This is a genomic window from Corynebacterium afermentans subsp. afermentans, assembly GCF_030408355.1.
Classification (GTDB): Bacteria; Actinomycetota; Actinomycetes; order Mycobacteriales; family Mycobacteriaceae; genus Corynebacterium; species Corynebacterium afermentans.
The window spans coordinates 230,501-342,378 of sequence record NZ_CP046606.1; the positions used below are offsets into that span (position 1 = coordinate 230,501).

Sequence of the window (111,878 nt, forward strand, 5' to 3'; positions counted from 1 at the left end):
ACCTGCTGGGACGCGTTGGACATCAGGGTGCCGATGGAGTCGTTGCCCGGCTGGGTGGCGTAGGTGTCGCGCAGCGGGATGGAGTCCACCTTGGCGTTCACGGCGGTGGAGCCGCTGGTGTAGAGGCCTTCGTTGCTCACTTGTAGTTCACCTTCCTGGGTGGCTTATACACGGCACCCGGGAAGGTGCCTGGAAATTCTTTACACGATGTTAGCGATGTATGGAGGCATTTGCCCGAATCGGGGTAGAAATGTAGAGCATGAGGGCGCTGAGACGTATTGGCAAAGTGGCGGCGTGGTGCGTTGCCGTGGTTGCGGTGCTGGCGCTGGTGGTGGCCGGCCTGCGGGCCTACAACGCGAACAAGTACCCGATCGCGCAGATGGAAGCCTCGGGCGGTGCCAGCGCGGCGGAGTACCCGCAAAGCGATCACGTGCGCAAGATTTCCGGCGACTACCTCAACGGTTTCCACTTCCTGCCCGCCGAGGGCGCAACCGAGCGCCGCGGCGTGGTTGTGGTCTACGGCGGGTCCGAGGGCTCGCCGGACTACTCGCGCGCGGAAAAGCTGGCCCAGGACGGCTACGAGGTGCTCAGCCTGTACTTCTTCGGCCAGGACAACCAGCGCCCGACGCTGGCCGAGGTGCCCTTAGAACAATTCGACGAGGTCACCGGCTACATCGAAGAGCACGTGGCGGAGAAGTCCCCGGTGACGGTGGTGGGCACCTCCAAGGGGGCGGAGTTTGCGTCGCTTTTGGCCGCCAACGGGTTCGCGGTGGATAACCTCGTCGCGTTCGTGCCCGCGCACTACTCCTACAGCGGCCTGGATTTCTCTACGGGCAAGGACCTGCCGTCGTTTAGCCTGCGGGGCGAGGCGGTGCCGTTCGCGTCCTTTAGGCAGTCCGGCGTGCTCACGGGGCTGAAGATGCTCGGCCGCATGATCGCGGCGTACCCGGTGGCGTACCGGCCGACCTACGAGGGGGCGGCCAGCTCCGCCGAGGATGCCGCCCGGATCGAGCTTGACGGCTTTGACGGCAACGCCGTGTTCTTCGGCGCCGGCGACGACCGGATGTGGCAGTCCGACGTCGCGGCGCGTGCGCTGGCGGAGCAGTCCCCGCGCGCCGAGGCGCACGTTTTTGAGGACGCGGGCCACATCTTCTTCGAGGACTCGGACGCGCAGCAGAACGGCTGGCAGATCATGTTCGGCGGCACGCAGGAGGCCAACCGTCGCGCCCACGACGAGTCTTGGCAGGTGCTGCGCGAGCGCCTGGCCAAGTGGCACGGACAGTAGGGGTGGCTTAGGCCGAGCGCTCGCCGTCGCTGCCGCCCATTGCGCGGGCGATGAGGACGCCGGCAACCGCCAGGGCCGTCACGCCCGCGATCACGCCGGCGCCGATACCCACCTCGCGCGCGTTCGGCATCTGGAACAACGGCTCCGGGTTTTTGAAGGTGCGGGCCTGCCAGCCGTTGGCCAGTGCGTGCTTCTTCAGCGCCCGGTCCGGGTTCACGGCCACCGGGTTGCCCACCAGCTCCAGCATGGGGATGTCGGTGGCGGAGTCGGAGTACGCGTAGCTGTTGTCCAGGTCGAAGTCGTGCTCGGCGGCGAACTGGCGCACCGCCTCGGCCTTCGCGTCGCCTTTGAGGTAGCGGGTGATCTCGCCGGTGAGCTTGCCGTTTTCAACAGCCATTTCGGTGGCCACCACGGTGTCCACACCGAGTTCTTCGGCGATCGGCTCCACCAGGATTTTTGCGGAGGCGGAGATGATGATGACGTGGTGGCCGGCGGCGACGTGGTCGTCGATAAGCTGGCGCGCCTCGGCGTAAATGGCGGGGGCGACGACCTCGCGCAGGGTGTCGCGGGTGATGCGCTGGATGTCCTTGACGTCCCAGCCGGCGACCATCTGCGCCAGCGCGTCGCGGGTGGAGTCCATCCTCTCGCTGGACTGTCCCACCAGCATGTACTGCGCTTTGGTGATGTAGAGCTCCCAGGCTTCCTGGCGGGTGATCATCCCGTTGTTCAGGAATTCTTTGCCGAAGGCGAACGCGGACGACGTCGCAATGATCGTCTTGTCCAGGTCGAAGAAGGCCGCCACCGGCGTGTTAGCAGACATACTCCTGCAGTGTAGACCCCAATCCCTACGGCTGCGTAGCTATACGCTGAGAAACCAGTGTGACGTATGGTGCGACTTATCCACAGGGAAATTGTTGAAGCGTCCGCAAGTAGGGCGGGTTATCCACAGAAAAAATTTTACCCATTGTTTCCGGGTTGTCGCGGTTGCACGCTACCGCCATGACACACACGAACACAGGCCCCATTGTCGTCGCGGTCGCGGACCCGGCGCTGCACTCCGAAGCCATCCATATCGCCGCCGCCACAGGCCGCAAGGTCATCGACGCCGCCGACGACACCCAGCTCGCCCGCCACGCACCCAAGGCGCATGCCTTGCTTATCGACGACCTCCGGGCCCCCTCCCTACACCCCCAACCACGGGGACCGAACGTGTTCACCGTGGTGGCGGACACCGCCCCGGGCGCGACACGCGAGGGCGTTTTTGCCCTGCCTGCGCAGGCCGCGGACGTGCTGCGCAGCATCGGCGCGCTGGCGCTGGCACCGGCGGCGCACACGGCGCGCGGCAAGGTGGTCGCCGTCCTCGGCGCGTGCGGCGGGGCTGGCGCCTCGGTGTTTTCCGCGGTGCTGTGCCGGGTGGCCGGCGACGCCACGTTGATCGACGCCCACCAGTTCTCCGGCGGGCTGGACCTGCTGCTGGGCCTGGAGGCCACGCCCGGCGCGCGCTGGGGCGACATCGATTTCACCGCCGGCGGGGCGGTCTCGCGCGCGGAGATGCGCGGCGCGCTGCCCGCCACCGAGGACGACACCGCCCTTTTGACGTTTCCGCGCACAACCGTGGCGGATCCCTTCCGGCTCTCGCCAGAGGAGCTCAACGCGGTGGTCCATGCCGCCGGCACCGAGGGCCTGACAGCGGTGGATACGCCGCTTGCGCTGCTGCCGGACCGGTGCGACCTCGCCGTGGTGGTGCTGCGCCCGGAGCTGCGCGCCGCCGCTGCCGCCGCCCGGATCGTCGCCGAGTGCAACGCCGCCGGGGTGGCCAACGCGCTGCTGCTGCGCCAGAGTTCGTGGGCGTCGCTGGAGCCGGCGCAGGTGGAGGACACGGCGAAAGCGCCCGTGATCGCGCAGGTACAGCAGGTCCGCGGGCTGACCAAGCAGCTGGACCAGTCCGGCCTGCCGGCGAAGCTGCCACGCACGCTCGCCCGCGCCGCCGAGGCTGTGCTGGGGGAGGTGGCCTAGATGGACGACGTGCTCGCCCGCGTGAAGCACCGCCTGGCCGACGAGCCGGCCCAGCCCGACCCGGCGCGCATCGCCGCGATCATCCGCGAGGAAGCAGTGGTGATCAGCGACATCGGGGTGCTAGACATCATGCGCAAGCTTCGCGACGACACCACGGGCGCCGGGCCATTAGAAGCCATCCTGGCGGACCCGGCCGTGACCGACATCTGCGTCAACGCCCCGGACGAGGTGTACGTGGACACCGGCCAGGGGCTGGAGCGGACGAGCCTGACGTTCGACTCGGAAGCCTCCGTGCGCCGCCTGGCCACCCGCCTGGCCGTCAGTTGCGGGCGCAGGTTGGACGACGCGCAACCGTTCTGCGACGGGCACGTCACCCGCGACGACGGCACCCTGCTGCGCTTCCACGCCGTGCTCGCACCGACCGCCCAGGCGGGCACCTGCATCTCCCTGCGCGTGCTGCGCACCGCCTCGGCCACGCTGGACGACTTGGTGGCGCGCGGCGCTCTCGACGATGAGAGGGCGGCGCTGGTGCGTGGGATCGTCGCCAAGCGAAAGGCGTTCGTGGTCGTCGGCGGCACCGGCTCCGGCAAGACCACGCTGCTGTCCGCCCTGCTCGCGGAGACGGATCCGGCCGAGCGCATCGTGGCGATTGAAGACACGCTCGAGCTCACGCCGGATCATCCGCACGTGGTGAACCTGACCAGCCGCGGCGCCAACGCCGACGGCGCTGGCGCGATCACGATCGCGGACCTGGTGCGCCAATCGCTGCGCATGCGCCCGGACCGCATCGTCGTCGGCGAGATCCGCGGCGGGGAAGTGGTGGACCTGCTCGCCGCGCTCAACACCGGCCACGACGGCGGCGCCGGCACCCTGCACGCCAACTCCATCGAGGAGGTGCCCGCCCGCTTCGAGGCGCTCGCTGCACTTGGCGGGATGGACCGCGCCGGGCTGCACGCCCAGCTCGCCGCCGCCATCGACGTGGTATTGGTGGTCAAACGGCGCACCGACGGCACCCGCTACCTCCAGCAGATCGGTGTGCTCGAGGGCGAGCCGGTGCGCGCGAAGGTGGTCTGGGACGCCGAGCGCGGCGAGCTGGACGGCTACGAGGAGCTGGCCCGATGATCGCCGTGGTACTCCTCGCCTGCGCTGTCGCCGCCGCCGCGCCATCGCCCGTGTACCGGGTGGTTGAGCGCACCCTGCGGCCCGCGCCTCGGCTCATCCCGGCCACTGTGGTGCTCGCAGCTGTTGGCACAGTGCTGTTGGGGCGGGTCAGCCTGGTGGTCGCCGCGGCCATGGCCGGCGCGACGCTGGCGCACGTGCTGCGCGCCCGCCGCGACGACAGCACCACCCGGCGGCGCAGCGAGGCGGCCGCGACGTACCTCGGGGCGGTGTCCACTAACCTGCAGGCCGGTGCAGCCATGCCGGACGCGCTCGCGCGTGCCGCCGAGCAGGTGCCGTCGCCGTTGCAGCAAGAAGCTGCCCGTTTAACGCAGCTTGCCCGCTCCGGCGCGACGCTGGAGACCCACGTGCCGGAGCTTGAGCGCCTCGGCACGCTGTGGGCCCTGTCGGTCTCGCGCGGAGTGCCGCTGGCGAAGCTGGTCGCCGCACTTCGCGACGACATCGACCACGCCAACCGCCATCGCGACGCCACCCGCGCAGCCCTCGCCGGTCCGCAGACAACCGCCGTGGTGCTGGCGCTGCTGCCGATTGCCGGGGTGTTCATGGGCACCGCGATGGGTGCGAAACCGCTGGCATTTCTCACCGGCGGCGGGCTCGGCGGGGTGCTGCTGGTTGTCGGCACCGCGCTGGTGTGCGCCGGGGTTGCGGTCTCGCGCCGCATCATCGAGGGGGCCAGCGCATGATCGGCCTTGTTCCTGCACTGCTTGTCGCAGCAGCACTGTGCGTGGCACCAGCCGGGCCCGGCAGCCGCGTCACCGCAACCACGCCGAAGGCGCCCCGCGACGGCCCCACAGGAGCCGACCCGGAGCGCTGCGCCAGCGACATCGAACTGTTCGCGGCATGCGTCTCAGCGGGCCTGCCCGCCGCCACCGCGGCGGCTGCGGTTGCCGACACCCACGGCGAACGCAGCCCGTGGCACACCGTGGCCTCGCTGACGGCGCTGGGGGTAGAGCCCCAGCGCGCCTGGGCCGAGATCCGCCACCTGCCAGGCGGCGAGGATCTCGCCGGGCTTGTTGCCCTATCCGCCACCTCCGGAACCTCGCTGGCCGCAGGCTGCGGTCGCATCGCCGCCCAGCTGCGCGCGGGCGCGGGGGACCGGGCCAAAGCCAAAGCGGAACGCGCGGGCGTGCTCATCGCCATCCCGCTGACCGCGTTTTTCCTGCCGGCGTTTTTCGTCCTCGGGCTCGCGCCCGCGGTGATCAGCCTCGGTACCTCACTGATCAACTAGAAGGAGTTTTCCCATGCACCATCTCAATTCTGCACTCGTATCTGTCCACCTCTATGCTGTGTCTCGCGCCCAGAAAATGCGCTCTGACCAGGGCATGTCCACCATCGAATATGCGTTCGGTTCGCTGGCGGCCGCGGCCCTCGCCGGCGTGCTGTACCTCGTGGTCAACGGCGACGCTGTCACAGGCGCCATCGAAAGCGTCATCACCGACGCGCTGAGCAACACGCCGGGCTAATGAGCACCATCGAAACCGCGCTGTCGCTGTCGGCTCTCGTGGTGGCCACCGCCGCGATCGTGGGCGGGATCGCCACCGTTGCCGCCTACATCACGGCCGTGGACATCGCCGGTGCCGCTGCCCGCGCCCACGCCCTGGGGGTGGACTACGCAGTACCCCGCGGCGAGGTCGCCGTCACCGAAAACGCGGGCCTGGCCACCGCGGCGGCCTCGGTTCCGGCGCCGATCGGCACCATGCGCGCCACGGCCGTGTTCCCCGTGGAGTTCTAGATGCGTCTGCTTTCTAGCGACGGCTCCGCCACCGTCACCGCCACCGGCATCATCACCTCCGTGGTCTCGCTCGCGCTGGCGGTGGTGGCGTTCGGGGTGCACGTGTCTGACACGCACCGGGCCCGCGTCGCCGCGGACCTCGCCGCGGTGGCCGGGGCGACCGCGATGTACCGCGGCGCCGACGCCTGCGCCAGCGCCGATCGCACCGCGCAGCTCAACGGCGCGCGCGTGGTGTCCTGCGAGGTCACCGCAGGCGACGTCGTGGTGGCAGCCACCCGCCGCCGGGCGGAGGCCGCCGCCCGCGCCGGGCCGTAACGTGCGCACCGCCTAGCGCGGTGCCCCGCCCGCCGTCATGGTCACAAGCGCGCCGAGCAGCTTTAACGCGGCGCGCTTGTCCAGCGGCTGGTTGCCGTTGCCGCACTTCGGCGACTGCACGCACGACGGGCAGCCGTCCTCGCAGCCGCAGGAGCGCACGGTCTCCCAGGTCGCCTCGATCCACTCGTGGAAGCGGGCGAAGCCCTCGTCGGCGAAGCCCGCTCCACCGGGGTGGCCGTCGTAGACAAAGACGGTGGGCAGCATCGTGTCTGGGTGCAGCGCGGTGGACACGCCGCCGATGTCCCAGCGGTCGCACGTGGCTAAAAGCGGCAAAAGCCCGATCGCGGCGTGCTCGGCGGCGTGCAGGGCGCCGGGGATCTCGCCGGCGGTGATGCCCAGCTCGTCCAGCACCAGCGGGTCGATCGTGTACGCCACCGCCCGGGTGACCAGGCGCTGCTCGGGCAGGTCGAGGGGGATGTGCTCGCTGACGGTGCCGTCTGAAAGCCGCACCACATACCCGGTGACGCGGTCGATGACCTCCACGTCCACGCTGGCCACCCACAGCCCCGGCGACGGGTTGACCAGCTCGTGGGGCTTGCCCAGGATCGTGATATCCGTGGTCGAGCGCGCCTGCGTGGAATAGTCCGGCCGCTCCGGCGCCACCAGCGCGACGTAGTCGTCCAGGTCCAGCGCTTGGACCACGAAGTACTCGCCCTGGTGGATGTAGACCGCCCCGTCGTGCACCTGGCTCATCGCGCGCGCCGCATCCACGGTGCCGAGCAGGCGTCCGTCGGTGACGTCCACGATCATCACCTGCTCACCAACCCCGCCACGCAACGACACCGAGGCGTGCGCCGACTCCGGCGTGACCTCCCCGTCCAGCTGCGGCACCGCGAACCAGCCGGCCGGCCGGCGGCGCAAAAGGCCCGCGGCGGTCAGGTCATCCACCACGTCGCGCGCGCCGAACGCCCCCACGTCGGCCTCACTCAACGGCCGCTCCACCGCCGCGCAGTACACGTGCCCGCGCAGAATGAACGGGTTGGTGGGGTCGAACACGGAGTTTTCCACCGGCGTGCCCAACAGCGCGTCGGGGTGGTGGACCAGGTAGGTGTCCATCGGCTCGTCGCGGGCCACCAGCACCGCCACCGAGCTTTGCCCGCGCCGGCCCGCGCGCCCGGCCTGTTGCCGAAACGACGCCACCGTGCCCGGAAACCCCGCCATCACCACCGCGTCCAGCCCGCCGACGTCGATGCCCAGCTCCAGCGCGTTCGTGGACGCCACCCCCAGCAGCTCACCGGAGTCCAAGCGGCGCTCCAGCTCGCGGCGGTCCTCCGCCAGATACCCCGCCCGGTAGGGTGCGACGCGCTCGGCCACATCCGCCCGGCCCGCCGCCGACAGGTGCTCCTGGGTGCGCATCGCCACCGTTTCCGCGGCGCGCCGGGACCGCACGAACGTCAGCGTCCGCGCGCCTTGCAGCAGCAGCTCCGCGGACACCGAAGCGGCCTCCGTGGTGGCGGGGTAGCGTACCGGCGCGCCACCTTCGCCTTCCGCCCCTTCGATGAAGCCGGGCTCCCACAACACGATGGTGCGCTCGCCAGCCGGGGCGGCGTCGTCGGTTACGGCCACCGCTTCGCGGCCGCTTAACCGGCGAGCCTGGCCCGCCGGGTCCGCCGCGGTGGCTGACGCGTAGATCAGCGTCGGCGACGCACCGTAGGCGGCCGCGATGCGCAGCAGTCGCCGTAGCACCAGCGCCACATTCGCGCCGAAAACACCCCGGTAGGTGTGGCACTCGTCCACCACCACGTACTTCAAATGCCGCAGCACCCGCGCCCACCGCGCGTGCGAGCCCAGCACAGACGCGTGCAGCATGTCCGGGTTGGTGAACACGTAGCGCGTGTGCTCCCTAATGCCCGCGCGCGACTCTGCGGGCGTGTCGCCGTCGTAAGGCGCCGGGTGGATGCCCTCCAGCCCCGCGGCCTGCACCATCCGCAGCGTGGCCTGCAGCTGGTCCGAACCCAGCGCCTTCGTCGGCGTTAAATACACCGCGCACGCCGTCGGATCCTGCGCCAACGTGGTCAGCACCGGCAGCTGGTAGCCCAAAGACTTGCCGGAAGACGTCCCCGTCGCCACCACCACATCGTCTCCGCGCCAGGCGTGTTCTGCGCACTGGGCTTGGTGGAGGTAGGGGGAGGCGAAGCCTTCGTCGATAAGCAATTGCTGCAAACGCGGCTCCACCCACCCCGGCCATTCGCTGTACCGGGCGTGCCGTGCGGGAACGTGCTCGACATGCGTGATCGTCGCCGCGGGGTGGCGGCGCTTCAGCGCGCCGAGCAGCTCGGCACCGAACGGGGAAACCATAATCACAGGGAAGTATGCCAGTTCCCAGTGCTAAGGCCCGCACTTCATGGCACACTGGGTGGCGGTCACAGGTTTTGTGTGCGCCCGTAAGCGGTGCTCGCGAGGATTGTGCACGCGGGCACCAGGACCCGTTAGGCCCTGGTGGACGACATCTCTACGCAAATTTTTGAAAGGTTTCACCATGGCAACCGGTACCGTGAAGTGGTTCAACGCCGAAAAGGGCTTCGGCTTCATCGCCCCGGACGACGGCTCCTCCGACGTCTTCGTCCACTACTCCGAAATCCAGGGCTCCGGATTCCGCACCCTGGAAGAAAACCAGCAGGTCGAGTTCGAGGTCGGCGAGGGCGCCAAGGGGCCGCAGGCACAGCAGGTGCGCGCGCTCTAAGCACTCATTGCTTATCGACGGGGCTTCGCTCGAAGCCCCGTTTTTTATACGTTACTCACGCCTTGGCGCACATCACGCCACTCGGCCAGCTTGTTCTGGCCCTTTTGGATCAGGTAGCCGACAGACGAGCCGAGCACCACGCCCAGAAGCATCGCCAACAGCGGGTAGTCCTGCAAGATGCGCCCGCCCAGGTAGCCGACGCCGACGCTCAAAAACGCCCACAGAATTACACCAATGGTGTCGAAGAAGACGAACTTGAACCAGTTGTAGCGCACCGACCCCAGCACAATCGTTGCCACCCAGCGCGCCCAGGGGATGAAACGCGCGACGATAATCGTCGCGCCCGCGCCGCGGTTCATGTTCCGGCGCACCCAGCGGATCGCCTGGCCCGCTTTCGACTCCGGGTCCAGCGCCTCCACCCGGCTGATGAGCTTTCCGCCGAGCGCGAAGCAGATGTTGTCGCCGATGATCCCGCCGATGATCGCCGCAACGATCACGCCCCACACGCTCGGCACCCCGCGGGAGGCGGAAAACGCGCCCGCCAAGTTCAGCACCGTCTCCGACGGCACCACAGGCGCCAGCGCATCAGCGACAATAAGTACCGTCACCAGCGGGTAAAACACCGGCATCGCCATGAGCGTATGCAGGAAATCGATGAGGGAATCGACCACGTAGACGCATCCTTTCCGCCCCCGACGTACACGGCACCGGGGCACCCGAGCAGTGTAGTCCTATTACCCGGGTGCACAATCGTGTGCTAGTTGTCTGTTAGGCAATAACTCTGTGTAAAGCGAGGTGTCAGTCAACGTGGCTGAAGGCGGCAAGACTCTGGTGATCGTGGAGTCCGCGACGAAGGCGAAGAAGATCCAGAAGTACCTGGGCGACGACTTTATTGTGGAAGCCTCCGTCGGCCACATCCGTGACCTGCCCGGCCGCGCCGCCGACATCCCCGCCAAGTACAAGAAGGAGGCGTGGGCGAAGCTCGGCGTCAACCCCGAGGACGGCTTCACGCCCATCTACGTCGTCTCCGCGGACAAGAAAAAGAAGGTCACCGACCTCAAATCCAAGCTCAAGCAGGCCGACAAACTCCTGCTCGCGACAGACCCGGACCGCGAAGGCGAAGCCATTGCCTGGCACCTGTTGGAAACCCTCAAGCCCAAGGTGCCGGTGGAGCGCATGGTGTTCAACGAGATCACCGAATCCGCGATCCGCGAAGCCGCCGAAAACACCCGCGAGCTGGACATGGCGCTCGTCGACGCCCAGGAGACCCGCCGCATCCTCGACCGCCTCTACGGCTACGAAGTCTCGCCCGTGTTGTGGAAGAAGGTCATGCCGCGCCTGTCCGCCGGGCGCGTGCAGTCCGTGGCCACCCGCGTCATCGTCGAGCGTGAACGCGAACGCATGGCGTTCATCCCCGCCGAGTACTGGGACTTGGTTGCGTCTCTCGTCCCTCAAGACGCATCCAAGCAGACCCCGACGGAGTTCGACGCCAAGCTCGTCGCCCTCGACGGCAAGCGCATCGCCCAGGGCCGCGACTTCGACGACCGGGGGCGGCTGAAGGGCGAGGCGGTGATCGTCGATAAGCAAAAGGCGCACTCGCTTGCCGACGCGCTGGGCACCGCACCCATGCACGTCACCGCAGTGGAGGAAAAGCCCTACTCGCGCAAACCCTACGCGCCGTTTATGACCTCCACGCTGCAGCAAGAAGCCGGGCGCAAACTGCACTTCACCTCCGCGCGCACCATGCGCATCGCGCAACGGCTGTACGAAAACGGCCACATCACCTACATGCGTACAGACTCGACCTCCCTGTCCAAACAGGGCCTCGACGCCGCCCGTTCCGCCGCCCGCGAACTGTACGGCGCCGATTACGTCACCGATGCGCCGCGCACCTACGACCGAAAAGTGAAAAACTCGCAGGAAGCCCACGAAGCCATCCGCCCCGCCGGCGAACGCTTCGCCACCCCCGGGCAACTGGCGGGGTCCTTGGACGCCGAGGAGTTCAAGCTCTACGAACTCATCTGGGCGCGCACCGTCGCCTCCCAAATGCAAGACGCCCGCGGCACCTCGATGAAGGTCACCGTCGCCGGCGATGCCTCCGGCGAGGCGTGCGAGTTCGCCGCCACCGGCCGCACCGTCACCTTCCCCGGCTGGCTGCGCGCCTACTCCGACCGCCAAGCCAACGAAACCCGCCTGCCGCAGCTGGCCAAGGGCGACGAGTTGGCCACGCAGAAGGTCACCGCGGATGGCCACTCCACCAACCCGCCGGCGCGCTACACCGAAGCCTCGCTGGTGAAAAAGATGGAGGAGCTCGGCATCGGGCGCCCGTCCACCTACGCGTCGATCATCAAAACCATCCAGGACCGCGGCTACGTCTTCGTCCGCGGCAACGCGCTGGTGCCGTCCTGGGTCGCGTTCTCCGTGGTGGGCCTGCTGGAGAACAACTTCGACGCGCTGGTGGACTACGACTTCACCTCGTCCATGGAGGACGAGCTCGACGAAATCGCTCACGGCAACCAGGACCGCACCAAGTGGCTGTCCGGCTTCTATTTCGGCGACGCCGACGCACGCGAATCCATGGCGCAAGCACTCGCGCGCCGCGGCGGGCTGAAGCACATGATCGAGAACAACCTCGAGGCCATCGACGCGCGCGCCGCGAACTCGCTGAAGCTTTTCGACGACGCCTCCGGCCGCCCCGTCGTCGTCCGCGTCGGACGCTACGGGCCCTACATCGAGCGCGTGATCGGCGAAAAGGACGGCGAGCCCGAGTACCAGCGCGCCAACCTGCCCGAGTCCGCCACCCCGGACGAAATCACCCTGGAGATGGCTGAAAAGCTCTTCGCCACCCCGCAGTCCGGCCGCGAACTCGGCGTCAACCCCGCCAACGGCCGCACCGTGGTGGCGAAGGAGGGCCGCTTCGGCCCGTACGTCACGGAGCTCGTGCGTGACGACGAGCGCGCCACCGCCGAAGCCCGCGCCGAGGAAGTCATCGCCGCGGAGCGCGCCGAGGAGGACGCCCAGCGCGCCGAGGAAGGCAAACGCGCGAAGAACTGGGAGACCAAGACGGCGGCTGCTCAGAAGGAGAAGCGCATGGCGCAGCTCGTCGACGAGCAGCTCAAGCCCGCCACCGCGTCACTGTTTTCCACGATGGAGCCGTCGAGCGTCACCTTCGACGAGGCGATGCAGCTGCTGTCGCTGCCGCGCGAGGTCGGCGAGGACCCGTCGGACGGCGAGATGATCACCGCGCAGAACGGCCGCTACGGCCCGTACCTGAAGAAGGGCTCCGATTCGCGCTCGCTGGCCAGCGAAGACCAGATCTTCTCCATCACGCTTGACGAGGCCCGCCGCATCTACGCCGAGCCGAAGCGCCGCGGGCGCGCTGCCGCGAAGCCGCCGCTGAAAATGCTCGGCGACAACGACGTCTCCGGCAAGCCCATGACCGTCAAGGACGGCCGCTTCGGCCCGTATGTCACCGACGGCGAAACGAACGCGTCCCTGCAGCGCGGCGACACCCCGGAAACCATGACGGACCAGCGCGCCAACGAGCTGCTCTCCGCCCGCCGCGCCCGCGAGGCGGAAGGCGGCGGCAAGAAAGCCACCAAGAAGAAGACGACGAAGAAGAAGGCTGCCAAGAAGGCCGCGAAGCCGAAGCAGACCACGAAGCGCGTAGTGAAGGCCCGCAAGCGCTAAAACTTCGCAACGTATACCGCGGTGGCGTGCTTGCGCCACCGCGTTTTGCGTTGCTGTGGACAACTGTGTTGCGGCGTCAACAACCGGCGGGGTTTATCCACAGATTTTGATTTGGGTCTTGTTTGGGGTTGCGTGGCCGCCATAGCTTTCGGGCCATGAACTTCACCGACTTTGTCACCGCAGGCGTAAGTGTCCTCGCCGACTTCGACCGCGACATAGCTATGGCCGCCGGCCTGTCCACCGGGCGGGTGCGCGATTTGGCGCGGGTGCACCACACCTACTTTGGGCCGACCCAATTCACCCGCAAACAACGCGACGCTTTAGCCGCCGCCGAGGGCTTACCGGTCGACCAGCTCGTGCACATCGAGAAAAAGCTGCTCGCCGTCGAAGGGGCCGCGGAACGCTGGCGCATCCGGTTGGATTTGGTGCGCCACCGCGGCTCGTATCGGGCCTTAACCAAGCGCATCAAGCGGCTGATCAAACAGCCCGTTAAACCAGCCCCACCCTCGTGCAGGTTTTCCCGCTCGAAGGCGGGCATGCGCACCATGATCCTGACCTACAACGAGCGCGATCTGGCCGATCTTGAGCACCTGCTGCGTAAACTCATCGACGCCGACGACCCGGCGGCCGCCCAAATGGCCCACACGCTTATCGGGATCCTGCGCGACGGCAAAGGAGTGCCGAAGGCGAACTTCCGGCCGATCATCCTGGTGCCGATCGCCGACTGGGCCCGCATCCAATCCGGCCACGCAGACGAAGTCACCCTGATCTGCACCGACGGCACCACCATGACAGGGGCCGAATACATGGAGCACGAATTCGGCGACATCCTCGAAGTCGCCGCGTTCCACCCCCAAGAAGGCCCCGTCAACCTCTACCACGCAAAGCGCTGCGCCAACCCCAAACAAAAGACCATGTCGAAACTGCTCTGCCCGGCCTGTGCGTTTCCCGACTGCAAACACTCCGCCGAAACCACCCAAACACACCACATCAACGCATGGCGCTACGGCGGGATGACCAACATGGACAACCTCGCCGAACTCTGCCCCTTCCACAACGGGGTCAACGCCGACAACAAAAACGGCCCGTTCGGCTACATCGACAACCCCAACGCGCGGATCCACTGGGTCGCCCCCAACGGCACACAAGTCCCCATGACCACCCCAGGCGCGATGGAGCTGCTCTTCGACTAACTACCACACACCGAAAACCCGCCCCACCCGGGCGAGGCACATCGGCATGCCCAAAAACTACGAGCGGTCGGCCAATGTGGAGCGCACCGGGCGCGCCAGCTGCGTCATCTTGCCGCGGCCGCGCAGCTCCACGGACTTCATCAGCGTCCAGCGCTGCTGCTCCACCTCGTTCGCTGCGCGCAGGGTCGCGGCGTTGGTCAGCACCAGGCCCGGGGTGTCTTTCGCCATGTCGGTCAGGCGCGCCGCGGCGTTGACGGCGTCGCCGATCACGGTGTACTCGAAGCGGTCCGAGCCGCCGATGTGGCCCGCCACCACGTGCCCGGACGCCACACCGATGCCGGCGCGCAGCTCCTGGCCGGCCAGGTCCCGTTGGAGTTCGCGGGCGGCTTGGAGGGCGTGCGATGCGGCGTCGTGAAGCGAAACGGGCGCCCCGAACACCGCCAAGGCCGCATCGCCCTGGAACTTGTTAATCACGCCCTTGTTGCGGTGCACCACCTCGACGACGACGTCGAAGAAGTCGTTCAACGCCGCGACGACCTCCTCCGGGGTGTGGTCCACGGCGTAGGTGGTGGACCCGACGACGTCGATGAACAGCACCGCCACCTTGCGCTCCTCGCCGCCGAGCTCCGGGATCTCCTCCAGCGCCTTCTGCGCCACCTCCGCGCCGACGTACTGGCCGAAGATGTCGCGGACGCGCTGGCGGTCGCGCAGCCCCTTCATCATCTCGTTGAACCCTGCCTGCAGCACGCCGATCTCGGAACCGTCGTAGATGTCCACCTGCGTGTTTTGCTCGCCTCGGCGCACACGGTTGATCGCGGCTTGCAGCTCCTTGATCGGGTCGACCACGCTCATGATCACCAGCGTGGTGCCCACAAACCCGGTGGCCATGCCGGCGGTGATCAGCGCGACGATAGCGGAGGTGAGCTCGCCCACGTTGCCGGTGAAGTAGCCGTGGCGCTGCGCCACCGTCAGCAACAAAACGCCCACCATCGGCACGGCGGAGGTGGTGAACCACGTCAGGTACAGCTGCCACTTGATCGGCGGCTGCAGCGTGGAGTCCTCGAAGCGGCGCGCCAGCGCGGAGGCGGCGATGGGGCGCACGAGGCGCTCGGCCTGCAGGTAGGTCAGCACCGCGGTGACAAAAGCGGTCAGCGAGGCGGTGGCGAGGACGACGGTGGCCAGGCGGGCGTCGACACGCCAGGCCCCCGCGGTGACAATCGCGATGCCGATACCCCACACGCCCACCACAATGATGGTTTGCAGCACCGGCAGCCGCATGACCAGGTGGCGCACCATGTTCGGGTCATGCCCGTCGGGGTGGCGCTGCCATTCCAGCACGGGCCGGAACAGGTACAGCGTGACCACCACGCCCAGCACGACGGCGACCGCCGCGTAGATCACGCCGATGGCGCCGAGTTGCCCGCCAAGGCCGAGTTCACGCACTTCCGGCATGGGGATGAGGTAGCGCACGAACAGCATCGAGCCGATGGCGGCGATGACGTTGGTTCCCAGCACGGTCGCGGCGTACAGGGGCCATGACGTGCCCCAGAGCCACCGCAGATCGCGCCAGAATCGTTCCATGGTGTATCACCTTAGCGCGCGGGTAGTGTGATCATCCGTGACTACCCGTAGCGTCAGTGAGCGGCTTGCCGGTACGCCGGCGGTGCGCGAGGCAATCATGTCGGCGGCGAAGGCCGCAAGGCTTGGCGACGGCTACGCCATGACCCACGCCTGGCTTTTCACCGGTCCTCCGGGGGCGGGCCGCTCGCAGGCCGCGTTGGCGTTCGCGGCGGCGCTGATGTGCACCGACCCGGACGAGATCGGGTGCGGGCGCTGCGAGGCGTGCCGGTTGGCGTTGGCGGGCACGCACACTGATCTGCTGCACGTGGTGCCGCAGCGGGTGAACATCCCGGTGGATTACGTGCGGCGCACGATCGTGCCGCAAGCAGCCCGCCTGCCGACGGTCGCCGCCTGGCGCGTCATCGTCATCGAAAACGCCGACCGGTTGAACACGGACGCCGCCGACGCGTTGCTGAAGACCGTGGAGGAGCCGCCGGAGCACACCGTGATCATCATGTGCGCCCCGTCGGCGGACCCGCAGGACTTTTCGCAGACGCTGCGTTCGCGCTGCCGCCACCTGTACGTGCCGGCGCCGACGGAGCACGAGGTCGTGCGCATCCTGGTCGAAGAGGAGGGCGCGACCGAGCACGACGCGCGCCTTGCCGCCGCCGCGACGATGCGGCACGTGGGGCGTGCGCGGCTTTTGGTGCGCTCGGACCAGGTGCAGAAGCGCCGCTCCATGGCGATCAACCTGGCAGAGCTGGTGTTCCACGGTGCGCAGGCGTTCCAGGCCGTCGGCGGGCTGGTCAAAGCGGCGGAAACCGAGGCGGTGGAGGCCCACAAGGCCGAGGACGAAGCCGAGCGCGCGAAGCTGGAAAACGCGCTCGGCATGGGCGCGAAAGGCAAGGGGGCGGGCAGGGCGTTGGGTGGCGTTGCGTCGTCGATAAAAGCGCTCGAAGAGGAGCAGAAGAAACGCGGCACCCGCCGCAAACGCGACATGTTCGACCTGGTCCTGGTGGACCTGGCGGGGGTGTACCGCGACGCCATGATCATCCAGTCCGGTGCCGGTCTTGCCCTGATCCACCCGGACTACGAGGGCCTGGCGCGAGAGATCGCGGAGCGCACCACCCCAGAAGACCTGGTGGAGTGCCAGGAGGCCATCGCGCAATGCCGCGAGCGGCTGGCGCAGCAGGTGCAGCCGGCGGTGGCGTTTGGTGGGATGCTCGGCCGGATCCGGCTCGCCTGCAAGGTGTCCTGAGCTGCCGGTTTCTCAGTTCCCTTCGGCTGCACTACACTTTCGCGGTGGTGCATCTTGTATGCCCGGCCACTATAGCTCAGTCGGTAGAGCATCTCACTCGTAATGAGAAGGTCGCGAGTTCGATTCTCGCTGGTGGCTCAATTTTTTTGCCCTAAACCGGGAAGAAACCGCGGCACGACCTTGCCAACAGCGTTGCGCGGCAGCTCGTCCACGAAGTACACGTCCCGGGGGATGGAGTGGTCGGCCAGGTGGGCGCGCACCCAGTCGCGCACCGCATCGGCGGTGAGGTCGGCGCTTTTTACCACCCACACGGCGATGCGTTTGAACATATCGTCGTCGTCGACGCCGTGCGCGTACACCTCGCCGACTCCCGGCATGTCCTCGAGCACTTCCACCACGGATTGCGGGTGGACGTTTTCGCCGCCGACGATGATCATGTCGTCGTTGCGTGACTGCACGTGCAGGTACCCTCGGTCGTCGAGGTAGCCGAGGTCGCCCATTTCCACCAGGCCGTCGATCTCCACCATCTCGGTCGCCGGGTTGGTGTAGCCGCGCAGCGCGGTTTCGTTGTGCAGGAAGATGCGGCCGGTTTCGCCGGTTTGGACTTCGTTGCCGTGGTCGTCGTAAAGCTTGAGCACCGTGCCGGGCGGGATTTTGCCCACAGTGGTGGGGTCGGCCTGCATCTGTTCGGGCGAGGCGGCCGCGGCGAGTGCGAGTTCGGTGGAGCCGTAGATGTTGGCCAGAATCGGGCCGAAGCGCTCGGTGGTGCGGCGCAGCAGCGACGGGGTGACGGCGTTGCCGGCGGAGGCGAGGTAGCGCAGCGTGGACGTGTCGTAGCTTTCCTCCAGGTCCAGCATCTGTTTGAAGAAGATGGGTGAGGAAATCAGCCCGTCGCAGCGGTATTTCTGGATGTCGCGGAAGCAGGCCTCCGGATCGAAGATGCGGCGGGTGACGATGGTGGAGCGCGTCGCCAGCGCCACCTGGAGGGCGGACCAGCCCCAGGTGTGGAAGATCGACGCGGTTAGTTGCACGGTGTCGCCGGCGCGCCACGGGATGGCTTCGAGGTAGCCGGCGACCACGAACGGCATGCGCGGTTCGGGCCGCACGATGCCTTTGGGGATGCCGGTGGTGCCGGAGCTCATCAGGACAAGGTTGCCGTGTTGCGGCCAGCGGGGCAGTTGCCTATCGACGTCCATCCGGACCACCTGCCCAATAGAGAGCCCGGCGCCGCCGTCCTCGTGCGCGCGCACGATGGTGATGCCGGCGGTGTTGGCAGTGTTGGCAGTGTCGGCGGGGAGGCGGTCGGCGAACTCGTCGTCGATGAACAGCACGTTGATGTCATTTTCGGCGAAGATGCCCGCGAGCTGCTCCGGCGAGGAGCCGATGTTGAGCAGGAAGATGTGTGCCCCGACGTAGCCTTTGGCGGCTAGCGGGAGGATGATGCCGCGGCCGTTTCGGGCCATGACGCCTATGCGCAGCTCGTCCAGGCCGCGTTTTTCCTGCACGTCGAGGAGCCACTTGGCTAGGGTGCGTGAGTCGTCGCGGAGTTGGCGGTAGGTGGTCACGCCCGTGTCGTCGATAAGCGCGATGCGGTCCGGTGCGGCGGCGGCGCCCTGTTCGACTTCGCGGGCGGTGGTGAACCAGTAGCGCGCGAGGTTGGGGGTGAGTGCGAGGGCCGCGCGGGGGCCGCCTTCGGCGCTGACGATGCCGGCGCGTGTAACGGCGGGCACGAAGCGGGCGAAAGACTTGAGTAAGAACAGCGGACGGTGAGTGGGTCGCATGTGGATAATGTAGCCTACTGTTACGCAAGAAACCTCTGTGAAAGGATTTCGCCGTGTCATTTTCCCGCCGCCTTGCCGCCATTTTCGTTGCGGCGGCCGCGCTTGTCGCCCCGCTCGCCCCGGCGGCGCAGGCGCAGGACCGCAACATGGTCATCTTCGGCGACTCTGTCATCTCCGACCCGAACATGGGCCAGTGGGCCGCCGGCAAGCTGGGGCTGGACCCGCGCGGGCGCTCGGATAACGGCACCTGGTGCCCGACCTCCCCCACGAACTGGGGCAAACGCTCCGCCGCCAAGCTCGGCCTGGCTGCGCGCGACTACTCCTGCACCGGCGTGGTGACCATCTCCAAGGGACCTGGTTTCTTCCAGCAGGTGGACCGCGCGATCGCGGACCGGGGCCTGTCCCCGGCGACGGCGCGCGTGATCATCTCCGCAGGCTTCAACGACACGTACAACAACAACTCGCGCCCGGACGGCGACATCCGCCGCGACTTCACCCGCTACATGGTCCCGCAGATCAACCGCATCCGCGCCGCCGCGCCGAACGCGCGCATCCAGATCGTGGGCTACCCCAAGATCACCGCCGGCGACCGCGTGTGCCTGTTCCACATCGCCCCGAACGTCGCAGACGCCACCCGGTTGGTGGAGGCGCAGCGCTGGGAGAACCTCGCGCAGTGGATGCAGGTCGACGCCGCCCGCGCCGCTGGCGTGGAGTTTTTGGACCTGAAACCCTCCACCTGGCACAACAACATGTGCGCCCCGGACAACAAGCGCATGTGGGCCGGGCTGGTGGACTTCTACGGCGGCCCGGGCAACCTGCCCATCCACGTCAACCAGCGCGGCCACGAGCACGTGGCAAACGTCATTGCCCGCTCCTAGTCTTGGGGGCATGACACAGACTGTTCAAGGAGTAATCGCCCGTTCCAAGGGCGCCCCGGTCGAGGTCGTGGACATTGTGATCCCGGAACCCGGCCCCAACGATGTGGTGGTCAAGGTCCAGGCCACCGGCGTGTGCCACACGGACCTGGCCTACCGCGACGGCGACATCGAGGACGCCTACCCGTTCCTCCTCGGCCACGAAACTGCCGGCATTGTGGACCAGGTCGGCGAGGACGTCACCCACGTGCAGGAAGGCGACTTCGTGGTGCTGAACTGGCGCGCGGTGTGCGGCGAGTGCCGCGCCTGCCGCAAGGGCGACACGAAGAACTGCTTCAACACCCACAACGCCTCGCAAAGCATGACGCTTGACGACGGCACTCCGCTCACCCCCGCACTCGGCATCGGCTCCTTCGCGGAGAAGACCCTCGTGCACGAAAAACAGTGCACGAAGGTCGACCCGGACGCCGACCCGGCGGCGGCGGGCCTGCTCGGCTGCGGCATCATGGCCGGCCTGGGCGCCGCGGTGAACACCGGTGACGTGCAGCGCGGCGAGTCCGTGGTCGTGTTCGGCCTCGGCGGGGTCGGCTTGGCGGCTGTCGCCGGTGCCGCGTTGGCGGGGGCGACAACGGTGGTGGCTGTAGACGTCGATAAGCGAAAGTGCGACGCTGCATCCAAGTTCGGCGCCACCGACGCCATTTGCGCCAAGGACATGAGCGAGGACGAGGTGATCGAGGCCGTGCGCAAACTCACCGGCGGCTTCGGCGCCGACGTCGCCATCGACGCCGTGGGCATCCAGCCCACCTGGCGCCAGGCGTTCTACTCGCGCGACTTCGCCGGCCGCATGGTCATGGTCGGCGTGCCCAACCAGACCGACCACGTGGACATCCCCGCGATCGATCTCTACGCACGCGGCGGCTCCATCAAGCCGGCCTGGTACGGCGACTGCCTGCCGGAGCGCGACTTCCCCGCGTACGTCCAACTGTACAAGCAGGGCCGTTTCCCGCTGGGCGAATTCGTCTCCGAGCGCATCGGCGTCGGTGACATCGAGGAATCCTTTGAAAAAATGAAGCACGGAGACGTGCTGCGAAGCGTGGTGGAGTTCTAAATGCGCATCGACAACGTAGTCACATCCGGCCTGTTCAAGCTCGACGGTGGCGAGTGGGAGGTGGACAACAACGTTTGGATCGTCGGCGACGATTCCGAGGTTTACATCATCGACGCCGCCCACAACGCCGAAGCCATCGCCGAGGCGGTGGGAAACAGGCGCGTGAAGGGCATTTTGGCCACCCACGGCCACTCCGACCACATCGACGCCGCGCCCGAGCTGTCGCGGCTTGTGGACGCCCCGGTGTACCTGCACCCCACCGACGGGTTTTTGTGGCAGCGCCAGAACCCGGGCGCGCACTACCGCCAGCTTCTCGACGGCGCCACGTTCACCATCGCCGGCACCGACCTGCGCGTGATGTCCACCCCGGGCCACTCGCCGGGCTCTGTAGTCATCTACGCCGAGGAGGCCGGCGAGCTGTTCTCCGGTGACACCCTGTTCCAGGGCGGGCCGGGCGCGACGGGACGGTCGTTCTCCTCCTTCGACACCATCATCCACTCCCTGCAGAAGTCCGTGCTGGACCTGCCGGCGGTGACGGTGGTGCGCACCGGCCACGGCGACCACACCACCATCGGCGCAGAGGCGCCGCACCTGGAGGAGTGGATCCGCCGCGGCTACTAGCGCTGCTGGTTAGCGCCGCGCGGTGTCCGCACTTGCCCCTGCTCCGGCGCCTGGGCGTTCTGCAGCGCGACGGCGCGGGCCAGGCGCGCGTAGCGCAACTCCTGCTCGCGGAAGCGCGTCCACGTGGAGACGGTGACGAAGAAGAACGCCACCACCAGCACGTACAGCATCAGGTCGGTGCCGCGGGCCACACCCAGCCAGTTGGCAAGCACCGTGACATCGTCGGGGCGGGCAATCGCCCACACCGCCGCCACCATTAAGAGGGCGAAGCCGATTTTTACCCAGGCTTTGGCGTTAGCTTTTCGTCGATTAGCAAAGAAGTACCAGGCCAACGCGACAATGGCGAGCAGCAACAACGCTTGGATCATGGCAACCTCCTTGCAACGAGCCCGTCGGCGAGGATGTTCACGCCGTTGATCAGCGACTGGCCCTTCGACATCGAGTACTCCGTGTAGAGAATGTCCACCGGCTCCTCGTCCACGCGCCAGCCGTGCTTGTCAATCATGGAGACGATCTCCGAGGCGTGCGACATCCCGTTCATGCGGATGTTCATCTCCTCGGCCACCGTGCGGTTGAAGGCGCGCAGCCCGTTGTGGGCATCCGTGAGCCCGAGCTTCTTCGTGCGCGGCGACAGCATCACCACCGTTTTCAGCACGGCGCGCTTGATCCACGGCACCTGCGAGTTCTCCTGGCCGGCGAAGCGTGTGCCGACGACGATGTCCAACGGCTCAGTGCGCAGCCGCTCAATCATGCGCACAACGTCTTTTTCCTGGTGCTGGCCGTCCGCGTCGAAGGTGACGAAGAACTCGGCGCCCGGCTGTTTGCGCGCGTATTCCACGCCGGTCTGGATCGCCGCGCCTTGGCCCAGGTTGACCGGGTGGTCCACCAAGTGGGCGCCCGCGGCGCGGATCTGCGCGGCGGAGTCGTCGGCGGATCCGTCGTTAACGCCCACGATGTTGGGGAACGTCTCGCGCGCATTCGTGAGCACGTCGAAGATGACCGTGCCCTCGTTGTAGCAAGGCACGATCAGCCAAGTGTCTGAAAATCCGCTCATATCGCCCGTTAGGTTACTCCCCGCGGTGGAACAAAGCGGCGTACACGCGCCGGAGCAAACCTGTGGGTAGCGCGCGGTATGCGGTGCGCGCCGTCAGGTTGAACGCCGCCCGCGGGCGCGAAACAAGGCCGTAGGCGACCAGGTTGCGCTGCATCTGCGCCTCCGCGGCGAGCATCTCGCGGCCGGTGCGGCGGGAAAACTGTGCGTCGGTGACCTGGAAGTCCGTAAGCGCCTCCGGCAGGTTGCGCACCTGCCAACCGCCCGAGATCAGGCGCGCGTAGAGGTCGTAGTCCTCCATGAAGTGCACGTCCCGGTAGCCGCCGACCTCCTTGACGGCGCGGGTACGCAGCATCACCGAGGGGTTGTTCACCGGCGAGTTCATCTTCGCGTACGCGTGCGGATCCTCCGGCAGGGCGCGCACCTTGCCGGTGTCGCCGGGGGTTTCCGCGAACTCTTCGACCGCGGTGCCCAGCGCGCCAACCTCCGGGTGCGCCTCCAAGTACTCCAGCTGCCGTGCGAAGCGTGTCGGTTTCGCGGCGTCGTCGGAGTCCAGCCGTGCGGTGTAGTCGGAATCGATCGTGGCCAGGCCAGCCTGCGACGCCGGGCCCGCGCCGACATTCTCAGGCAGCCAAATTACCCGGGCATCTTGCCTCTCGACGACCCTCCGGACACCCTCCGACACCGGCCCATCCGCCACAATGACCAGCTCGTCCGTGGGGCGGGTCTGCGCCTGCAGGGAATCGAGGGCGCGGACCAGGTCGTGTTCATCGGTGCCGTGGTAGACGGTCACCAGTGCGGTAATCCTCGCCATGGTTAGTCCCTTGCTGCGTCGATGAGGTAGCGGCCGTAGCCGGATTTCAGCACCTGCTCGCCCAGGGCCTCCAGCTGCGTGGCGTCGATGAAGCCTTCCCGGTAGGCGGCCACCTCCGGCGAGCCGATGACGGTGCCGGTGCGCTTTTGCAGCACCTCCACGTAGGCGCTGGCCTCGCTCATGGAGTCGATGGTGCCGGTGTCCAGCCACACATCACCCCGGTGCAGGCGGTGCACCTTCAGGTCGCCGCGGCGGAGGTATGCCTCGTTGACGGAGGTGATCTCCAGCTCCCCGCGCGCCGAGGGGGTGATGGATTTGGCGATGTCCACAACATCATTGTCGTAGAAGTACAGCCCCACTACGGCGAAGTTGGACTTCGGCTCGTCGGGTTTTTCCTCGATGGACAGCGCGGTGCCGTCCGCGTCGAACTCGACCACGCCGTAGCGCTGCGGGTCGGAGACCTCGTAGGCGAAGATGGCGCCGCCGTCGATGTCGCGCACCTGGCCGAGCACCTGGGCGATGCCGCTGCCGTCGAAGATGTTGTCGCCGAGCACCAGCGCTACCGAGTCGTCGCCGATGAACTCCTCGCCGATCAAAAACGCCTGCGCCAGTCCCTCCGGGCGGGGTTGTTCGGCGTAGTGGAGCATGATGCCGAGGCGTGAGCCGTCGCCAAGCAAACGCTCAAAGTTCGGCCGATCCTCCGGCGTGGTGATGATCAAAATCTCCCTGATACCCGCGCTGATCAGCGTGGATAGCGGGTAGTAGATCATCGGCTTGTCGTAGATGGGCATGAGTTGCTTCGAGATGCCCTGGGTGATCGGGTACAGGCGCGTGCCCGAGCCGCCGGCGAGAATGATGCCCTTCATGAATGCGAAGTCTAGTTGGCCAGTATGCGGGCCTTCACATGCAAAACACCCAACAACGCGCGGAGCGGTGCTGGGTGTCGATAGTGTTCGAGCCTAACCCAGGCCCGGGACCTGAAAGCCTAGCTGCGGAGCGACAGCCGCTGCGATACCTACCACGGCAAGGACAGCTGCGATGATGCCAATGATGATGCCAGCGGTGGAAGAGCCCTGCTCATCCTGGGCCTGACCGGCATCGACGCCGGTGTTCTGGTCTGCCGGCTTGGACGGCTTGGACGGCTTGGACGCGGTGGTGCCGGTCGGGTAGGCGACAGTAGCGTTGCCGCCGCGCAGGCACGCATCCGCGGCCTTCATGTGGGCGTTGAAGAACGGGTTCAAGCTTGCGAAGTATTTGCCGGAGGGGGTCTTGTCAAAGGTCGTGTAGAACCGCTGAAGTTGGGTCTCGTCGCCCAGGACGTCGGTCACGCCGAAGAGAAGGATGAGCATCAATCCGATCATGTTGCCCTCGAACTCGTCGTCGATCGAGCTGGCTTCGACGAAGTAGTTCTCCCAGTCCTCCGGTTCGTACTGAGAACCGTCGACGAGGCCGTGTCCGTAGGCAGCATCGGCACGAAGAATCAGGTAAAACGCGGCGGTTTCCTGGTTCATACCGCTCGCGCTCAGGCGGTTGACGTACGAGTCGGACTCCACGGAATTAAGTGCTTGGTTGAAGGATTTGCGGGTCTTGTGCCCGGTGAGCTGGTGCTGGTAGGCATCAACGAAGTCGTTGCCGACCGCGCGTGCGCCGGGGTACGCGGCTTCGAGGCCCAGGTTAATGTCACGGGCTAGTGCTGGATCCAGTTTCGAGTACAGTTCTCGCGACATTGCGTCCAGGTAGCTTTTCTCAGCAGCGGTCAGTGTTACCTTGCACTGGTTTTGCTCCAGCGGGCCGATCTGGGCGGCGTATGCGGGAGCAACGGTGGAAACGGCGACTGCGGCGGTGGTTGCAGCGGCGAGGAACCGGGACTTCTTCATGGGAATCTCCTGAGAAAGTGGTGGGGGCGACCTTAGTGTAAGGCGCGTGCCGCGTTCTGTCCCGGTTATCGCAGCGCGACGTAGAGCGCCAGCGCGGCGCGCCAGTTCGTCGGGCTGAAGCCTGCGGCCTTGATTTTGTCCAGCGCCAGGGTGGATTCGCGCGGGCGTGGCGCCTCCACGCCGAATTCGGCGCCGTACTGCTCGGTGGTCACGGGGTGGACGTCCGCCGGGTCGCCGCCGACGGCCACAAACACCGCCATCGCGATCTCGTCGCGCGTGGCGGCGTCGCCGTCGGAGGTGATGTTGTACACCCCGTACTCGGCGCCGGTGCGAAGCAGGTGCGCGATGCCTTTCGCCAGGTCTTCGGCCCAGGTGGGGCGCCCGCGCTGGTCGCACACGACTTTCGGCGCGACGCCGCGATCAGCCAGGTCGGCCATGACGGACATAAAGTTGCGGCCGTCGCCGAACACCCAGCTCGTGCGCACCACATAATGCTTACGCGCGACCTGCGCGGCGGTGTCGCCCGCGGCCTTCGACGCGCCGTACGCGCTCAGCGGCGACGGCACCTCAGTTTCGTCGTGCACCTCGACGTTGCCGTCGAAGATGTAGTCGGAGGAGACATGGACGAGCGTGAGGTCGTGCTCATTGCTTATCGACGCAAGCTCCGCCGGCGCCGCCGCATTCACCCTCCATGCCCCGGCCCGGTCGTCTTCCGCGCCGTTGACGTCGTTGTAGGCGGCGCAGTTCACAATCGCCCAGTAGTCCGCCCAGTTGATGCCGGCGCGTTTCGCTGAGTCGGCGGCGTGGCAGATGTCGAACTCGTCGTGGCCCACGAAGTGGGCTTCTTTGTCCGACCAGATTTGGCGCAGCGCGCGCCCCAACTGGCCGTTGGCGCCGGTGACGAGGATGCGGCGTGGGGGCAGCGGAGTGGCGTCGACAAGCAAAGGATGCTCGAGGTCTTTGGCGGACAGTTCGGTGGGCTCGAGCGGCCAGTCGATTTCCTTGTAGGAGCAAAACGTGCCGCCGGGGGAGTAGCGCTGGTTGACCAGGTAGATGTAGGTGGTGTCGTCCTCGAGCGCCTGGAAGCCGTTGGCCACGCCGCGGGGGACGTACACGGCGGTGTCCGGGCCGATCTCGCAGGTGAATTTCTCGCCGAACGTGGCGGAGCCTTCGCGCATGTCCACCCACGCGCCGAACACGCGGCCGGTGGCCACGGAGACCCACTTGTCCCACGGCTCGGCGTGCATGCCGCGGGTCGCACCGCGGCGGGCGTTGAAGCTGACGTTGTGCTGCTTCGGGGTGAGTTTTTGGCCGGACCAGTTCTCTTTGAACCAGCCGCGGTTGTCCTCGTGGACGGTGAGCCGGTGAACCTCGAGGCCGTCGATGGTGGTCATTTCACTGTCCCCTCTCCGCGTACCCGCGTTCAATGCCTGCCTTGTCGTCTTCCCACCACCAGCGGTTGTCGGTGTACCAGTCGATCGTCTGCTGCAGCCCGCTGCGCAGGTCCGTGTGCTGCGGTTGCCAGCCGAGCTCGCGGCGCAGCTTGGCGGCGTCCATGGTGTAGCGCTGGTCGTGGCCGGGGCGGTCGGCGACGTGGACGTATTCGCCGCCCATGAGCTCGCAGATGGTCTCGATGACCTGCTTATTCGTGACGTGAGCGTCGCCGGGGTTGCTCGCACCGATGTTGTAGGTCTCGCCGATGCGCCCGCGCTCCAAGATGGCCAGGACGGCATCGTTGTGGTCGTCCACGTGGATCCAGTCGCGCACCTGCGCGCCGGTGCCGTAGAGCTTCGCGGGCTGGCCGGTGAGGATGTTCGTGATCTGGCGGGGGATGAACTTCTCTATGTGCTGGTAGGGCCCGTAGTTGTTGGAGCAGTTCGAGATCGTCGCGCGCACCCCGAACGAGCGCACCCAGGCGCGCACCAGGTGGTCGGAGCCGGCTTTCGTCGCCGAGTAGGGCGAGGAGGGGTTGTACGGCGTGGTCTCGGTGAACGCGTCCGTGCTGCCGAGCTCTAGGTCGCCGAAGACTTCGTCGGTGGAGATGTGGTGCAGGCGTTTGTCGAACTTCCGCACCGCCTCCAGCAGCGCGAATGTGCCGTTGATGTTGCTGTGCACGAACGCGGACGGGTCCCTCAGTGAGTTGTCGTTGTGCGATTCGGCGGCGAAGTGGATGACGGCGTCGCTGGCGGAAACGAGCTCGTCGATAAGCGGTTGCTCGCAGATGTCCCCGCGCACGAACTCAATGCCCTCGGGCAGGTTCGCGCGGTTGCCTGCGTAGGTGAGCTTGTCCACGACCACGACGCGGTAGCGCTCGGACGCCATGCGCGCGAAGTTCGACCCGATGAAACCGGCGCCGCCGGTGACCAGCAAAGACTCCATACCCGGCTACCTTACAAGGCCCACCAGGTGCACGAGCGCACCGACGATCGGCCCGGCGAACAGCGCCACCACAACCGTCGTGGCGACGCCCCACGGCGCGAGGAACAACACGGCGAACGCGGTGGCGGTGGCGGCGAGCCAGCCGGCAACGTAGAACGCGTGGCGCTCTAAGGCGAGCACGGCCACGCCGGTGATCATCAGCATGCCCATGAACGCGGAGGCGAAGGTGAGCAGGCCGAGCGTGAGCCCGTCGACAAACAGCTCCGGTTTGTACGCCACCCGCAAAATCCACGGGCCGATCAGCCAGGCAGCCGCGAAGCCGACGATGCCGACGCCCATGATCGCGCCGACGGGCGCGGCGAGCGCCCTGTAGACAGTGTCGCGGCGCTCCACGAAGCGCACCACCAGCGCCGATTGGAAACGCTGCAGCGGCACCAGCACCGGCGCGCGAGTGAGCATGACGGCGTTGTTGATCGCGGCGACAGCAGCGCCAGCAGTTGCCGCGGGGAAGGCGGCGGAGGCGGCGGTGGGGAAGCCCGTGATCAGCGCGGCCGACGCCCCGGAGGCCACCATGGCGGAGCCGACGCGGCGCACAAACGCCCCGCGGTCCACGTCCAGCTGCACGCGCACCGGGGCCAGCGCCAAGACCACCGCCCAGCTCAGCGCGCCGATGACGGTGATGGCCAAAAACTCCACCAGCCCACCGCCGAGCGCCCACACCACCACCGCAAGCACGAGGCGCACACCGGAGTCCAGGGCAACCAGCGCGGCGTAGCGGTTCCACAGCCCGGAGCCGCTCAAGATGCCGGAGAGCACCGCCTGGAACGCGTAGCTGAGCAGGCCGAACGCCAACAACCCCGTGGCGGTGCCCGGGTGGGTGGGCACGATGCGCCCCATGGCGAAAAGCCCCACAAGCAGCACAACTGCAGCTAGTGCCACGCCGATCGCCGCCCCGAGCTTCCACGGGTTGGCGTTGCCGCGCACCTGCGTCTCGCGCGAGGCTGCCACGGCGCGGGTGGTTTCCTGTGTGATGCCGTCGATGAGCCCAGTGCAGGCGAAAAACAAGCCCCAGTAAGCCAAGAAGGAGTTGTAGCCGTGCTTGGCGTCCAGGGCCCAGCTGGCAATCCACATGACCACAAAGCCGCTGGCAGCGGCGAAGATGGTGGCCAGGGAGAGGTTTTTCACGGGCACTCCGGAAGCTCGGGGTGCTGGATCCACGCGTTCAGGATCGGGGAGATGTCCACACCCTGGCGCTTAAACGCGTTGACCAGGTCGAAGGTCTCCACGATGCCGTGGGCGTTGGTGGCCACGTAATCGCGCACCGCGTTGAAGAACACGGCGTCGCCGAAGGCGCGGCGCAGCGCGTGGAGGGTGATGGCGCCGCGTTTGTACACGCGGTCGTCGAACATGTCGCGCGGGCCAGGGTCGGCCAGGGTGAACTGCATGGGCGTGATTTTGGCGTAGTGGGTGCGCACGGAGACGTCGATAGGCATTCGCCCCGTAAAATCCGCCCACAGCCACTCGGCGTAGCAGGCGAAACCCTCGTTGAGCCAGATGTCCTCCCACTGCGCGATGCCCAGCGAGTTGCCGAACCACTGGTGCGCCAGCTCGTGCGCGATGAGGCGCTCGTTGCCCTGCAGGTGGTTCACGCCGAAGATGGACAGCCCCTGGGCCTCGAGCGGGATCTCCAGCTCGTCTTCATGCACGACCACCTGATAGTCCTCAAACGGGTAGTGGCCGAAGACGGTTTCGAAGTAATCCAGCATGGCCTGCTGCTTGTCCAAGTCGCCCACCTGGGTCGCCGCCGGCAGCCACGCCACCGTGTTGCGGCCCAGCTCCACGCGGTGGAACTGGCCCACCTGCACCGTGGCCAGGTAGGTAGCCATGGGGCGGGCGGTGGTGTTGGTCACCGCCACGTACCCGCGGTCCGCGCGCACGTTGAAGGTGTAGGTGGCTTTCTCGTCCGGGGTGTCGTCGCAGGGGAACCAGGACGGCGCGCCGTTGGGCTGGTTGGCGGTCAACGCGCCGTTTTCCAGCTCCTCCCAGCCCAGCAGGCCCCACGCGGTGCGGCGGGGGCGCGGGGAACCGGCGTAGCGGATGGTCAGCTGCATCTCCGTGTCCACCGGGATGAACTGGTCGAAGGTGATGCGCAGCTTGCCGCCGTGGTGGCGGTAGCGCTTGATGCCGATGCTTCCGGATACCTCCACGCGGCGTACCGACAGGCCCTGGGTGAGGTCGAGGGTGAGGTGGTTCAGCTCCCGCCAGGTGCTCAGCGTCAGGGTCGCAGTTGCTTCGAGACGGTTCGGGGCAACCTTGTAGTCAAAATCCAGGTCGTAGTGCGTGACGTGGAACCCCAGGTTGAACTCCACGCCGGTGTAGCGGTCGCGGGTGCCGGGGATGGGTGTGGAGCGAAGCCTCAGGTTTCTCATATCGCGGGGAAGTCTACGCCAGGGGTGTGCCGATCTTGTCGTCGATCCACAGGTAGATCAACGCCTCCACCCGCGACACCTGTGCATTATCGGCGGCACCTGCGTGACCGCCTGCGGTGTTTTCAAAGTAGTCCACTGGCTGGCCAGCCCGCCACAGCGCGAGCGCGAAGGTGCGGGCGTGGGCGGGGTGGACGCGGTCGTCGCGCGTGGAGGTGGTCACCAGCGCGGGCGGGTAGGCCACCTCCTCGCGCGGGCGGACGTTGTGCAGCGGCGACCAGGTTTCGATCGCGGCGCGCTCTTCGGGGTTGTCCGGGTCGCCGTACTCCGCCATCCAGGACGCGCCGGCGGACAGGGTGTGGTAGCGCAGCATGTCCGTCAGCGGCACCTGGATCACCGCCGCGCCGAAGCACTCCGGGTACCTCACCAGCGCGCCGGAGGTGAGCAGCCCGCCATTCGAGCCGCCACGGATGGCAATCTGCACAGGTGTGGCGTAGCCGCGGGCGACGACGTCCTCGAGCACCGCCTTGTGGTCCTCCCACACCTTGTGGCGGTTGGTCTTGACCACCTGCGAGTGCCACTCGGGCCCGAATTCGCCGCCGCCGCGCAGGTTTGGCTGGACGTAGAAGTTGCCCTGCTCCAGCCACGCGATGCCGCGCACGTTGGAAAACGCGGGCGTAAGCGAGACCTCGAAGCCGCCGTAGCCTCCCACCAGCGTGGGACGGGGACCACCGGAGAAGTCGCCGGTGATGAAGTACGGCAGGCGCGTGCCGTCGGCGGAGGTCACCCAGTGCTGGCGGGTTTCAAGCCCGCTCGTGTCGAAGTGGGCGGGGGCGCGCTTGGCTTCGGTGAGTGCACCGGAGGCGTCGCCGCGCAACAGCGTTGTCGGCGTGGTGAAGGATGAGGCGGCGACCCAGAACTCGTCGCCGGCCAGCGGGTTTGCGGCCACCACGTGGGCGCTGGCGGCCTCGGGCAGGGTGAGTTCGGTGCGCTCCCAGGTGCCCAACGAGACGCGGGAGATGCTGGTGGCCACGTCCACGAGGCAGGTGATAAGCAGCGCGTTTTCCGTGAACGTGATCGCTTCGACGGTCGCGTCCTGCTCGAGCACGGTGAAGTCGCGGGCGCCTTTATGGAACGCGTCGAGGTCGATCACGCCGAGGGCGCCCGCGGGCACGCCCGCGAACTCGGTGCGCGGCTGGATGAACAACCACTTCCGGTGGGGGATGGCGTCGCAATCGTCCGGCACGTCGAGAAACTCGCCGTCCACCCACGTGCGCGAGGTGTAAAAATCGAGCGCCCGCGTGACGACGGTCCTCCGGTCCACCACGTCATACCCCGACCACACGCCGACGTCGTCAGGCTCGCCGGTGAAGATGACGGTTGTGTCGCCGCTGCGGGTCCAGCGCGCCACCTGCATGGGGTAGCCGGAGTTGGTTACCGTGCCCGGGCCTTCGTCGGTGCCCACCAGGATGGTGTCGCGGTCTACCCAGCTGACATTCGTTTTCGCCTCGTCGATGGTGAAGCCGCCCTCTGCCGGATCCACGAAGGCGCGGGTTTCAAGGTCGAACTCGCGCACCACCACCGCGTCCGCGCCGCCGCGCGACAGGCGGATCAGCGCCCGGTCCCAGCTCAACGGCAACACGGTTGCGCCCTTGTACACCCAGTCCTCGTCCTCTTCGGCGGCCAGCGCATCGACGTCGAGGAGGACCTCCCAATCAGCTTCTCCCTCGCCGAGGAAGGAGGAGAGGGACGTTCGGCGCCAGATTCCGCGCTCGTGCTCGGCGTCGCGCCAGAAGTTGTACAGGTACTCGCCGCGCCGGGTGACAAACGGGATCCGGTCGTCCGAATCCAAAGCGGCGCGGATCCGCTTACGCAGCGCGGACGAATCGAGCCGCGCTTCTGTCGCGTCGGACCACTCCCGGGCCCATTTCAAGGCGGGGGCGGCCGTGAGGTCGTCGAGAAGCTTGGGCTCGATATCGCGCACGCTAAGCCCCCAGAGCAGGCTTGATTGTGGTGTGCCAGGCGCGGTCCATGTCCTCGGTCCAGTACGGCCAGGAGTGGGTGCCCACGTTGCGCAGCTCGAAGTGCGCCGGGATGCCCAGCCCGTCCAGCTTGGCCTTCAGGTCGTGGGTGCATTTGTTCACCGCGGCCTCGATCACGCCGCCTTCGACCTGCAGCACACCCGCGCTGAGCTGCGCCGCCGGCATCGGGGCGCCCTTGCCCAGCAGGTAGCTGACCTGGTCCGGGTGGCCCGCCAGCCCCGTGCCGGAGGAGATGTACAGACGGGTGCCGCGCAGCTTCTCCGCGCCCAAAAGCGCGTCGTTGTAGCGGTTGTACGGCCCGTTCATCGGCCCCCACATCATCTCCGGGGTGACCGTTCGGAAATTCGGGTTGCCCGCGCGGTTGACGGTCACGCGCGCGAAATTGTAGCCGTGCGGCGAAGACGTGGACGCGCAGCCGGAAAACGCCGCCACGGCCTGGTACATCCCCGGATTATGCTGCGCGAACAGCAGGGCGGAGGTGGCGGACATGGACACACCGGTCACGGCGCGGCGGCCGTTGGCGCCCACCACGCGCTCGATCGGGCCGGGAAGCTCCTTGGTCAAAAACGTCTCCCACTTCTGCGGGCCGTTGATGTAGTCGGAGGCGACGTCGTTTTTCACCCAGTCCGTGTAGTAGGAAAACGCGCCGGCCTGCGGCACCACCACGTTGACGCCTTTGCCGGCGAAGTAGTCCTTCACCGGGTAGAGCTTCAACCAGTCCTGGTTCTGCTCTGCGCCGCCGGCACCGTTGAGCAGGTACAGCGTCGGTGCGTTGCGCACGCGGTTGCCGGCGGCGTCGGTGGCCGGCACCACTGCGACCGGGATGTCGCGGCGCATAGAGGGGGAGTACACGTTGTAGGACAGCACCGTCTTGTGGTCCACCTGGTTGGCCCACTCCTGCGGCTGGCCGGTGAGGGTGATCCGCGGCGGGTTCGATCGTGCGTCCCACGCCTTCACAACGCCTTCCTGGCCGGCCGGCTGCTGGGCGGAGGTCGCCGGTGCGCTGGTGCCGGCGAGGGAGACTGCCGTGAGGGCGGCAAGCGCCGCCGCCTTGATCTTCTTCATGTGTGTATCCAGTCCTGGGGGAGGGGGTTAAACTGACAGGCAATTATTGCGCCATTCTATGGGACATTCGTTACTGTAGTGGCCAGCGTTACGCGTGTGGCGTGTTGCGCCGCCCGCCCGGAAACCCCGAAAGGACCCCAAAACATGAACCCCATCGAAACCGCCCAGGTGCAGATCAACCAGCTTCTCGGCGAGCTCGTGCACGCAGGCTCCTCCATGTCCTCCACCATCGCCTACGGCATGGGCATGTTCTAAGGGCAATGTTCTAGCGCGCTGCGCAGCGAAAAAGGTGCCTCCCCGGACTGTTGTCGGGGAGGCACCTTTGGTTCGTCGAGAAGCAGGTGCCTACTGCTCCAGGCCGAGCGCCTTCTTGAACACCTTGTCAAAGGAAAGCTGCACGTCGTTGCGCCAGGACGCCCAGCTGTGGGTGCCCACATTGCGCAGCTCAGCGTGGGTGACCTCCACGTCGTTGGCGCGCATCTTCACCATCAGATCGTGGGTGCAGGCGTTCATCGCAGCCTCGATCACGCCGCCTTCGACCTGCAGGGTCATCGCGTTGGACAGTGCGCGGGCCGAAGCCGAGTCCGGGTCCACGCCGTACTCATTGATCAAGCGGTCCTTCAGGTAGCCCGGCGTATCGCTCGCGCCCGCCAGACCGGTGCCGGTGGACAGGTACACCGCGGTGCCCTTCAGATCTGCGGCGTTGACCAGCGCGTCGTAGTGGCGGTTGTAGTCCGAGCCGCGCTCTCCGAAGATGTACTCCGGCGTCATCACATTCGGCGCGCCGCGGCTGACGGTCAGGTCCAGGAACGCCCACGGGATCGGCCGGGACGTCGCCGCGCAGCCGGAGAAGGAGCCGACCGCGTCGTAGAAGCCCGGGTTGTGTTCCGCAAGCAGCAGCACGGAGGTTGCGGCCATGGACAGGCCGGCCGCCGCGCGGTGCTCCTCGTCGGCGTTCATGTACGGCTCAACCGCCTGCGGCAGCTCGTTAGCCAGGAAGGTCGACCACATCTGCTTGCCGTGGAAGAACGGGTTCGTGTCCGTGTCCACCGGCGGCTCGGCGGCCCAGTCCACGTAGTAGGAGAACGCGCCTTCCATCGGGATGACAACGTTCGCGCCGGAATCCTTGTAGGTCTCTTCCAGCTCGTCGTAGGCCTGCGCCACCCAGTCGGTGTCCTGCTCGGATCCGCCGGCGCCGTTGAGCAGGTAGACCGTCGGGGCGTTCTCCTTGCGGTCGCCGTTTTCGTCGGTGGCGTAGAAGATCGCCACCGGGATGTCGCGCTCCATGGACTCGGAGTACACGGAGATTGCCTCGTTGTCCCAGGTGTCGCGGTGGCGAGCGAGGATGCGCACCCACGCCTGGTCCTTGCCCTGGTACGTCTTCGGCGCCTCGTCGAGCGGGCGGACGTTCGGGTGCTCGTCCGTCGGCTCTGGGTCCTCGGTGGTCTCCACGACCGTTACGGTCGGGCTCGTGCTTGTCAGCGTCGCATCCGTCGCCGCCGTCGTCGGCGCCGTTGTCGCCGTTGTCGCTGTGGTGGCCGTTGTGGCCGTCGTGGACTTCGGCACAACCTTCGGCTTCTCCGACGTGGTGGTGGTCGGGCTCGTGGTCGAGTTCGCGGTGGTGCTGGTTGTTGGGGTGGGAAGCGAGGTCTGCACGGTCGTCGCCGCCGGGGACAGGGTGGTGACCGGCTTGTCGGCGCCGCCCTCCGCGAAGTGCTGGACGGCGGGCACGGAGCCTGCGGCGATAAGGGCGGTGGCGCCGAGGGCTACCGCCGTGCGAGTGAACTTCACAGTGAACCGCTCACTTTCATTCGAGGAAGAAACAAGATGCTCCGCAACATTTTGCCAGACGGACACGTACGATATGCAGCGTGAGTAAAGAACATTTTGACGTTGTTGTCCTCGGCGCTGGCCCCGGTGGCTACGTCGCCGCCATCCGCGCAGCTCAGCTGGGTAAAAAGGTAGCTGTTATTGAGAAGCAGTACTGGGGCGGTGTCTGCCTCAACGTGGGCTGCATCCCCTCCAAGGCCCTGATCAAGAACGCTGAAGTGGCTGAGATCTTCAACCACGAAGCCAAGACGTTCGGCATCAAGGGCGACGTGGAGTTCGACTACACCGATGCCCACAAGCGTTCCCGCAAGGTCTCCCAGAAGATCGTCGGCGGCGTGCACTACCTGATGAAGAAGAACAAGATCCAGGAGATCAACGGCCTGGGCACCTTCACGGACGCCAAGACCATCGAGATCACCGACGGTGACGACAAGGGTATGACCGTCACCTTCGATGACTGCATCATCGCCACCGGCGCTGTGGTGCGCACCCTGCCGGGCATCGAGCTGTCCGACAACGTGGTCTCCTACGAGGAGCAGATCCTCAACCCGGAGGCCCCGGAGAAGATGGTCATCGTCGGTGCCGGCGCGATCGGCATGGAGTTCGCCTACGTGCTGTCCAACTACGGCGTGGACGTCACGGTCATCGAGTATCAGGACCGCGTCCTGCCCAATGAGGACAAGGACGTGTCCAAGGAGATCGCCAAGGCATACAAGAAGCTCGGCGTGAAGCTGCTCACCGGCCACGCCACCACCGAGGTGCGCGACAACGGCGATTCCGTCGAGGTGGACGTGAAGAAGAACGGCTCCGACGACGTGGAGACGCTCACCGCGGATCGCGTGATGATCTCCGTCGGCTTCGCCCCGCGCACCGAGGGCTACGGCCTGGAGAACACGGGCGTCGAGCTCACGGACCGCGGCGCCATCGCCATCGACGAGCGCATGCGCACCAACGTCGACGGCATCTACGCCATCGGCGACGTGACCGCGAAGCTGCAGCTCGCCCACGTGGCTGAGGCCCAGGGCATCATCGCCGCCGAGACCATTGCGGACGCGGAGACCCTCGAGATCGAGGATTACATGATGACCCCGCGCGCCACCTTCTGTAACCCGCAGGTCGCTTCCATGGGTTACACCGAGGAGCAGGCGAAGGAGAAGTGGCCGGACCGCGACATCAAGGTCGCCACCTTCCCGTTCACTGCAAACGGCAAGGCAGTCGGCCTGAACGAGACTGCCGGCTTTGGCAAGCTCGTCGCGGACGCCGAGTTCGGCGAGATCCTCGGTGCGCACCTGGTTGGTGCCAACGTCTCCGAGCTGCTTCCGGAGGTCGTGCTGGCGCAGCGCTTCGACCTCACCGCAGGCGAGATCGCGCGCTCCATCCACATCCACCCGACCCTGTCCGAGGTGCTCAAGGAGATCGCGCACGGCGTCGAAGGCCACATGATCAACCTCTAAGCCTTCGCTTTACGACGCACCAAAGGCGGGCCCCGCTTTCCTGCAGGGCCCGCCTTTTTGCGTGCGCATTCGGCGGGGCCAGGCTGGGGCAGTCTTGAAATGCCCTGCTCGGCCGCGCCGGCGGCAGATCTGCTAGTTCACCTGCGGAGGTGCGGTGCCGGAACTAGCAGATCAGGCTCGTAGTGAAAGCCGTTGCCGATATCACCTGCGGGAATGAAAAGTTGGGGAAGCGATCTGCTAGTTCGGTTCTGGGGGTTGCTAGCAGATCTGCAATTCGAAGTACTGCAGCACGGTGCTGGACTGGGGGATGGGGGCGGTCGCGCCGGCGAAGCGGCGGGCATGCGAAAGGCGGCCGACCGGGCGCTGGGTCCGGCGGGCCGCCTTTGGTGACGTCGAGAAGCGAAGGCTTATGCGCCTGCGACTGCCTCTGCGAGGGAGTCGAGGGACTTAGCCAGGAAGTCGTCGTCGAATTTCTCGGTCATTGCGAGGAGGTTCTCCTCCAGCTCATCGCGCTGGTAGGTGAGGGTGACGTTGGTGTTGTCAGCGTCGATCGGCTCGAGCTCGTAGAGCCACTTCGCGCCGACCTTCACCTCAGCAGTGGTGTTCTCCACGTTCTTCCAGCCGATGACGCGGTCGTCCTGGATGGCGAAGACCTCGTTGACGGTCTGGTAGTCGCCGTCCTCCTTGGTCATGTTCATGGTGAAGGTGTCGCCGACATTCTTCAGACGCTCGCCCTGGTCGGCAGAGACGACCATGCCGGAGTTGTCCGTCTCGGCGTGGCGCTCGGGGTTGGAGAGGATGTTGAAGATCTCGGCTGCGGGAGCGTCGATCTGGCGGGTTGCTTTGTTTTCAGTGTTCTTGTCGATAGCCATGGCAGCCAGGGTACCGATTTTCCGCAGATGGAGTCGGTTCCGGAGTTAGGTCCAGCTAACCAACCAAAGATTGACACTGAACGGGGTGGAGAATGTGGGATTCGAGGCGGATTGCCGCGGTGGTGCCGAAGGTCACAATCGATGTGGCGTGCTGGATGAATGGCTCAAGTGGGGGTTGAGGTTGGGGGAGTGTGGGGTCAACCTGGCAATCCAGTGTGTGTGTGAGCGGGGGCTTTCTCCTAGAGTATTAGCGACACTGGAGGTGCCATGACTGTACAAAACGCAGACCGTGAAGCCATTCGTCACGGAAAAATTACCGAGAAGCCGCTGCGCGAGCGGCCGTCCTACCCCACGTGGGCCATCAAGCTGACCATGGCGATCACCGGCCTTATCTTCGGCCTGTTCGTCCTTGGCCACATGGTGGGCAACCTGAAGATCTTTATGCCGCTGAACGCCGACGGCTCCGCGCCGATCGACGACTACGGCGAGTTCCTGCGCACGATCGGCGAGCCGCTGTTCCCGCGAGAGGGCTTCCTGTGGATTCTCCGCATCGCCCTGCTGGTCTGCCTGGTGCTGCACGTGTGGGGCGCTTTCGCCCTGCGCGCCCGCTCCAGCGCATCCCGCGGCCGCTTCAAGCGCACGAACCTGATGGGTGGATGGCAGTCCACCGCCACCAAGTCGATGATCTGGACCGGCATCATCTTGCTGCTGTTCATCATCTTCCACCTGCTGGACCTGACGCTTGGCCAGGCTGTCGCCTCCGACGAGTTCGTCCACGGTGCGGTGCGCAACAACCTGCTCGCCACCTTTGCCCCGGGCCGCTGGTGGGTCACGCTGGTGTACGTGGTTGCCAACCTGGCGCTGCTGCTGCACCTGACGCACGGTATCTACCTTGCGGTGTCCGACCTCGGTTGGCTGGGTAAGCGCGGCGAAGGCCTGATGGTCATCCTCGCGTACATCCTCCCGTTCATCGTTGTCGCTGGCAACGTTGTCATGCCGCTCGCTATCGCGTTCGGCTGGGTCCCGGATTTTTCCAGGTAACGGCTTTTTAGGAGAACAACTATGACTACCTCTATTTCCGGTCTTTCCGGGGCCCAGGGTTCCAACGGCGGGGAGCAGACCTCCGCTCAGTCCAAGGGCCAGCAGAGCACCGGCGGCTTCCGCCAGCCCGAGTCCGTCGCTGCAGGCGTGACGCCGGGTAACGTCCTCGAGTCCCACGAGCCGAACCGCGACGAGGTTCGGATGAAGGACATGTGGCAGTACCAGAAGGACCACATGAACCTGGTCTCGCCGCTGAACCGCCGCAAGTTCACCGTGCTGGTGGTCGGCACCGGCCTGTCCGGCGGCGCTGCGGCTGCCGCGCTCGGCGAGCTGGGCTACAACGTCAAGGCATTCACCTACCACGACGCTCCGCGCCGTGCGCACTCCATTGCGGCCCAAGGCGGCGTGAACTCCGCCCGCGGCAAGAAGGTGGACAACGACGGCGCCTACCGCCACACCAAGGACACCGTCAAGGGCGGCGACTACCGCTGCCGCGAGTCCGACTGCTGGCGCCTGGCCGTTGAGTCTGTCCGCGTGATCGACCACATGAACGCCATCGGTGCCCCCTTCGCCCGCGAGTACGGCGGCACCCTGGCCACCCGCTCCTTCGGCGGTGTGCAGGTCTCGCGCACCTACTACACCCGCGGCCAAACAGGCCAGCAGCTGCAGCTGTCCACCGCGTCGTCGCTGCAGCGTCAGATCCACCTGGGCAACGTGGAGATCTTCACCCACCACGACCTAATGGACCTGATCATCACCGAGAAGGACGGCAAGAAGCACTGCGAGGGCATCGTCACCCGCAACCTGATCAACGGCGAGATCGCGCCGTTTACGGGACACGCTGTCATCCTCGCCACCGGCGGTTACGGCAACGTGTACCACAAGACCACGCTGGCCAAGAACTCCAACTCTTCCGCCATGATGCGCGCCTACGAGCGCGGCGCGTACCTCGCGTCCCCGTGCTTCGTGCAGTTCCACCCGACCGGCCTGCCAGTCAACGCGAAGTGGCAGGCGAAGACGACGCTGATGTCCGAGTCGCTGCGTAACGACGGCCGCATCTGGACCCCGAAGGAAAAGGGCGACGACCGCGACCCGAACACCATCCCGGAGGAGGAGCGCGACTACTTCCTGGAGCGCCGCTACCCGGCCTTCGGCAACCTCGTGCCCCGCGACGTCGCGTCGCGTGCGATCTCCCAGCAGCTCAACGCCGGCTACGGCGTGGGCCCGCTGCACAACTCCGCGTACCTGGACTTCTCCGACGCCATCGAGCGCCTCGGTGAGGACACCATCCGCGAGCGCTACTCCAACCTGTTCGAGATGTACGAGGACTCCACCGGCGAGGACCCGTACAAGGCCCCGATGCGTATCGCCCCGACTGTCCACTTCACCATGGGCGGCCTGTGGACGGACTTCAACGAGATGACCTCCATCGACGGCCTGTTCGCCGCCGGTGAGTGCTCCTGGACCTACCACGGCGCGAACCGCCTGGGCGCGAACTCGCTGCTGTCCGCTTCTGTGGACGGCTGGTTCACCCTGCCGTTCACGGTGCCGAACTACCTGGCCGACCACCTCGGCGAGGAGAAGCTTCCGGAGGATTCCCGCGAGGCCCAGGACGTGGTGGCTGACGTCACCGAGCGCATCGAGCGCATCATGTCCATCCGCGGTCCGGAGCCGCACGGCCCGGAGCACTTCCACGAGCAGCTCGGCGACATCCTCTACGAGCACTGCGGCGTGTCCCGCACCGTGGAGGGCCTGGAGGAGGGCATCCGCAAGATCCGCGCCCTGCGCGAGGACTTCTGGACCAACATCTCTATCCCGGGTTCCCCGAACGACATGAACCAGACGCTGGAGGCTGCGCTGCGCCTCGTCGACTACATCAACCTCGGCGAGCTCATGTGCATCGACGCTCTGGACCGCGACGAGTCCTGCGGTGCGCACTACCGTATGGACCACCTCACCGATGACGGCGAGGCAGAGCGTGACGACGACAACTGGTGCTTCGTGTCGGCCTGGGAGCCGGCCGGTGAAGGCCAGTTCATCCGCCACGCAGAACCCCTGCACTTTGATTCGATCCCGCTGATGGCAAGGAACTACAAGTAATGAAACTGACACTTGAAATCTGGCGCCAGGCTGGTCCTGACACCGAGGGCAGCTTCGAGACCGTACAGGTCGATGACGCTGTGGAGCAGATGTCCATCCTGGAGCTGCTCGACCACGTGAACGAGACCTACGTCGAGCAGGGCAAGGAGCCGTTCGTCTTCGCCTCCGACTGCCGCGAGGGCATTTGCGGCACCTGTGGCCTGCTGGTCAACGGTCGCCCGCACGGCGCAGGCCAGAACACCACTGCGTGCCTGCAGCGTCTGTTCAACTACAAGGACGGCGACACCCTGAAGATCGAGCCGTTCCGCTCCGGCGCGTTCCCGGTGATCAAGGACCTCGCCGTGGACCGCTCCGCGCTGGACCGCGTGATGGAGCAGGGCGGCTACGTCTCCGTCAACGCCGGCACCGCGCCGGACGCTGACACCCTGGCCGTGAACCACCACGACGCGGAGACCGCGCTCGACTACGCTGCCTGCATCGGCTGTGGCGCATGCGTGGCCGCGTGCCCGAACGGCGCCGCGCACCTGTTTACCGGCGCGAAGCTGAAGCACCTGAAGCTTCTGCCGTTGGGTAAGCAGGAGCGTTCCCGCCGCGCCCGCAAGATGGTCGACGAGCTGGAGACCAACTTCGGCCACTGCTCGCTGTACGGCGAGTGCGCTGATGTGTGCCCGGCTGGCATCCCGCTGGATGCAGTTGGCGCGATCAACGCCGAACGCGCCCGCGCTGCCTTCAAGGGCGGCGACGACTAGAGGCGACAACTAGAGCCAACAACGAAGCCTGTCGTATACTCGAACTATCGCAGCAGCTCACGCTGAAGCCACACCGAAGCTGAAGAAGGAAGCAAGAACAATGGGTTCCACCGCAGTTGCAGATATCCGCAACGAGTCCTACCCGGAGTACGCTGGCCGCATCGATGACACGTACATCGAGGGCTACGATCCGGTGTCCCTGGGTGCTCCGCACTCCTCCCTGTCCCGGATCCCGACCTGGGTTGCAATGGGCCTGATCCTGTCCACCCTCTTTGGCATCGGTCTGGCCGTGTGGGGCGCCGGCGCGATGGTGTACGGCTTCGGCTCCCAGACGCACGGTCTGGCGGAGCGCCTGCTCATCCTCGGCGTTATTGAGGCAGTGGTCACCGCAGTCCTCGGCGCCATCCTGATTGTCGTGGGCCGCAAGGACTACAAGGCGTACCGCAAGCGCACCGGCCGCGTGAACTAACCGCGCAGCACCGAAATTGCCCTCTCCACCTGCGGAGGGGGCATTTTTCGTGCCCGTGTCGGCACGCCTGCTTTAATCATGGTCATGAGCGAGCAGCTTTCCATGATGCCCACCCCCACGAACGAGGAGGAGCGCCGCCGCGTGCTGCGCAAGCACAAGATCGCGGTGACCAGTCTCCTGGGCCTGATGGCGGTGGTGTTTTTGTCCTGCTCGTGGGCGCAGTCCCAGGGCAATGACGCCGCCTGGATCGGCTACGTCCGCGCCGCGGCGGAGGCGGGCATGGTCGGCGGTCTGGCGGACTGGTTCGCTGTCACCGCGCTGTTTAAGTACCCAATGGGCATTCCCATCCCGCACACCGCGATCATCCCCAACAAAAAGGACCAGGTTGCCGGTGTGCTCAGTGATTTCGTGTCCGAGAATTTCCTCAACGCCCGCACCATCACGGACAAAGTGATGGCCGCCGGCATCCCGGAGCGCGTTGGGCGCTGGCTGGCCAAGCCGGAGAACGCGGAGCGGGTCAGCGAGGAGGCCGGCAAGTTCACCGTCCGCATGGTGGAGGGCATTGACCCGGCTGAGGCGGAGACGTTCATCAACGCCCAGCTCGTTGACCGCCTGGCCGAGCCGATCTGGGGTCCGCCGCTGGGCCGCACACTGGAGGGGCTGATCGCGGACGGCAAGGTGGATCCGGTGGTCGACGACATTGTCGCCTGGGGGCGCCGCAAGGTCGACAACATGGAGGCCACCGTGGTCACCATGATCGACGAGCGGATGCCGCGCTGGGCCCCGCGGTTTGCAAAGGAGCTGGTGGGGCAGCGCGTCTATGACGAGATGGTCGCGTTCATGGAGGACGTGGACACCAACCCGCACCACGAGGCGCGCCGCGGGATCCGCCGCCAGATCACCCAGTTCGCCCAGGACCTCCAGTTCGACGGGGAGATGATTTCGCGGGTGGAGGCGCTCAAGGCCGACATCATGGGCTCCAGCGCGGTCACGTCCGCCGCGGCCAGCATCTGGGAGCAGGTCTCGGCGTCGATTGTGGCGCAGGCGTCGGATGGGGGAAGCGGGCTGCGTCGTAAAGCAGCTGCCTCGGCGCGTGAGTGGGGGCAGAAGCTTGTCGACGACCCTGCGGTCCGCGCCGACGCCGAACGAGCCCTGAAAAAGGCCACCCGCTTCGCCGCGGACAACGGCGCCGACCAGATTGTGGGCATCATCGCGGAAACCATCGAACGGTGGGACGGCGAAGAAGCGGCGGAGAAAATCGAGCTCATGGTGGGCAAAGACCTGCAGTTCATTCGCCTCAACGGCACGATCGTCGGTGCACTGGCTGGGTTAGCTATTTACACTGGTTCTCAACTGATCTTCTACTAGCGAAGGAGCGAATGATGACCGAGAAGAACAACCTCAACAACGACACCGGCGAGGAGGTGCGCAACAACCTGCGTGAGGCCGGCGACGCGCTGCTGTCCGCCGGCGCCGCTATCGGCGCGGCGCTGAGCAAGGCCACCGGCGAGCTGTCGGACCGTTTCAAGACCGCCACCGAGGACGCGCGCCAGAACCTGAGCAACGCGAACACCGAGGGCGAGGTGCGCGGCGCCGCTACCAACTTCACGGACGAGGCCGAAAAGCTCTTCAACAGCCTGCGTGAGGGGGACCTGCAGTTCACCGACGACGTGAAGGCGAAGCTGCGCAGCACTATCGACGAAGCACGCGCCGCATTCAACGAGCGCCTCGACGGCACCCAGACCGAGGGGATTGAGGGCACCGTGGACGACCTGCGCGCCCGCTTCGAAGGTTTGGTGCAGCGCATCCAGGACCAGTTCGCCGGCGAGAAAACCGACGGCGATATCATCGACGGCGAAATTGTGGACAACTCCAACTCCACCACCGTCAACGTTGAGGATCTGAAGAAGTAAACGCCATGGAAACCGCCGCAGTCAGCCAAATTCACCAGATTATGTTGCTGCCGTCCCGTATGGGGATGGTGCTGATGATTGTGGTGGGCGTAGCCGGCATCGTCGGCGCTGTGATGGCGGCCACCACCCGCGCGGACGCCTTCGAGGCGGCCAACCGCCAGTCCAAGGGTGCCTGGGTGGGCATCCTGGCGCTGGCGGCGCTGGCGTGCCTGCTGCGCTTCCCCTTCATCGCGTGGTTCGGCGCGGTGGCGATTGGCATTTACTTTTTCGACGTGCGCCCGCATATCCATCGCATCGTCAACGGCGACTACGGCTGGTAGGCGGGCTCCGCCGGCTGCAGCTCAGGCTGTTGGGGCTGCTGCATCTCCTGCAGCTCCTTGAAGTTCACGTCGTTGCCGGAAACCGTTACCCGGAGGCCACCGGGGATGACCGTGAAGTCTTCCACGCTCATCCCGCCGGTGGCCTCTTGCGCGACGCCCTGGGACATGGCGGAGCTGATCGCGTCGGCGACGTCGTCCGGCAGGGCGAATCCGAATAGCTCGGTGCTGCGCGCCTGGAACGTCAGCTGGCCGTCCTGCATCACCGGCTGCAGCTCAATCCCGGCCGCACCCGAGGTGAACACGATGGAAAACGTGCCGGCCTCCTCGTTGGATACCACGTCGGACACTGTGATCACGTTGGCGAGGAAGTTGTCGCCGATCTGATCCTGGATCTGCTGGTTCAGCATGGCGCGCACGAAGTCGTTGGGCAGCTCCGTGGTCAGGCGCACGGACTCGGCCACCGGCTCGCCGCCATTCAGGCGAACTTTGTCCATGTCCACCACGGACGCCGGGGTGCCGGTGATCTGGTCGCCGTTGACCTGAAGGTTGGACTGCTGGTCCACCGTCATGTGCGGGAATTTCCCGCCGAGCAGGCCAATGGTCACGGGGCTGGCGCCGAAGGACACTGAGGTGCCTTCGGGGGACTGGGAGGTGACCTGGTGGGCGACGAACGCCCGGATGCCTGCCTCCGCCACGATGAACAGCAGCAGCACCGCCACGATGATCGACAGGACAACTTTCCACGCAGTTTTCATGCGGCCAGTTTACGAAGCAGGAGCGACTGCCTGCCAATCCACAGTGACAAAGTTGTCGGCGAGGCGGCGCTGCTGCGGGTGCACCGGCCAGTCCCGGGCGAGGTCTTCGAGGGCGTGGCGCCACCGCACCCGGGGGCCGTGCGGGTCCCAGCCGCTGGCGCGTTCCCAAGCGGCGTCGGCAAGAAACTGGTGGATCGGTTCGCCCGGCACGTTGCGGTGGATCAGCGCCTTGGGCAGCCGCTCCGCCACCCTCCGAGGGGTTAGAGGTGTGGAAGGGGCTCCAGGACAGGGTGAGGGCGCGGGGACCGGAGGCGTCGAGAAGCAGCCATGCGCAACGCCGCCCCAGCTCGTCGCAGGTGCCCTCGACGAAGAGGCCGCCGGGGGCAAGCCCCGCGCACACCGTGCGCCACACGTCGGGGACCTGGTCCACGTCGTATTGCCGCAGCACGTTGAAGGCGCGCACCAGGTGGGGCCGGTAGCCGGCGAGTTCGAAGCCGCCGAGTTCGAAGCGCACGCCGTCGCGAGGCGGCAGGACGCGCTCCGGGTTGATCTCTAGGCCCACGACCTCGATGTCGGGGCGGATTTGGCGCAACCACCCGGCCCACTCCACGGTGGTGGTGTGGGACGCGCCGTAGCCCACGTCCACCGCCAGCGGCGCGGCGGCGGAGCGCAATAGGGACTGGACCCCGCGGGTTATAGCGGATCCAACGGTCTGACCTGCGTAAACGATTTACTCCGGTGGTGCCGCGGGTGATTACCCCGTAGGGCTTGCCGGCGGCACCCGGGGTGGCGCGCAGGTTGTGGTAGTGGGGAATTAGAGGTTCTCGCTAATCCACTGCTCGGTCAGCTTCGCCTCGTTTTCCACGATCTCCTCCAGCGCGTCGGCCACCTTCGGCTCCAGCGCGGCGCCCATGAACGGGATGTTCACCTTCGCCTCGAGCTCGTAGTCCAGCTTGGTGTTATCGCCGTCGCGGGTCGCGGTGTACTCGGCGCCCAGGTCCACCGGGGTGCCCTTCACGTCGCCGGTCATGGTGTGCTTGGCGGTGTCGTCGTCGAGCTCGCCGACGGTAACCACGCGCTTGAGCTTCAGGTCTTGGGAGACCATCGCCTGCGCGGCCTCCGGGAGGATGGACTTGGGCAGGATCTCAAACAGGGTGGCGGTGTTGTCCGCGAACTCGTTGAGCTCGCCCGGCTCCGGGGAGAGCTTCTCGGCGATGAACTCCCAGTATTCGCGGGTGCTGTAGGCCTGCGCGACCTTCTCGATCGGCTGGTTGATGGTCACGGTGATCTCACTACGTGCAGTCATGGCTCACAGACTACCGTTGTGGGCGTGACTGCCCCATCATTCGCCTCCCTGACCACGCTGCGCGTCGGCGGTACCCCGGCCGCGGCCTACGAGTGCACGAGCGCCGAGGAGCTCGCCGAAACCGTGGCTAAGCTCGACCGCGACCAGTCCCCGCTGCTGGTCGTCGGCGGCGGCTCCAACCTGGTCGTCGCGGATGGTGATCTCGATCTCGCGGCGGTCCTCGTGCGCAACGAGGGCATCTTGCCTATCGACGACCACCGGTTGCGCATCCAAGCCGGCACGGAATGGGACGCAGTGGTCGCCTACGCGGTGGAGCACGGACTGGGCGGCATTGAGGCCCTGTCCGGCATCCCCGGCTCCGCGGGCGCGACCCCGGTGCAGAACGTGGGTGCGTACGGCGCGGAGATCGCTGACGTGCTCACCCGCGTGCGCCTGTTCAACCGGGAGACCGGCGCGGACGAGTGGGCGCCTGCGTCCTCGTTGGAGCTGGCGTACCGGTACTCCAACCTGAAGTTCACCTCGCGCGCCGTCGTGTTGGAGATCGAGCTGCAGTTGGAAAAGACCGACGAGTCCATTCCTCTGCGCCACCTGGGCGGGGCGCGCGTGCCGCTGGCGCAGGCCCGCGAGTCCGTGCTGGAGACGCGCCGGGCGAAAGGCATGGTGCTGGATACCTCAGACCACGACACGTGGTCCGCCGGCTCGTTTTTCACTAACCCGGTGGTGCCATCGGCGCTTGCAGACGAGATCGCCGCGCACGTGGGCGAGGACGCCATGCCGCGCTTTGCCGCCGGCGACGGCAAGGAGAAGCTGTCGGCGGCCTGGCTCATCGAGCGCGCAGGCTGCCACCGCGGTTTCCCCGGCGATGACGCCCCGGCCCGGCTTTCCACCAAGCACACCCTCGCGCTGACCAACCGCGGCAACGCCAGCGCGGCCGATATTGTCGACCTGGCGCGCCGCGTGCAGGCCCAGGTCCGCGATGCGTTCGGGGTGGAGCTGCACCCCGAACCCGTCTGGGTCGGCCTCTAGGCACCGGGCGTGCCGGCCGTGCGTCGCTCAAGCTCTAGCGCTCGGCGCACCCGCGGCGGAGGGGCCGGCTCCACACGGGGAAGCCCGACGCGCCCACAGATGGTGAATTGTAAGTGGTGAAAACGCGAAAAATTTGGTCGGATTCACCATCCACGGTTCACCATTTGTGGGCCAGCGCGGTCCGATGCCGCAGCGCGGTTTAGGGGTGGGGGGACCTTGGAGCGGGGCCTCGGGGTGGCCGCGGCTACGCGCTGAGCGCCGGCCGACCGCCGGCCCGCGCTCGAGCACACCGCCGCCGAAGCGCTAACGCTCGGCGAGCTTGGACAGCAGGTCGTCGCGCACTTCGCGGCGGCGGATCTTGCCCATCTGGTCTTTCGCCAGCTCGTCGAAGTGGTAGAAGGTGCGCGGGACCTTGTAGCGGGTCAGGCGCTCGCGGGCGAAGTCTTTGAGGCCGTCGGGGTCGAGGGCGGAGCCGTCGTTAAGCACGATGCATGCGACGACATCCTCGGAGCCGTCTTCGCGCGGGCGGCCCACGACCGCGACATCGGCGACGTCCTTGTGGGTGCGGATGACCTCCTCGACCTCGGCCGGGTAGACGTTGAAGCCGCCGGTGATGATGAGCTCCTTGATGCGAGAGACCAGCTTGATAAAGCCGTCTTCCTCCATGATTCCCATGTCGCCGGTGCGGAACCAGCCGTTGTGGAAGACCTTTTCGGTGGCTTCGGGGTTGTTGAAGTAGCCGGAGAAGACCTGGGGGCCTTTGGCCAGGATCTCGCCGGCTTCGCCGAACGGCATGTCCTCGTCCGGGTTGTCGGGGTTGACAATGCGGATCTGGGTGTCGGGGAAGGGAATGCCGATGTAGCCGGGGCGGCGGTCCGAGGATTCGGGGTTGCCCACGATGATGGGGGAGGTTTCGGTGAGCCCGTAGCCCTCGACGAGGCGGCCGCCGGTGGCGCGCTCCCATTCCTCGATGACCTCGGCGGGCAGGGACGACGCGCCGGAGAAGCCGATTTTGACGTCGGAGAGGTCCACGTTTTTCTTCTTCGCCGTTTTCACGATGCGCTCGAAGACGGTGGGCACGCCCGGGATGAAGGTGGGCGGGGTAATGCGGATGGCCTTCATGATCAGGTCCATCTTCGGCGCCGGCAGCAGCACGAGTTCGGAACCGACCAGCATGGTCAGCGTGAGCGAAAACGTCAGGCCGTAGGCGTGGAAGAACGGCAGGGTGGCCAGCATGCGCTGGTTGCCTTGCTGCAGCTCGTTGACCCATGCCTGGCCCTGCAGCGGGTTGGCAATGAGGTTGCGGTGCGAAAGCGCCGCGCCCTTGGGGGCGCCGGTGGTGCCGGAGGTGTAGAGGATCACGGCGGTGGAGTCCGCGGTGACGTCCTCGGGGACGTGCAGGTCCGCGCCTAACCCGCCGATGGCGGAGCTGGTCAGCGACTCCCAGGGCACGGTGTGCAGGGAGGTGTTCTTGCTAGTGGCGGTGAGTGCTGCGCGGGCCTCCAGGATCTTCGGCAGCGGGATGCGCAGGGCGAGCTGCTGGGCGCGCGGCATGGCCTTGGTCATGTTGACGCTGACCACGGTTTCCAGCGGGGTGTCCGCGCGCAGTTTCTCCAGTGTGTCGGCGGCTTTGTCCCAGGCGATGGCGATGCGTGCGCCGTGGTCGATGAACTGGGGGCGCAGCTCGTGGGCGGTGTAGAGGGGGTTGTGCTCAACCACCACGCCGCCGATCATCTGCACGGCGAAAAACGCAGCGACGTGCTGGGGGCAGTTGGGCAGCATGATGGCCACGCGGTCGCCGGGGCGCACGCCGAAGGCTTTCAGCCCGGCGGCGGCGCGGCGCACCTCGCGGTCGAGCTCGCCGAAGGTTTGGGTGCGGCCGAAAAACCGGGTGGCGATGCGTGAGACGTTCTTTGACAGGTTTTGCTGGTACAACTCGCCGAGGGTTTTCTCGCAGTAATCGAGCGAGTGCGCGGTCCACTCGGGGTAGTACTGCAGCCAGGGTTTGACGTCGTTGACGTTGGATGGGGTGAGAGCCATGCGCACCACCCTACGCTTTACCGATCCGTGAACCTACGGTTGCGTAAGCAATTGGAGCAGCGTGTCGCGCACCTCCCTCCGCCTGATCTTGCCGGTCTGGTCTCGGTTGAGCTGGTCAAAGTGGTAAAAGTCCCGCGGGACCTTGTAACGGGTCAGGCGCTGCCGGGCGTAGGCCTTGAGGCCGTCGGGGTCGAGGGCGGAGCCGTCGATAAGCGTGATGCATGCGACGACATCCTCAGAGCCGTCCTCGCGCGGGCGGCCTACGACCGCGATGTCCTCGATGTCCGGGTGGTTGCGCATCACGCCTTCGACCTCGTCGGGGTAGACGTTAAAACCGCCGGTGATGATCATTTCCTTGATGCGCGCAACCAGTTTGATCCAGCCGTCTCTTTCCATCACGGCCATGTCGCCGGTGCGGAACCAGCCGTCGTGGAACGCGCGCTCGTTGGCCTCGGGGCTGTTGAGGTAGCCGGAAAAGACCTGCGGGCCGCGCGCGAGCAGCTCGCCGGGCTCGCCGTCGGGCATGGTGCGCGACGGGTCGTGCGGGTCGGCGATGCGGATTTCGGTGTTGGGAAACGGCAGGCCGATGTAGCCGGGGCGCCGCGTGCCGTCGAGGGGGTTGCCAGCCAGGATCGGGGCGGTCTCGGTCAGCCCGTAGCCTTCGATCAGGCGCCCGCCGGTGGCGTTTTCCCAGCGCTCGATGGTTTCCACGGGCAGAGTGGACGCGCCGGAGATGGAGGTGTGGATCGACGACAGGTCCGCCTTGGATTCCACCGCCCACTCGATGATTTTGTCGTAGAGGGTGGGCACACCCGGCAGCACCGTGGGGCGCGTTTTGGTGATCGCCGCCTGGTACAGCTTCGGTTTCGGCGCCGGCACGAGCACCATCTCCGCGCCGATGCTCAGCGGCAGCGCGTAGTTCAGCGCCAGGCCGTAGATGTGGAACATGGGCAGCACGCCGAGGACCTTTTCGCGCACCGCGCCCCAATCCTCCAGCCACTCCATGCCGGCTTTCAGCGCGGACACGATGTTGCCGTGCGTCAGTGGCGCGCCTTTGGGCTTGCCGGATGTGCCGGAGGTGTAGAGGATGAACGCGGTGTCGTCCTGGGTGATCTGCGGAAAGTGCACGGAGCGGGAGCGCTGCCGTATAAACTCGCGCCACGGCATCGCGCCGGGGGCGGGTTGTGTCAGCTCGGCGCGCAGCTTGGTCACCGGCGGGATGGGCAGCGACAGCGCGGCGCGCAGGTGCAGCGGGGTTTCCTCGAGCATGTTCACGGCCACCACGGTTTCAAGCTGGGTGCTTTTGCTTAACGACGCAAACGTGTCCGCCACCCGGTCAAAGACAATTGCTACCCGCGCCCCGTGGTCTTCGAATTGCGGTTGAAGTTCTGCCGCGGTGTAGAGCGGGTTGTGCTCCACCACGGTCGCGCCCAGGCGCAGGATGGCGGTGACGGCGATGACGTGCTGCGGGCAGTTCGGCAGCGCGACGGCCACGCGGTCGCCGCGGCGCACGCCCAGCTGCGTCAGGCCGGCGGCGGCACGAACGACCTGTTCGTTCAGGGCGGCGTAGGTGAGTGTTTTGCCCATGAACCAGGTGGCGGTGCTCTTCGGCTGCATGGCCACCGCCTGGTTGAACCAGCTGACCAGCGAGTCCGTCCCGATGGTGGGGTTGGGGTCGGTCCACTCGGCGTAGTGGTCGATCCAGGCTTTGGTGTCAAAGGCTCCCACGTAGGTCCTCCTTGTTGTTAGTTTGGCGAAACAAAGTGGCGACAAGTGTAACCTACGTTGCGGTAAGTCTGCTGCACTGCGCCGTCTGCGGGTTTGCTCTAGGCTGTGCCGCGAAACCATTCAAGGGGGAATTGGGGGAAACCATGACTACCTATTTCGAGCCGTCCATCGACGCCGACGCTGCCTTTGAGCTCACCCCGCCGGCGGGCCTGGACCAGTCCAACCTCGTGGACCCGGTAAAGGCGCCGCCCAAGCAGGGCTGGCGCAAACTCGTCCACTCCGTCACGCGCGGCCGCATCAACCCGGGCGGCTCCCGGCAAGAACTGGAGCAGCAGCAGCTTTTCGACGCCATCCGGGCACCCCTGCGCGGCGACTACCGCATCGCGGTGATGAGCCTGAAAGGCGGGGTGGGCAAAACCACCACCACGGTCGCGCTCGGCGGCGTGTTCGCCCAGACCCGCGGCGACCGCGTCATCGCCATCGACGCCAACCCGGACCTAGGCACCCTGGCCCAGCGCGCCGCCACCGCGCCGCCGGCGACCATCCGCGACCTGCTGCAGGCGCCGGGCACGGAACGCTACCCGCAGGTGCGCTCCTACACTAACCAGGCATCCTCGCGCCTGGAGGTCATCGGCTCTGAGCGCGACCCGGCCGTTAGCGAGGCGTTTTCTGAGGACGACTACCGCTGCGCCATCGACATCCTGCAGCACCACTACAACGTCATCCTCACCGACTGCGGCACGGGACTGATGCACTCCGCGATGGCTGGCGTGCTCGACCTGGCCAACGCGCTGGTGCTGGTGACTTCGCCGGCGCTGGACGGCGCCCAGTCGGCGTCGGCCACCCTGGACTGGCTCAACCTGCACGGCTACGACCAGCTTGCTGCCAACGCCGTGGTGGTCATCTCTGCTGGCGCGCCGGGCAAACCGACCATCGATATCGCCAAGGTCGCCGACCACTTCGCCTCCCGCACCCGCGCGGTGCACACCATCCCGTACGACCGCCACCTCGCCGAAGGGGCTGTCGTGGACCTGGAGCGCATCGCGCCTGCGACGCTGAAGGCCTACCAGCACCTCGCGGCGACGGTTGCCGCAGACTTTGGCTCCTGGCACCGCCACGCCGCCCACTGAGGTGGCGGCTATGCAAGATCGTTCATTCGCCCGTGAATTAGTTTGCTGTGACATTCTGGCGACCTGGGGATAGTGAATTATTCAACCGTCCAGGTGGGAACTAATTCACCGATCGGCTCCCGGTGAGTGAACTATTTTGCCCCGGCGGAATCTGTCAGGAACCACACAGCCGCGCTAGTCTTGCCCGCATGCGCGTCGCCATGATTTCAATGCACACCTCCCCGCTCGAGCAGCCGGGGACGGGAGACGCGGGCGGCATGAACGTCTACGTCCACAACACCGCCACTCAGCTGGCCCGTCAGGGCACCACGGTGGACGTGTTCACCCGCGCGACCCGCCCCAGCCAGGGCGAGGTGGTGGAGGTGGAGCCCGGCTACCGGGTGGTCAACGTGGTGGCCGGGCCCTACGAGGGGCTGGAGAAGGACGACCTGCCCACCCAGCTCGCTGCGTTTTCCGGCGGGGTGGTGCAGTTCGTCCGCGCGAACAACCTGGACTACGACCTCATCCATTCCCACTACTGGCTGTCCGGCCAGGTGGGGTGGCTCTTGGCGGACCTGGCCGGCATCCCGCTGGTGCACACCGGGCATACCTGGGCGGCGGTGAAAAACGCCTACGCCACAGACGCTTCAGAGTCGGAGGCGCGCCGCATCTGCGAGCAGCAGTTGGTGGACAACGCCGGGGTTCTGGTAGTCAACACCGAGGACGAAACCAATGAGTTGGCGCGCTTCTACGACGTGGATCCGGGGAAGATTTCCGTGGTCAGCCCCGGCGCGGACACGGAGCTGTACACGCCGGGCACGAACCGCAACACGGAGCTTGCGCGGCGCCACCTGGGTATTCCGCTGCACGCGAAGGTGGTGGCGTTTGTGGGCCGGCTGCAGGATTTCAAGGGCCCGCAGGTGCTGATTCGGGCGATGGGGGAGGTGGTGCGCCGCGGCCGCGTGGATGGCCCGTTGCGTGTGATCATCTGCGGCGGCGCGAGCGGCGCGGGTTCGTCGGTGGAGCGCTACCGCGAGCTCGCGGCGTCGGAAGGCATTGGCGGCTGCACCCGTTTCCTCGGGCCGCGGCCGCCGGAGGAGCTGGTGAGCATCTACCAGGCCGCGGATATTGTTGCGGTGCCCAGCTACAACGAGAGTTTCGGGCTCGTGGCGGTGGAGGCGCAGGCGACGGGCACCCCGGTTGTCGCGGCGCGCGTCGGCGGCCTGCCACTCGCGGTCGCGGACGGTGAGACTGGCTTGCTCGTCAACGGCCACGGCCACGAGGACTGGGCGCGGGCCTTAGAGCAATTGTTTATCGACGATCCCACGCGCATCCACATGGGCGAACAAGCCGTCGCCCACGCAAAAGCGTTTAGCTGGTCCGCCTCGGCGGAGAAACTGCTCGGTGTCTACGCCGACACCCTAAACGGCTACGTCCCGGGCGAAGCCACCCGGGACGCCGGCGGAATGTAGCTAGAGGCGCTTGGCGATCTCCTCGCCGAGGGAGGCGCCGCCCCAGTAGCCGATGCGGTCGGAGTGGTGGTTGATGGCGCGGTTGACCTCTGCCGGGTCGAACTGGCCCTGCGAAGCCTTCTGCGCCAGACCGGCGGCCTCTTGCTTGGCGTTGTCGACGGCTTTGCGCAGCTCCTCGCGAGGCGCTGGCGGCTTGAGGTTGGAGTTGAGGCGCTCGATCTCGGCGGAGACGCGTTCTTCCTCTTCGCCAGAGGTGGTGAAGTTCTCGCGCGGCGCGGTGGAGTCGGTGGGGGTGAACGCTTCGTTGACCTTGCCGTCGGGGATGCCGTAGGCGTCCTCGATAATGCGGTCCACCGGCTGCGCCTTGCCGAGTGGCCCGAGCGTCATGGAGGACACACCGACGGCGGCGCCGTCGCGCGGGTCGTAGTTCACGCCGCCGGAGTCGCCCTGCACGTAGTTCAGCCCCCAGCTGTAGATGCCGTTTCTGGTGCGGCCGATCTGCTTGGCGCAGGTGCGGCCCGTGGTGGCGCCGTCCTTGCATATGGGCTGGCCGAAGTTGTCGACCGACACCTCGCCCGGGGCGAGCGTGCGGAAGTCGCGCACACGGGTGATCTTCACAGGTTCGCCCTGCACACCGCCGTTGAAGTCGCGGGAGTGGGACAGGCCGGTTTCGGTCACGCCGTCGTCGATGCGCACCACGCCCCAGTCGGCAGTGCGGATGGACTGCATCGGGTCGCCCAGGTTCATTGCCTCCGCGGTGACGTGGTTGGACGCCACGCGCTCGCCGAAGCGCTTGTACTCGGTACCCACGGGGGCGTAGAACTCATTTTTCACCTCTGGGAAGCCGGGCATGGTGTTCACGCAGTGGGAGGCCGTGAGCATCACGCGCTGCGGCTCTTTGCCAGGCAGGTGCAGGGTGCCGTTGGGGCCCTGGGAACAGGTGCCCACCCAGCCGTCGCGCGGCATGGTCAGCTTCTGGCCGGTAGGCAGGTCGATCGTCTTCGGCGGGTCCTGCGGGAACACACGCATCGGCGCGCCGGGTGCCACGAGGGCGGGCGCGGCTTCCGCCGGCGCGGGGAGGACCTGAAGTGCGAGCATGCTGGCTGCTGCAAGTGCTGTTGCTGGTGTTCGAAGACTCAATCGCATGAGAATTAGCTTAACGCGAACCCGCCCCAAAGGGCGATGTCGTTGCCATGCTTATCGACGAGCCGCTGGACCTTTGAGCTCTCACGTGGCCTGGTCGATGCGCTCGCTTTCCGCGCCGGTGGTGGTGAATTCCGCACGCGGGGCGAAGCGTGCGGTAGTCGCGGATGCCGGTCAGCAGTGTGTTTTAGCGCAGGAATGCGTCGACGGCGCCACGCACATCGCCCGCGTGCTGCTGCGCAGCCGCGCCCGCGCGACCGGCGAGGTCCTGTGCCGCTGCGACCGGATCGGCGGCCTGGGGGAGCTGCGCGGCCTCCGCGCTGAAACGCGCCGCGTCCGCCTGCGCGCCCATGACGGCGCGGTCGAGCAACTCGCGTGGCTGGGGGCCGTCGACAAGCTGGGGTGCCTGAGGGGAGGACTGCGCAACTTCCTCGTACAACGGCGCGAAGTCGGCGCGCTGCGCGTCGGCTGCCGGGGTGAACGCCTCGTTGACCTGGCCGTCGGGGATGCCGTAGGCGTCCTCCAGAGCCCTATCAACCTGCTGCGAATTCCCCAGCGGCCCGAAGCCGATGATGCTCAGCCCCACAGCCTCGCCGGTGCGCGGGTCGTAGTTGATGCCGCCCGAATCGCCCGATTCGTAGCCCACGCCGAAGTGCCACACAAAGTTCTGGGTGCGAAACATCTGCACGCCGCAGGAGCGGCCGGTGCGCATGCCGTCCTTGCAAATGGGTTGGCCGGCATTGTCGAAGCTGATCAGCTCGTCTCCGCGCAGGTTGCGGTAGTCCTTCACCCCTGTGATCGCCACCGGCGCGGACGGGCCGCGACCCTTCTGATCCACTGACGACGACACGCCCGACGCTTCCACACCGGGCGCGAGGCGCACCGTCGCCCAGTCGGGCTCGTCGATGATGCGGTAGAAGTCCATCAACTCCCCGTTGCCGAGTTCAAACGGGGTGCGCTGCTGATCCACGTCACCCACCCGCGGGTACCCCACCTTCCCGTGTTCGCGCACCGGCGCGAACACGACAGGGCGGACAGTTTTGCCCTTGACCTCGAAACAGTGTGCCGCGGTGACCATGACCTGCTTCGTTTGCCCGTCCGGGGTGCGGACGGTGCCAACCGGGCCCTGGCTGCATCGCGCGCTGTGGGCGAAGGAGTCGGAGCCGTCGTTAAGCATGGCGATCGGTGCGCCGGGGGCGGCGAGTGCGGGGGCTGCTGCGGCGGCGCTTGGGGCGCCGAGGGTGACGCAGGCAGCTGCGAGGGCTGCTGTGAGGGTGGCTGCGAGGCGTGATTTCAACATGTCTTCAAACTCTAAACCCCTGCCCGTCCTCTGCCCGGCACACCCTTCCGGTTGCGGATCCAGCTAATCGGCTCCTGGGGGGGCTGGGGACGAAAAACGAGGTCCAACTAGCTGGATCTAGCGACCGGGCGGCGGCGAGGCAGCGGAGATTCCGCAACCGCCCGGCAAACCGCCGACAGTTGTCCCCATCCGTGGCATGCTTGGAGGTATGGGTAACGGAAAGCTGATTCTCGTTCGCCACGGGCAGAGCGAGTGGAACAAATCGAACCAGTTCACCGGCTGGGTGGACGTGGACCTCACCGAGCAGGGCGAGGCCGAGGCTGTGAACGCCGGCACGCTCATGGTTGAAAAAGGTGTCCTCCCGGACATCCTGTTCACCTCGCTGCTGCGCCGCGCGATCCGCACCGCGAACATCACGCTGAACGCGGCGGACCGCCACTGGATCCCGGTGGAGCGCAACTGGCGTCTCAACGAGCGTCACTACGGCAAACTGCAGGGCCTGAACAAGGCGGAGATCCGCGACGAGTTCGGCGAGGAGCAGTTCATGGAGTGGCGCCGCTCCTACGACACCCCGCCGCCGGAAATCGACACGGACAACGAGTACGCGCAGACCAATGATCCGCGCTACGCATTCCTGCCGGAGGTGCCGCGCACCGAGTGCCTGAAGGACGTGGTGGAGCGCTTCCTGCCGTACTACATCGACGTCATTGCGCCGCACGCCATGGCCGGTAAGAACGTCATGGTCGCAGCGCACGGCAACTCGTTGCGCGCGCTGGTGAAGTACCTGGACAACATCTCGGACGAGGACATCGCGGGGTTGAACATCCCGACCGGCATGCCGCTGGTTTACGAGATTGACGAAAACGGCAAGGTGCTCAACCCCGGCGGCACCTACCTGGACCCGGAGGCCGCCGAGGCCGGCGCCGCTGCTGTGGCGAACCAGGGGCAGAAGTAGCACACTGTCCCCGTGACGCCGATTCTCGCTTTTCTCATCGGTGCCGCGCTGACCGTGCCCGCTGTGCTGCTCAGCCAGTGGGTGCTTCGCTGGCGCGCCCGGAACCGGGCTGACGATGGCGTGCAGGACGATACTGTCGCCGCGGTCAGCCAGGTGCTGCACCTGGTCACCCAGGGCTCGCCCACCGGTATCGCGGTGATCAACCGCAGCGGCAACGTGATGCTGTCCAACGCGCGGGCCCACGACATGTCCATCGTGCATGACGGCAGCGTCAACCCCCGCGTGCTGGAGGCGGCGAAGGAGGTACTTGAGCAGCAGGAAGAGCATGTCCTCGACCTGGATCTGCCGCAGCGCACCACCGGCAGCCGCATCCGGAACGTGCGCGCGCTGGTCGCGCCGCTGACGTTGACGGACAACTTGTACGCCATTGTGTACGGCTCGGACGAGTCTGAAAACGTGCGCATGGAAAACGCGCGCCGCGACTTCGTGGCCAACGTCTCCCACGAGCTGAAGACCCCGGTGGGAGGTATGGCGCTTCTCGCGGAAGCGCTGCTGCAGGACCCCACGGACCCGGAGATGGTGGAATACTTCGGCAACAAGCTGCAGAAGGAAGCTCACCGCATGGGGGAGATGATCACGGATCTGATTTCCCTGTCCAAGCTCCAGGGCGCGGAGGCATTGCCGGACATGGCACCGGTGCGTGTGGACGACATCGTGGACGACGCGGTGGCGCGCAACCTGGTCGCCGCCGAGAACCACGGCATTGAGCTCACCCGCGGCCAGCGTCTTGGTCTGCGGGTGATGGGGGAGCGGGCCATGCTCACCGTGGCGGTGTCTAACCTGATCACCAACGCGATTAACTATTCGCCGAGCGGGCAACCGGTGAGTGTGACGCAGAGGCTGGTGCGCGACAACGTGGTGTTGATCAGAGTCACGGACCGGGGCATCGGTATTGCGCCGGAGGATCAGAAGCGCGTGTTTGAGCGGTTCTACAGGGTGGACAAGGCGCGCTCGCGCTCCACGGGCGGCACGGGGCTCGGGTTAGCCATCGTGAAGCATGTGGTGGCCAACCATGGCGGTACCATTAGATTGTGGTCGAGACCTGGGACAGGCTCAACGTTCACTATCGAGCTGCCCCTGTACGACCCTGAGGCCGCTGGCGGAACAGGAACAGGAACAGAAAAGGAAGAGTGAAGTGACAACCATTCTTATCGTTGAAGACGAGGAATCGCTGTCGGATCCTTTGGCCTACCTGCTGCGCAAGGAAGGCTTCGAGGCCGTCGTGGCCGCCGACGGGCAGGAGGGGCTAGACCTGTTCGCCTCCCAGGACATCGATTTGGTGTTGCTGGATCTGATGCTGCCGGGCATGAGCGGCACTGACGTGTGCAAGAAGCTGCGTGCGGAGTCGTCTGTGCCGATCATCATGGTCACCGCCCGCGACAGCGAGATCGACAAGGTTGTCGGCTTGGAACTGGGCGCGGACGATTACGTGACTAAGCCGTACTCCACGCGCGAGCTTGTCGCCCGCATTCGTGCGGTGCTGCGCCGCGGGCCGGAGACTGAGGTGGTGGAGGAGGTCGACGACCAGCTGCTGCAGGGCGGCCGCGTGACCATGGACGTGGAGCGCCACACGGTGCTTGTGGACGGCCAGCCGGTGCCCATGCCGCTCAAAGAGTTCGATCTTCTGGAGTACCTGCTGCGCAACGCGGGTCGTGTGCTCACCCGCGGCCAGCTGATCGACCGTATCTGGGGCGCGGATTACGTCGGCGACACCAAAACTCTGGACGTGCACGTCAAGCGCCTGCGCACCAAGATTGAGGCGGAGCCGTCGCGCCCCACCCAACTCGTCACCGTCCGCGGCCTCGGCTACAAGTTCGAGGCGTAAGCGCGTAAGCGCGCGGTTATGAGTGCGCGGCTTGGGTTGCGGGGTGGGTGGCCCGGAGGTCGTCGCTAAGCTGGGTGCGCTTTTCGCAATGCTTCGCGACGACACCGTACGGCTTTTCCCCGATCAGTGCGATGAGCTCGTCTTTCATGGACTGCCAGATTGGCGTGCCGCCGGTGTGGCAGTTGGGCGCGGAGGTGCACCACCAGTCGAAGTCCTCTCCGCCGCCGCCCCACTGACGGCGGTGGTACTCGCCGATGGTGGTGCGCAGAATTTCTTGGCCGTCTGAGCGCTCCTCCCACGCGTCCTCGCGGGAAAACGGCACTTGCCAGCACACCTCCGGCTTCGTGCCCACGATGTTGCGTCCTTCCGCCATGGCGAACTGGTGGAACGCGCAGCCTGCGCCGGTGGGGTGGCCGGGGCGGTTGGCGAAGATGCAGGCGCCGTCGACGATCTTGGTCTTGATGTGGGGGCCGGCCTCCTCGTCGTCGGGGTCGGGCTCGGCATCGAGCGCGTCTTCGTCTTCATCCCACTCCAGCCACGGCTCGAGCCAGGTCGGGTCGTTGGCGGCGAAGTAGGCGTCCGTCTCAGCTGGGCGCAGCTGCCAGTACTTCGCCGGCATCTCCTTGACGGCGTTGTAGACGGTGTCGCGGTCTTCCTCGTCCGCGATGTAGGCGCCGTGGATGCAGCAGCCGACAGCCGGGTTGGATTCGTCGATGCCGTGGCACTCGGGAGTGCCGAAGCGGCAGGACCAGGTCGCTTCCGCCCAGGTCAGGTCGATGGAGAAGATGTGGTTCGGATCATCCGGGTGGACGAATTCGAACCACTCGCGGGGGAAATCGGGGCGGGTTTCGCGGCCCGCCAGGATGGAGCGGCCGGCCGGCGAGTCCGCGGGGAAGCCGAGAAAAACGGGTTTCGGGGCTGGTTGATTCACACCTGGACACGGTAGACCCGTTACCCTGGGGTGGTGAGATTAGGTGTATTAGATGTCGGCAGCAACACGATCCATCTCGTGGCGGTCGACGCGTACAGCGGTAGCCGCCCGACGCCGATGAGCGATTGGAAGCAGCCGCTGCGTCTCGTTGAGCTGCTGGATAAAAAGGGCAATATTGAGGACAAGGGCATAGCCAAGCTTGTCGACGCTGTCCAGGAGGCATCCGACCTCGCGGACAACCTCAAGTGCGAGGAGCTCGTGGCATTCGCCACCTCGGCGGTGCGTTCGGCCACCAACTCCCAGGACGTGCTCAAGCGCGTGGAGAAGAAGACCGGCGTGAAGCTGAACATCCTCTCTGGAGAAGAGGAGGCGCGCCTGACGTTTCTGGCGGCGCGTCGCTGGCACGGCTGGTCCGCCGGCCGCATCACTAACTTCGACATCGGCGGCGGCTCGCTGGAGATCTCCACGGGCACCGAAGAGATGCCGGATCTGGCCGTGTCTCTGAACCTGGGCGCGGGGCGTTTGACCCACGAGTGGTTCGACACCGACCCGCCGGAGCGCAAAAAGATCAACATGCTGCGCGACTACATCGACGCCGAGCTCGCCGGGCCTGCCGAGCAGTTCAAGGCGATGGGAGAGGCTGGTTTGGCCGTGGGCACGTCTAAGACGTTCCGCTCGCTGGCCCGCCTCACCGGCGCCGCGCCGTCGTCCGCCGGCCCGTTCGTGCAGCGCACGCTCACCGCGCCGGGTCTGCGCCAACTCATCGCGTTCATTTCCCGCATGACGGCCGCGGACCGCGCGGAGCTTGAGGGCATCAATTCGGACCGCTCCCACCAGATCGTCGCTGGTGCGCTGGTGGCGGAAGCTGCGATGCGTGCGTTGAATGTTGATAAGTTAGAGATCTGCCCGTGGGCGTTGCGCGAGGGCGTGATTCTTAAGCGCATCGACAAGGGGTCTTTGGACGCTGAACAGGAAGCTAATAAAGGAGACGACAACTAATGGCCGACAAACAGCTCACTGTTGCCGAGCTCCTCGCGCGCGCCGAAAAGGAAAACCCGTCCGGCTCGCGCCGCCCGCGTCGCCGCCGCAGCCTCGAGGACGGCGGCGTCTCCGTCGCCGAACTGACCGACTCGTTCAAGAAGGTCGACGCGAAGCCGGCTGAGGTGAAGCACTCCAGCGTGCCTATCGACGCACCTTCGGATACCCCCAAAAGGACCCCCACCCAGGCGCCGAAGCCGGAGCCGAAGCCGGCCCCCGCACCGGCCGAGCCGAAGCCCGCACCAAAGCCGGCGGACAAGCCCGCCCAGGCCGAGTCCGTGAAACTGCGCCCTGCAGCGAAGCCAGCCGAGAAACCGGCAGCGAAACCGGCAGCACAGGTACCGAAGCCGGCGCCCGCGGGATCCTCGGTCACGAAGATCCAGCCGGCCACCGACGACACGACCGTGCTGCGCAAGGTCGAGGGCACGGCTGAAGGAAAGGCCGAGGGCACGGCGGAGCCCGTCGACAAGCAAAAGTTCTCGCAGCCGGACGACACCGGCGAGATCCGCACGGTAGATACGCCGGAGCCGCAGCAGCGAGCAGACGTAGAACCCCTCGACGCTCCTGAGTACGACTCCGACTACGAGGTCGAAGAGGCAGCGGTCAACCCGATCCTGCTGGTCCTGCTGGTGTTCTTCGGCGTGTTACTGGGTGTGTTGGGCTTCCTGGCATTCAAGTGGCTGTGGGCCAACACGATGGCGATTGTGGCGGTGCTCGTCGGCGTCGGTGTGGTTGCCGCGGTGGTCGCCGCCGTCGGCGCCATGGCTAGCGGCCGCGACAAGGTCACCATGATCATCGCTGGCCTGGCCGCCGCGGTTGTGGCCTTCGGCCCGGCACTGCTGTAAAAACCTCCAAACGACCTTTTCCAGGAGTGACATGGAACGCATCGCCGTAATTGGGGCAGGCAATATCGGCGAGGCCTTCATCTCGGGTCTCGTTGCTAATGGGGTGGAGCCGGGCTCCATCACAGCGACAAACAGGTCCTCGTCGCGCAGTACCGAGCTGGCCGAGCGCTACGGCGTGCGCACCACCTCCAACAACCGCGAGGCCGTCCGCGACGCGGACGTGGCGCTGCTATGCGTCAAGCCCGCGCAGATCTTGGACGTCATCGCGGAGGTGGGCGAGGAGCTGACAGACTCGGGCTCGTCTACTGTGCTGGTCTCCATGGCAGCGGGCGTGACTATCGCCGCGATGGAAGACGCCGTGTCCGCCGCCGGCACCCCGATTGTGCGTGTGATGCCGAACACGCCGATGCTGGTGGGCGAAGGCGTCCTCGCTGCCGCTTGCGGGCGGTTTGTCGGCGAGGAGCAGCGAAATGCTGTGGTGGAGCTGTTGTCCGCCGCAGGCCAGGTTGTCCAGGTCGCCGAATCTCAGATAGACGCCGTGACCGCCATCTCCGGATCGGGCCCGGCGTACTTCTTCCTCGTGGCCGAGGCACTGGTGGATGCAGGTGTGTCCCTTGGCCTGCCGCGCGACCTGGCCGAGCAGCTGGCCTGTGCCACCGCCGCCGGCGCTGGCGCGATGCTCGAGGGCGAGGACAGCCCCGTGCAGCTGCGGGCGAACGTCTCGTCACCGGCCGGTACCACCGTGCGCGCGATCCGCGAGCTGGAGGAGTCCGGCCTGCGTGGCGCGTTCTACCGCGCCACTGAGATCTGCGCGGAGCGTTCCGCCGAGCTTGGCAAGTAGCCCAAGTCCCACCATTCACACCCGTTTCTGTGGGTTCACTGCCTGCACTTTGAAAATTTTCTTCCACTTAAGTCGCACTCGACGCTGGTTTCACGTTAGGGTGGTTCAAGCACGTGCGTGTTCGTCCTGCGGGAGGGGAAGCCTGCAGCGCGTTTGCGTGCCGAGAGGTATGAATTAAGTGGTTAACGAAGATAAAGGAAAGTTCCTGACGGTCGCCGAGGTCGCGGAGATCATGCGCGTATCCAAGATGACCGTTTACCGCCTCGTCCACTCCGGCGAGCTGCCCGCCGTCCGTGTGGGCCGCTCCTTCCGCGTGAACGAGACGGCAGTCAGCGAGTACCTGGAGTCCTCCGTCTACGACGTGGGATAGTCCAAGGTCTCGTTTACTGGGCCTCGAGAAGACACCCGCCGCACCGGTTTTCACGGTGCGGCGGGTGTTTTGGCACTGAAAAGGCCTGCCGGTATGCTTTGAACGATCAGGTCGGCCACCCCCTGTGGGAGTGTGCACCTCCCGCGAGCCGCGGAAGCGGTTGCGCCGGCCGCGTACGTACGCACTTTGAACAGGAAAGAGGTAGCCCAATGGGTTCAGTGATTAAGAAGCGCCGCAAGCGCATGTCCAAGAAGAAGCACCGCAAGATGCTCCGCCGCACTCGCGTGCAGCGTCGTAAGCTCGGCAAGTAAGCCGTGAGCTTTACCCGCCCCATCGAGGGCGGGTTTTTCATTTCCGCGGGAGGATGCTTACCCCCAGATGCTTACTTCTCGACGAACCACCGGCCCCTCCCCGCAACAGTCCCCAGAAATAAGCATCCTGGGGTAAGCATCTAGCGTCGCGCTACCGGCGCCGGCGCCACCACCACAGGCCCGCGGCAGCCAGCACGGCCGGGACCACGCCGGCGCGCATTACCCGGCGCACGGAGCGGTAGTCGCGCACCGCCCAGCCCTGGGCCTTGGCGTGCTTGCGCAGCGCCCGGTCCGGGTTGACCGCCACGGGGGAGCCGACCATGTTCAGCATGGGCAGGTCGTTGACGCTGTCGGAGTAGGCGGTGCACTTGGACAGGTCCAGCTGCTGCAGCGCAGCCAGGGCCGCCACGGCGTGTTTCTTGCCGGGGCCGTGCAGGATGTCGCCGACCAGGCGGCCGGTGAACTTGCCGTCTTCCTCCTCCGCCACGGTGCCCAGCGCCCCGGTGAAGCCGAGCGTTTCGGCCAGTGCCTGGCCGATCTGCACCGGGGTGGCGGAGACTAACCACACCTGCTGGCCGGCGGCGAGGTGCATGGAGGCCAGCTCGATGGTGTCGGCGTATGACTTTTGCAGCATCCGGTTGTCCACAATCTCCCGGCATGCCTGCTTGAGCTCCTCGACGCTTTTGCCCTTCACAATAGCCAGGGCTTGCTCGCGGCCCTCGGCGATGTCGTCGGCGTTCTCGGAGCCGGAGACGCGGTAGCGGATCTGCTTGCGCAGGGCAGGAGCCAGCTCGGACAGGGTGATGAAGCGCTTCTTAAACAGCCCCTGGGCGAGCAGAATCAGCGAGGAGCCCTGAATGAGCGTGTTGTCCACGTCGAAAAACGCGGCCGCTTCAGTGTCCTGGGGTACTTCCGGGTCGGGCGGGGTGATCTTTTGACGGCCGGCGGTTTCGAAGGCGCCGCCGACGGAGTCCACGCCGAGCGCGAAGTCGTCGATGTTGATGCCGAAGGTCTCTTCCACCGCAGCGGCTGCGGCGGCGCGACCGGCGGTGCGCTGCGCGTCGTCGTCGAGCGGCGGCATGACGCGCTCTTCGAGGAAACGGCGCAGGTTGCCCTGGGACTGGGACCACTGCGCGAGGAATTCGCGCTGATCAGACATGAAACTTCGGGCCCTTTCGGGTGGGGGTGTTAGCGTGTGCAATCGTACAACGCCCTGGCAACAGCACTCACAGGAGGAGCGGGGATGAAAAAGGTGGAGCTGATGGTGCGGTCCACGTGCGGTTCGTGCGAGCGGGTGGCCGGCCAGATCGCCCCTGTGGTGGCAAAGCACGGCGTTCAGCTCGCGCTGGTGGACGTGGACAAGGACCCGGAGCTGGCCGCGGAATACGGTGACCGGGTGCCGGTTGTGGTCATCGACGGCGATGAGTTCGCCTGCTGGGAAGTTGACAACGACGACCTCGAAGCGGCGCTGTCCAACTAAAGGTCTATCCTTTAGTGTGATTTTCAACCGGACTGGAGGGTTTCGCGTGAGTGTTCTGCTTGTGGGGATGTCGCACAGGTCCGCGCCTGTGGCCCTGCTGGAGCGGCTCAGCATGGACACGGCGGTTCAGAATGGGGCGGTGGGCGCGCTGGTGAAACAGCCGTCTCTGTCTGAGGCGATGATCATCTCCACGTGCAACCGCTTGGAGGTCTACACCGTCACCAACGCATTTCACGCCGGAGTGGAGGACGTGCTGCGCGTGCTTGCAGACGTCTCCGGGGTAGACACCGCCGAGCTGCGCCGCTACCTGTACGTGCGCTACTCGGACGCGGCGGCGGAGCACATTTTCACCGTGGCATCCGGCCTGGATTCGATGGTGGTGGGCGAACAACAGATCATCGGCCAGGTGCGTTCCGCCTACGTCGACGCCGTGGAGCGGGGCACCGTGGGCCCGAATCTGCACTCGCTGGCCCAGGCGGCGCTGCACACCGGCAAGCGCGTCCACGCCGAAACGGGCATCGACGACTCGGGCGCGTCCATGGTCACCGTCGCGCTCGAGGAGGCGATGGAGCTCATGCGTATCGACGACCTCCGGGGCAAAACCGCACTCGTCCTAGGCGCCGGCGCGATGAGTTCGCTCGCCGCCACGCACCTGGGCAAAAACGGCGTTGACAAGCTGGTGCTGGCGAACCGCACCCGCGACCGCGCGGAGCGCCTCGCCGAGCACTCCCGCGAGGCCGGCGTGCCCGCCGAAGTCGTGGACTTCGCCGACCGCGCTTCGGTGCTGGACCACGTGGACCTGGTGGTCTCCGCCACCGCCTCCGACGAGTTCACCATCTCCCCGGCCGACATCCCGGGCCCGCTGGTGCTCGCGGACCTGTCGCTGCCGCGCGACATCGACGACGCCGTCGCAGACATCGAAGGCGTGCACCTGGTCAACATCGAGTCACTCCACGAGAAGATGCGCGGTAGCGACACCGCGGACTCCCGCGCGCTGCGCCGCGCCGAAGCCATCGTGGCCGACGAGGTGGACACGTTCGGCTCGGAACAGCGCGTGCGCGAGGTGGCCCCGGCGGTGACGCGCCTGCGCCGCAACGCCGCGGAGATTTCCGGCCAAGAGCTGCAGCGGCTGAGAACCCGTCTGCCGGAGATGTCCGAGGACGACTTTGATCAGGTCAGCCGCATGGTCAAGCGTGTCGTCGATAAGCTTTTGCACGCGCCGACAGTGAAGATCAAAGAGCTGGCGGCGACGGCGGAGACGGTGAGCGTGGAAGAGGCGGTCACTGAATTGTTCGGGCTGGAAAGCCCCTCCGTGGCGGTGGACGCGCAGAAGCTGCCGCTGCCCGAGGAACTGCACGGCAAGGAGAAGTAGATGTTCAAAATTGGCACACGCGGATCCCACCTGGCCACCACCCAGACCGGGCACGTCCGCGACGCGCTGGGCGAGCACGGCCACGCGGCCGAACTGCAGATCGTGACCACCCCGGGCGACTTGTCCCAAGCGCCTGTGGAACGCATCGGCGTCGGCGTGTTCACCTCCGCGCTGCGCGACGCACTCTTTCACGGCGAGGTGGACATCGCCGTCCACTCGTTCAAGGACCTGCCCACCGCCGACGAGCCGCGCGCCCACATGATTATCCCCACCCGCGAGGACAGCCGCGAAGCGCTCATCGCCCGCGACGGACTGACCCTGGCTGAGCTGCCCGAAGGCGCGCGCGTGGGCACCTCCGCGCCGCGCCGCGTCTCCCAGCTCAAGGCGACGCGCCCTGACCTGGACATCCGCCCGCTGCGCGGCAACATCGAGCGCCGTATGTCGTATGTGGAAGACGGCGAGCTGGACGCGATCATCCTGGCCTACGCAGGCCTCGTGCGCGGCGGCTACGGCGACCGCGCCACCGAGGTCTTCGCACCCGAGGTGTTCATGCCGGCTCCCGCCCAGGGGGCGCTGGCCGTGGAGTGCCGCTCCGACGATGCTGTGGCGCGCGAGGCGATCGACAAGCTTATCGACGCCGCCGCCACCGCCGAATCCACCGCCGAGCGCGCAGTACTGGCCCGTTTGGAAGCGGGCTGCACCGCGCCGGTCGCAGCGTCGGCCGTGTTCGACGGCGCGGGCGTGACCCTGCGCGCGGGCGTGTTCGCCCTGGACGGCTCCCGCCAGCTGGTGGAGGAAGCGCAGGGCACCGACCCGGCCGAGCTGGGCCGCAAAGTCGCCGAGGCGCTGCTGGAGCGCGGCGCCGCCGACCTGATCGAGTAGCGCTGGGCCGCGCTTTCATCGTTTCGTTTGTCTCTACCTGCGGATCTGCTAGTTCGTGCTTAATGGGTTTCCGGGGGAACTAGCAGATCCGGTGGAGTGGGTGTGCATCGGTGGCCGGGCCGGCGGGGAAGCGCCAAGAAGCGCTGGAATGTAGCGCTGGTTTTGTTCTTGGGCTGAAGCATTTTATGGTGGAGATACCATACGTTCGATACCCTCCGCGCAATCGGGTCGGTGGGCCGCTTTCAGGCCGATCAACACCGCGAACCCAGCCGCGCGGGGGCGGTTTATTTGTGCCTAGAAGAGATTTCTCCATGACAGAGCCCACTCACACCCCCCAGCCGGGGAAGGTGATCTTCGTTGGCGCTGGACCGGGCAACCCAGAGTTGCTCACGGTTCGCGCCCGCGAGGTAATGGAATCCAATTCTATCGCTCTCGTGGACCCTGAGGTGTCAGCGGGGGTCCGAAGCGTCGTCGGGTCGGCGCTGCCAGTGCCGAAAGCCAAGATGGACGCGGCGAACCAGCGATACGAGCAGATGTGCGCCGAGGCGAAGGCTGCCGGTGCGAGGCGTAAACCGCCCCGCCCCGAGGACCCGACTGCTGCAGAGCTGCAGGAGGTTGGGCTGGACGGCGGCGTGATCGTCGAGAAGCTGAAGCTCGCGCTGACAGAAGCCGCGGACATCGTGGAGCGCGGCGAGGCTGGCGACGGCGACGTGATCCGCCTGGTGTCCGGCAATCCGCTGACGCGCGACAACGTGATGGAGGAGATCTCCGCGGTCGCGGCCGAGGGCATGGAGTTCCAGGTCGTGCCGGGGATGTCGCTGCCGTCGACGGTGCCGTCGTTCGCCGGTATCGCGCTGGGCTCGACCTACACGGAAGCCGACCTAAACAACGGCGACGTGGACTGGGACCAGCTCGCCGCCGCCCCGCAGCCGCTGGTGCTGCAGGCGAACCAGGAGCACCTGGCGGATATGGTGGAGCAGCTCACGCAGCGGGGCTTCCAGGCGTCTACGCCCGTGACGGTGACCACGCGTGGCACCACCCGCCTGCAGCGCACGTTCGACGCGACGCTGGGCACCGTGGGCAAGCTCGACGCCGAGCTGGAGGGGCCGCTGGTTGTCACCCTCGGCACCGCGGCGGACGACCGCTCGAAGTACTCGTGGTGGGAAAACCGACCGCTATACGGCTGGCGCGTGCTCGTGCCGCGTGCGAAGTCCCAGGCGGGGCCGATGAACGCCCGTCTGTCGCAGCACGGCGCGATCCCGCAGTCCGTGCCCACGATCTCGCTGGAGCCGCCGCGTAACCCCGCGCAGATGGACCGCGCGATCAAGGGCATCGTGGAGGGCCGCTACCAGTGGATCCTGTTTACGTCGGTCAACGCCGTCGACGCGGTGTGGTCGAAGTTTGAGGAGCTGGGCCTGGACGCCCGCTCGTTCGCCGGCGTGCACCTGGGCGCGGTGGGGCAGAAGACCGCCGACGCGCTGATCGCCCGCGGCATGCAGCCGGAGCTTCTGCCGCACCGCACGAAGCAGAACGCGGCTGGCCTGGCGGAGGCGTTCCCGGAGTACGTCGAGGACATCGACCCGGTCTCGCGCGTGCTGCTGCCGCGCGCGGACCTCGGCTCCGACGTGCTGGTGGACGGCCTGCGGGAAAAAGGCTGGGAGGTCGACGACGTAGTCGCCTACCGCACCGTGCGCGCCGCCCCGCCGCCGCCGGAGACGCGCGACATGATCAAGACCGGCGGCTTCGACGCCGTGTGCTTCACATCCCCGTCGACGGTGAAGAACCTCGTGGGTATTGCGGGCAAGCCGCATTCGCGCACGATCATCGCCTGCATTGGCCCGGTCACCGAGGCAGAGGCGCGCGAGCAGGGCTTGCGTGTCGACGTCGTCCCGGAGGTCGCCGACATCCCCAACCTCGTCGACGCCCTGGCGGAGCACGTGGCTGGCCTGCGCGCGTCGGGGCAGCTGCCGCCGCCGCGCAAGAAGCGTCGGAAGGCAGCGAAGGCTGACAAGAGCACCGGCGGGGATACCGCGGCTGCGGCTGGCTAACAACGCGCCAGCTGGGTCGTGTCGGGTGCGCGTTCTAAGATGTGGCGCATGGCTGATTACGACTTGACTCGACGCCCCCGCCGCTTGCGGCAAACCCCCGCTATCCGTGAGTTTGTCACGGAGACGCGACTGCACCCGGCAGACTTCATCCTCCCGCTGTTCATCGCTGACGGCATCGACGCCCCGCGGGAGATTCCGTCCATGCCGGGCGTGTACCAGCACACCCCGGAATCGCTGGTTGAGATCTGCCGCGAGGCACTCGACGCCGGCGTGAAGTGCGTGGATCTGTTCGGCGTGCCGCGCGATGAGGACAAGGACACCACCGGTTCCGTTGCGGTTGCTAACGACGGCGTGCTCAACCGCGCGATTGCGCTGCTGCGTAAGGAGTTCGGCGACGAACTGATCATCATGGCGGACACCTGCCTGGACGAGTTCACCGACCACGGCCACTGCGGCGTGCTCACCACCGACGCACACGGCAGGGAGGTGGTGGACAACGACCCCACCGTGCAGATCTACTGCGAGATGGCGGTGGCCCAGGCGCGCGCGGGCGCGCACATTGTCAGCCCGTCCGGCATGATGGACGGCCAGATTGAAAAGATTCGCGGGGCGCTTGATCGCGCAGGTTTTGCCGATGTCGCCATCATGGCCTACTCCGCGAAGTACGCCTCCAAGTTCTTCGGCCCGTTCCGCGACGCGGTCGGCTCCTCGCTGAAGGGCGATCGACGCACCTACCAGCAGGACCCGGCGAACGTGCGCGAGTCGCTTTTGGAAACGGAGCTGGACATCGCCGAAGGCGCGGACTTTGTCATGGTCAAGCCCGCGCTTCCGTACCTGGACGTGCTGGCCAAGATCGCGGAGATGTCCCCGGTTCCGGTGGCCGCCTACCAAGTCTCGGGCGAGTACGCCATGCTCAACGCCGCTGGCCAGAACGGCTGGATCGACTATGAGGACACGATGATGGAAGCGTTGGTATCCATCAAGCGCGCCGGCGCAGACCAGATTTTCACCTACTACGCCATCGAGGCAGCAAAGAGGCTCAATGGTTAGCTTGCCGCCAATGAATCCGGGGTCGCCGAGCAGGGTGGAACCGGAGGCCGTCGAGAAGCAAAAAGGCTCCATGCCAGAAGCCGTGCGCTACATGCTCGCGGCCTGGACCGTGATGATCGGCGGGGAACTGCTGCACCAGATTCTTGCTGTTGCGGCGAGCGTGATCGACCCGTCCGCGCTGCGCGAGGTGGCCAAGGAACGCGCCACAAAAGGCGACGGCGAGGTCTCCGAGGCGCTGATGAATGCCAGCGTGTACGGCTCCATCTTCATCATGGCGCTGTTGCAACTCGGCATAATCCTGCTGTTCGTCTTCGCGCTGCGGGCGGTGCAAAAACAGGCGAAGTGGGCGGAAAACGCCCGTCGGCTGCTACAGATCTTCTCCGTGTTTTTCGCGCTGCGCATGCTCACGCTGTTCATGATGGTCCCGGCCTCCACCGCGGTGCCGACGGCACTGTTCGGCGTGGACGGGGTTATCCAGATCGTCCTTGGTGTTGCGGGCGTGATGGGCGTGATCTATTCAGTGGATAAGGACTCCGTGGCGTGGACCAAACCGCCCAAGGACAAAGACAGCACCACTGCGGAGCCGGCGGAGAAGAAGGAGCACTAAACCGTGGCAGGGATGTTCCCGACGATGGTGTCGGACCCGAACGACAGGAACCGGCGCTTTACCGGCGAGGTCGGGCAGGCGTGGCCGAAGCCGCTGAAGATCGGCTACTACCTGTGCCTTCTTGCGGCGCTGCTGATGTTCGTCATCGCGTTTTTGACGATGGTGTCGGATTCGCCCAAGGACCTGGACGCGGACGTCGAGGGCATCTTCGCGCGCAACCTGCGGATCTACACCTGGGGCAGCATCATCCTCGGCTCCCTCATCACATCGTGCTGCGCCTACTTGCCAAAAGGCTCGAAAGTCGCGCGCCGCTGGCTGGCCGGATTCATCGGCCTGGCGGTGTTTTTGCAGCTGTCCAGCTTCTTCGTCGGCGTGGCCGGCTGGGCCGCGTTCGTGGTAGTGGGCGTGCTGGTCTTCGCCCTATTTTTCGTGTTCCGCCCGGCCGCAAACGCGTTTGTGGATAAGCGCAGCGGCGATGTTTGGGAAGGGGTGGAATGAGCAAGTACGAGGGCGAGGACCTGGAAAAGCTCAGCGCCACCGGGCGCGAAGGCGCCAAGCTGGAGGAGCTGAGCGGAGAAGAGCTCGACGACTACATTGAGGCCGCCCGCGACGCAGCCAGGGAAGCCGGGGTCGACCCGGCCACTGCCCGTCGCGACCTGGACGGCGAGCTCGTGCGCCCCAATGCGTCCTACGCCTTTGAACTGCGAGGGCTGGAGGACGGCCCGCAGCTGACAGAGATCGAAGACGCCCTCGAATCCCTCGACGGCGTTTCCGCCCGCCTGGTGTACCCCACCCGCATGGCGTGGGTGACGGCGCCGGCGACCATGCCGCTGCCGCAGCTGATCAAGACCATTGAAGAGTTCGGCGTGACCCCCGTGGTCACGGACTCCACTCTGCAGCGCCGCGCCCACGGTCGCTACTGGACGGAACACCCCATGCCGCGGCGCGCCAAACACCACCGGAAAGAAGAAGCGGCGCACCTTTTGGCCCGCGCCCAGGGGTTCGTGCAGAACAAAACCCGCGCGGAGCGCCGCAGCGGCGACGTCCTGTTTACCGCCCGCGACCTGGTCACCCCGGGCAGGCTGTGGCTGGCGGTAGTGCTGACCATCCCGGTGCTGCTGCTGACCTACGTGCCTGCCCTCGGGTTCCCCGGCTGGCAGTGGGTGGCGTTCGCGCTGACCACCCCGGTGGCGCTGTGGTGCGCCTCCCCGTTCCACCGCGCGATGGCCGGTGGCGTGCGCCGCGGGCTCTCGGCGCTGGACGGTGCGAGTTCCATCGCCATTTTGGCGTCCTACTTGTGGTCCTTTGCCATGCTGTTGTTCACCGACGCCGGGCGCATCGGTTACCAATCCAGCGGCACCTGGGTGCCGTTGGAGATCGGCCGCGGCCCGGAGCTCTACCTGGAAGTCTCCTGCACCGTGACGACGTTGCTGCTGCTCGGCCGCTTCTTTTCTATGCGGGTGCGTACCAACCTGCTGGACGAGCTGGAGGCGCGCCGCCCCGGCGCCGAGTCGACCTACGAGGTCACTCACCGCAAGAAGGGCGGCGGCTGCGAGCAGCTCCCAGCGACCGAGATCATGCGTGGCGACGACGTCCGCGTCCGCGCAGGCCAGGTCATCCCCGTCGACGGGGAAGTGGTCGGCGGATCCGGCACGATCGGCTGGGAGCTGGTGAACACCCATGACAGCCCTCAGTTGAAGGTGGGCAAGCGCGTCGTGGCGGGCTCTGTGCTGCGCGAGGGCGACATCAAGGTCCGCACGATCCGCGTCGGCCACACCACGCTACTGACGGCAGTGCACCGATGGCTGGAGGATGCCTCGCGCCACCAGAACGCCGCCACGATGGTCTCCACCCGCTCCGCCAGCATGCTCATCCCGGCCGCGTACGCGATTGCGGTGCTGGACTTCGGTCTGTGGTTGTTGTTTACCGGAAACGTCAACACGGCGGCGTCGACAGCATTGGCGATTTTGGTGGTGGTTGCCCCGTTTAGCCTTGCCATCTCGCCGGCGCTGGCGATCCGCCAGGGCATCGAGGCCGCCGTGCGCAACGGCGTGCTCATGAGAGACGGCAACGCTTTGAGAGTCCTGTCCAAAGTGGACACCGCCGTGTTCAACCGCGTGGGCACCCTGGTGCTGCCGGAAATGCACGTGGAAACGGTCACCGCCGCAGACGGGGAAAGCAGCGAACTGGTAGTCCGCATCGCCGGTGTGCTTTCTGCGGATTCGGACCACCCGGCCTCGCGCGCCATTGTGAAGGCAGCCCGCGAGGTGCGCGACGCCCGCTCCGGAGACCCGCGCCTGCCGGATTGGATTGAAGTCGGCGACGACACAGTCACCCCCGACGGCGAATTCGGCGGCCGCCTCACCGCCACCTGGGGCTCCGGGGAGAACGCCCGCACCCATACTTTCGACGCCTCCCTGTGGCGGCCCACCAACCTGTCCCAGCTCAATGGCAAGTTGTTGGTGGCCGCCACTAATGGCGGCACCCCGGTGGTGGTGCGCTGGGACGGCAAAGACCGCGGCGTGATCACACTTTTCGACCCCGCCAAGGAAGACGCTATCCAGGCGGTGGACACCCTGGAATCCATGGGTGTGGAAACGGTGATGCTCTCGCGCGACACCTATCCGGTAGCGCGCCGCTTCGCCGACTTTTTGGGCATCTCCCAGGTGCTCGCGGGCATCCGCTCCCACCAAAAACCCGCCTCGGTGCGCGCCCTGCACACCCAGGGCGGCATTGTGGCGATGGTGGGCGATTCCAGCGTGCTGCCGGTGCTGCGCGTGGCGGACTCCGGCATCCTGTACGCCGGCGAGGACCTCTACGGCACCAAGGCGCCGAGTTGGAACAACGTCAGCGACGTGGTGCTCGTGCGCAACAACGTCATGGCCGTGCCCCAAGCTATCGAGCACGCCCGCCGCGTCAACCGGATCGCCGACAGGAACCTGTGGTTCGCCGGCGTCTACAACGCGACCGCCATCGTTCTCGCTGCCGCAGGCGTGCTGCCCCCGGTGGGCGCAACCCTGCTCATGCTGGGAAGTTCCCTGCTCGTGGAGTACAGCTCGCGCCGCGCCAGCCGGTTCCGGGTTCAGGGTCTGCGCCGGTAGGCTTGGGTGCCATGACCAGACGCGATCTCACCAACGCACCCCTGCTCGAGGCGGCCTGTGGCCGTACCCCCTCGCGCACCCCGGTGTGGTTCATGCGCCAGGCCGGCCGCTCCTTGCCCGAATACCGCGAAGTGCGCGAAGGCATCCCCATGCTGGACTCGTGCTTCAAGCCGGAACTTCTTGCGGAGATCACGCTGCAGCCGGTGCGCCGCCACGACGTCGACGCCGCGATCCTGTTCTCCGACATCGTGGTCCCGCTCAAGGCGGCGGGCGTGGACGTGGAGATCGTGCCCGGCCGCGGCCCGGTGATGGCGGAGGCGGTGCGCACGCGCAGTGATGTGGAGAAGCTGCCTGTGCTGGATAGCGAGGTCGCCGCCGTCGCCGACGGCATCCGCATCATCCTGGACGAGCTGAGCGATACCCAAGCCCTGATCGGCTTCGTCGGCGCACCGTTTACCCTGGCCAGCTACCTCATCGAGGGCGGTCCGAGCAAGAACCACGAAAAGACCAAGGCGATGATGCACGCCGAGCCGGAAACCTGGCACGCGCTGATGCGCCGCCTGGTGCCCACGATCATCGCGTTCCTGCGCACGCAAGTCGAAGCCGGCATCGACGCGATGCAGCTGTTCGACTCCTGGGCGGGCTTCCTCACCGAAGCCGACTACCGCGAATTTGTTCTGCCGTACTCGGTGGAGATCCTCGAATCCGTCGCAGGCGAGATCCCACGCATCCACTTCGGGGTGAGCACCGGCGAGCTGCTCGGCGCGATGTCCGAGGCCGGCGGCGAAGTCATGGGCGTGGACTGGCGCGTGCCGCTGGACACGGCCGCGACCCGGTTTGCCACCCCGCGCGTGCTGCAGGGCAACCTGGACCCGGCCATGCTGTTCGCCGGCACCGACGTCGTGCGCGACGAGGTCGCGCGCATCAAGGCGGAAGCCGCCCGCGCAATCGCAGCGGGCGATGCCACTGGACACATCTTCAACCTCGGCCACGGCGTGCTGCCCACCACCGACGCGGACGCGATCACCGAGGCCGTGCGCATCATCCACGAGGAGAGCTAATGAACATCGCCATCATCGGTGCCGGCCTGGCGGGCCTGACCGCCGCGTACGAACTTCGCAGCACGGGCTCCGCCCGCGCCGGGGCAGAGGACGACCTGAAGGTCGACGTCTACGAGGCCACCGACCGGCTTGGCGGCAAATTGCGCACCGTCGCTTTTGAAGCCGGCCCCACCGACATGGGCGCCGAGGCGTTCATGGCGCGGCGCCAAGACGCTGTGGACTTCTTCACCGAGCTCGGCCTTGCCGGCTCGCTGGTGGAACCGTCCGGCCTGCGCTCCCTGGTGTGGGTGGACGGCGAGACGCGGGGGCTGCCCACCGGCGGCGTGATGGGCATCCCGTCGACGTCCGAGACTGTCGCACACCTGGTCAGCGAGGACACTGCCCAGCGCATCGACACCGAGGCCGACCGCGAAGGATTCGCCTGGGAGGTCGGCGGTGACGTCAACGTGGGCGCGCTCGTGCGCGAACGCTACGGCGACGAGGTGGTGGACAACATCGTCTCCTCCCTGCTCGGCGGGGTGTACTCCTGCACCGCCGACGACCTCGGTGTGCGCGCGACCATCCCGCAGCTGGCCGAGGAGCTCGACCGCCTCGCCGCCGTAGACGCAGACGGCAAGGTCCACCTGTCCACCGCCGTGGCCAACCTGGAGCGCTCCCGCCGCGAGATGCCCACCGGCCAGGGCGCGGTGTTCAAGACCTTCCGCGACGGCTACCAGGAGGTCTACGAAACGCTCGCCGAAAAATCCGGCGCGGACATCTACATCGACGCGTTCATCTCCGCCATCGAGCTCGAGGGCTCGAAGTACCGCCTCAAAGGCGGCGAGGACACCGCCTACGACCACGTCATCCTCGCCGTGCCCGCCCCGACTGCGGCGCTGTTGCTCAAAGAGGTTGCTCCTGAGGCATCCGGGGCGCTGAAAACTGTGAAGCTGGCCAACTCCGCCGTGGTGGGCATGCGGTTTGCCACCGACGAGGGCCTGCCGCAGAACTCCGGCGTCCTCGTGTCCACCGGCGCGGAGGACGTCCACGCGAAGGCGTTCACGTTCTCCTCGCGCAAGTGGCCGCACCTTGCCGAGCGCGGCGGCGCACTCGTGCGCGCCAGCTTCGGCCGCTTCGGCGACAACGTCGCCATCACCGCCACCGAGGACGATCTCGTGGACTGGGCCCTCGACGACCTCAAAACCATCACCGGCTTCGACGGTCGCGCCGCCGGCCTCGAGGAGATCTACGTCCAGCGCTGGCTCGGCGGCCTGCCCCGCTTCGACGAGAACCACCTCGCCACCGTGGCCAAGGTGCGCAGCCTGCTTCTCGACGAACCAAAGGCATCCCACATCTCCCTCACCGGCGCGTGGGCCGGTGGGGTCGGCGTGCCGGCAGTTATCGCCGATGCGAGGGCTGCGGCGGCAGCTGTCGTCGATAAGCAAAAGCCCTAAACCCACGGGGCGTGCGCTAGGTTGATCACCTATGGAAGAACACGCGGATCCACGCGAGACCACCGCCGAGAAGGAGTGGTGGGAAGAAGACGGCCTGCCGTGGAACGGCAAACCCACCAAGGCTGACTACTGGTGCCTGGGCTGGTTCGGCTTCGTCGGCATCTTCGGCCTGGCCATGATCCCGCTGCGGGCCTGGCTGCTGGGCCTGGACCCGCCGATCCTTTTGGCGCTGACCGGCTCTCGCATCGGCGCGGCCTCCACCGGCGCGCTCGCCGCGGTGGGGGAGGCGCCGAACTGGCTGTGGTTTTTGCTTATCGGCTCGATCGTGAACATCAAGTTCGACTGGATCTACTGGTGGGCCGGCAAACTCTGGGGCCGCGGCATCCTTGATGTGCAGGCCGCCAACTCGCCTCGCGCCGCGAAAAACATCGCGCGGGTGGAGCAGTGGGCCATCAAGCTGGGCTGGCTGGGCATCTTCCTCGCCTACGTGCCCATCCCACTGCCGATTGCGTTTGTGGTGTTCGTGCTCATGGGCATGACCGGGATGCCGCTGTGGAAGTTCATGGTCCTGGACTTCATCTCCAAGACGCTGTGGTCGTTTCTCTACCTGGGGCTGGGCTGGTGGATCGGTGAGCCGGTGGTGATGGTGCTGGAGCAGTACGCCAAGGTGGCCAACTGGATCGCCATCGTTTTGCTGGTGGTGGTGTTTTTCGGCATCTTCCGCAACCAGAACAAGAAGAAGCCGGTGGTGCAGCCCGAGGTCGTGGGCAACGAGTTCGAGGCCGGGCGTTAGGCCGGCCGGGCGGCGGCGCCAAAAGTCGAGCGGCGGAGGTCGAGTACGCCCGGTTCTAGGCCCGGACTCGACCTCCCGTACTCGACTTTCGCGTCGGTGGGCGAAGGGGGCCTGACAGATTCCGCCAGGCGTCTGCGTCGACCTGGGGTTAGGGCCGTCTGACAGATTCTGCCGCGAAGTGTCGGACCCCAGGGCCCGCCGCTAGCGGTTGACCACGACGGTGGAGAAGTCCTCGTCGCCGCGGCCGGCGTCCTGCTGGGCCTCCAGCGACGCCAGGGCGGCGGAGACGGCGGGCAGGTCCTTGTCCGAAGACGCGAGCATCAACCGGGCGTCCTTGGCGATGGCGTCGGCGGTGAAGTCGCCGGGCGAGGTAGAGCGCTCGCCCAAAAGGAACGGCGACTTCATGTTCACGATGAACTCCAGGCCGGTGGAGCCGAGCATGTCCACCACCTGCTCCGGCGACAACCCCTGGGATTCGCCCAGGTAGAGCGCCTCCTTGAACCCTTCGATGGTGACGGCCAAGGCGAGGTTGGCGAGCAGTTTGCCCACGGCGGCGCCGGCGGCGGTGTCCACCTCCTTGAGCCGTGAAGGGTTGGCGGCGGCCCAGGGGGAGACGACGTCGGCGACTTGAGAGCGTCGAGAGGCATCGGCGCCTCCGACGTAGACGCCGAGCTTGCCGGCGCGGGCGGGCGGGAGCGACCCGACCACCGGGGTGTGCACGTAGCCGGGCACGGCGTCGGCGAAGGCGGCGGCGTCGGCGGGGGAGATGGTGGTGGCATCGGCCCAGGTCACGCCGTCGGGGATCAGCCCGGGCTCGATCACCACCTCACGGACGACGTCGGGGCCGAACAGGCAGGTGATCACCAGCTCGGCGCCTTCGACCGCCTCCGCGGGCGTCGAGGCGGCGGCAGCCCCGCGTGAGACCAACGGCTCGGTCTTCTCTGCGGTGCGGTTCCATACGGTGAGTTCGTGCTCGTCGACGAGCTTGAGCGCGAGCTCAGTGCCCATGCGACCGAGGCCTAAAAACGCGATTTTCATATGGCCTAGGATAGACAATCATGACTGCGGAAAAGCCGACTTCAGCTAACACCCAGCGCTCGCACGAACTGTTCGAGCGGGCGCAGAAAACCACCCCGGGCGGCGTGAACTCGCCGGTGCGCGGTTTCGGCTCGGTGGGCGGGCAGACCCGCTTCATCCAGAGCGCGCACGGCTCGCAACTCATCGACGTGGACGGCAACTCGTACGTGGACCTGGTGTGCTCCTGGGGCCCGATGGTGCACGGCAATGCCCACCCCAAGATCGTCGAGGCGGTGGAGAAAGCCCTGCGCAACGGCCTGAGCTTCGGTGCGCCCACGGAGGCGGAGATCCAGATCGCGGAGCACATTGTCAAGCGCACGTCGGTGGAGGAGGTGCGCATGGTCAACTCCGGCACGGAGGCCACCATGTCCGCCGTGCGTCTGGCACGCGGGTTCACGGGCCGGCCGAAGATCATCAAATTTGAGGGCTGCTACCACGGCCACGTGGACGCGCTGCTGGCGTCCGCGGGCTCCGGCATCGCCACGTTCTCCCTGCCGGATTCCCCGGGCGTGACTGGCGCGCAGGCGCAGGACACCATCGTGGTGCCGTACAACGACATTGAGGCGGTGGAGCGCGCGTTCCGCGAGAACGAGGGCCAGATCGCCGCGGTGATTGCAGAGGCGGCCGCGGGCAACATGGGCACCGTCGCCCCGCGCAACGACTTCAACGCCAAGCTCAAGGAGCTCGCGCATCTCAATGGCGCGCTGTTGATCCTGGACGAGGTGATGACGGGCTTCCGCACCTCGTATGCCGGCTGGTACGGCGTGGATAACGTCGCGGGCGACCTGACCACTTTTGGCAAGGTCGTCTCCGGCGGCCTGCCGGCGGCGGCGTTCGGCGGCCGCCACGACATCATGGAGCACCTCGCGCCGAACGGCCCCGTCTACCAGGCGGGCACCCTGTCCGGTAACCCGGTGGCGATGGCATCCGGCCTGGCCTCGCTGGAGCTGGCGAGCGAGGACATCTACCCCACGCTGAACAAAAACGCGGATTTGCTGGAGCGTTTGCTTCACGACGCCCTGACGGCCGAAGGCGTCACCCACCACATCCAACGCGCAGCGACCATGCTGTCCATCCGGTTCGGCGAGGGCGAGGGCCACAACTTCGCCGACATGCAGGCCGCCGACACGTTCCGCTACGCCCCGTTCTTCCACGCCCTGCTGGATGCTGGCGTGTACGCGCCGCCGAGCGCGTTTGAGACCTGGTTCGTCTCCACCGCGCTGACGGACGAGGACTTCGGCCGCATCGAGGACGCGCTGCGCGGCGCCGCGAAGGCCGCCGCTGCGGCGCAGCCCGCGGAGGCATAAATGACGAAGACGACGGTGCACCTGGTGCGCCACGGCGAGGTGTACAACCCGAAGAAGATCCTCTACGGGCGCATGCCGGGCTACCACCTGTCTTCACGCGGCAACTCCATGGCCGTGGCCACCTCGAAGTTCTTCCGCGGCCGCGACGTGGTCTACCTGGCGGCGAGTCCGCTGGAGCGCGCGCAGGAAACGGCGCGCCCGATCGCTGAGGTCACCGGCTGCGAGGTGGACACCCGCGAGGACATCCTGGAGGCCGGCAACACGTTCGAGGGCTTGCGCACGAAGGGGTGGCGCTCGCAGCTGATCAACCCGATCCGCTGGCGGCACATGACCAACCCGCTCGAGCCGAGCTGGGGCGAGCCCTACCAGGAGATCTTCGAGCGCATGTGGTCCGCGGTCGAGGACGCCCGCAGCAAGGCCGAGGGCCACGAGGCTGTGATGGTCAGCCACCAGCTGCCGATTGTGATGGTGCAGCGCCACGTGCAGGGCAAGCGTCTGGCGCACGCGAGCCGCAACTGCGACCTGGCGAGTGTGACCTCACTTGTGTTTGACGGCGGCAGTGTTGTTGACTGGGCCTACAGCACTCCTGCCCAGCACATTTGAGAGGTACTATGCGCAAGCTTTTCGCCGCGCCGCTTTGCGCGGCCGCGCTTTTGCTGGCTTCCTGCTCCGGCGCGGAAACCGGCGGCAACTTCGCGTTCCACTCGCCGGGCGGGCAGACTGAAATCTTCTACGAGGAGGCGGACCGCAAGCCCCTGGCCGGCTTCGAGGGCGAGTCGCTTCTCGACGAAGGCCAGACCATCGCCCTGAGTGATTTCGAGGGCGAGATCGTTGTGCTCAACGCGTGGGGACAGTGGTGCGCGCCGTGCCGCGCGGAGGTGGACGACCTGCAGCAGGTGCACGAGCATTTGCAGAAGCAGAACTCCGGCACCGTGCTGGGCATCAACGTCCGCGACCCGAATCCGCAGATCGCGCGGGATTTCCTGGCGGATAACGGGGTGACGTACCCGTCCATCTACGACCCGCCGTTTAAGACCGCCGCCTACTTGGGCGGCGTGCCGTCCTCGGTGATCCCGACGACGATCGTGCTGGACAAGCAGCACCGCCCGGCGGCGGTGTTCCTCCGTGAGATCACGGCGGACGATCTGCTCGAGGTCATCGACCGCCTCGACGGGGAGGCATAGGTGGGCTTCGCCGATCTTGTCGCCGACGGCCCGCTGCTGCTCGGCCTGCTCGCCGCCGCGGTTGCCGGGTTAGTCTCTTTCGCTTCGCCGTGCGTGATCCCGCTCGTGCCTGGCTACATCTCCTACCTGACCGGCGTGGTCGGGGGTGAGATGACGCTGGATGACAAGGGCGCGCGCGTGTCCCGCAAGCACTGGGCGGTCGCCGGTGCCGCCCTGCTGTTCATTATCGGGTTCACCGTGGTGTTCCTGCTGGCCACCGTCACCGTGTTCGGCGCGGTCAGTGCCATCGCGCTCAACGCGCAGACGCTCACCCGCATCGGCGGGGTGGTCACCATCCTCATGGGCCTGGTGTTCATGGGCGCCGTGCCCGCGCTGCAAAAAGACACCCGCTTCCAGCCGAAAAAGTGGACCACCATTGTGGGCGCGCCGCTGCTCGGCGGGATCTTCGCACTCGGCTGGACACCGTGCCTGGGGCCCACGCTGGCCGCCATCATCTCGGTGTCAGTGGGCACCGAGGGCTTCACCGCGGCGCGCGGCGTGCTGCTCGTCATTGCGTACTGCATCGGGCTGGGCTTGCCGTTTCTGCTTGTCGCGTTCGGCTCGTCGAAGGCCGTGCGCAGCATCGACGTGCTGCGCCGCCACTCCCGCGGCATCCAGATCGCCGGCGGTGTCGCCATGATCGTTGTCGGCATCATGCTGCTCACCGGCGCCTGGGACGTGTTTATCGGTTGGTCGCGCCAACTCGTCGACGGATTCGGAGGGACGATCATCTAAATGAAGACGGCACAGACCTGGCTGAAAAAGGCGTGGCACTGGCTCACCAGCATGCGCACCGCCTTGATGCTGCTGTTCGTGCTGGCGGTCGCCTCCATCCCGGGCGCATTGTTGCCGCAGCGCACCGTGTCGTCCTCGCTGGTGGACGACTACCTCAAGGCCAACCCCACCACCGGCCCGATCTACGACAAGCTGCAGCTTTTCGACGTCTTCCAGTCCACGTGGTTCCTCGCCATCATCGTGCTTCTGACCATTTCCCTGGTCGGCTGCATCATCCCGCGCTCCATCGACCACTGGCGCGCCTACAAGGCCAAGCCGACGCGCGCGCCCAAGTACTTGGGCCGCATGCCGCACCACGTGGAGGGGGAGGTCGCGGGGGCGCCGGAGGACGTCGAGAAGCAGTTGCGCAAGCAGCTGAAACGCTGGCACGTGGCGTCCTACGAGCCGGACGAGGACCGCGCCGGGGCGTACTCCATTTCGGCCGAGCGCGGCTACACGCGAGAGCTGATGAACCTGATTTTCCACATCGGCATCGTCGCCATGATCCTCACCTTCGTGGCCGGCCGCATGGTGTTTTATGAAGGCCAGGTCATCGTGGTCACCAACTCCGAGGCCGAATCCGCGGTGCCGGTGGAGCAGTCGCGGGTGTTCTGCAACACCAGCCCCGCCAACTTCGACGTCTTCCGGGCAGGCCCGCTTTTCGACGGCACCGGCCTGACCCCGTTTTGCTTCGAATCCCAGAACTTCTCGGCCGCCTACCTGAACAACGGCCAGGCCAACGAGTTCTCCTCCGACATCACCTACACCGACGACCTGTCTGTCCCGCAGGAGGAGTGGACGCCCACGAGCCTGGCGGTGAACCACCCGCTGCGCGTGGGCGGCGACCGTGTCTACCTGCAGGGGCACGGCTTCGCCCCGCAGATCACCCTGACGTGGCCGAACGGGGAAACCCGCACGCAGATGATGCAGTTCCGGCCCACGGACGTGTTCACGTTCCTGTCCTCCGGCGTGATGCGCTTCGACCCGCCCGCCGGCATGTACCCGGACCTGACGGAGCGCCGCCAGCACCAGATCGCCATCGAGGGCAACTTCGCGCCCACCGCCCGCTGGGCCGGGCCGAACGGCGACCAGCTGCAGTCCGCGTTCCCCTCCATGGACGACCCGGCAGTGTCCGTGGACGTCTACGTCGGCGACGCCGGCCTGGACACTGGCCGCCCCCAGAACATCTTCGTGCTGGACCAGTCCCTGGTGGCCGACGGGCGCCTGGAAAAAGTCTCCCGCGTCCAGCTCACCCCCGGCTCCGTAGCCACGGTGGACACCGGCGACGGCGAGGTGAAGGTGCGCTTCGACGGCGCCGCCGAATACGCCAACTACCAAATCTCCCGCGACCCGACGCAGGTGTGGGCGCTGGTCTCCACCGCGATCATGCTCGGTGCGCTCGCCGGCTCGTTGGCCATCAAGCGCCGTCGCGTGTGGGTAAGAATTCGCCCGGGTACCTCGGGCCACACCCGAGTCGAAATCGCCGGGCTCGCCCGCACCGACCGCGCCGGGTGGGGCCGCGAATTCGACGACATCGCCGCCGCCATCCTCGGGCTCGAACCCGACGACGATGAGGGCGAGCAGGGGGAGTTCAACCCCTATGACCTTTGATTACACCGGTTAGTGGAGTAGGTTATGGGCATGCTCGTCAACACAACCATGGCGGAATTGTCTGACCTGACGTTCCGCACCGCGTTCATCGTCTACATCGTGGCGCTGATTATGGCGTTCATCTACTACGGCCGCGTCAACAGCGTCATCGAGGCGCGACGCGAGGCCCTGGCAGAGAAGAAGGTGCTGGTTGGCGCGGGGGGACCGGAGGTCGTCGAGAAGCAAAAGCCCGACGAGGAGATGATCGCCAACGCCCGCAAATGGGCAGGCATGACCCAAGCACTCGTCTGGGTCGGCGTGGCGCTGCACCTAGTCGCGTTTGTCACCCGCGGGCTCGCCGCCGGGCGGTTCCCGCTGGGCAACCTGTACGAGTACATCCTGTTCATGACCGCCGTGATCATGGTCGTCGCCGCCGTGGTAGTGCAGCGCAAGAACTGGCACACCGTGTGGCCGTGGCTACTGTTTCCCATGGTCATCGCCATGTTCTTGAACTCCACGGTGTTCCACATGCAGGCCGCGCCCGTGGTGCCGGCGCTGCAGTCCTACTGGCTGCCGGTGCACGTCTCCTCGGTGTCCATCGGCGCGTCCGTGGGCCTGGTCTCCGGCGCGTTCGCCCTGCTGTACCTGCTGCGTATGCACCAGCCGCGCGGTAAAGAGCACGGTGTCCTGGGCGCGATTGCCCGCCCGCTGCCGGACGCGAAAACGCTGGACCAGATCGCGTACAAGACCGCGGTGGTGACCCTGCCGCTGTTCGGCATCGGCATCGTTTTCGGCGCGATTTGGGCCGAGGTGGCCTGGGGCCGCTTCTGGGGCTGGGACGCCAAGGAAACCGTCTCCATGATCACCTGGATCCTCTACGCCGCCTACCTCCACGCTCGTGCGACGGCCGGCTGGAAGTCCACCGCCGCCGCCTGGATCAACGTGTTCGCTATGGCCATGACGATCTTTAACATGACTTACGTCAACACCGTGATCGCTGGCCTGCACTCCTACGCGGGGCTGAACTAGTGAAAGTCCTGATCACCGGCGGGGCCGGCTACATCGGCTCCACTATTGCGTCCTGCTGCGCGGACGCCGGGTTCACCCCGGTGATTGTGGACGATTTTTCCACCGGCCTGCGCGTCTTTGGCCAGCGCTTCGCCTGCTACGAGGGCGACGTCGCCGAGGTTGATCTGCTGGAGCGGGTGTTTACCGAGCACCCGGACATCGATGCGGTGATCCACTGCGCCGCCAAAATCGTCGTGCCCGAGTCCGTGGAGCGGCCCTTGGTGTACTACGACAACAACGTGGGCAAGGCCATCACGCTGTTGTCGGTGATGGAGCGCTTCGGAGTGCGCCGGTTCGTGCTGTCCTCCACCGCGTCCATGTACGAGCCGGGCGAGGACTACATGGTGGACGAAACCAGCGCCGTGGACCCGCAGAGCCCGTACGCGGCGTCGAAGTGGCTGCTGGAGCGTGTGCTTCGCGACGAAGCCGCCACCGGCCGGTTGAGCGCGATGGCGCTGCGCTACTTCAACCCGATCGGCGCGGACCCGGCGCTGCGCACCGGCCTGCAGAACCCGCACCCCACCCACGCCATGGGCAAGATGATCGAAGCCCACGCCGCCGGCGAGCCCTTCACCGTCACCGGCGTGGACTGGCCCACCCGCGACGGCTCTGGTCTGCGCGATTACATCCACGTCTGGGACCTTGCCCGCGCGCACGTCGCGGTGCTTCAGCGCTTCGACTCTGTGGTGGGGGAATCCGGCTTCGACGTGATCAACCTCGGCACCGGCCAGGGCACCACCGTCTTCGAGCTCGCAGAGGCGTTCGGCGAAGCCACCGGCACCCCGCTTGAGGTCCGCACCGGCCCCGCCCGCCCCGGCGACGTGGTCGGCAGCGCGTCGCGCACCGACAAGGCCCAGTCGGTGCTGGGGTGGTCCGCGGAGCTCTCGCTTGTCGACGGCGTCCGCCACTCCCTCGCCTGGTCCGAGAAACTGCCCGCAGTGCTCACCGAGGAAGCCGGACGGAAGGAGGCGGGCCGATGAGCGACGCCCACCACAAACCCCGCAACAAGCAGGGCAAACCCGCCAGCGACGACCCGGTGCTGATCGCGCTGGGAGAGCAGATCGCCTCTCGGCGCCGCGCCACCGGCCGTCTCCAGCAAGACGTCGCCGACGCCGCCGGGGTGTCCCGCTCCACCCTGCACACCATCGAGCACGGCGGCGCCGGCGTGCGCTGGGAGAAGGTCATCGCCGTGGCCGAGGCTCTGGGGCTGCGGATGGGGTTCACGGAGGCGTAGGTCGGGCTTCTTCCACTCGTCGCGGCCGTGTCCCGCCCCCCGCCGCTGACAGATCGCGGCGCATCTGTCAGGCGGCCGGAAACCCCCAGGTCGGGGCAAGCGTCCGTCGTAATCTGTCAGGGATCCGGCGGCCTACGCGGAATAGTTCACCCGCCGGGGGCTTCCAATGAACTATTTTGCAGCCGGATTTCGGCGACCTGGGCGAATGCCGGCTATGCGGCCGTCCAACTGCAAGAAAGTTCACGAGCTTGTGAACTTTCTTGCACGGGGCAGCCCCCAACCGCAGCTCCACCCGCCCGTCAGCTGTCACCGCGGCGACGGCGGCGTTCCTCTTCCTCCCGGCGCCTGCGCTCGGCCTCTTCGCGGGCGCGGCGCTCCTTGAACCGGTTTTTTTCGATGTTCCAGAGGAACTCTTCGTCGTCGTCGGGGCCTTTGATCTCCGGCTTCTGGCCGGGCTGCGGCCCGCCGCGCAGGGATCCGTAGCGCTCGGCGGAGCCGGGGCCGAACGCGCGCCAGAGCAGCGCGACGGCCAGGACAACCAATGCGAGGAGTAACAACCTTCCCATGGTTTTAAACATACTTGGCCACCGGATAGGGTGAACAACCGTGACTGATCAAGGTTCCCCGCAGGTAGACCCGGAGGCGAAGTCCCGGGCGAACAAGGCCGTGGCGATCTACGGCTTGGACCGCCTGCTGTTGTTCATCGCGCTGACGGTGGTGATCCAGCTGCTTGCGGTGCTCATCGGCGCGCCGGTGCCGGTGATCATGTCGGCGCTGCTGGCGCTGATTGTGGCGTTCCCGCTGTCGATGCTGCTGTTTAAACGCCACCGTCTGGAGGCCAATGAGGCGGTCGCGGAGTTGAAGCGCCAGCGCCAGGCGCGCAAGGACTGGATCCAGTCGGAGCTCGCGGAGCGCTAGCTTATCGACGCAACTCGTGGCTGAGCGCCTCCAGCTCTCCACCCCCGGCCATCTGGTGGGTCAGCTCCTCGAGGGTGACCCGGGAACGAGGCGCGTCGAGTTCTTGGTGGCCGAGCTTCAGAATGGTGAAGTGGTCGCCCACCAAGAAGGCGTGGTGGGGGTTGTGGGTGACTAACACGACGGCGATGCCGCGATCGCGGGCGGCGGCGACCATGCGCAGCACCGCCCCGGACTGTTTCACGCCGAGAGCTGCGGTGGGCTCGTCAAGGATCAGCACGCGAGCGCCGAAGTAGACGGCACGGGCGATGGCGATGACCTGGCGTTGGCCGCCAGAGAGGTTGCCGGCCTCGACGTCCACGTCGGGGATGTCAATGCCCATCTCTAGAAGCTGCTCGGAGCAGATCCGCTTCATCTCGGCCTGGCGCAGCACACCGAACGCGCCGGTGAGTTCTTGGCCGAGGAAGAAGTTGCGCCACACGCTGAGCTCGTCGACGATCGCTAGCGTCTGGTGGACGGTGGCGATGCCGGCGCTGATGGCGTCGCGGGGGGAGGTGAGGGTGGAGGCGGAGCCGTCGATAAGCATGGTGCCCGAAGTGGGTTGATGCAGGCCCGACAGGATTTTGATCAGGGTGGATTTGCCGGCGCCATTGTCGCCGAGCACGCAGGTGACTTCGCCTTCGCGCACGGTGAGGTTGACGCCGCGCAGCGCCTCGAAGCTGCCGTAGGACTTGGTGATGTTTTCCAGTTCGATGACAGCCACTTAGCGCCCCTTGGTGTATTTGGCGAAGGAGGTGTTTGCGAGCACCGCCACCAGCAGTGTCACGCCGAGGAAAAACTTGAACCAGTCCGGGTTCCAGCCGGCGTAGACGATGCCCTGGTTGGTCATGCCGAAGATCAGCGCGCCAATCGCGGTGCCGACGGCGGTGCCGCGCCCGCCCGTCATGGCGCAGCCGCCGATGACCGCGGCGATGATGTAGAGGAACTCGTTGCCCACGCCCTGGCCCGCCTGGATGGAGTCGAAGGCGAACAGGGTGTGCATGCCGACGAACCACGCGGCGAAGCCGACGCCCATGAACAGCAGAATCTTCACGCGGCGCACCGGCACGCCGACAGCGCGGGCGGCGTCGGCGTTGCCGCCGACCGCGGTGATCCAGCCACCGAGCTTGGTGCGAAACAGCACGAACGATGCCACGGCGACGAAAAGGATCCACCACAGCACCGTCACGGAGATGCGCACGTTGCCGATGTGGAACTCGCCGGCGAACACGGCGTGGGCGGACGGGAAGCCCTCCATGTCCGCGATGGTGGGGGTGGCCACCTGGCCGGTGACCAGCTTCGTCACCGCCAGGTTGAGGCCTTGGAGCATGAGGAAGGCCGCCAGGGTGATCAGGAAGGAATCGATGCCGGTGCGCGTGACCAAAAAGCCGTTGAGCGCGCCGATGGCCAGCGAGATCCCCAGCGCGAGGAATGCGCCCACCCACGAGTTTAAGTGCAGGTTGTAGTTCAGCATCGTCGCGGCGAGCGCGGCGGTGGTCACGGCGACACCGGAGGAGAGGTCGAACTCCCCGCCGATCATGAGCATGCCCACCGCAAGCGCCACAATGCCCAAGGTGGAGCTGGCGTACAACGTGGTAGCCAGCGCTTCAAACGAGCGGAACGCCGACGCCACAGAGAGAAAGAATACGAAGATGGCGATGAAGCCGAGGAGGCTGGCAAACTCCGGGCGGCGGATCAGGCGTGCGAACCCGGTGCGGGTTTTCAGGCGGTCGTCCCTCATCGCATGCCCGCCTTCGCGGCGTCTTCGACCTTGTCCACGTTGCTTTGGTCCACGAAGCTCGGGCCCGTGTAAACGGGGCGGCCGCCGCCGAGGGTGCCGCCGTTACGTTTTGCAATCCACAGCGAGTCCACCGCCAGGTAGCCCTGCAGGTACGGCTGCTGGTCCACGGCCCACGCCACGCGGCCGTCCGCGATGGCGCCAACGAGCTCCGCGTTGGTGTCGAAGGTGGACACCTGCGCCTGCGCGCCGGACTGGTTCACGGATTCCACGGCGCGCATCGCCACCGGCGCCTGCAGCGCAAACACGGTGTCGAAGGAGCGGTCCTGGGAAAGCTTCGAGGTGATGGTGGACTGCACGGCGGTGAGGTCTTGGCCGTTGACGTACAGCAGCTCCACCGCGTTTGCGCCGCCGCCGAGGCCGTCGCGCACGCCGTCGCAGCGCGCCTCCTGCGAGGAGTTGCCCTGCTCATGGATCACGCACAGCACCTTCTTCTTGCCTTCCTCCTTGAGACGCTCGCCGGCGGCGCGGCCGGCCACGGTCTCGTCCTGGCCGAAGAAGCCGGTCATCCCGTAGTCCTGGTACGCGGTCATGCCGGCGTTCAGTCCAACTACGGGGATGCCGTGGTCCACGGCGTCGCGCGCCGCCGGGCCGATCGCCTCCGCATTCGGCATGGTCACGGCGATGCCGTCCACGCTCGCGTCCACCGCGGAGCGCACGAGGTTCGCCTGGTTGGGCGCCTGCGGGTCGGAGGAGTAGCGCAGCTCGATGTTGTCTTTCTTCGCGGCGTCCTCGGCGCCCTTGCGCACGAGGTCCCAGTAGGTGTCGCCGGGCGCGCCGTGGGTGACCATCGCCACCACGTATCGCGGGGTGTCCACGCCGCCCGCCGTGCCGCCGCTGTTTTCGTTGCGGGGGGCTCCGCCTGTTTGCGAGCACCCGCCCAACACCGCCACCACCGCAAGCAACACGGCGGCCACCGTTTTCCGCGCCTTGTTCATTGCCAAAGTGTGAACCACTCCACTCGCCTCCGTCAAGCGCAGGGAGTTTTTGGGCTAGAACACCCCGGCGATGAGCAGCATCGCGGGCAGCGCCAGGAACGTGGTGAGGAAGACGGTGTCGCGGCAGATCACCTCACCAGAGCGGTACGTCGCGGCGTAGTTGTACACGTTTTGCGCCGTGGGCAGCGCGCACAGGATCAGCGCGGCGTACATTTCTTGGCCGTCCAGGCCCAGCAGCGTGGCGACGACCCACGCCACCGCCGGCATGCCCACCAGCTTCAACGCGGTGGCGGTGAGGGTGGGGCCGCGGTGGCTTGTCAGCACCTTCTCGCCGGTGAGTGAGGCGCCGAAGCTCATCAGGATCAGCGGGATGGACGCCCCACCCAGGATCTCCAGCGGCGCCAGCACCGGCTCCGGCACGGTCCAGGATGCCGCGGAGACGGCGAAGCCCGCGAACGCCGCGACCACCACGGGAGCTGTCAGTCCGGACAGCACGGACTTGGCAACGCCGGAGGAGCTGCGGTCCAACCCGGCGATGACGATGGGGGAGAGCACCGCCATTTGCAGGACGAGGGCGGGCACGACGAAGGTGGCGTCGCCAAGCACATAAGTTGCAATGGGCAGGCCGATGTTGACGGAGTTGTAGTAGCTCGACGACGCCGCGCCCGCCATCGTTTCGGCCGCGTCTTGGCGGAAGAAGAGCGCGCTGATCGCCCAGTAGATGAGCATGGTCACCACCGTGGCGACGGCGATGACCAGGATGACTGGGGAGAAAAACGCGTCCGTGTCCGCAACCGCCACCGAGGAGAAGATCAGCGACGGGGTGGCTACGTGGAACGCGATGCGGTTGAGCTGCAGGCGCTGCTCGCCGGGCCCGATGACGCGCTTGTGGGCCAGCCACCACCCCGCCGCGATGACGGTGAAGATGATGGCGAAACCGGTGAGGACGTCAAGCATGCCCGTGAGTGTATCGCCGGGGCTGGGGGTGGTCGCGTTTGGGAATGTGGCAAATATTTGCCGCATTGCGAAAACGAGGCACCTGCGGGCCCGATCGACACCTGCGACTACATCGAGGACAACGGCGCGTACGGCACGGCCTCGCCCATACCGGCGAACTGGCCCCAGAACGACCAGCCGAACCACGCGAACGCCACCGCGGTGACCACGGCCCAGGCCAGCATGGTCTTGCCGTTCAGCCCCAGCACCGGGATGAGCTCTTCACCCGATGCCCCGCCGCGCACCTTCAACACGCTCGCGACCGCCAGCGGCAGCGCCACAAGAGCCGCCAGCGCAGACACGGTGGTCATCGACAACACCACTGAAACGAAGAACGGGAACAGAGTCAGGACGGTGAAGAGAGTGCGCGCGTTGTCGTCGCCAAGCCTTACCGCAAGTGTGCGCTTGCCTGCGGCCGCATCGGTGGGGATGTCGCGGATGTTGTTGGCCAAGTTCACCGACGCGGAGATCGCGCCGATGGCCAGCGCACACAGGAAGCCTTCCCAGGACACCATTCCGGACTGGGTGTATTCGGTGCCCATCACGGCGACCAGCCCAAAGAACACAAACACTGAAAGCTCGCCGAAGCCGGAGTAGCCGTAGGGGCTGTCCCCGCCGGTGTAGAACCACGCCGCGGCGATGCACAGCGCGCCCACCAGTACGAGCCACATCGCGCCGGCTACCGCGGACAGGATCACGCCGAACACCGCGGCGGCGCCGAACGCGATAAACGCCGCAAGCTTCACCTGCTCCGGCGCGGCCAGCCCGGAGCCGGTCAGTCGCGTCGGGCCGGTGCGGTCGTCGTCGGTGCCGCGGATGCCGTCGGAGTAGTCGTTGGCGTAGTTCACGCCGATGATCAGCGCCCACGCCACTAAAAGTGCGAGCACGGCGCGGCCGGGGTGGGCCTGCAAGGTCAGGGCCGCCACGCCGGTGCCGGCGATGACGGGGGCGAATGCGTTGGGCCAGGTGTGGGGGCGGGCGGCTTCCCACCAGTCGCGGGGGGTGGCGGTGTTAGTCCCAGTGTCAGTCATGCCCTCCATCATGCACCCTCCCTCGCCGGTCGGCTAGGGTAATGCGCCATGTGGATTGACTACGCCGTGCGGCAGGGGTTCGTGGCCACCGGCGCATTCGTTCGTCTCCCTTTGCTGCTCAACGCGGCGCACAACTCGGATAAGCGTTTCCCGGCAGACGGCGAAACCGTCATTTCTTTGACCACCCACGGCACCCGTTTGCGCTCCGCGTCCGTGGCGATCGCGTCGCTGCTGGTGGGCACGGTGCGCCTGCCGGTGCACCTGTGGCTGGATCCCGTGGATTTTCACGCCCGGTGGCCGGACGCGCTGAGAGCGTTGGCGGATCGCGGCTTGCAGGTGCACGAGTCCACCGGCGGCTTGGGCCCGCACACCAAGTATTACGGCACGTTCCGGCAGTATCCGGACTGCAACGTCATCACCGTTGATGACGATGTGCTTTACCCGCGCACCTTCGTGCAGAAGCTTATCGACGCCCCGTCGGCCTCCACCATCACCGCCTACCGCGCCCACAGGGTCGTGCTGGATGACGAGGGGATCGCCCCGTATAAGAAATGGAAGCCGGTGCGCAGCGCCGAGCCGTCGATTCTGCACTTCGCCACCGGCGTGGACGGCGTGCGCTACCCGAAGGAGATGGTGCGCTACGTCGCCGAGCGCGGCACGGAGTTTTTGGACCTCGCCCCGCGCGCCGACGATGTGTGGCTGAACCACTGCGCCCTGCGCGCCGGGTTCCCGGTGAAGCAGGTCTCGGAGCGCTCGGCGAACTTTCCGCTGGTCCCAGGGTCGCAGCGTGTACGCCTGTCGCGGGTGAACCTCTCCGGCGGCAACGACGTTCAGATCGCGGCGACGTATTTGGCAGAAGACGTAGCCAAGCTGCGAGCCGCGGAGTAGGGGGGCTGCGCCCGTGAGGCTTCAGTCCATCTGCAGCACGGCGCGAAGTTCCGCGAACAGCTCCGGGCGCAGCCGGTGGAGGACCGACCTGCCCAGGCGGCTCTTTTCTAGGAGGCCGGCCTCGGTCAGTTTTTTGAGGTGGTGGGAAACCGTCGGTTGGCTTAGCCCAGAGCGTTGCGTCAGTTCGCTCACGCTCATCGGCTCGCAGCCCTCTTCGGCGAGCCAGGAGAGTAGTTGCAGCCGGCCGGGGTCCGCCAAAACTTTGAACAGGGCCGCGTAACGCGTCGCGTCGTCTGCGGAGAGCAAGCCGGAGCCCAGCGAGCAGCAGTCGAGGCCACTGTCTGCTGTCGTGGCGACAGAATTTTTCATGCTTCCTACCTTTTCATATTGACAGCGATAAATGTGCCTTTTAGTCTTCGTATTGATAATCGTCAATAGATAAGGATTCCAGATGGAAGACACAACCTCTCAGCCAGTAGAGCGCATGTCATTTCTTGACCGCTTCCTACCGGTGTGGATCATGCTCGCCATGGCGGCGGGCCTCGCCCTCGGTAGAGCGGTGCCGGGCCTTTCCGGCGCACTCGAGCGCCTCGAAGTCGGCGGGCTCTCGCTGCCGATCGCGCTCGGCCTGCTGGTGATGATGTACCCGCCACTGGCCAAGGTGCGCTACGACAAGACCCGCGAGATCGCCACCGACAAACGGCTCATGACCGTGTCCATCATCTTGAACTGGATTGTCGGCCCCGCGTTCATGTTCGCCCTCGCCTGGATCTTCCTGCCAAACGAACCTGAGCTGCGCACCGGCCTGATCATCGTCGGCCTAGCGCGCTGCATCGCCATGGTGCTGGTGTGGTCCGACCTCGCCTGCGCTGACCGGGAAGCCACCGCAGTACTGGTGGCCATCAACTCGGTGTTCCAGGTGCTCATGTTCGGTGTGCTCGGCTGGTTCTACCTGCAGGTCCTGCCGTCTTGGTTGGGTCTGGAGACCACCTCGGTGGAGTTCTCCTTCTGGGCGATCGTCTCCTCCGTGCTCGTCTTTTTGGGCATCCCGCTGCTGGCAGGGCTGCTGTCCCGCATCATCGGCGAGCGCACCAAGGGCCGCGACTGGTACGAGAACACGTTCCTGCCCCGGATCTCCCCGCTGGCGCTGATCGGCCTGCTGTACACGATCGTGCTGCTGTTTTCCCTGCAGGGCGACCAGATCCTGTCCAGGCCGTGGACCGTGGCCACGGTGGCGCTGCCGCTGCTGTGCTACTTCGTGGGCATGTTCGCAGTGGCTCTTGTGGTGGCCAAGCTGTCCGGCATGGACTACGCCCAGTCCGCCTCGGTGGCGTTTACGGCCGCCGGCAACAACTTCGAGCTCGCCATCGCGGTTGCGATCGGCACCTTCGGCGCCACCTCCGCCCAGGCGCTTGCGGGCACGATCGGCCCGCTCGTTGAGATCCCGGTCCTCGTCGGTCTCGTGTACGTCATGCGTGCGCTCGGCCCGAAACTCTTCCCATCAGACCCGACCCTGCCTAACCAAAGGAGCCTTACATGAAGCCCTCAATCCTGTTCGTGTGCGTCGGCAACGGCGGCAAGTCCCAGATGGCGGCGGCGCTCGCCGAGAAGCACGCCGGTAGCCAGCTCGGCATCCACTCCGCGGGTACCAAACCCGGCACGAAGCTGAACCAGGAATCGGTCGAGGCGATTGCGGAGGCTGGCGCCGACATGTCGCACGGAACGCCCAAACCCATCGATCCGGAACTGCTGCGCAGCGTCGATCGCGTCGTGGTGCTCGGCGAAGACGCGCAGGTGGAAATGCCTGACGGCGCCCGCGGCACGCTGGAGCGCTGGCGCACCGACGAACCCTCGCTCCGCGGCATCGAGGGCATGGAGCGCATGCGCCTGGTGCGCGATGACATTGATGCCCGCGTGCGCTCGCTTATCGACGAACTCCTGTAACGGCCCTTTAATACGCCGGGGTCATCGGGATTCGCTGCTTATTGCGGAACCGCGACGCCTGCAAGCGCGCCGGCGACGTGCCGCGGTAGTGGGTGGTGGAGGGGGAGGTTGCGTACTTCGGATTCGTGGACGGTTTGCGGGAGCGTAGCTTCTCGTGCCTCACACCACCGCATTGTGGCACGAATTACACGATTGTGCTTTGCGAGCGGTTGGCTATCGACGGACCTTCGGTAGCAGTCCTTATTCTGGCTGCATGCTTAAGAATGGCTAGGGCGGGCAATGCCGTCTCGGTACGGGAGTGAAGAAGCCGAAACTGCAAGGTAGTCCTTCAGGAAACCCTCCCAAACTCCGGCTCGGTAGAGAAAGTTATCCAAAGCGACGATGACCGATAGCACTGAATTGCTGTCGTACTCCCCGCCAAGCATGCGCTCCGCTCGCCGACGCACGCCGTCTGCAACTGCTGGTTGGTCAAGTACAAAACAGTTCCACAGCCGTGCGGAGTGCGCGCATTTGTTTCTCACGAAGGTGAAAGATCGCAGCTGGCTGGTGAGAAACTGTTTCTTCGTTCCGAGAATCGAGCAGGTCCTGCTGTACACCGCGTTGCCGTCGTTGCGAAAGCTGATCGCCTTCGACAGTGTGCCGAGTGAAAGAGCTTCAACCGCTGCCCAAACCGGTACGTCATAGATCCATTCCCGGCCTTCATCGGATGCGTCCCGACGGTACTTAGCAAGATATGGCTCCTTAGAGCGCCTCAATTCACTGATGATCAATTCATTTGTCGCTTTTACCGACGGGAGCTTGGGAACTTTGTAGGCAGTCGGCTCTAAGTACTCTTCATACGGAGAATGGAGAGCACCTTCGCTGAGGGCGAACGCTGCTCGGGCCGCGATTTCGGCTGCTTGAATGCCCCGCAGAAGGAGAGCTCGAACTGCTATGTCGGTGTTGTAGATTTCAACAATGTCGTCCCAATGAGCGTCTGGCTTAAAGCGCGGGTCACCGTTTGAGGGGGCGTTTTGAAAGTAGCGCGCATACCCAGAAAAACGGTAGTAGTTCTGTCGCTTTAGAAAATTTGCGGCATCTTCTCTGGTTGGAATACTGAGGCCGCGAGCAACCAACAGGTCCACCTGTGGGTTAAACGACAAAAAGTGTGTCTGGAATCGACGATTTTCAGGGTTTGACCTGTAGGTTTCAGGGAAATATATGCTTCGGGGGCATATATTTAGGTCTCGAGCGTTCAATCCTCGGTGTGGCTGCCGTGATGTGCTATGTGCGGCGTGGTGTGGTGTCGCAATGTCAAAGAACCAACCACGCTGCCACTGCGGCGGAGAAATGAAACGAAACGGCACCACTAGCAAAGGCACCACCAGGTGGCGCTGCAAACGATGCGGCGCCTCCAGCGTGAAACGCAGAAGCGACATCACCAACGCGGCGGCGTTCACCGTCTTCATCGACCACCTCACCACCGGCGCCAGCCTCGATACCGTTGCCCGCCGTGTGGGGTGCTCACCGCGCACGATGCAACGTCGATTCGAACCGTTCTGGTTCGTTGATGTGCCTGACCCCACCGCCGGCCACGACAAGCGGGTCTACGACCAGATCTTCCTTGACGGCACCTACACCGCTGGCGGCTGCTTGATCGTCGCGGCGACGATCGACCACGTGATTGCCTGGCACTGGTGCAAACACGAAACCACCCGCGACTACCAACTGCTGCTTGAGCGCATCGAAGCCCCACTCATCGCCGTCATCGACGGCGGCCAAGGCGCATACAGCGCGATCAAAAAGTGCTGGCCGACTACGAAAATTCAACGCTGCCTCGTCCACGCCCAACGCGTGGTACGCCGCTACACCACCAGTAACCCACGCACCGATGCCGGGCGCACCATCTACCGACTTGCGCTGAAGCTGACCCGGATCACCACGCTGGATGAAGCCGCTGCATGGGGTGCGCAGCTGCACGAGTTCTCCACGCTCTACCGGTCATGGATGGACGAGAAAACCCTGGTCAAAGATCCCAAAACCGGTGCATGGACCCGCGTGTGGACGCATCACAACGTGCGCAAGGCATACAACAGCCTCAACCATCTTTGGCGGTCCGAGATGCTGTTTGTCTACCTCAACCCGCCAAAAGCAGTACTTCAACCAGAGTGGATCAAATCCACCACCAACAGCCTGGAAGGCGGCATCAACGCCCAGCTCAAACTGCTCGCCAGAACACACCGCGGCAGATCAGGTGAACGACAACGCCGCATGCTGGATTGGTGGCTCTATTTGAAAACGGAACTGCCTGACGATCCAGTACGAATCGCCAGTCAGTCCGACTGGGGCCAGGGCCAACTCGCCAAAGTATCCACCCTGACCCGAAACGAGAACGAAGCCGACCACGAAACCGGACGACCAGCCCTCTACGACAACGCTATCGACACCAACTACACACACTCAATCGGCATCCAAAAAGGCCAAATCTAACCCCCACGACACGCTGAATCAGACACACTTTTTGTCGTTTAACCCCCACCTGTTGTCCGATTGTGAGAAAATTTTTCCGGCGATTTATTGAAGTCAAAGTAACAAAGCCCCCCTCTCATATGACGCTGATCTTACGGGAAGCTTGGAGGGGGTCTCGATTGATTCCAATATAACCAAAGTTGCGTAACTTAGGCAACGGTAGGTGCGGTCCAAGAAACCAGGCAATTCCGGAGGAAGGGGCAACGATGAACGAGCAGCAGTTGGAAAAACTACGTTCCTATTACGACAACACCGACACCTCCGATCTCATGGAAGATGCCCAACCAGGCGACCTGGGCAATGTCGCAGACCCCGAAGCTAGCGTTGCGTTTACTGTCACCATGCCCAATCGCATGCTCCGCGCCGCGCGGGGAATGGCCGCAGCCGAGGGGATCTCTACCAACGATGTGCTCCGGCGGTTCATTAAAGCCGGAGTGAATGATCGGGCTGGGGCCCCGGGCGCGTAACCTCGAGCGCCTGCCACAGGGACTTGTGCTTATCGACGACCCTTCGGTTCCCGCCGCAAACCGGCACAGGTTCGTAAAAGTTAACGAGCCAAAAATCTGACCTGGGGTTTTAGAACCCAAGAATCGGAGGATCGTCAACTTCTGCGAATCGTGGTCTTCTAGCCCGCGCAACCACCAGTGGAACCACTCACTCGGCGAGATCGCCACCGCGCTCATCGACGCCGGCCTGACCATCACCGCCCTCGAAGAAACCCCCTACTCCGCGTGGTGCTCGTGGCTCGAGCTGATGGTGGAAGACTCCCGCGGATTCATCCTCCGCTGCAACCCCGAGCGCCTGCCGCTCCAATTCGCCATCACCGCAACGAAGCCCTGGGGGGCCTTTGACTATCGACGGGCCTTCGGTGGGCCACGCAAAGCACAAGGCCCGGAACGCGATGGTCCAGATCGGGATCCGAGCCTTAGGCGGGCTACTGAGCTGGCCAGATAGCTAGTCTCGTCAAGCCCCCGCAAATGGCATTGCAGTGTCGCGGGGGCATTCTCTTTTTGCTTACCCGGCTACTTTCCTCGGAACAAGTTAAACAGCGCCATCACTCCAGAAATCGCTGCGGTGAGGCCTCCGAAGAAGAAGCCGATTGCGAACACCCCGGCGATGAACGACTCGGCGTCTGGGTCGAAGGTCTCGATGCACAGGCCGAACAGGAAGAAGCACAGCACGCCGAGGCCCGCAGACCACTTGAACACCTTGGCGGCCTTCGGGCGTTTGACCGGCGCGGGAGCGGGTTCAGTCGGGGCTGGTGTGCTCCAGGACGACGGCACTGGCGCCGGGGTGTAGGGCGGAGTTTGCGCGGAGGTGAGGAACTCTTCCGGGGCTGGGTCGGAAGCTGCGGATTGTTGCGGTTCCGAGACGGGCGTTGCCGCTGCGGGCTGGAGAGGTTGTGTAGTGAGGTCCAGCTGGATGCCGTGGGGAGGCAGGGGTTCCGGAACTCGGCTGAACACGCTGCCCTGCGGATCGCCCGGCTGCCCCGTGCGCGTCGTCTCCTGGTTCATTCCTGCTCCCTCCGGTGGTGGGTTGTGATTCTTCTCCGAGAGTAGGGCAGTAAGCGGCCTACTGCGCTGCTTCTTTGGCAGTGGTCGAGCTGGAGTGGCTGGACCGTTAACCGTTTGTCAATCTCGCATTGACAAACAAACGCCGTATGGGGTTGAACCATCCTGCGCCATGCAGTAATCAAGAAGCTGCGAACGGAAGCGCGTGAATTAGGAAAGGGTGGTGGCGATGAAAGCGTTCACGGTGACCGCAGAGCGTGGGCGCAGCGGCGCATGGGTGCTGGAATGCGACGAACTAGGGGTGGTTTCGCAGACCCGGAGGCTCGACCGCGCGGACGGTGAGGTCGCTGAGGCGATCGCATTTCAATCTGGGGTGCAACCGGGCGAGTTTAAGATCGAGGTCGTGCCTATCCTGCCTGCTGAGGTTGAGTCGTTGCGTAAGCGTGCCGACGAACTCGGCGTGAAGGCGAAAGCCGCATCGGATGAGGCTGCGGCGGCGAGGTCTGCGTTGGCCCGCAAAATGAAGGACGAGGGGTTCACGCTCCGTGAGATGGGGCAGGTGCTCGGAGTGTCGTACCAGCGGGCGTCGGAGTTGGCGGCGGGGTAAGGAAAAGGAGCGGCGAAGATGCGGTATAGCTACAAGGAAATCAAGTCTCTCGACGGACTGCGCCTCAAGCGTCCGCCGCACCAGGGGGAGATCGCGGCTGCGCACTTAGTGATCAAGCAGATCAACGAAGGGAAGCGCCCGGGCGAAGAGATCACGCCGTTTCTCCGGTGGGTGGCTGACTACGGCTCGCCGGGCTTCCAGGTCGCGCCCGTGGTCATTGAGAACCCGAACGGCTAAAACAGCTCCTTGACGGCCGCGCGGTCCACCTTGCCTGGCCCGAGCTGCGGCAGCGCCGCCACCACCTTGAGTTCTTTGGGGATCTGCCAGTGCGCGATGCGGCCGGCGTCCTCCGCGTCGGCGAGCGCGTCCAGGATGTCCGGCACCGACGCGGAGCCGGTGTAGGCGGCGCAGATGCGCTGGCCGAAGCGGTCGTCGTCTTTGCCGATGACGGTGGCGGCGGTGACGCCGTCGATAAGCAAAAGCTCTTCTTCTAGCACCTCGGGGTGGAGCTTGAGGCCGCCGGAGGAGATGACGTTGTCCGTGCGGCCGAGGACGGTGAGCACACCGTTTTCCAGGGAGCCGGCGTCGGAGGTGCGGAACCAGCCGTCTTGGAGGTCGGGGGAGTCGAGATGGTGGTAGCCGCGGGCGACCATGGGGCCACCGAGGTGGATGCGGCCGTCTTGGATTCGCACGCGGGCGCCGGCGATGGGGCGGCCGTCGTAGACGCAGCCGCCGGAGGTTTCGGAGGAGCCGTAGGTGGTGACCACGTTGATGCGCAGCTTGCGGGCGGAGTCGAGCAGGCGCGGGTTGGTCGCGGCGCCGCCGACGAGGACTGCGGAGAACGTGCGCAGCGCGTCGATGCCCTTGAGTGTGGACGTGGCCTTGGCCAGCTGCATCGGGGTCAGCGCGGTGTAGGTGCGCTCGCCGGTTTGGGCGAGCTCGTGGGCGCGGGCGGCGAACTCGGCGACGTTGAAGCCGCGGGTCAGATCGACGTATGCCGGTTCGACCCCGGCGACCATGCTGCGGACGAGCACCTGGATCCCGGCGATGTAGGCGGCCGGCATGGCCAGCAGCCACTGGCCCTCGCCGCCGAGCGCCTGGTGGGTGGCGTCCGCGCTGGAGATCAGGTTCGCCGGGGTGAGCATCGCGCCTTTCGGTTTACCTGTGGAGCCGGAGGTGGAGACCACCAGGGCGATGTCGTCGTCGATGGGCGCGCCGGGTTTGAGCGTGTTGCGTAGCAGGTTCGTGCGCGCCGGGTCGTTGGCGGGCACGGGCAACAGCGTGCGCTGGCCGGTCAGGGCCTCTTCCAGCGCGGGGAGAATCGCCAGCGGGTTGGCGGGGTCGACGGGGAGAAGTTCCAGCAGGTGGGTCACTTGGCGGGTGTTTCGTTGTCGAGGGGGTTGGTGGGAGTGGTGCGGGCGAAGGCTTTGCGCGACAGTGGGCCGTCGATAGCCGCCCAAAGCCCTGCGGCGGTGAGTGCGGTGAGCAGCACGTACATCACCGGCACGCTGTGGGGTGCGACAAGTACGGCGACGGCGTTGAATCCGATGTGGCACACAACCGCCAGCGCCCAGAGCTGCCAGCGGCGCTCGCGCACCGCGCGCAGCACGATCAGGGTGAACACCACGTGTGCGGCGATCGCGAGCACTCGCTCGTACCAGCTTGCAGCGATCATTCCCATGCCGATGTTCTGCAGCGCCTCAATCTGGTCTGCAATGGCCTGCGCGGTGGCAGGGTCGTCGTTTCCGGCGGCCTGCGCCTTGATCGCGTCGCCGGTGGTCAGCAGCATGATGTTGCCGACGAACAGGTTGGCAAAGAGCAGCAGCGCCTCTATGCCGCCGTGGCCCAGGCCGAAGCCGACGCCGTCGTTCCACTCGCGGGTGTTTTTGGCCCAGAACCGCAAGACGATCCAGCGAGCGGTCTCTTCGAACAGCCCTGAGGTGGCGAGGAACAGCGCAGCCGTCAGGGCGGTGGCCGTCGCTGGATCGAATGTTTTGCTGAAGAGGAACTGCAGCGGGATCACCAACGCGAACCTGGCCACCTGGGACAGTGGGAACGCCAGTGTGCCCCAGCCGAGCGACGCCCACCTGAAGCCGAGCCTGCGCCTCCCTACGAACCACGCGGCCAGCACGAGGGCGACCATGCCCACGAACTGCAGAATGAGAAGGCCCATCGTCATGGCAGAAACGATACCGCTGCGGCCCAGGTGCGGCGGAACGAGCGTTAATAACGAAGTCGGCTTTGCTGTCACCTGTAACGCAGCTCTCACTCTCTACCGATAAAACAGGCATGAGGAAGATCATCGCACCGGCCGTCGCTGCGGCGACCGCCCTTTCACTCGCTGTCCCTGCCACTGCTGCCGCCGCCACCTTGACCCCGTTTACCAAGGACGGCACCAACTACTGCCGCGTCACGCTCAACGACGTCGAGCGCGGCCCCGCCAACCAAGCCGAGCGCGCCGCGAAAACGCTCACGCACGGTATGTACGCAACCTCGGTCACCGAGGCGTTTGAGGCAACGTTCCCGGAGCTGAAGAAGCTTGGCGACGAATACGTGGCCGATCCAGCCGTCATTAAGCATCTGCACCTGCTGCTGGACGACAAAATGTCCCAGGAAGATGTCCGCGCCGACGCCCGCGCCGCCGCGAAAGAGAAGCTGGCGCCGCTCGGCCTGCACACCACCGACGCTGACTTCTACCTGGACATGAAGGAAATCTCCCAGGTGCCGCTCAGCCCCGCGGCCAAGGCGCTCAAAGGCACCGCGGACTGGTTCGTGGGTATCGACGGTGGGGTACCCAAGGTGCAGCCGCTTGGGGACGACTACGCGTTCGGCCGCAACGGCGACAACACCGCACGTTGGCTGCGCCACGTAGAAGGCTGGCAGCGCAGCGAGTTCGCCCGGAACATGAGCAAGACCTACTTCGCCCAGGTGCAGGACACACTCGAGAGCTCGTACTACTACGCACTCGAGGAGGCCAAGACTTGCCACGACGGCACCACGCACGTCATCTTCCCCACGCAGGATCTGAAGCTGCCGAAGGCGCCGGAACTGGCCAACGCCGACTTGGGCGATACCGCGCCTGAGCCGGATCCAGCCCCGAAGGACCCGGAGGAGAAGCCCGACACCAACGCCCCGGAGACCTTCGACGCCAAGCTGGCCAAGATCTTGGGCATCGTCGCCGCGGTGTTGACGGCACTGGGCGCGCTGTTCGGCCTGCTGCAGAACATGGGTGTTAAGGGCCTGCCCGCCATTCCGCAGATCCCGGGGTTGACCAAGTAGATCCTCCTCGAGGAGGAGGTGGGGGCGCGATGCCGCGAATAAGCTAGGTGCCCGTGCATATCAAACCGGGCGACGCGGTGCTCGCGGTGGCTGCGGCGGTGCTCGCCGCTTTCTACACCGTGAGCGCGATCGGTGACCCCACCAACGCTTACGGTTGGATGCAGGCCCTATTGTCCTGGGGGTTTGCGGCCTCGTTTGGTGTGCTGACCAGCCGGCCGAAAACCGCTGCCGCGGCACTGATTGCGCTGAACGCGGCGTGGGCGGCGGCGTGGTTAGCAGCGCCGGTAAACATCGGCTACACCTTTTGGGTTCTCGCGGTGCCGGTGGCCGTGTTTGTGGCCAGCCGTTACGCGGACAAACGCTTCGCGCTGGGGGTGCTGGCGGCTGCGTGCGCGTGGGCGTTTGTGTCGCCGTTTATGTGGACATGGGATGAGCAACTCACGCTGTTTTACCGCCAGGGCTCCGACAGGGCGGTCTCATTGGGACTGCACTGGGCGGTAGCCGCGGTGGCGTACCTGTTGGGCGCGAACCTTGCGGCCGAGCACAACGCCCGTGCCCGCGAGGCTGAGGCGAAAGAGACCCGCCGCGCCGCCGCCCGCCAGCAGGAGCGCCAAGATATCGCGCGCGAGATCCACGACGTGCTCGGGCACTCGCTGACCTTGATAAAGGCGCAGGCGAACGCCGGGTTGGCATCCGGCCGTGAGCAAGAGGCGCTGCGGCAGATCAACGCGGCTGCGGGGGAGTCGTTGGCGGAGATTCGCATGCTGGTTCGGGGCCTGCGCGACAGCGACCTTGGGTTCGCGCCGGTGGCGGGGGTGGGCGATGTGCCTGCGCTGGTGCAGCGTTTCCGCGCCGCGGGACTTGAGGTCACACTTGATGCCATGCCTATCGACGTCCCACCGGTCACCTCCCACGCCATCCACCGTATTGTCGCCGAGGCATTGACTAACGCCACACGCCACCAGATAGACCCGCACGTGGATGTGCGGATTGCGGGTGGCAACCCCGTCGTGGTGGAGGTAGCTTCTACCGGTCGGGTGCGCCCGCAGCCGGGCACCGGAGTGGGGCTGGAGGGGTTGCGAGAACGCGCTATAAGTGTCGGCGGCATGCTCGAAACCTCGCTGACAGGCCAGACGTTTACGGTTAGGGCGGAGCTGGCCGCATGATCAAGATCCTGCTCGCAGATGACCAACCGCTGTTGCTGAGCGCCCTGGAGACGATCCTGGGAGCCCAGGCGGACCTCACCGTGGCGGCCACCGCCGCCAATGGAGCGGAAGCGGTTGAGAAAGCCCGGGCGCACCGCATCGACGTGGCAGTGCTGGATATTCGCATGCCGGTGCTTGACGGTATCGCCGCAGCCACGCAGATCATGGAGCTCGGCCCGAAAGTGATCATGCTGACCACCTTCGACGACGACACCCTCGTCCGCGCCGCCATCGACGCCGGCGTGGATGGCTTCCTGCTCAAAGACGCCGAGCCAGAGGTGCTCGCCGGTGCCGTGCGCGCCGTCGCCCGTGGTGAATCTGTGCTGGCCCCCGGCGTGACCGGGCGGGTGATGGCATGGGTGCGTGGCAGCACGGGCTCCACCGAGGCGGCTGCAGAGTTGGAGGGGCTTACCTCCCGGGAGCTGGAGGTGCTGGCGGAGATCGGCCGCGGCGCTACCAACGCCGAGATCGCAAGGGCACTGTTCATCGCGGAGACCACGGTGAAAACGCACGTGTCCAGCCTGCTTACCAAGCTCGGGGTGCGCGACCGGGTGGCGCTGGCGCTGACGGCGCAGCGCGCCGGGCTCTCCTCCTAAGGGAGGATGCGGAATTGGTCCCGTCGGCCGATCCGCAACGAAGGCGGTGGCGGAACAATTGGGTGCATGACTGCAACCCAACTCGCATGCCGCTCCGTGGCCGTGTCCTTCGGCGGCCACCAGGTGCTGCGCGACATCACGCTGACTACCACCCCCGGGCGCGTCCACGCCTTACTGGGGCCAAACGGTGCAGGTAAATCGACCTTGATGTCGGTACTGCTGGGCCTTGTCGCTCCCGACGCTGGAGAGGTCACGCTGATGGGGCGCCCGTTCGAGCGGGCTGCGCTGCACCACGTGGGTGCCTCCATCAACGACCCGGCCTTCTACGCGCACTTGAGCGCGCGAAGCAACCTGCGGGTGCACACTGCGCTGTTGGGCCTGCCGGATGCGGAAGCGGACCGGGTGCTTGAACTTGTCGGCCTCGCTGGGGCAGGACGCAAGAAGGCGGGCAGCTTCTCCACCGGTATGAAGGGCCGTCTCGCCCTGGCTCAGGCTCTGCTTGGTGAGCCGGAGGTGCTTATCTTGGACGAGCCGCAAAACGGACTCGACCCTGAGGGCATCGCCCACCTGCGTGCCTACCTGCGCGAGTACGCCCGCGCCGGGCGCACCGTCTTGGTCAGCTCCCACCAGCTCGGTGAGGTGCTGCACATGGCTGACGACGCCACCGTTATCGCCGGTGGCCGCGTCCGCTTCACCGGCGAACTCGCAGAGCTTGGGCCAAACCTGGAAGAGTCTTTCTTCCGCCTCACCTCGGGGGTGGACGTCTAATGGCAGCGTTGCGCGCCGAATGGATCCGCGCCCGTGGCTCCACGCTGTGGTGGCTCGCCAGCGCCGGGCTGTTAGTTGGCCTTGTGCTGACCGCGTTTTCCCTGATGGGGAGAGCAAACGATGCGTCCGGTCTGCTCCATCCTCAGGGCGTGCTTCTGACCGGCATGTCAGCGCCAATCGCCGCGATCTTTGCAGGTGTTGCCGAACACCGCGAGCGTGACGCCCGCTCCGGCGGCACGCTGTGGCGCCCCGCCGCACCTATAGCCGTCCGGGCGGCCCGGCTGGTGGTGGTCTGGGTGGCGTTGGCGGTATTTGTGATCCTCGACGTCGCGGTGCCGCTTGCGGCCACGGTTGCGTTCGGGGTGGACGGCGCCGGCCGGGTTGCGCCCGTCGGCCTGTTCATCTTGCTCGGCATGCTCGGCCCAGCAGGCTTAGCTGCGGCTGCAACCCGCCGCATTGGGTTGCTTCCCACGCTATTGGTCGCATTCGCCTTCACCATCGAGTTGGGGTACTTCGCCGAGCGCGACTGGTGGTGGGCCAACCCCGGCGCCTGGCCCGCCCGCCTGGCTCTGCCGGCGTTGGGGTTGCACTTCAACCTGCTTCCGCTCGAGCCGGATTCGCCACTAGTCGGCGAGTCTCCCTTACCCGCACTCGCCCTCACCCTCCTGTTGGCCGCTGTCGGTTTCGCCGCCGGCACACTCACCCCGCGGCGTACGAGGCCCGTTCTGAAGCGCCGCACCACTCACGAAGTGGCTGCTCCCGCTGCTGCTGGGCCAGCCATACCGCGGCCCGCGCGCACCGGGTTTCTGTCCGCGTGGAAGGGGGTTGCGAGGGCGGGGCGGATGCCGTCGTTAAGCATGGTGCTTGTGCTGACCGCTCTGGTGCTTCTCTTTGCCACCCGGTATCCGGAAGATGTGCGCCAAGCGCTTTTCGCGTACGCAATCCTCCCGGTCGGCGCGGGCGTGTTGCCCACGCTAGTGTGGCCGCGGATCCGCCCGGCATGGGCACTGATGCAAGTGGAGCACCCGCGAGTTAGCGCCGCGTTGATGGGCTGGTTTACCAGCATTGTTGCGCTTGTTTGCCTGTTCGCAGGTGTCATGACGGGAAGCGCGCGGTTCGGCGCGCTCTCCCTTGTTGCCGGTACCGTTCTTGCCTTTGCGGCGTTAGCTGTGACCGTGCGCTTCGGCGTGATGTGGACGTTGGCGGCGACCGTTTTGGTCACGATTGTTTCCGCCACGATCGGCGGCGACGTGTTGGCGGAGTCCTTCCTGTGGATCGCCGCAGTGCCCGCTTGGCCGGTGACAGCTACCGGCCCGCGTATCTGGGTCGCGCTAGCGGTTGGCGCAGTCTTGTTAGCCGCGCTGTTGGTTGAGCTGCACCGGGGACTGCGGGGAATACGCCCGGTTCGTCGCTGATCCGTGCTAACCGGAGCGGTTCAGCGGCCCCTCCGCGTGGTAGCGCCCGGTGGGGGCGTTGTAGGTGGCGCGCTCGCGGGAGTCGTTGATGGCAAGGTGCCACGTGCCGCCGTTGTCGCAGGTGCCTTCCGTGATGGTCTCGCGGAAACCGTCCTGCATCTCCTCGCCGGCGGAGGCGTTCACCGGCTCGAGGAAACCGGTGCAGCCGAGGTCCGGGTAGGTCACCGGGACGCGGCCTTCGCCGTGGCGGGCGCCGAACTGCACTCGGTAGGACTGCCCGTTGAGCTCCGGGATGTCGGAGACTTGCTTCATGGAGCCTTCGCGCGGGACGGTCAGCGGGTCGGGCTGGTCCAGCTCCGTCAGCTGCGTGGAGTCTGTGCTCGGGGTCCAGTGGATCAAGGTCACGCCGCTCAGCGGATTGCCCACGACGGTCTCCTCCGGGCCGAACGCCTTGACCAGGCGGTTGCCGTGCAGTTCGAACTGGGTCGCGGTCAGCGTCGTGCCGTCCGACTCGTACTGCGTCAGTCCCGGCTGCACGCCGGCGGTGAATACGGTGGGATAGGTGTTGTCCGCCGAATCGACCAGGTAGTCGGTGGTGGCCGTGAGGGTGCCGTCGACAAGCTGCAGCACGCGCACAGGCGCCGGGCCCTGTGTGCCGGCGCGCAGAAGTAGCTCGAGCTTGGTGTCGCCGTCGACGTCGACGAGGTCGTAGGCGAAGGTGCCGTCGAGGCCGTCGATGTCGGCGAAGTATTGCGCCGGGTCCGCGAGAGCCGCGGTGTAGGCGTCGCGCGACGAGGCCGGCGGTGCGGGGAGGTTCTCTTGCTCCGCCACCGGCGCGACGTCGTCGCCAGCGGGCGGGGCTTGCTCGCTTGCGGGCGGAGCGGCTCCTGGCGCGGGCGGGGCCGCGGAATCGGCGGGCGGCGGCACCTCCTTTACGGAGCCGGTGTCAGCGGTGGTGGGGGAGTTCGTTTCGAGTGCCACCTAGTAATAGAACGGGAACTCGTCCCAGCGCGGCGGGCGCTTTTCCAAAAACGAGTCGCGGCCCTCCACGGCCTCGTCGGTCATGTACGCCAGGCGGGTGGCCTCGCCGGCGAAGACTTGCTGGCCCATCAGGCCGTCGTCCACAAGGTTGAACGCGAACTTCAGCATGCGCTGCGCGGTGGGGGATTTGCCGTTGATTTCGCGGGCGACCTGGATCGCCTCGTCCTCAAGCGACGCGTGGTCGGCCACGATGTTTACCGCGCCCATGCGCTGCATCTCTTCGGCCGAGTAGGTCCGGCCCAAAAAGAAGATCTCGCGGGCGAACTTCTGCCCCACCATCTTGGCCAGGTACGCCGAGCCGTAGCCGGCGTCGAAGGAGCCCACGTCCGCGTCGGTCTGCTTGAACCGCGCCTCCTCCTTCGAGGCGATGGTCATGTCGCACACCACGTGCAGCGAGTGCCCGCCGCCGGCCGCCCAACCGTTGACCACGGCGATGACCACCTTCGGCATCGTGCGGATCAACCGCTGCACCTCCAAGATGTGCAGGCGCCCGCCCTCGGCCTTCACGCGCGCTTGATCGACGGTCTCCGCGGTCTCGCCGCCGGCGTACTGGTAGCCGGAGCGGCCGCGGATGCGCTGGTCGCCGCCGGAGCAAAACGCCCAGCCGCCGTCTTTCTCGCTCGGCCCGTTGCCGGTCAGCAGCACCACGCCTACCGACGGATCGCGCCGGGCGTGATCCAGCGCGGTGTACAGCTCGTCCACGGTGTGGGGGCGAAACGCGTTGCGCACCTCAGGGCGGTCGAACGCGATGCGCACGGTGCCGTCGGCACGCGTGTCGCCCACGTGGCGGTGGTAGGTGATGTCCGTGAAATCGAAGCCCTCAACTTCGCGCCACTGGCTGGGGTCGAAGGGCTGGGCGGTGGAGTAACTCATGCCTACACTTTGCACCATGCTGCCTTCCGCCGACGAGATCCTCGAGCGCGCCCACGTTGTCGCGCTGCCCATGGCCGTGAAATTCCGCGGCGTGACCACCCGCGAGGCCCTGCTCATCGACGGCCCCGCCGGCTGGGGCGAATTCTCCCCGTTCACCGAATACGGCCCGCAGGAATCCGCTGCGTGGCTCGCCGCCGGCATCGAGGCCGCGTTCACCGGCCTGCCTGAAGCGCACGGCGAAGTCGAGGTCAACGGCACCATCCCGGCGGTCGAGGACGTCGAGCCGGTGCTCGCGCGCTACCCCGGCGTTTCCACCTTCAAAATCAAGGTGGCGGAGAAGGGGCAATCGCTTGACGACGACCTCCGGCGCGTCAACGCCGTCCGCCGCTTACGCCCCGACGCGACCCTTCGCGTGGACGCCAACCGCGGCTGGAGCGTCGCTGAGGCCGTCGAGGCCGCCGAGAAGCTCGGCGAGCTGGAGTACATCGAGCAGCCCTGCGCCACCGTGGAGGAACTCGCGGAGGTCCGGCGGCGCACCAGCATCCCGATCGCTGCCGACGAGTCCATCCGCCGCGCCGCGGACCCATACCGCGTGGCTGAACTTCAGGCGGCTGATGTGGCGGTGTGCAAGGTGGCGCCGTTAGGTGGCGTCGATAAGCTTCTGCGCATTGCCCGCGACTTGGACCTCGATGTGACCGTGGCCAGCGCGTTGGACACCGCCGTCGGGATGGACGCGGGGCTGGTGGCCGCGAAACTTGCCGGCTCGCGGGCGGCGGGGCTGGCCACGCAGCGGCTGTTTGTTGAAGACGTCGCGGAGCCCCGGGAGATCACGGACGGGCGCATGGCGGTTACTTGCACTACCCCCGATCCGGACAGACTGCACGCGCTGCAGGCGCCGGCGGCGCGCCGCGACTGGTGGTTCGACCGCGTCCACGCCTGCGTAGACGTGCTAAAGCAGTGCCCCCGAATCTGGGTGTAATTTCGGAAACGGGTGTGTGGGATAGGGGGTGTCCGCTAACCTTTCGCCCATGTCGACTCCCGTGATCCACGAATCCGCCGCGCTTTCCGACGGCGACCTCGCCAAAGCGCCCGAACCCGGCGAGTGGCGCCGCCAACTTATCGGCCTGATCACCGGCGTGATCCTCGCCGCGCTCGTCTACTTCTTCTTCCCCTCCGGCGCGGCGGACACCGTCGCCCAGTCCTCCGGCGCGAAGGAAGGCGTGGAGTACTCCGCCGACACCATGCGTATCGTCGCCGCCACCACCGTGCTCATGGGCGCGTGGTGGATGACCGAGGCGATCCCGCTGGCCGCCACCGCACTGCTGCCGATTGCCGTGTTCCCGCTGGCAGGCGTGGCGCCATTTAAAGACGTCTCTTCGCCCTACGCGTCCGCGACGATCTTTTTGTTCATGGGCGGCTTCCTGATGGCCCTGGGCCTGCAGCGCTGGAACCTGCACCGCCGCCTGGCCCTGATGGTGGTCAAGGTGGTGGGCACTAGCCCGAAGCGCATCATTTTGGGCTTCATGCTGGCCACCGGGTTCATGTCGATGTGGGTGTCCAACACCGCAACCGCCGTGGTGATGCTGCCCATCGGCACCTCCGTGCTCATGCTCACCGCGGACACCGTCGGCGGGATGAAAAACCAGAAGCGCTTCGCCACCGCGCTCATGCTGGCGATCGCGTACTCGGCGTCCATCGGCTCGCTGGCAACACTTATCGGCACCCCGCCGAACGCGCTGCTGAAGGGCTACATGGAAGAAGCCCACGGCATCGTCATCGGCTTCGGCGAGTGGATGCTGGTGGGCCTGCCGGTGGCTGTGGTCTTTACCTTCATCGCGTGGTGGGTGCTCATCACCGTGTTCAAACCTGAGGTGGACACCATCCCGGGCGGGCGCGAGCTCATCGACGCCGAGCTGAAAAAGCTCGGCCCCTGGACCTTCCCCCAGGTCGCAGTCGGTGTGATCTTCCTGGTGGCCGCACTGGCGTGGATCTTCATCCCGCTGGGCCGCAACCAGTTCGGCTGGGACTTCCCGTACGACGACGCCATTGTGGGCATCATCGCCGGCCTGCTCATGTTCATCGTGCCCGGCACCGCCAACGGCAAGCGCCTTTTGGACTGGGAGACGGCCAACGAGATGCCGTGGGACGTGCTGCTGCTGTTCGGCGGCGGGCTTTCCCTGTCCGCCATGTTCACCGCCACCGGCCTGTCCCTGTGGATCGGCGAAAAGGCCAAGGGGCTGGCGTCGCTGCCGATGATCCTGCTCATCTTCGCAGTCGCCGCGCTCGTGCTGCTGCTGACGGAGCTGACCTCCAACACCGCCACCGCCGCAACCTTCCTGCCGATCATGGGCGGCGTTGCAGTGGGCGTCGGGCTTACCGACGCCACGGAGATGAACGTCATGCTGCTCGCCATCCCGGTGGCACTCGCCGCCACCTGTGCGTTCATGCTGCCGGTGGCGACCCCGCCGAACGCGATCGCCTACTCCTCCGGCTACGTCACCATGGGCGAGATGATCAAGGGTGGTGTTTGGCTCAACGCCATCGCGCTGGTGCTGATCACGCTGGCCACCTACTTCATCGCGGTGCCGGTGTTCGGGCTCGTTCTCTAAAGCCTCTAAAGCCCGACACCTTCGCGCCCCGTCAAGAGCATTTGGCGGGGCGCGCTAGTGTATTTCGCATGGATAACGAGACGAGACAGTACGGCCCCCAGGGTGGCGAGCCGCGCCGCGAGCGTCCCCGGCAGTACTTCCCGGACCAGTCCCTAAACCAGTACCAGCAACCACAGCCGCAGCCCCGTTACGAGGAGCACTACGCCCAGCCCGCCTACGAGCAGCCGTACTACGACAACGGCTACGAGCCGGAAGCCGAGAAGGGCACCTCGGCGGGAGCGATCGCGCTCGGCGTGTTCGCGGCGCTGAGCTTCATCGCCGCGGTGGTGCTTGCCGTGCTGTGGCGCGGCGCCGCCGCGGAGGCGGACAAGCCGCCGGTGACGGAGACCAGCACGGTTACGCAGACCACCACGGAAACCAAGACGGAGACCACCACCAAGTTCCCGTCCATTTTCCGGGACCGGGACAACCTCACCGCGACGCTGGAGCCGGAGCCCGTGCCGGCGCCGGATCCGGGCGAGCTCGAGCGCGAGATCCGCGACGGCGCCCGCGACATTTTGGACCAGTTGCGCGGCGGCGCGGACGAGTACTTACAGGAGCAGTAGATGGCAGCTATGGAGATTGCGGCGGCGGTGGCGGAGCTCGTCGCGAAGCATTGCACCGATGTGGTCATGAGCCCGGGCTCGCGCAACTCGCCGCTGGCCTACGCGCTTTTGGCGCGCCGCGACGTGCGCGTGCACATGCGCATCGACGAGCGCTCCGCCGCCTTCACCGCCCTCGGCCTCGCGCGGGTGCAGCGCCGCCACGTCGCGGTGGTGATGACCTCCGGCACCGCCGTGGCCAACGCGTACCCGGCGGTGATTGAGGCGCACATGTCGCACACCCCGCTCGCGGTGATCAGCGCGGACCGCCCGGAGCGCCTCGTGGGCACCGGGGCGAGCCAGACCATCTGGCAGCAGGGCATCTTCAGCCGCTACGCCGAAACGCAGCAGGTGCAATCGCTTGACGACGCCCACGCCGCCTCCTTTGCCACCCCCCAGGTCCACATCAACGTGGCCCTGGACACCCCGCTGGTGCCGGATCAGCTGCCGGAGCCGGTGGGCGCGCCGCGCCGCGTCGGCCCAGGAGCGCTCGAGGGGTCGCGCGACTGGGTCGACCACGGCGCGGTGGACGTGGACCTGACCCGCAACACCCTGGTCATCGCCGGCGACGAGGCATGGGAGGTGCCGGGACACGAGCACGTGCCCACCATCGCCGAACCGACCGCCCCCACGCCGTTCCACCAGGTGCACCCGCTGGCCGCCCGCTTTTTCGCCCAGTCCGAGGTGTCCATCTCCCACGACGGTGGCGACTTCGCCGCCGACACCAAACCGGAGCAGGTCATTGTGGTGGGCCACCCGACGCTGCACCGCGACGTGATGGCGCTTTTGGCCGACCCGGACATTGAAGTCATCGGCATCTCGCGCACCGAGACGTTCACCGGCCAGCCCGACAAGCGCGGCTCGCGCGTCAACGCCACCGGCCAGCCCACGGACACGTGGCTGAAGATCTGCGAGGCGGCCGGCGACGTCGGCGCCGAAACCGTGCGCCAGGCGCTTACGGAAGACGAGTTCGGCTTCACCGGCCTGCACGTCGCCGCCGCCGTGTGCGACACCCTCGGTGTCGGCGACACGCTGGTGCTCGGCTCGTCCAACCCGGTGCGCGACGCGTCGTTTGTGGGCATACCCTTCGACGGCGTGTCCACCTACGCCGCGCGCGGCGCCGCGGGCATCGACGGCACCGTCTCCCAGGCCGTGGGCGTGGCGCTTGCCACCCAGGCACTGCGGCCCGACGAGATCCGTGCCCCGCGCACGCTCGCACTCATGGGGGATCTGACCTTTATCCACGACGCCAACGGCCTGCTCATCGGGCCGGACGAGCCGCGCCCGGGCAACCTCACGATCGTGGTGGCCAACGACGACGGCGGCGGCATCTTCGAGGCTCTCGAACCAGGCGCAGGCCACC

Annotated in this window: 112 protein-coding genes, 1 tRNA gene and 1 pseudogene (2 of these 114 running past the window's edge); 71 read left to right on the plus strand and 43 right to left on the minus strand. The window is 66.3% G+C overall.

Going from position 1 to position 111,878, the window contains the following annotated elements:
• Positions 1–140, minus strand: partial view of a phage holin family protein gene (locus CAFEA_RS00925; RefSeq protein WP_063937799.1) — the 5' portion only. The gene continues 418 nt to the left of window position 1, outside the view; only the first 140 of its 558 coding nucleotides appear in the window; the start codon lies at positions 138–140; its stop codon lies beyond the left edge, outside the window.
• A gap of 119 nt (positions 141–259) precedes the next feature.
• Between CAFEA_RS00925 and CAFEA_RS00930 the strand changes: the two genes are divergently transcribed.
• The gene (locus CAFEA_RS00930) at positions 260–1,285 is read left to right on the plus strand and encodes an acyl-CoA thioester hydrolase/BAAT C-terminal domain-containing protein (protein ID WP_063937797.1); all 1,026 of its coding nucleotides are present in this window, start codon (positions 260–262) and stop codon (positions 1,283–1,285) included.
• Between the two features lie 7 nt (positions 1,286–1,292).
• Here the strand turns inward: CAFEA_RS00930 and CAFEA_RS00935 are convergent, their stop codons facing one another.
• Entirely contained in the window at positions 1,293–2,105 is an 813-nt protein-coding gene (locus tag CAFEA_RS00935; protein WP_063937795.1) for an HAD family hydrolase, read from the minus strand.
• Positions 2,106–2,284: 179 nt separating this feature from the next.
• Here CAFEA_RS00935 and ssd point away from each other — a divergent pair, with 179 nt between their 5' ends.
• From ssd to CAFEA_RS00970, 7 genes are all read left to right on the plus strand, one after another.
• The gene (ssd, locus tag CAFEA_RS00940) at positions 2,285–3,301 is read left to right on the plus strand and encodes a septum site-determining protein Ssd (protein ID WP_063937792.1); all 1,017 of its coding nucleotides are present in this window, start codon (positions 2,285–2,287) and stop codon (positions 3,299–3,301) included.
• Entirely contained in the window at positions 3,302–4,423 is a 1,122-nt protein-coding gene (locus tag CAFEA_RS00945) for a TadA family conjugal transfer-associated ATPase (protein WP_063937790.1), read from the plus strand.
• Positions 4,420–5,163 carry a type II secretion system F family protein gene (locus CAFEA_RS00950; protein ID WP_063937787.1) on the plus strand — a complete coding sequence of 248 codons (744 nt, stop codon included), beginning with the start codon at positions 4,420–4,422 and terminating at the stop codon, positions 5,161–5,163. The genes CAFEA_RS00945 and CAFEA_RS00950 overlap by 4 nt, the downstream gene beginning before the upstream one ends.
• On the plus strand, positions 5,160–5,708 hold the full coding sequence (locus CAFEA_RS00955) for a type II secretion system F family protein (protein ID WP_034996959.1): 549 nt from the start codon (positions 5,160–5,162) through the stop codon (positions 5,706–5,708). Before CAFEA_RS00950 ends, CAFEA_RS00955 begins: the two co-directional genes overlap by 4 nt.
• 76 nt (positions 5,709–5,784) lie before the next feature.
• Positions 5,785–5,943, plus strand: a complete 159-nt coding sequence (locus tag CAFEA_RS00960) for a DUF4244 domain-containing protein (protein WP_286205689.1) — start codon at positions 5,785–5,787, stop codon at positions 5,941–5,943.
• The gene (locus CAFEA_RS00965) at positions 5,943–6,212 is read left to right on the plus strand and encodes a hypothetical protein (RefSeq protein WP_063937783.1); all 270 of its coding nucleotides are present in this window, start codon (positions 5,943–5,945) and stop codon (positions 6,210–6,212) included. Before CAFEA_RS00960 ends, CAFEA_RS00965 begins: the two co-directional genes overlap by 1 nt.
• Positions 6,213–6,527, plus strand: a complete 315-nt coding sequence (locus CAFEA_RS00970) for an Rv3654c family TadE-like protein (protein ID WP_063937781.1) — start codon at positions 6,213–6,215, stop codon at positions 6,525–6,527. It abuts the gene before it with no gap.
• Positions 6,528–6,539: 12 nt separating this feature from the next.
• On the opposite strand, the gene CAFEA_RS00975 is transcribed toward CAFEA_RS00970, so the two are convergent.
• Complete coding sequence (locus CAFEA_RS00975; protein WP_063937837.1) at positions 6,540–8,885, minus strand: DEAD/DEAH box helicase; 2,346 nt, start codon at positions 8,883–8,885, stop codon at positions 6,540–6,542.
• A gap of 181 nt (positions 8,886–9,066) precedes the next feature.
• Between CAFEA_RS00975 and CAFEA_RS00980 the strand changes: the two genes are divergently transcribed.
• Positions 9,067–9,270 carry a cold-shock protein gene (locus CAFEA_RS00980; RefSeq protein WP_034996968.1) on the plus strand — a complete coding sequence of 68 codons (204 nt, stop codon included), beginning with the start codon at positions 9,067–9,069 and terminating at the stop codon, positions 9,268–9,270.
• 44 nt (positions 9,271–9,314) lie between these two features.
• Here the strand turns inward: CAFEA_RS00980 and CAFEA_RS00985 are convergent, their stop codons facing one another.
• Positions 9,315–9,941, minus strand: a complete 627-nt coding sequence (locus CAFEA_RS00985; protein WP_063937779.1) for a DedA family protein — start codon at positions 9,939–9,941, stop codon at positions 9,315–9,317.
• Positions 9,942–10,077: 136 nt separating this feature from the next.
• Here CAFEA_RS00985 and topA point away from each other — a divergent pair, with 136 nt between their 5' ends.
• Positions 10,078–12,960 carry a type I DNA topoisomerase gene (gene topA / locus CAFEA_RS00990; protein WP_034996971.1) on the plus strand — a complete coding sequence of 961 codons (2,883 nt, stop codon included), beginning with the start codon at positions 10,078–10,080 and terminating at the stop codon, positions 12,958–12,960.
• Positions 12,961–13,115: 155 nt separating this feature from the next.
• Positions 13,116–14,153, plus strand: coding sequence for an HNH endonuclease signature motif containing protein (locus tag CAFEA_RS00995; RefSeq protein WP_063937777.1), 1,038 nt, complete (start codon positions 13,116–13,118; stop codon positions 14,151–14,153).
• Positions 14,154–14,210: 57 nt separating this feature from the next.
• On the opposite strand, the gene CAFEA_RS01000 is transcribed toward CAFEA_RS00995, so the two are convergent.
• Entirely contained in the window at positions 14,211–15,734 is a 1,524-nt protein-coding gene (locus CAFEA_RS01000) for an adenylate/guanylate cyclase domain-containing protein (protein ID WP_063937775.1), read from the minus strand.
• A gap of 37 nt (positions 15,735–15,771) precedes the next feature.
• Between CAFEA_RS01000 and CAFEA_RS01005 the strand changes: the two genes are divergently transcribed.
• Both CAFEA_RS01005 and CAFEA_RS01010 read left to right on the plus strand, forming a co-directional pair.
• Positions 15,772–16,971: a DNA polymerase III subunit delta' gene (locus CAFEA_RS01005; protein WP_063937774.1), complete on the plus strand. Its 1,200-nt coding sequence runs from the start codon at positions 15,772–15,774 to the stop codon at positions 16,969–16,971.
• A gap of 65 nt (positions 16,972–17,036) precedes the next feature.
• Positions 17,037–17,109: transfer RNA gene (locus tag CAFEA_RS01010), tRNA-Thr, on the plus strand.
• On the opposite strand, the gene CAFEA_RS01015 is transcribed toward CAFEA_RS01010, so the two are convergent.
• Positions 17,109–18,752 carry an AMP-binding protein gene (locus CAFEA_RS01015; RefSeq protein ID WP_063937772.1) on the minus strand — a complete coding sequence of 548 codons (1,644 nt, stop codon included), beginning with the start codon at positions 18,750–18,752 and terminating at the stop codon, positions 17,109–17,111. The two genes, CAFEA_RS01010 and CAFEA_RS01015, sit on opposite strands and share 1 nt — an antisense overlap.
• Positions 18,753–18,805: 53 nt before the next feature.
• Between CAFEA_RS01015 and CAFEA_RS01020 the strand changes: the two genes are divergently transcribed.
• The 3 genes from CAFEA_RS01020 to CAFEA_RS01030 are packed head-to-tail and all read left to right on the plus strand — an operon-like array spanning position 18,806 to position 21,356.
• Entirely contained in the window at positions 18,806–19,630 is an 825-nt protein-coding gene (locus tag CAFEA_RS01020; protein WP_063937769.1) for a GDSL-type esterase/lipase family protein, read from the plus strand.
• Positions 19,631–19,640: 10 nt separating this feature from the next.
• Entirely contained in the window at positions 19,641–20,735 is a 1,095-nt protein-coding gene (locus tag CAFEA_RS01025; protein ID WP_063937767.1) for an S-(hydroxymethyl)mycothiol dehydrogenase, read from the plus strand.
• Entirely contained in the window at positions 20,736–21,356 is a 621-nt protein-coding gene (locus CAFEA_RS01030; RefSeq protein ID WP_063937765.1) for an MBL fold metallo-hydrolase, read from the plus strand.
• Here the strand turns inward: CAFEA_RS01030 and CAFEA_RS01035 are convergent.
• From CAFEA_RS01035 to CAFEA_RS01090, 12 genes are all read right to left on the minus strand, one after another.
• A complete protein-coding gene (locus CAFEA_RS01035; RefSeq protein WP_063937763.1) occupies positions 21,353–21,724 on the minus strand; it encodes a DUF2304 domain-containing protein in 372 nt (123 codons plus the stop codon). The two genes, CAFEA_RS01030 and CAFEA_RS01035, sit on opposite strands and share 4 nt — an antisense overlap.
• Positions 21,721–22,410 (minus strand): polyprenyl-phospho-N-acetylgalactosaminyl synthase PpgS, encoded by a 690-nt coding sequence (ppgS, locus tag CAFEA_RS01040; RefSeq protein ID WP_063937760.1) that lies wholly within the window; start codon positions 22,408–22,410, stop codon positions 21,721–21,723. The genes CAFEA_RS01035 and ppgS overlap by 4 nt, the downstream gene beginning before the upstream one ends.
• Positions 22,411–22,423: 13 nt before the next feature.
• Positions 22,424–23,221 carry a glycosyltransferase gene (locus CAFEA_RS01045; RefSeq protein WP_063937758.1) on the minus strand — a complete coding sequence of 266 codons (798 nt, stop codon included), beginning with the start codon at positions 23,219–23,221 and terminating at the stop codon, positions 22,424–22,426.
• A gap of 2 nt (positions 23,222–23,223) precedes the next feature.
• A complete protein-coding gene (rfbA, locus tag CAFEA_RS01050; RefSeq protein ID WP_063937756.1) occupies positions 23,224–24,087 on the minus strand; it encodes a glucose-1-phosphate thymidylyltransferase RfbA in 864 nt (287 codons plus the stop codon).
• Positions 24,088–24,180: 93 nt separating this feature from the next.
• Entirely contained in the window at positions 24,181–25,098 is a 918-nt protein-coding gene (locus CAFEA_RS01055; protein ID WP_063937754.1) for a hypothetical protein, read from the minus strand.
• A gap of 65 nt (positions 25,099–25,163) precedes the next feature.
• The gene (locus tag CAFEA_RS01060) at positions 25,164–26,492 is read right to left on the minus strand and encodes a sugar nucleotide-binding protein (RefSeq protein WP_063937752.1); all 1,329 of its coding nucleotides are present in this window, start codon (positions 26,490–26,492) and stop codon (positions 25,164–25,166) included.
• A gap of 1 nt (position 26,493) precedes the next feature.
• Entirely contained in the window at positions 26,494–27,477 is a 984-nt protein-coding gene (gene rfbB / locus CAFEA_RS01065) for a dTDP-glucose 4,6-dehydratase (protein ID WP_063937750.1), read from the minus strand.
• A gap of 6 nt (positions 27,478–27,483) precedes the next feature.
• Positions 27,484–28,662, minus strand: coding sequence for a hypothetical protein (locus CAFEA_RS01070; protein WP_063937748.1), 1,179 nt, complete (start codon positions 28,660–28,662; stop codon positions 27,484–27,486).
• A complete protein-coding gene (locus CAFEA_RS01075) occupies positions 28,659–29,906 on the minus strand; it encodes a M1 family metallopeptidase (protein ID WP_063937746.1) in 1,248 nt (415 codons plus the stop codon). Before CAFEA_RS01075 ends, CAFEA_RS01070 begins: the two co-directional genes overlap by 4 nt.
• Before the next feature lie 13 nt (positions 29,907–29,919).
• Positions 29,920–31,887, minus strand: coding sequence for a prolyl oligopeptidase family serine peptidase (locus CAFEA_RS01080; protein ID WP_082855674.1), 1,968 nt, complete (start codon positions 31,885–31,887; stop codon positions 29,920–29,922).
• A 1-nt stretch (position 31,888) separates the two neighbouring features.
• Positions 31,889–33,010 (minus strand): alpha/beta hydrolase, encoded by a 1,122-nt coding sequence (locus CAFEA_RS01085; protein ID WP_063937744.1) that lies wholly within the window; start codon positions 33,008–33,010, stop codon positions 31,889–31,891.
• A 345-nt stretch (positions 33,011–33,355) separates the two neighbouring features.
• The gene (locus CAFEA_RS01090) at positions 33,356–34,801 is read right to left on the minus strand and encodes an alpha/beta hydrolase (protein WP_143313240.1); all 1,446 of its coding nucleotides are present in this window, start codon (positions 34,799–34,801) and stop codon (positions 33,356–33,358) included.
• A gap of 80 nt (positions 34,802–34,881) precedes the next feature.
• Here CAFEA_RS01090 and lpdA point away from each other — a divergent pair, with 80 nt between their 5' ends.
• Positions 34,882–36,294, plus strand: a complete 1,413-nt coding sequence (gene lpdA, locus CAFEA_RS01095) for a dihydrolipoyl dehydrogenase (protein WP_063937738.1) — start codon at positions 34,882–34,884, stop codon at positions 36,292–36,294.
• 407 nt (positions 36,295–36,701) lie between these two features.
• On the opposite strand, the gene CAFEA_RS01100 is transcribed toward lpdA, so the two are convergent.
• A complete protein-coding gene (locus CAFEA_RS01100) occupies positions 36,702–37,166 on the minus strand; it encodes an SRPBCC family protein (RefSeq protein WP_063937736.1) in 465 nt (154 codons plus the stop codon).
• Positions 37,167–37,433: 267 nt separating this feature from the next.
• On the opposite strand from CAFEA_RS01100, the gene CAFEA_RS01105 reads away from it, so the two are divergent.
• From CAFEA_RS01105 to CAFEA_RS01135, 7 genes are all read left to right on the plus strand, one after another.
• Positions 37,434–38,207, plus strand: coding sequence for a succinate dehydrogenase cytochrome b subunit (locus CAFEA_RS01105; RefSeq protein ID WP_034997063.1), 774 nt, complete (start codon positions 37,434–37,436; stop codon positions 38,205–38,207).
• A 21-nt stretch (positions 38,208–38,228) separates the two neighbouring features.
• Positions 38,229–40,307, plus strand: a complete 2,079-nt coding sequence (locus CAFEA_RS01110) for a fumarate reductase/succinate dehydrogenase flavoprotein subunit (RefSeq protein WP_082855673.1) — start codon at positions 38,229–38,231, stop codon at positions 40,305–40,307.
• Positions 40,307–41,056, plus strand: a complete 750-nt coding sequence (locus CAFEA_RS01115; RefSeq protein WP_034997066.1) for a succinate dehydrogenase/fumarate reductase iron-sulfur subunit — start codon at positions 40,307–40,309, stop codon at positions 41,054–41,056. Before CAFEA_RS01110 ends, CAFEA_RS01115 begins: the two co-directional genes overlap by 1 nt.
• Before the next feature lie 100 nt (positions 41,057–41,156).
• Positions 41,157–41,525 carry a hypothetical protein gene (locus tag CAFEA_RS01120; RefSeq protein ID WP_034997068.1) on the plus strand — a complete coding sequence of 123 codons (369 nt, stop codon included), beginning with the start codon at positions 41,157–41,159 and terminating at the stop codon, positions 41,523–41,525.
• 84 nt (positions 41,526–41,609) lie between these two features.
• The gene (locus CAFEA_RS01125) at positions 41,610–42,893 is read left to right on the plus strand and encodes a DUF445 domain-containing protein (protein WP_082855672.1); all 1,284 of its coding nucleotides are present in this window, start codon (positions 41,610–41,612) and stop codon (positions 42,891–42,893) included.
• Positions 42,894–42,907: 14 nt separating this feature from the next.
• Positions 42,908–43,438: a CGLAU_01105 family protein gene (locus CAFEA_RS01130; RefSeq protein WP_063937734.1), complete on the plus strand. Its 531-nt coding sequence runs from the start codon at positions 42,908–42,910 to the stop codon at positions 43,436–43,438.
• Between the two features lie 59 nt (positions 43,439–43,497).
• Complete coding sequence (locus CAFEA_RS01135; protein ID WP_143313248.1) at positions 43,498–43,758, plus strand: DUF2516 family protein; 261 nt, start codon at positions 43,498–43,500, stop codon at positions 43,756–43,758.
• Here the strand turns inward: CAFEA_RS01135 and CAFEA_RS01140 are convergent.
• The 3 genes and pseudogenes from CAFEA_RS01140 to CAFEA_RS01150 all read right to left on the minus strand — a co-directional run bounded on the left by CAFEA_RS01140 (position 43,746) and on the right by CAFEA_RS01150 (position 45,819).
• Complete coding sequence (locus CAFEA_RS01140; protein ID WP_063937731.1) at positions 43,746–44,513, minus strand: LmeA family phospholipid-binding protein; 768 nt, start codon at positions 44,511–44,513, stop codon at positions 43,746–43,748. The genes CAFEA_RS01135 and CAFEA_RS01140 overlap by 13 nt on opposite strands.
• Positions 44,514–44,522: 9 nt before the next feature.
• Positions 44,523–45,328 (minus strand): annotated as a pseudogene (locus CAFEA_RS01145) (class I SAM-dependent methyltransferase).
• Positions 45,328–45,819: a DUF2505 domain-containing protein gene (locus CAFEA_RS01150; protein ID WP_063937729.1), complete on the minus strand. Its 492-nt coding sequence runs from the start codon at positions 45,817–45,819 to the stop codon at positions 45,328–45,330. The pseudogene CAFEA_RS01145 and the gene CAFEA_RS01150 overlap by 1 nt, the downstream one beginning before the upstream one ends.
• Before the next feature lie 18 nt (positions 45,820–45,837).
• Between CAFEA_RS01150 and CAFEA_RS01155 the strand changes: the two genes are divergently transcribed.
• Entirely contained in the window at positions 45,838–46,845 is a 1,008-nt protein-coding gene (locus CAFEA_RS01155) for a UDP-N-acetylmuramate dehydrogenase (protein WP_063937724.1), read from the plus strand.
• Between the two features lie 303 nt (positions 46,846–47,148).
• Here CAFEA_RS01155 and CAFEA_RS01160 read toward each other — a convergent pair whose 3' ends face one another.
• Positions 47,149–48,885: a long-chain-fatty-acid--CoA ligase gene (locus CAFEA_RS01160; protein ID WP_063937722.1), complete on the minus strand. Its 1,737-nt coding sequence runs from the start codon at positions 48,883–48,885 to the stop codon at positions 47,149–47,151.
• A 33-nt stretch (positions 48,886–48,918) separates the two neighbouring features.
• The gene (locus CAFEA_RS01165) at positions 48,919–50,613 is read right to left on the minus strand and encodes a long-chain-fatty-acid--CoA ligase (RefSeq protein WP_034997078.1); all 1,695 of its coding nucleotides are present in this window, start codon (positions 50,611–50,613) and stop codon (positions 48,919–48,921) included.
• Positions 50,614–50,756: 143 nt separating this feature from the next.
• On the opposite strand from CAFEA_RS01165, the gene CAFEA_RS01170 reads away from it, so the two are divergent.
• Entirely contained in the window at positions 50,757–51,743 is a 987-nt protein-coding gene (locus CAFEA_RS01170; protein ID WP_063937720.1) for a MinD/ParA family ATP-binding protein, read from the plus strand.
• 188 nt (positions 51,744–51,931) lie between these two features.
• A complete protein-coding gene (gene mshA, locus CAFEA_RS01175; protein WP_063937719.1) occupies positions 51,932–53,194 on the plus strand; it encodes a D-inositol-3-phosphate glycosyltransferase in 1,263 nt (420 codons plus the stop codon).
• Here mshA and CAFEA_RS01180 read toward each other — a convergent pair whose 3' ends face one another.
• Together CAFEA_RS01180 and CAFEA_RS01185 are read right to left on the minus strand one after the other, a co-directional pair.
• Positions 53,195–54,292, minus strand: coding sequence for a chymotrypsin family serine protease (locus CAFEA_RS01180; protein ID WP_063937717.1), 1,098 nt, complete (start codon positions 54,290–54,292; stop codon positions 53,195–53,197).
• Between the two features lie 232 nt (positions 54,293–54,524).
• A complete protein-coding gene (locus tag CAFEA_RS01185; protein WP_063937715.1) occupies positions 54,525–55,637 on the minus strand; it encodes a hypothetical protein in 1,113 nt (370 codons plus the stop codon).
• 208 nt (positions 55,638–55,845) lie between these two features.
• Between CAFEA_RS01185 and CAFEA_RS01190 the strand changes: the two genes are divergently transcribed.
• The 3 genes from CAFEA_RS01190 to CAFEA_RS01200 are packed head-to-tail and all read left to right on the plus strand — an operon-like array spanning position 55,846 to position 58,477.
• Positions 55,846–56,592, plus strand: a complete 747-nt coding sequence (locus tag CAFEA_RS01190; RefSeq protein WP_034997081.1) for a phosphoglyceromutase — start codon at positions 55,846–55,848, stop codon at positions 56,590–56,592.
• Between the two features lie 12 nt (positions 56,593–56,604).
• Complete coding sequence (locus CAFEA_RS01195; RefSeq protein ID WP_063937713.1) at positions 56,605–57,786, plus strand: sensor histidine kinase; 1,182 nt, start codon at positions 56,605–56,607, stop codon at positions 57,784–57,786.
• 1 nt (position 57,787) lies between these two features.
• Positions 57,788–58,477 (plus strand): response regulator, encoded by a 690-nt coding sequence (locus CAFEA_RS01200; protein ID WP_063937711.1) that lies wholly within the window; start codon positions 57,788–57,790, stop codon positions 58,475–58,477.
• A gap of 16 nt (positions 58,478–58,493) precedes the next feature.
• Here the strand turns inward: CAFEA_RS01200 and CAFEA_RS01205 are convergent, their stop codons facing one another.
• Positions 58,494–59,408: a DUF3109 family protein gene (locus tag CAFEA_RS01205; protein ID WP_063937709.1), complete on the minus strand. Its 915-nt coding sequence runs from the start codon at positions 59,406–59,408 to the stop codon at positions 58,494–58,496.
• A gap of 33 nt (positions 59,409–59,441) precedes the next feature.
• Between CAFEA_RS01205 and CAFEA_RS01210 the strand changes: the two genes are divergently transcribed.
• The 5 genes from CAFEA_RS01210 to CAFEA_RS01230 all read left to right on the plus strand — a co-directional run bounded on the left by CAFEA_RS01210 (position 59,442) and on the right by CAFEA_RS01230 (position 62,813).
• Positions 59,442–60,407, plus strand: coding sequence for a Ppx/GppA family phosphatase (locus CAFEA_RS01210; protein WP_063937827.1), 966 nt, complete (start codon positions 59,442–59,444; stop codon positions 60,405–60,407).
• Positions 60,407–61,291, plus strand: a complete 885-nt coding sequence (locus tag CAFEA_RS01215) for a hypothetical protein (protein ID WP_063937707.1) — start codon at positions 60,407–60,409, stop codon at positions 61,289–61,291. The genes CAFEA_RS01210 and CAFEA_RS01215 overlap by 1 nt, the downstream gene beginning before the upstream one ends.
• A complete protein-coding gene (gene proC / locus CAFEA_RS01220; protein ID WP_286131553.1) occupies positions 61,263–62,132 on the plus strand; it encodes a pyrroline-5-carboxylate reductase in 870 nt (289 codons plus the stop codon). The genes CAFEA_RS01215 and proC overlap by 29 nt, the downstream gene beginning before the upstream one ends.
• A 178-nt stretch (positions 62,133–62,310) precedes the next feature.
• On the plus strand, positions 62,311–62,502 hold the full coding sequence (locus tag CAFEA_RS01225) for a helix-turn-helix domain-containing protein (protein ID WP_034997092.1): 192 nt from the start codon (positions 62,311–62,313) through the stop codon (positions 62,500–62,502).
• A 209-nt stretch (positions 62,503–62,711) separates the two neighbouring features.
• Complete coding sequence (locus tag CAFEA_RS01230) at positions 62,712–62,813, plus strand: 30S ribosomal protein bS22 (protein WP_003855542.1); 102 nt, start codon at positions 62,712–62,714, stop codon at positions 62,811–62,813.
• Between the two features lie 151 nt (positions 62,814–62,964).
• On the opposite strand, the gene CAFEA_RS01235 is transcribed toward CAFEA_RS01230, so the two are convergent.
• Positions 62,965–63,972, minus strand: a complete 1,008-nt coding sequence (locus tag CAFEA_RS01235) for an HAD family hydrolase (protein ID WP_034997093.1) — start codon at positions 63,970–63,972, stop codon at positions 62,965–62,967.
• An 84-nt stretch (positions 63,973–64,056) separates the two neighbouring features.
• Between CAFEA_RS01235 and CAFEA_RS01240 the strand changes: the two genes are divergently transcribed.
• The 11 genes from CAFEA_RS01240 (at position 64,057) to CAFEA_RS01290 (ending at position 76,640) form a co-directional block, all read left to right on the plus strand.
• Positions 64,057–64,293 carry a glutaredoxin family protein gene (locus CAFEA_RS01240; RefSeq protein WP_063937702.1) on the plus strand — a complete coding sequence of 79 codons (237 nt, stop codon included), beginning with the start codon at positions 64,057–64,059 and terminating at the stop codon, positions 64,291–64,293.
• Between the two features lie 46 nt (positions 64,294–64,339).
• Complete coding sequence (locus CAFEA_RS01245) at positions 64,340–65,665, plus strand: glutamyl-tRNA reductase (RefSeq protein ID WP_076589947.1); 1,326 nt, start codon at positions 64,340–64,342, stop codon at positions 65,663–65,665.
• Positions 65,666–66,547, plus strand: coding sequence for a hydroxymethylbilane synthase (gene hemC / locus CAFEA_RS01250; RefSeq protein ID WP_063937698.1), 882 nt, complete (start codon positions 65,666–65,668; stop codon positions 66,545–66,547).
• 311 nt (positions 66,548–66,858) lie between these two features.
• The gene (locus CAFEA_RS01255; RefSeq protein WP_063937696.1) at positions 66,859–68,595 is read left to right on the plus strand and encodes a uroporphyrinogen-III synthase; all 1,737 of its coding nucleotides are present in this window, start codon (positions 66,859–66,861) and stop codon (positions 68,593–68,595) included.
• A 48-nt stretch (positions 68,596–68,643) separates the two neighbouring features.
• The gene (gene hemB / locus CAFEA_RS01260; RefSeq protein WP_394326889.1) at positions 68,644–69,645 is read left to right on the plus strand and encodes a porphobilinogen synthase; all 1,002 of its coding nucleotides are present in this window, start codon (positions 68,644–68,646) and stop codon (positions 69,643–69,645) included.
• A gap of 10 nt (positions 69,646–69,655) precedes the next feature.
• Positions 69,656–70,252: a hypothetical protein gene (locus tag CAFEA_RS01265; protein WP_143313242.1), complete on the plus strand. Its 597-nt coding sequence runs from the start codon at positions 69,656–69,658 to the stop codon at positions 70,250–70,252.
• 3 nt (positions 70,253–70,255) lie between these two features.
• Positions 70,256–70,750, plus strand: coding sequence for a hypothetical protein (locus tag CAFEA_RS01270; protein WP_063937692.1), 495 nt, complete (start codon positions 70,256–70,258; stop codon positions 70,748–70,750).
• Positions 70,747–73,353 (plus strand): heavy metal translocating P-type ATPase, encoded by a 2,607-nt coding sequence (locus CAFEA_RS01275; protein ID WP_081634357.1) that lies wholly within the window; start codon positions 70,747–70,749, stop codon positions 73,351–73,353. The genes CAFEA_RS01270 and CAFEA_RS01275 overlap by 4 nt, the downstream gene beginning before the upstream one ends.
• A gap of 11 nt (positions 73,354–73,364) precedes the next feature.
• Positions 73,365–74,414, plus strand: a complete 1,050-nt coding sequence (gene hemE / locus CAFEA_RS01280) for a uroporphyrinogen decarboxylase (RefSeq protein WP_034997104.1) — start codon at positions 73,365–73,367, stop codon at positions 74,412–74,414.
• The gene (locus tag CAFEA_RS01285) at positions 74,414–75,847 is read left to right on the plus strand and encodes a protoporphyrinogen oxidase (protein WP_063937690.1); all 1,434 of its coding nucleotides are present in this window, start codon (positions 74,414–74,416) and stop codon (positions 75,845–75,847) included. The genes hemE and CAFEA_RS01285 overlap by 1 nt, the downstream gene beginning before the upstream one ends.
• Before the next feature lie 31 nt (positions 75,848–75,878).
• Positions 75,879–76,640 carry a DedA family protein gene (locus CAFEA_RS01290; protein ID WP_063937689.1) on the plus strand — a complete coding sequence of 254 codons (762 nt, stop codon included), beginning with the start codon at positions 75,879–75,881 and terminating at the stop codon, positions 76,638–76,640.
• A gap of 201 nt (positions 76,641–76,841) precedes the next feature.
• Here the strand turns inward: CAFEA_RS01290 and CAFEA_RS01295 are convergent, their stop codons facing one another.
• Complete coding sequence (locus tag CAFEA_RS01295) at positions 76,842–77,678, minus strand: NAD(P)-dependent oxidoreductase (RefSeq protein ID WP_063937688.1); 837 nt, start codon at positions 77,676–77,678, stop codon at positions 76,842–76,844.
• Positions 77,679–77,698: 20 nt separating this feature from the next.
• Between CAFEA_RS01295 and hemL the strand changes: the two genes are divergently transcribed.
• From hemL to CAFEA_RS01335, 8 genes are read left to right on the plus strand one after another with little or no spacing between them, the layout of a single operon-like run.
• Positions 77,699–79,024, plus strand: a complete 1,326-nt coding sequence (gene hemL, locus CAFEA_RS01300; protein ID WP_063937687.1) for a glutamate-1-semialdehyde 2,1-aminomutase — start codon at positions 77,699–77,701, stop codon at positions 79,022–79,024.
• Positions 79,025–79,627 carry a histidine phosphatase family protein gene (locus CAFEA_RS01305; RefSeq protein WP_063937686.1) on the plus strand — a complete coding sequence of 201 codons (603 nt, stop codon included), beginning with the start codon at positions 79,025–79,027 and terminating at the stop codon, positions 79,625–79,627.
• Between the two features lie 8 nt (positions 79,628–79,635).
• Positions 79,636–80,208, plus strand: a complete 573-nt coding sequence (locus CAFEA_RS01310) for a TlpA family protein disulfide reductase (RefSeq protein ID WP_063937685.1) — start codon at positions 79,636–79,638, stop codon at positions 80,206–80,208.
• On the plus strand, positions 80,209–80,982 hold the full coding sequence (locus CAFEA_RS01315; protein WP_063937684.1) for a cytochrome c biogenesis CcdA family protein: 774 nt from the start codon (positions 80,209–80,211) through the stop codon (positions 80,980–80,982).
• Complete coding sequence (gene resB, locus CAFEA_RS01320; RefSeq protein ID WP_063937682.1) at positions 80,983–82,632, plus strand: cytochrome c biogenesis protein ResB; 1,650 nt, start codon at positions 80,983–80,985, stop codon at positions 82,630–82,632.
• Between the two features lie 30 nt (positions 82,633–82,662).
• Positions 82,663–83,640 (plus strand): c-type cytochrome biogenesis protein CcsB, encoded by a 978-nt coding sequence (gene ccsB, locus CAFEA_RS01325; protein WP_063937823.1) that lies wholly within the window; start codon positions 82,663–82,665, stop codon positions 83,638–83,640.
• Positions 83,640–84,659 carry a UDP-glucose 4-epimerase GalE gene (gene galE, locus CAFEA_RS01330; protein WP_063937680.1) on the plus strand — a complete coding sequence of 340 codons (1,020 nt, stop codon included), beginning with the start codon at positions 83,640–83,642 and terminating at the stop codon, positions 84,657–84,659. Before ccsB ends, galE begins: the two co-directional genes overlap by 1 nt.
• Positions 84,656–84,913: a helix-turn-helix domain-containing protein gene (locus tag CAFEA_RS01335; RefSeq protein WP_063937678.1), complete on the plus strand. Its 258-nt coding sequence runs from the start codon at positions 84,656–84,658 to the stop codon at positions 84,911–84,913. The genes galE and CAFEA_RS01335 overlap by 4 nt, the downstream gene beginning before the upstream one ends.
• Before the next feature lie 299 nt (positions 84,914–85,212).
• Here the strand turns inward: CAFEA_RS01335 and CAFEA_RS01340 are convergent, their stop codons facing one another.
• Positions 85,213–85,479 (minus strand): hypothetical protein, encoded by a 267-nt coding sequence (locus tag CAFEA_RS01340; protein ID WP_063937821.1) that lies wholly within the window; start codon positions 85,477–85,479, stop codon positions 85,213–85,215.
• Positions 85,480–85,519: 40 nt separating this feature from the next.
• On the opposite strand from CAFEA_RS01340, the gene CAFEA_RS01345 reads away from it, so the two are divergent.
• On the plus strand, positions 85,520–85,831 hold the full coding sequence (locus CAFEA_RS01345; RefSeq protein WP_063937676.1) for a DUF4229 domain-containing protein: 312 nt from the start codon (positions 85,520–85,522) through the stop codon (positions 85,829–85,831).
• A 1-nt stretch (position 85,832) separates the two neighbouring features.
• Here CAFEA_RS01345 and CAFEA_RS01350 read toward each other — a convergent pair whose 3' ends face one another.
• The 5 genes from CAFEA_RS01350 to CAFEA_RS01370 all read right to left on the minus strand — a co-directional run bounded on the left by CAFEA_RS01350 (position 85,833) and on the right by CAFEA_RS01370 (position 90,639).
• A complete protein-coding gene (locus CAFEA_RS01350) occupies positions 85,833–86,591 on the minus strand; it encodes an ATP-binding cassette domain-containing protein (RefSeq protein ID WP_063937674.1) in 759 nt (252 codons plus the stop codon).
• Positions 86,592–87,608: an ABC transporter permease gene (locus tag CAFEA_RS01355; protein ID WP_063937672.1), complete on the minus strand. Its 1,017-nt coding sequence runs from the start codon at positions 87,606–87,608 to the stop codon at positions 86,592–86,594.
• The gene (locus CAFEA_RS01360; protein WP_063937670.1) at positions 87,605–88,603 is read right to left on the minus strand and encodes a substrate-binding domain-containing protein; all 999 of its coding nucleotides are present in this window, start codon (positions 88,601–88,603) and stop codon (positions 87,605–87,607) included. Before CAFEA_RS01360 ends, CAFEA_RS01355 begins: the two co-directional genes overlap by 4 nt.
• A 54-nt stretch (positions 88,604–88,657) precedes the next feature.
• Positions 88,658–89,560, minus strand: a complete 903-nt coding sequence (locus CAFEA_RS01365) for an AEC family transporter (RefSeq protein ID WP_063937668.1) — start codon at positions 89,558–89,560, stop codon at positions 88,658–88,660.
• A 107-nt stretch (positions 89,561–89,667) separates the two neighbouring features.
• A complete protein-coding gene (locus CAFEA_RS01370; RefSeq protein WP_082855676.1) occupies positions 89,668–90,639 on the minus strand; it encodes a 1,4-dihydroxy-2-naphthoate polyprenyltransferase in 972 nt (323 codons plus the stop codon).
• 39 nt (positions 90,640–90,678) lie between these two features.
• Between CAFEA_RS01370 and CAFEA_RS01375 the strand changes: the two genes are divergently transcribed.
• On the plus strand, positions 90,679–91,518 hold the full coding sequence (locus CAFEA_RS01375) for a hypothetical protein (RefSeq protein WP_063937664.1): 840 nt from the start codon (positions 90,679–90,681) through the stop codon (positions 91,516–91,518).
• A 21-nt stretch (positions 91,519–91,539) separates the two neighbouring features.
• Here CAFEA_RS01375 and CAFEA_RS01380 read toward each other — a convergent pair whose 3' ends face one another.
• Entirely contained in the window at positions 91,540–91,887 is a 348-nt protein-coding gene (locus CAFEA_RS01380) for an ArsR/SmtB family transcription factor (protein ID WP_063937662.1), read from the minus strand.
• 82 nt (positions 91,888–91,969) lie between these two features.
• Here CAFEA_RS01380 and arsB point away from each other — a divergent pair, with 82 nt between their 5' ends.
• Positions 91,970–93,058 (plus strand): ACR3 family arsenite efflux transporter, encoded by a 1,089-nt coding sequence (gene arsB / locus CAFEA_RS01385; RefSeq protein ID WP_063937660.1) that lies wholly within the window; start codon positions 91,970–91,972, stop codon positions 93,056–93,058.
• On the plus strand, positions 93,055–93,462 hold the full coding sequence (locus tag CAFEA_RS01390) for an arsenate-mycothiol transferase ArsC (RefSeq protein ID WP_063937658.1): 408 nt from the start codon (positions 93,055–93,057) through the stop codon (positions 93,460–93,462). The genes arsB and CAFEA_RS01390 overlap by 4 nt, the downstream gene beginning before the upstream one ends.
• Before the next feature lie 7 nt (positions 93,463–93,469).
• Here the strand turns inward: CAFEA_RS01390 and CAFEA_RS01395 are convergent, their stop codons facing one another.
• Together CAFEA_RS01395 and CAFEA_RS01400 are read right to left on the minus strand one after the other, a co-directional pair.
• Positions 93,470–93,625 carry a hypothetical protein gene (locus CAFEA_RS01395; protein WP_156490101.1) on the minus strand — a complete coding sequence of 52 codons (156 nt, stop codon included), beginning with the start codon at positions 93,623–93,625 and terminating at the stop codon, positions 93,470–93,472.
• A gap of 94 nt (positions 93,626–93,719) precedes the next feature.
• Complete coding sequence (locus CAFEA_RS01400) at positions 93,720–94,910, minus strand: Abi family protein (RefSeq protein ID WP_290183555.1); 1,191 nt, start codon at positions 94,908–94,910, stop codon at positions 93,720–93,722.
• Between CAFEA_RS01400 and CAFEA_RS01405 the strand changes: the two genes are divergently transcribed.
• Together CAFEA_RS01405 and CAFEA_RS01410 are read left to right on the plus strand one after the other, a co-directional pair.
• Positions 94,792–95,931 carry an IS1249 family transposase gene (locus CAFEA_RS01405; protein ID WP_290183557.1) on the plus strand — a complete coding sequence of 380 codons (1,140 nt, stop codon included), beginning with the start codon at positions 94,792–94,794 and terminating at the stop codon, positions 95,929–95,931. The genes CAFEA_RS01400 and CAFEA_RS01405 overlap by 119 nt on opposite strands.
• A gap of 245 nt (positions 95,932–96,176) precedes the next feature.
• Positions 96,177–96,437, plus strand: coding sequence for a hypothetical protein (locus CAFEA_RS01410; protein WP_034997142.1), 261 nt, complete (start codon positions 96,177–96,179; stop codon positions 96,435–96,437).
• A gap of 555 nt (positions 96,438–96,992) precedes the next feature.
• On the opposite strand, the gene CAFEA_RS01415 is transcribed toward CAFEA_RS01410, so the two are convergent.
• Positions 96,993–97,484 carry a hypothetical protein gene (locus CAFEA_RS01415; RefSeq protein ID WP_063937656.1) on the minus strand — a complete coding sequence of 164 codons (492 nt, stop codon included), beginning with the start codon at positions 97,482–97,484 and terminating at the stop codon, positions 96,993–96,995.
• A 226-nt stretch (positions 97,485–97,710) separates the two neighbouring features.
• Here CAFEA_RS01415 and CAFEA_RS01420 point away from each other — a divergent pair, with 226 nt between their 5' ends.
• Both CAFEA_RS01420 and CAFEA_RS01425 read left to right on the plus strand, forming a co-directional pair.
• Complete coding sequence (locus CAFEA_RS01420) at positions 97,711–98,088, plus strand: hypothetical protein (RefSeq protein ID WP_034997839.1); 378 nt, start codon at positions 97,711–97,713, stop codon at positions 98,086–98,088.
• Positions 98,089–98,106: 18 nt separating this feature from the next.
• The gene (locus CAFEA_RS01425; RefSeq protein ID WP_034997146.1) at positions 98,107–98,325 is read left to right on the plus strand and encodes a hypothetical protein; all 219 of its coding nucleotides are present in this window, start codon (positions 98,107–98,109) and stop codon (positions 98,323–98,325) included.
• Here CAFEA_RS01425 and menE read toward each other — a convergent pair.
• Together menE and CAFEA_RS01435 are read right to left on the minus strand one after the other, a co-directional pair.
• Positions 98,322–99,461: an o-succinylbenzoate--CoA ligase gene (gene menE, locus CAFEA_RS01430; RefSeq protein WP_063937654.1), complete on the minus strand. Its 1,140-nt coding sequence runs from the start codon at positions 99,459–99,461 to the stop codon at positions 98,322–98,324. The two genes, CAFEA_RS01425 and menE, sit on opposite strands and share 4 nt — an antisense overlap.
• A complete protein-coding gene (locus CAFEA_RS01435; protein WP_063937652.1) occupies positions 99,458–100,267 on the minus strand; it encodes a YhfC family glutamic-type intramembrane protease in 810 nt (269 codons plus the stop codon). The genes menE and CAFEA_RS01435 overlap by 4 nt, the downstream gene beginning before the upstream one ends.
• 110 nt (positions 100,268–100,377) lie before the next feature.
• Between CAFEA_RS01435 and CAFEA_RS01440 the strand changes: the two genes are divergently transcribed.
• The 5 genes from CAFEA_RS01440 (at position 100,378) to CAFEA_RS01460 (ending at position 105,351) form a co-directional block, all read left to right on the plus strand.
• The gene (locus CAFEA_RS01440) at positions 100,378–101,367 is read left to right on the plus strand and encodes a hypothetical protein (protein WP_063937650.1); all 990 of its coding nucleotides are present in this window, start codon (positions 100,378–100,380) and stop codon (positions 101,365–101,367) included.
• Between the two features lie 53 nt (positions 101,368–101,420).
• Positions 101,421–102,533, plus strand: a complete 1,113-nt coding sequence (locus CAFEA_RS01445; RefSeq protein ID WP_143313244.1) for a sensor histidine kinase — start codon at positions 101,421–101,423, stop codon at positions 102,531–102,533.
• Positions 102,530–103,168: a response regulator gene (locus CAFEA_RS01450; protein ID WP_034997154.1), complete on the plus strand. Its 639-nt coding sequence runs from the start codon at positions 102,530–102,532 to the stop codon at positions 103,166–103,168. Before CAFEA_RS01445 ends, CAFEA_RS01450 begins: the two co-directional genes overlap by 4 nt.
• A gap of 66 nt (positions 103,169–103,234) precedes the next feature.
• Positions 103,235–103,936 (plus strand): ATP-binding cassette domain-containing protein, encoded by a 702-nt coding sequence (locus tag CAFEA_RS01455; protein WP_034997159.1) that lies wholly within the window; start codon positions 103,235–103,237, stop codon positions 103,934–103,936.
• Positions 103,936–105,351, plus strand: coding sequence for an ABC-2 family transporter permease (locus CAFEA_RS01460; RefSeq protein ID WP_063937646.1), 1,416 nt, complete (start codon positions 103,936–103,938; stop codon positions 105,349–105,351). Before CAFEA_RS01455 ends, CAFEA_RS01460 begins: the two co-directional genes overlap by 1 nt.
• Positions 105,352–105,357: 6 nt before the next feature.
• Here the strand turns inward: CAFEA_RS01460 and CAFEA_RS01465 are convergent, their stop codons facing one another.
• A complete protein-coding gene (locus tag CAFEA_RS01465) occupies positions 105,358–106,332 on the minus strand; it encodes a hypothetical protein (RefSeq protein ID WP_063937644.1) in 975 nt (324 codons plus the stop codon).
• On the minus strand, positions 106,333–107,265 hold the full coding sequence (locus CAFEA_RS01470) for a 1,4-dihydroxy-2-naphthoyl-CoA synthase (protein WP_063937642.1): 933 nt from the start codon (positions 107,263–107,265) through the stop codon (positions 106,333–106,335). It lies immediately after the preceding gene.
• 16 nt (positions 107,266–107,281) lie between these two features.
• Between CAFEA_RS01470 and CAFEA_RS01475 the strand changes: the two genes are divergently transcribed.
• From CAFEA_RS01475 to menD, 4 genes are all read left to right on the plus strand, one after another.
• A complete protein-coding gene (locus CAFEA_RS01475; protein WP_063937640.1) occupies positions 107,282–108,244 on the plus strand; it encodes an o-succinylbenzoate synthase in 963 nt (320 codons plus the stop codon).
• Positions 108,245–108,293: 49 nt separating this feature from the next.
• Positions 108,294–109,874: an SLC13 family permease gene (locus tag CAFEA_RS01480; RefSeq protein ID WP_063937638.1), complete on the plus strand. Its 1,581-nt coding sequence runs from the start codon at positions 108,294–108,296 to the stop codon at positions 109,872–109,874.
• 68 nt (positions 109,875–109,942) lie between these two features.
• Entirely contained in the window at positions 109,943–110,479 is a 537-nt protein-coding gene (locus CAFEA_RS01485) for a hypothetical protein (protein WP_063937636.1), read from the plus strand.
• Positions 110,480–111,878, plus strand: partial view of a 2-succinyl-5-enolpyruvyl-6-hydroxy-3-cyclohexene-1-carboxylic-acid synthase gene (gene menD, locus CAFEA_RS01490; RefSeq protein ID WP_063937634.1) — the 5' portion only. The gene runs 218 nt beyond the window's last position; only the first 1,399 of its 1,617 coding nucleotides appear in the window; it begins with the start codon at positions 110,480–110,482; its stop codon lies off the right edge, out of view.

Coding starts and splice junctions, on each gene's coding strand:
- CAFEA_RS00930 (WP_063937797.1), top strand. CDS start 260: ATGAGGGCGCTGAGACGTATTGGCAAAGTGGCGGCGTGGTGCGTTGCC.
- CAFEA_RS00935 (WP_063937795.1), bottom strand. CDS start 2,105: ATGTCTGCTAACACGCCGGTGGCGGCCTTCTTCGACCTGGACAAGACG.
- ssd (WP_063937792.1), top strand. CDS start 2,285: ATGACACACACGAACACAGGCCCCATTGTCGTCGCGGTCGCGGACCCG.
- CAFEA_RS00945 (WP_063937790.1), top strand. CDS start 3,302: ATGGACGACGTGCTCGCCCGCGTGAAGCACCGCCTGGCCGACGAGCCG.
- CAFEA_RS00950 (WP_063937787.1), top strand. CDS start 4,420: ATGATCGCCGTGGTACTCCTCGCCTGCGCTGTCGCCGCCGCCGCGCCA.
- CAFEA_RS00955 (WP_034996959.1), top strand. CDS start 5,160: ATGATCGGCCTTGTTCCTGCACTGCTTGTCGCAGCAGCACTGTGCGTG.
- CAFEA_RS00960 (WP_286205689.1), top strand. CDS start 5,785: ATGCGCTCTGACCAGGGCATGTCCACCATCGAATATGCGTTCGGTTCG.
- CAFEA_RS00965 (WP_063937783.1), top strand. CDS start 5,943: ATGAGCACCATCGAAACCGCGCTGTCGCTGTCGGCTCTCGTGGTGGCC.
- CAFEA_RS00970 (WP_063937781.1), top strand. CDS start 6,213: ATGCGTCTGCTTTCTAGCGACGGCTCCGCCACCGTCACCGCCACCGGC.
- CAFEA_RS00975 (WP_063937837.1), bottom strand. CDS start 8,885: ATGGTTTCCCCGTTCGGTGCCGAGCTGCTCGGCGCGCTGAAGCGCCGC.
- CAFEA_RS00980 (WP_034996968.1), top strand. CDS start 9,067: ATGGCAACCGGTACCGTGAAGTGGTTCAACGCCGAAAAGGGCTTCGGC.
- CAFEA_RS00995 (WP_063937777.1), top strand. CDS start 13,116: ATGAACTTCACCGACTTTGTCACCGCAGGCGTAAGTGTCCTCGCCGAC.
- CAFEA_RS01000 (WP_063937775.1), bottom strand. CDS start 15,734: ATGGAACGATTCTGGCGCGATCTGCGGTGGCTCTGGGGCACGTCATGG.
- CAFEA_RS01015 (WP_063937772.1), bottom strand. CDS start 18,752: ATGCGACCCACTCACCGTCCGCTGTTCTTACTCAAGTCTTTCGCCCGC.
- CAFEA_RS01025 (WP_063937767.1), top strand. CDS start 19,641: ATGACACAGACTGTTCAAGGAGTAATCGCCCGTTCCAAGGGCGCCCCG.
- CAFEA_RS01030 (WP_063937765.1), top strand. CDS start 20,736: ATGCGCATCGACAACGTAGTCACATCCGGCCTGTTCAAGCTCGACGGT.
- CAFEA_RS01035 (WP_063937763.1), bottom strand. CDS start 21,724: ATGATCCAAGCGTTGTTGCTGCTCGCCATTGTCGCGTTGGCCTGGTAC.
- ppgS (WP_063937760.1), bottom strand. CDS start 22,410: ATGAGCGGATTTTCAGACACTTGGCTGATCGTGCCTTGCTACAACGAG.
- CAFEA_RS01045 (WP_063937758.1), bottom strand. CDS start 23,221: ATGGCGAGGATTACCGCACTGGTGACCGTCTACCACGGCACCGATGAA.
- rfbA (WP_063937756.1), bottom strand. CDS start 24,087: ATGAAGGGCATCATTCTCGCCGGCGGCTCGGGCACGCGCCTGTACCCG.
- CAFEA_RS01055 (WP_063937754.1), bottom strand. CDS start 25,098: ATGAAGAAGTCCCGGTTCCTCGCCGCTGCAACCACCGCCGCAGTCGCC.
- CAFEA_RS01060 (WP_063937752.1), bottom strand. CDS start 26,492: ATGACCACCATCGACGGCCTCGAGGTTCACCGGCTCACCGTCCACGAG.
- rfbB (WP_063937750.1), bottom strand. CDS start 27,477: ATGGAGTCTTTGCTGGTCACCGGCGGCGCCGGTTTCATCGGGTCGAAC.
- CAFEA_RS01075 (WP_063937746.1), bottom strand. CDS start 29,906: ATGAGAAACCTGAGGCTTCGCTCCACACCCATCCCCGGCACCCGCGAC.
- CAFEA_RS01085 (WP_063937744.1), bottom strand. CDS start 33,010: ATGAAGAAGATCAAGGCGGCGGCGCTTGCCGCCCTCACGGCAGTCTCC.
- CAFEA_RS01100 (WP_063937736.1), bottom strand. CDS start 37,166: ATGGCTATCGACAAGAACACTGAAAACAAAGCAACCCGCCAGATCGAC.
- CAFEA_RS01105 (WP_034997063.1), top strand. CDS start 37,434: ATGACTGTACAAAACGCAGACCGTGAAGCCATTCGTCACGGAAAAATT.
- CAFEA_RS01110 (WP_082855673.1), top strand. CDS start 38,229: ATGACTACCTCTATTTCCGGTCTTTCCGGGGCCCAGGGTTCCAACGGC.
- CAFEA_RS01115 (WP_034997066.1), top strand. CDS start 40,307: ATGAAACTGACACTTGAAATCTGGCGCCAGGCTGGTCCTGACACCGAG.
- CAFEA_RS01120 (WP_034997068.1), top strand. CDS start 41,157: ATGGGTTCCACCGCAGTTGCAGATATCCGCAACGAGTCCTACCCGGAG.
- CAFEA_RS01125 (WP_082855672.1), top strand. CDS start 41,610: ATGAGCGAGCAGCTTTCCATGATGCCCACCCCCACGAACGAGGAGGAG.
- CAFEA_RS01130 (WP_063937734.1), top strand. CDS start 42,908: ATGACCGAGAAGAACAACCTCAACAACGACACCGGCGAGGAGGTGCGC.
- CAFEA_RS01135 (WP_143313248.1), top strand. CDS start 43,498: ATGGGGATGGTGCTGATGATTGTGGTGGGCGTAGCCGGCATCGTCGGC.
- CAFEA_RS01140 (WP_063937731.1), bottom strand. CDS start 44,513: ATGAAAACTGCGTGGAAAGTTGTCCTGTCGATCATCGTGGCGGTGCTG.
- CAFEA_RS01150 (WP_063937729.1), bottom strand. CDS start 45,819: ATGACTGCACGTAGTGAGATCACCGTGACCATCAACCAGCCGATCGAG.
- CAFEA_RS01160 (WP_063937722.1), bottom strand. CDS start 48,885: ATGGCTCTCACCCCATCCAACGTCAACGACGTCAAACCCTGGCTGCAG.
- CAFEA_RS01170 (WP_063937720.1), top strand. CDS start 50,757: ATGACTACCTATTTCGAGCCGTCCATCGACGCCGACGCTGCCTTTGAG.
- mshA (WP_063937719.1), top strand. CDS start 51,932: ATGCGCGTCGCCATGATTTCAATGCACACCTCCCCGCTCGAGCAGCCG.
- CAFEA_RS01180 (WP_063937717.1), bottom strand. CDS start 54,292: ATGCTCGCACTTCAGGTCCTCCCCGCGCCGGCGGAAGCCGCGCCCGCC.
- CAFEA_RS01185 (WP_063937715.1), bottom strand. CDS start 55,637: ATGTTGAAATCACGCCTCGCAGCCACCCTCACAGCAGCCCTCGCAGCT.
- CAFEA_RS01190 (WP_034997081.1), top strand. CDS start 55,846: ATGGGTAACGGAAAGCTGATTCTCGTTCGCCACGGGCAGAGCGAGTGG.
- CAFEA_RS01215 (WP_063937707.1), top strand. CDS start 60,407: ATGGCCGACAAACAGCTCACTGTTGCCGAGCTCCTCGCGCGCGCCGAA.
- CAFEA_RS01230 (WP_003855542.1), top strand. CDS start 62,712: ATGGGTTCAGTGATTAAGAAGCGCCGCAAGCGCATGTCCAAGAAGAAG.
- CAFEA_RS01235 (WP_034997093.1), bottom strand. CDS start 63,972: ATGTCTGATCAGCGCGAATTCCTCGCGCAGTGGTCCCAGTCCCAGGGC.
- CAFEA_RS01240 (WP_063937702.1), top strand. CDS start 64,057: ATGAAAAAGGTGGAGCTGATGGTGCGGTCCACGTGCGGTTCGTGCGAG.
- hemC (WP_063937698.1), top strand. CDS start 65,666: ATGTTCAAAATTGGCACACGCGGATCCCACCTGGCCACCACCCAGACC.
- CAFEA_RS01255 (WP_063937696.1), top strand. CDS start 66,859: ATGACAGAGCCCACTCACACCCCCCAGCCGGGGAAGGTGATCTTCGTT.
- hemB (WP_394326889.1), top strand. CDS start 68,644: ATGGCTGATTACGACTTGACTCGACGCCCCCGCCGCTTGCGGCAAACC.
- CAFEA_RS01265 (WP_143313242.1), top strand. CDS start 69,656: ATGAATCCGGGGTCGCCGAGCAGGGTGGAACCGGAGGCCGTCGAGAAG.
- CAFEA_RS01275 (WP_081634357.1), top strand. CDS start 70,747: ATGAGCAAGTACGAGGGCGAGGACCTGGAAAAGCTCAGCGCCACCGGG.
- hemE (WP_034997104.1), top strand. CDS start 73,365: ATGACCAGACGCGATCTCACCAACGCACCCCTGCTCGAGGCGGCCTGT.
- CAFEA_RS01285 (WP_063937690.1), top strand. CDS start 74,414: ATGAACATCGCCATCATCGGTGCCGGCCTGGCGGGCCTGACCGCCGCG.
- CAFEA_RS01290 (WP_063937689.1), top strand. CDS start 75,879: ATGGAAGAACACGCGGATCCACGCGAGACCACCGCCGAGAAGGAGTGG.
- CAFEA_RS01295 (WP_063937688.1), bottom strand. CDS start 77,678: ATGAAAATCGCGTTTTTAGGCCTCGGTCGCATGGGCACTGAGCTCGCG.
- hemL (WP_063937687.1), top strand. CDS start 77,699: ATGACTGCGGAAAAGCCGACTTCAGCTAACACCCAGCGCTCGCACGAA.
- CAFEA_RS01305 (WP_063937686.1), top strand. CDS start 79,025: ATGACGAAGACGACGGTGCACCTGGTGCGCCACGGCGAGGTGTACAAC.
- CAFEA_RS01310 (WP_063937685.1), top strand. CDS start 79,636: ATGCGCAAGCTTTTCGCCGCGCCGCTTTGCGCGGCCGCGCTTTTGCTG.
- resB (WP_063937682.1), top strand. CDS start 80,983: ATGAAGACGGCACAGACCTGGCTGAAAAAGGCGTGGCACTGGCTCACC.
- ccsB (WP_063937823.1), top strand. CDS start 82,663: ATGCTCGTCAACACAACCATGGCGGAATTGTCTGACCTGACGTTCCGC.
- CAFEA_RS01335 (WP_063937678.1), top strand. CDS start 84,656: ATGAGCGACGCCCACCACAAACCCCGCAACAAGCAGGGCAAACCCGCC.
- CAFEA_RS01340 (WP_063937821.1), bottom strand. CDS start 85,479: ATGGGAAGGTTGTTACTCCTCGCATTGGTTGTCCTGGCCGTCGCGCTG.
- CAFEA_RS01355 (WP_063937672.1), bottom strand. CDS start 87,608: ATGAGGGACGACCGCCTGAAAACCCGCACCGGGTTCGCACGCCTGATC.
- CAFEA_RS01360 (WP_063937670.1), bottom strand. CDS start 88,603: ATGAACAAGGCGCGGAAAACGGTGGCCGCCGTGTTGCTTGCGGTGGTG.
- CAFEA_RS01365 (WP_063937668.1), bottom strand. CDS start 89,560: ATGCTTGACGTCCTCACCGGTTTCGCCATCATCTTCACCGTCATCGCG.
- CAFEA_RS01370 (WP_082855676.1), bottom strand. CDS start 90,639: ATGGAGGGCATGACTGACACTGGGACTAACACCGCCACCCCCCGCGAC.
- CAFEA_RS01375 (WP_063937664.1), top strand. CDS start 90,679: ATGTGGATTGACTACGCCGTGCGGCAGGGGTTCGTGGCCACCGGCGCA.
- CAFEA_RS01380 (WP_063937662.1), bottom strand. CDS start 91,887: ATGAAAAATTCTGTCGCCACGACAGCAGACAGTGGCCTCGACTGCTGC.
- arsB (WP_063937660.1), top strand. CDS start 91,970: ATGGAAGACACAACCTCTCAGCCAGTAGAGCGCATGTCATTTCTTGAC.
- CAFEA_RS01390 (WP_063937658.1), top strand. CDS start 93,055: ATGAAGCCCTCAATCCTGTTCGTGTGCGTCGGCAACGGCGGCAAGTCC.
- CAFEA_RS01405 (WP_290183557.1), top strand. CDS start 94,792: ATGAAACGAAACGGCACCACTAGCAAAGGCACCACCAGGTGGCGCTGC.
- CAFEA_RS01400 (WP_290183555.1), bottom strand. CDS start 94,910: ATGAAGACGGTGAACGCCGCCGCGTTGGTGATGTCGCTTCTGCGTTTC.
- CAFEA_RS01410 (WP_034997142.1), top strand. CDS start 96,177: ATGAACGAGCAGCAGTTGGAAAAACTACGTTCCTATTACGACAACACC.
- CAFEA_RS01415 (WP_063937656.1), bottom strand. CDS start 97,484: ATGAACCAGGAGACGACGCGCACGGGGCAGCCGGGCGATCCGCAGGGC.
- CAFEA_RS01420 (WP_034997839.1), top strand. CDS start 97,711: ATGAAAGCGTTCACGGTGACCGCAGAGCGTGGGCGCAGCGGCGCATGG.
- CAFEA_RS01425 (WP_034997146.1), top strand. CDS start 98,107: ATGCGGTATAGCTACAAGGAAATCAAGTCTCTCGACGGACTGCGCCTC.
- CAFEA_RS01435 (WP_063937652.1), bottom strand. CDS start 100,267: ATGACGATGGGCCTTCTCATTCTGCAGTTCGTGGGCATGGTCGCCCTC.
- CAFEA_RS01440 (WP_063937650.1), top strand. CDS start 100,378: ATGAGGAAGATCATCGCACCGGCCGTCGCTGCGGCGACCGCCCTTTCA.
- CAFEA_RS01450 (WP_034997154.1), top strand. CDS start 102,530: ATGATCAAGATCCTGCTCGCAGATGACCAACCGCTGTTGCTGAGCGCC.
- CAFEA_RS01455 (WP_034997159.1), top strand. CDS start 103,235: ATGACTGCAACCCAACTCGCATGCCGCTCCGTGGCCGTGTCCTTCGGC.
- CAFEA_RS01460 (WP_063937646.1), top strand. CDS start 103,936: ATGGCAGCGTTGCGCGCCGAATGGATCCGCGCCCGTGGCTCCACGCTG.
- CAFEA_RS01470 (WP_063937642.1), bottom strand. CDS start 107,265: ATGAGTTACTCCACCGCCCAGCCCTTCGACCCCAGCCAGTGGCGCGAA.
- CAFEA_RS01475 (WP_063937640.1), top strand. CDS start 107,282: ATGCTGCCTTCCGCCGACGAGATCCTCGAGCGCGCCCACGTTGTCGCG.
- CAFEA_RS01480 (WP_063937638.1), top strand. CDS start 108,294: ATGTCGACTCCCGTGATCCACGAATCCGCCGCGCTTTCCGACGGCGAC.
- CAFEA_RS01485 (WP_063937636.1), top strand. CDS start 109,943: ATGGATAACGAGACGAGACAGTACGGCCCCCAGGGTGGCGAGCCGCGC.